The 82,627-nt window shown below is 63.5% G+C and carries 81 protein-coding genes and 2 tRNA genes (1 of these 83 only partly in view); 37 read left to right on the forward strand and 46 right to left on the reverse strand.

Annotated elements, in window-relative coordinates:
* A protein-coding gene (locus QQJ84_RS17405; RefSeq protein ID WP_284259594.1) for a DUF934 domain-containing protein crosses the window boundary here: on the forward strand, positions 1 to 327 show its 3' portion. It extends 153 nt beyond the left edge of the window; 327 of the gene's 480 nt are visible here — the last part of the coding sequence; its start codon lies beyond the left edge, outside the window; its stop codon occupies positions 325 to 327.
* Positions 328 to 463: 136 nt separating this feature from the next.
* Here the strand turns inward: QQJ84_RS17405 and QQJ84_RS17410 are convergent, their stop codons facing one another.
* From QQJ84_RS17410 to QQJ84_RS17440, 7 genes are all read right to left on the reverse strand, one after another.
* Positions 464 to 1,834 (reverse strand): NAD-dependent succinate-semialdehyde dehydrogenase, encoded by a 1,371-nt coding sequence (locus QQJ84_RS17410; RefSeq protein WP_284259596.1) that lies wholly within the window; start codon positions 1,832 to 1,834, stop codon positions 464 to 466.
* A 194-nt stretch (positions 1,835 to 2,028) separates the two neighbouring features.
* Positions 2,029 to 3,657, reverse strand: coding sequence for an acyl-CoA dehydrogenase family protein (locus QQJ84_RS17415; RefSeq protein WP_284259597.1), 1,629 nt, complete (start codon positions 3,655 to 3,657; stop codon positions 2,029 to 2,031).
* A gap of 89 nt (positions 3,658 to 3,746) precedes the next feature.
* Positions 3,747 to 4,721 carry a DUF535 family protein gene (locus QQJ84_RS17420; RefSeq protein WP_284259598.1) on the reverse strand — a complete coding sequence of 325 codons (975 nt, stop codon included), beginning with the start codon at positions 4,719 to 4,721 and terminating at the stop codon, positions 3,747 to 3,749.
* A 124-nt stretch (positions 4,722 to 4,845) separates the two neighbouring features.
* Positions 4,846 to 6,726 (reverse strand): excinuclease ABC subunit UvrC, encoded by a 1,881-nt coding sequence (gene uvrC, locus QQJ84_RS17425; RefSeq protein WP_284259599.1) that lies wholly within the window; start codon positions 6,724 to 6,726, stop codon positions 4,846 to 4,848.
* Between the two features lie 208 nt (positions 6,727 to 6,934).
* Positions 6,935 to 7,345, reverse strand: a complete 411-nt coding sequence (locus QQJ84_RS17430) for a dihydroneopterin aldolase (protein ID WP_284259600.1) — start codon at positions 7,343 to 7,345, stop codon at positions 6,935 to 6,937.
* Between the two features lie 65 nt (positions 7,346 to 7,410).
* Positions 7,411 to 7,713 carry a DUF1330 domain-containing protein gene (locus QQJ84_RS17435; protein ID WP_284259601.1) on the reverse strand — a complete coding sequence of 101 codons (303 nt, stop codon included), beginning with the start codon at positions 7,711 to 7,713 and terminating at the stop codon, positions 7,411 to 7,413.
* 27 nt (positions 7,714 to 7,740) lie between these two features.
* On the reverse strand, positions 7,741 to 8,790 hold the full coding sequence (locus tag QQJ84_RS17440; RefSeq protein WP_284259602.1) for an NAD(P)-dependent alcohol dehydrogenase: 1,050 nt from the start codon (positions 8,788 to 8,790) through the stop codon (positions 7,741 to 7,743).
* A 200-nt stretch (positions 8,791 to 8,990) separates the two neighbouring features.
* Here QQJ84_RS17440 and ahcY point away from each other — a divergent pair, with 200 nt between their 5' ends.
* Together ahcY and QQJ84_RS17450 are read left to right on the forward strand one after the other, a co-directional pair.
* Positions 8,991 to 10,298 carry an adenosylhomocysteinase gene (gene ahcY / locus QQJ84_RS17445; RefSeq protein ID WP_284259603.1) on the forward strand — a complete coding sequence of 436 codons (1,308 nt, stop codon included), beginning with the start codon at positions 8,991 to 8,993 and terminating at the stop codon, positions 10,296 to 10,298.
* A complete protein-coding gene (locus QQJ84_RS17450; protein WP_284259604.1) occupies positions 10,298 to 10,705 on the forward strand; it encodes a DUF4149 domain-containing protein in 408 nt (135 codons plus the stop codon). The genes ahcY and QQJ84_RS17450 overlap by 1 nt, the downstream gene beginning before the upstream one ends.
* On the opposite strand, the gene QQJ84_RS17455 is transcribed toward QQJ84_RS17450, so the two are convergent.
* From QQJ84_RS17455 to tsaD, 4 genes are read right to left on the reverse strand one after another with little or no spacing between them, the layout of a single operon-like run.
* Positions 10,685 to 12,112: a hypothetical protein gene (locus tag QQJ84_RS17455; RefSeq protein WP_284259605.1), complete on the reverse strand. Its 1,428-nt coding sequence runs from the start codon at positions 12,110 to 12,112 to the stop codon at positions 10,685 to 10,687. The two genes, QQJ84_RS17450 and QQJ84_RS17455, sit on opposite strands and share 21 nt — an antisense overlap.
* 44 nt (positions 12,113 to 12,156) lie before the next feature.
* Positions 12,157 to 13,110 carry an NAD(P)H-dependent glycerol-3-phosphate dehydrogenase gene (locus tag QQJ84_RS17460; protein ID WP_284259606.1) on the reverse strand — a complete coding sequence of 318 codons (954 nt, stop codon included), beginning with the start codon at positions 13,108 to 13,110 and terminating at the stop codon, positions 12,157 to 12,159.
* On the reverse strand, positions 13,103 to 13,915 hold the full coding sequence (locus tag QQJ84_RS17465; protein ID WP_284259607.1) for a 23S rRNA (adenine(2030)-N(6))-methyltransferase RlmJ: 813 nt from the start codon (positions 13,913 to 13,915) through the stop codon (positions 13,103 to 13,105). Before QQJ84_RS17465 ends, QQJ84_RS17460 begins: the two co-directional genes overlap by 8 nt.
* The gene (gene tsaD / locus QQJ84_RS17470; RefSeq protein WP_284259608.1) at positions 13,912 to 14,961 is read right to left on the reverse strand and encodes a tRNA (adenosine(37)-N6)-threonylcarbamoyltransferase complex transferase subunit TsaD; all 1,050 of its coding nucleotides are present in this window, start codon (positions 14,959 to 14,961) and stop codon (positions 13,912 to 13,914) included. Before tsaD ends, QQJ84_RS17465 begins: the two co-directional genes overlap by 4 nt.
* Before the next feature lie 65 nt (positions 14,962 to 15,026).
* On the opposite strand from tsaD, the gene hemC reads away from it, so the two are divergent.
* The 8 genes from hemC to QQJ84_RS17510 are packed head-to-tail and all read left to right on the forward strand — an operon-like array spanning position 15,027 to position 23,896.
* Positions 15,027 to 15,992, forward strand: a complete 966-nt coding sequence (hemC, locus tag QQJ84_RS17475) for a hydroxymethylbilane synthase (protein WP_284259609.1) — start codon at positions 15,027 to 15,029, stop codon at positions 15,990 to 15,992.
* Positions 15,989 to 16,657, forward strand: coding sequence for a uroporphyrinogen-III synthase (locus tag QQJ84_RS17480; RefSeq protein WP_284259610.1), 669 nt, complete (start codon positions 15,989 to 15,991; stop codon positions 16,655 to 16,657). The genes hemC and QQJ84_RS17480 overlap by 4 nt, the downstream gene beginning before the upstream one ends.
* Positions 16,654 to 17,505 (forward strand): hypothetical protein, encoded by an 852-nt coding sequence (locus tag QQJ84_RS17485; protein ID WP_284259611.1) that lies wholly within the window; start codon positions 16,654 to 16,656, stop codon positions 17,503 to 17,505. Before QQJ84_RS17480 ends, QQJ84_RS17485 begins: the two co-directional genes overlap by 4 nt.
* 4 nt (positions 17,506 to 17,509) lie before the next feature.
* Positions 17,510 to 18,715: a heme biosynthesis HemY N-terminal domain-containing protein gene (locus tag QQJ84_RS17490; protein WP_284259612.1), complete on the forward strand. Its 1,206-nt coding sequence runs from the start codon at positions 17,510 to 17,512 to the stop codon at positions 18,713 to 18,715.
* A complete protein-coding gene (locus QQJ84_RS17495) occupies positions 18,688 to 20,349 on the forward strand; it encodes a peptide ABC transporter substrate-binding protein (RefSeq protein ID WP_284259613.1) in 1,662 nt (553 codons plus the stop codon). Before QQJ84_RS17490 ends, QQJ84_RS17495 begins: the two co-directional genes overlap by 28 nt.
* Positions 20,325 to 21,299, forward strand: coding sequence for an ABC transporter permease (locus tag QQJ84_RS17500; RefSeq protein ID WP_284259614.1), 975 nt, complete (start codon positions 20,325 to 20,327; stop codon positions 21,297 to 21,299). Before QQJ84_RS17495 ends, QQJ84_RS17500 begins: the two co-directional genes overlap by 25 nt.
* A gap of 6 nt (positions 21,300 to 21,305) precedes the next feature.
* Positions 21,306 to 22,112, forward strand: a complete 807-nt coding sequence (locus tag QQJ84_RS17505; protein ID WP_284259615.1) for an ABC transporter permease — start codon at positions 21,306 to 21,308, stop codon at positions 22,110 to 22,112.
* Positions 22,109 to 23,896, forward strand: coding sequence for an ABC transporter ATP-binding protein (locus QQJ84_RS17510; RefSeq protein ID WP_284259616.1), 1,788 nt, complete (start codon positions 22,109 to 22,111; stop codon positions 23,894 to 23,896). The genes QQJ84_RS17505 and QQJ84_RS17510 overlap by 4 nt, the downstream gene beginning before the upstream one ends.
* 10 nt (positions 23,897 to 23,906) lie before the next feature.
* Here the strand turns inward: QQJ84_RS17510 and QQJ84_RS17515 are convergent, their stop codons facing one another.
* Together QQJ84_RS17515 and QQJ84_RS17520 are read right to left on the reverse strand one after the other, a co-directional pair.
* Positions 23,907 to 24,911, reverse strand: coding sequence for a dipeptidase (locus QQJ84_RS17515; protein ID WP_284259617.1), 1,005 nt, complete (start codon positions 24,909 to 24,911; stop codon positions 23,907 to 23,909).
* A complete protein-coding gene (locus QQJ84_RS17520) occupies positions 24,908 to 25,927 on the reverse strand; it encodes an A/G-specific adenine glycosylase (protein WP_284259618.1) in 1,020 nt (339 codons plus the stop codon). Before QQJ84_RS17520 ends, QQJ84_RS17515 begins: the two co-directional genes overlap by 4 nt.
* On the opposite strand from QQJ84_RS17520, the gene QQJ84_RS17525 reads away from it, so the two are divergent.
* The 4 genes from QQJ84_RS17525 to QQJ84_RS17540 all read left to right on the forward strand — a co-directional run bounded on the left by QQJ84_RS17525 (position 25,900) and on the right by QQJ84_RS17540 (position 31,531).
* Positions 25,900 to 26,379, forward strand: a complete 480-nt coding sequence (locus QQJ84_RS17525) for a DUF721 domain-containing protein (protein ID WP_284259619.1) — start codon at positions 25,900 to 25,902, stop codon at positions 26,377 to 26,379. The two genes, QQJ84_RS17520 and QQJ84_RS17525, sit on opposite strands and share 28 nt — an antisense overlap.
* Before the next feature lie 55 nt (positions 26,380 to 26,434).
* Positions 26,435 to 27,157 (forward strand): DsbA family protein, encoded by a 723-nt coding sequence (locus tag QQJ84_RS17530; RefSeq protein WP_284259620.1) that lies wholly within the window; start codon positions 26,435 to 26,437, stop codon positions 27,155 to 27,157.
* 14 nt (positions 27,158 to 27,171) lie between these two features.
* Positions 27,172 to 30,702 carry a chromosome segregation protein SMC gene (smc, locus tag QQJ84_RS17535; RefSeq protein ID WP_284259621.1) on the forward strand — a complete coding sequence of 1,177 codons (3,531 nt, stop codon included), beginning with the start codon at positions 27,172 to 27,174 and terminating at the stop codon, positions 30,700 to 30,702.
* 67 nt (positions 30,703 to 30,769) lie between these two features.
* Complete coding sequence (locus QQJ84_RS17540; protein ID WP_284259622.1) at positions 30,770 to 31,531, forward strand: putative quinol monooxygenase; 762 nt, start codon at positions 30,770 to 30,772, stop codon at positions 31,529 to 31,531.
* A gap of 50 nt (positions 31,532 to 31,581) precedes the next feature.
* On the opposite strand, the gene QQJ84_RS17545 is transcribed toward QQJ84_RS17540, so the two are convergent.
* From QQJ84_RS17545 to QQJ84_RS17555, 3 genes are all read right to left on the reverse strand, one after another.
* A complete protein-coding gene (locus QQJ84_RS17545) occupies positions 31,582 to 31,866 on the reverse strand; it encodes a hypothetical protein (RefSeq protein ID WP_284259623.1) in 285 nt (94 codons plus the stop codon).
* Positions 31,863 to 32,027 (reverse strand): hypothetical protein, encoded by a 165-nt coding sequence (locus QQJ84_RS17550; protein ID WP_284259624.1) that lies wholly within the window; start codon positions 32,025 to 32,027, stop codon positions 31,863 to 31,865. The genes QQJ84_RS17545 and QQJ84_RS17550 overlap by 4 nt, the downstream gene beginning before the upstream one ends.
* 486 nt (positions 32,028 to 32,513) lie before the next feature.
* Positions 32,514 to 32,588: transfer RNA gene (locus QQJ84_RS17555), tRNA-Met, on the reverse strand.
* A 115-nt stretch (positions 32,589 to 32,703) separates the two neighbouring features.
* Between QQJ84_RS17555 and QQJ84_RS17560 the strand changes: the two genes are divergently transcribed.
* Complete coding sequence (locus QQJ84_RS17560; protein WP_284259625.1) at positions 32,704 to 33,300, forward strand: Maf family protein; 597 nt, start codon at positions 32,704 to 32,706, stop codon at positions 33,298 to 33,300.
* On the opposite strand, the gene QQJ84_RS17565 is transcribed toward QQJ84_RS17560, so the two are convergent.
* From QQJ84_RS17565 to QQJ84_RS17590, 6 genes are all read right to left on the reverse strand, one after another.
* Entirely contained in the window at positions 33,230 to 33,658 is a 429-nt protein-coding gene (locus QQJ84_RS17565; RefSeq protein WP_284259626.1) for a helix-turn-helix domain-containing protein, read from the reverse strand. The two genes, QQJ84_RS17560 and QQJ84_RS17565, sit on opposite strands and share 71 nt — an antisense overlap.
* Entirely contained in the window at positions 33,655 to 34,167 is a 513-nt protein-coding gene (locus tag QQJ84_RS17570; protein ID WP_284259627.1) for a Smr/MutS family protein, read from the reverse strand. The genes QQJ84_RS17565 and QQJ84_RS17570 overlap by 4 nt, the downstream gene beginning before the upstream one ends.
* Entirely contained in the window at positions 34,154 to 34,819 is a 666-nt protein-coding gene (locus tag QQJ84_RS17575; RefSeq protein ID WP_284259628.1) for a LutC/YkgG family protein, read from the reverse strand. The genes QQJ84_RS17570 and QQJ84_RS17575 overlap by 14 nt, the downstream gene beginning before the upstream one ends.
* A complete protein-coding gene (locus tag QQJ84_RS17580) occupies positions 34,816 to 36,243 on the reverse strand; it encodes a LutB/LldF family L-lactate oxidation iron-sulfur protein (protein WP_284259629.1) in 1,428 nt (475 codons plus the stop codon). Before QQJ84_RS17580 ends, QQJ84_RS17575 begins: the two co-directional genes overlap by 4 nt.
* A gap of 30 nt (positions 36,244 to 36,273) precedes the next feature.
* On the reverse strand, positions 36,274 to 37,080 hold the full coding sequence (locus QQJ84_RS17585) for a transglutaminase-like domain-containing protein (protein ID WP_284259630.1): 807 nt from the start codon (positions 37,078 to 37,080) through the stop codon (positions 36,274 to 36,276).
* A gap of 73 nt (positions 37,081 to 37,153) precedes the next feature.
* The gene (locus QQJ84_RS17590) at positions 37,154 to 37,357 is read right to left on the reverse strand and encodes a DUF1192 domain-containing protein (RefSeq protein ID WP_284259631.1); all 204 of its coding nucleotides are present in this window, start codon (positions 37,355 to 37,357) and stop codon (positions 37,154 to 37,156) included.
* A gap of 126 nt (positions 37,358 to 37,483) precedes the next feature.
* Here QQJ84_RS17590 and QQJ84_RS17595 point away from each other — a divergent pair, with 126 nt between their 5' ends.
* Positions 37,484 to 38,059: a DUF1013 domain-containing protein gene (locus QQJ84_RS17595; protein WP_284259632.1), complete on the forward strand. Its 576-nt coding sequence runs from the start codon at positions 37,484 to 37,486 to the stop codon at positions 38,057 to 38,059.
* 64 nt (positions 38,060 to 38,123) lie between these two features.
* Here QQJ84_RS17595 and QQJ84_RS17600 read toward each other — a convergent pair whose 3' ends face one another.
* Positions 38,124 to 38,291, reverse strand: coding sequence for a YdcH family protein (locus tag QQJ84_RS17600; RefSeq protein ID WP_284259633.1), 168 nt, complete (start codon positions 38,289 to 38,291; stop codon positions 38,124 to 38,126).
* Between the two features lie 159 nt (positions 38,292 to 38,450).
* Between QQJ84_RS17600 and QQJ84_RS17605 the strand changes: the two genes are divergently transcribed.
* From QQJ84_RS17605 to QQJ84_RS17615, 3 genes are read left to right on the forward strand one after another with little or no spacing between them, the layout of a single operon-like run.
* Positions 38,451 to 38,654: a YdcH family protein gene (locus QQJ84_RS17605; RefSeq protein ID WP_284259634.1), complete on the forward strand. Its 204-nt coding sequence runs from the start codon at positions 38,451 to 38,453 to the stop codon at positions 38,652 to 38,654.
* A complete protein-coding gene (gene purE, locus QQJ84_RS17610) occupies positions 38,651 to 39,136 on the forward strand; it encodes a 5-(carboxyamino)imidazole ribonucleotide mutase (protein WP_284259635.1) in 486 nt (161 codons plus the stop codon). Before QQJ84_RS17605 ends, purE begins: the two co-directional genes overlap by 4 nt.
* The gene (locus tag QQJ84_RS17615) at positions 39,133 to 40,251 is read left to right on the forward strand and encodes a 5-(carboxyamino)imidazole ribonucleotide synthase (RefSeq protein WP_284259636.1); all 1,119 of its coding nucleotides are present in this window, start codon (positions 39,133 to 39,135) and stop codon (positions 40,249 to 40,251) included. Before purE ends, QQJ84_RS17615 begins: the two co-directional genes overlap by 4 nt.
* Positions 40,252 to 40,267: 16 nt before the next feature.
* Here QQJ84_RS17615 and QQJ84_RS17620 read toward each other — a convergent pair whose 3' ends face one another.
* Positions 40,268 to 41,302 carry a glycosyltransferase family 4 protein gene (locus QQJ84_RS17620; protein WP_456304817.1) on the reverse strand — a complete coding sequence of 345 codons (1,035 nt, stop codon included), beginning with the start codon at positions 41,300 to 41,302 and terminating at the stop codon, positions 40,268 to 40,270.
* A 4-nt stretch (positions 41,303 to 41,306) separates the two neighbouring features.
* Positions 41,307 to 42,215: a UDP-2,3-diacylglucosamine diphosphatase gene (locus tag QQJ84_RS17625; RefSeq protein ID WP_284259638.1), complete on the reverse strand. Its 909-nt coding sequence runs from the start codon at positions 42,213 to 42,215 to the stop codon at positions 41,307 to 41,309.
* Positions 42,216 to 42,383: 168 nt separating this feature from the next.
* Between QQJ84_RS17625 and QQJ84_RS17630 the strand changes: the two genes are divergently transcribed.
* The 8 genes from QQJ84_RS17630 to QQJ84_RS17665 all read left to right on the forward strand — a co-directional run bounded on the left by QQJ84_RS17630 (position 42,384) and on the right by QQJ84_RS17665 (position 51,069).
* Entirely contained in the window at positions 42,384 to 43,256 is an 873-nt protein-coding gene (locus QQJ84_RS17630; RefSeq protein WP_284259639.1) for a diacylglycerol/lipid kinase family protein, read from the forward strand.
* Between the two features lie 61 nt (positions 43,257 to 43,317).
* Complete coding sequence (locus tag QQJ84_RS17635) at positions 43,318 to 44,298, forward strand: malate dehydrogenase (RefSeq protein WP_284259640.1); 981 nt, start codon at positions 43,318 to 43,320, stop codon at positions 44,296 to 44,298.
* A 131-nt stretch (positions 44,299 to 44,429) separates the two neighbouring features.
* Positions 44,430 to 46,094, forward strand: a complete 1,665-nt coding sequence (locus QQJ84_RS17640; protein ID WP_284259641.1) for a proton-conducting transporter transmembrane domain-containing protein — start codon at positions 44,430 to 44,432, stop codon at positions 46,092 to 46,094.
* Complete coding sequence (locus QQJ84_RS17645) at positions 46,094 to 47,056, forward strand: respiratory chain complex I subunit 1 family protein (RefSeq protein ID WP_284259642.1); 963 nt, start codon at positions 46,094 to 46,096, stop codon at positions 47,054 to 47,056. The genes QQJ84_RS17640 and QQJ84_RS17645 overlap by 1 nt, the downstream gene beginning before the upstream one ends.
* A complete protein-coding gene (locus QQJ84_RS17650) occupies positions 47,053 to 47,712 on the forward strand; it encodes a hydrogenase-4 component E (protein WP_284259643.1) in 660 nt (219 codons plus the stop codon). The genes QQJ84_RS17645 and QQJ84_RS17650 overlap by 4 nt, the downstream gene beginning before the upstream one ends.
* On the forward strand, positions 47,709 to 49,163 hold the full coding sequence (locus QQJ84_RS17655) for a proton-conducting transporter transmembrane domain-containing protein (RefSeq protein WP_284259644.1): 1,455 nt from the start codon (positions 47,709 to 47,711) through the stop codon (positions 49,161 to 49,163). Before QQJ84_RS17650 ends, QQJ84_RS17655 begins: the two co-directional genes overlap by 4 nt.
* Positions 49,160 to 50,527, forward strand: a complete 1,368-nt coding sequence (locus tag QQJ84_RS17660) for a hydrogenase large subunit (protein ID WP_284259645.1) — start codon at positions 49,160 to 49,162, stop codon at positions 50,525 to 50,527. The genes QQJ84_RS17655 and QQJ84_RS17660 overlap by 4 nt, the downstream gene beginning before the upstream one ends.
* Positions 50,527 to 51,069, forward strand: coding sequence for an NADH-quinone oxidoreductase subunit B family protein (locus QQJ84_RS17665; RefSeq protein ID WP_284259646.1), 543 nt, complete (start codon positions 50,527 to 50,529; stop codon positions 51,067 to 51,069). The genes QQJ84_RS17660 and QQJ84_RS17665 overlap by 1 nt, the downstream gene beginning before the upstream one ends.
* Before the next feature lie 44 nt (positions 51,070 to 51,113).
* On the opposite strand, the gene ppa is transcribed toward QQJ84_RS17665, so the two are convergent.
* Entirely contained in the window at positions 51,114 to 51,638 is a 525-nt protein-coding gene (ppa, locus tag QQJ84_RS17670; protein ID WP_284259647.1) for an inorganic diphosphatase, read from the reverse strand.
* 95 nt (positions 51,639 to 51,733) lie between these two features.
* Here ppa and QQJ84_RS17675 point away from each other — a divergent pair.
* The 4 genes from QQJ84_RS17675 to QQJ84_RS17690 all read left to right on the forward strand — a co-directional run bounded on the left by QQJ84_RS17675 (position 51,734) and on the right by QQJ84_RS17690 (position 54,511).
* Positions 51,734 to 51,809: transfer RNA gene (locus tag QQJ84_RS17675), tRNA-Ile, on the forward strand.
* Between the two features lie 112 nt (positions 51,810 to 51,921).
* Positions 51,922 to 53,601 (forward strand): energy-dependent translational throttle protein EttA, encoded by a 1,680-nt coding sequence (gene ettA, locus QQJ84_RS17680; RefSeq protein WP_284259648.1) that lies wholly within the window; start codon positions 51,922 to 51,924, stop codon positions 53,599 to 53,601.
* A gap of 46 nt (positions 53,602 to 53,647) precedes the next feature.
* Positions 53,648 to 54,172, forward strand: a complete 525-nt coding sequence (locus QQJ84_RS17685; RefSeq protein ID WP_284259649.1) for a GNAT family N-acetyltransferase — start codon at positions 53,648 to 53,650, stop codon at positions 54,170 to 54,172.
* Between the two features lie 132 nt (positions 54,173 to 54,304).
* The gene (locus QQJ84_RS17690) at positions 54,305 to 54,511 is read left to right on the forward strand and encodes a hypothetical protein (protein ID WP_284259650.1); all 207 of its coding nucleotides are present in this window, start codon (positions 54,305 to 54,307) and stop codon (positions 54,509 to 54,511) included.
* Between the two features lie 9 nt (positions 54,512 to 54,520).
* Here the strand turns inward: QQJ84_RS17690 and QQJ84_RS17695 are convergent, their stop codons facing one another.
* The gene (locus QQJ84_RS17695; protein ID WP_284259651.1) at positions 54,521 to 54,862 is read right to left on the reverse strand and encodes a hypothetical protein; all 342 of its coding nucleotides are present in this window, start codon (positions 54,860 to 54,862) and stop codon (positions 54,521 to 54,523) included.
* A gap of 38 nt (positions 54,863 to 54,900) precedes the next feature.
* Here QQJ84_RS17695 and metH point away from each other — a divergent pair, with 38 nt between their 5' ends.
* Complete coding sequence (metH, locus tag QQJ84_RS17700; protein ID WP_284259652.1) at positions 54,901 to 58,386, forward strand: methionine synthase; 3,486 nt, start codon at positions 54,901 to 54,903, stop codon at positions 58,384 to 58,386.
* Between the two features lie 98 nt (positions 58,387 to 58,484).
* On the opposite strand, the gene pstA is transcribed toward metH, so the two are convergent.
* The 12 genes from pstA to QQJ84_RS17760 form a co-directional block, all read right to left on the reverse strand.
* Positions 58,485 to 59,357 carry a phosphate ABC transporter permease PstA gene (pstA, locus tag QQJ84_RS17705; protein WP_284259653.1) on the reverse strand — a complete coding sequence of 291 codons (873 nt, stop codon included), beginning with the start codon at positions 59,355 to 59,357 and terminating at the stop codon, positions 58,485 to 58,487.
* Positions 59,338 to 60,261: a phosphate ABC transporter permease subunit PstC gene (gene pstC / locus QQJ84_RS17710; protein ID WP_284259654.1), complete on the reverse strand. Its 924-nt coding sequence runs from the start codon at positions 60,259 to 60,261 to the stop codon at positions 59,338 to 59,340. Before pstC ends, pstA begins: the two co-directional genes overlap by 20 nt.
* Positions 60,262 to 60,326: 65 nt before the next feature.
* On the reverse strand, positions 60,327 to 61,388 hold the full coding sequence (pstS, locus tag QQJ84_RS17715; RefSeq protein ID WP_284259655.1) for a phosphate ABC transporter substrate-binding protein PstS: 1,062 nt from the start codon (positions 61,386 to 61,388) through the stop codon (positions 60,327 to 60,329).
* 186 nt (positions 61,389 to 61,574) lie between these two features.
* Positions 61,575 to 62,231: a dienelactone hydrolase family protein gene (locus QQJ84_RS17720; protein ID WP_284259656.1), complete on the reverse strand. Its 657-nt coding sequence runs from the start codon at positions 62,229 to 62,231 to the stop codon at positions 61,575 to 61,577.
* Between the two features lie 23 nt (positions 62,232 to 62,254).
* Positions 62,255 to 62,734, reverse strand: a complete 480-nt coding sequence (locus QQJ84_RS17725; RefSeq protein ID WP_284259657.1) for an RNA pyrophosphohydrolase — start codon at positions 62,732 to 62,734, stop codon at positions 62,255 to 62,257.
* A 16-nt stretch (positions 62,735 to 62,750) separates the two neighbouring features.
* Positions 62,751 to 64,124: a S41 family peptidase gene (locus QQJ84_RS17730; RefSeq protein ID WP_284259658.1), complete on the reverse strand. Its 1,374-nt coding sequence runs from the start codon at positions 64,122 to 64,124 to the stop codon at positions 62,751 to 62,753.
* A 65-nt stretch (positions 64,125 to 64,189) separates the two neighbouring features.
* Complete coding sequence (locus QQJ84_RS17735) at positions 64,190 to 65,314, reverse strand: murein hydrolase activator EnvC family protein (RefSeq protein ID WP_284259659.1); 1,125 nt, start codon at positions 65,312 to 65,314, stop codon at positions 64,190 to 64,192.
* Positions 65,311 to 66,825 (reverse strand): 2,3-bisphosphoglycerate-independent phosphoglycerate mutase, encoded by a 1,515-nt coding sequence (gene gpmI / locus QQJ84_RS17740; protein WP_284259660.1) that lies wholly within the window; start codon positions 66,823 to 66,825, stop codon positions 65,311 to 65,313. The genes QQJ84_RS17735 and gpmI overlap by 4 nt, the downstream gene beginning before the upstream one ends.
* Before the next feature lie 85 nt (positions 66,826 to 66,910).
* The gene (locus tag QQJ84_RS17745; protein ID WP_284259661.1) at positions 66,911 to 67,369 is read right to left on the reverse strand and encodes a 23S rRNA (pseudouridine(1915)-N(3))-methyltransferase RlmH; all 459 of its coding nucleotides are present in this window, start codon (positions 67,367 to 67,369) and stop codon (positions 66,911 to 66,913) included.
* Entirely contained in the window at positions 67,370 to 67,798 is a 429-nt protein-coding gene (gene rsfS, locus QQJ84_RS17750; RefSeq protein WP_284259662.1) for a ribosome silencing factor, read from the reverse strand.
* A gap of 98 nt (positions 67,799 to 67,896) precedes the next feature.
* Positions 67,897 to 68,502 carry a nicotinate-nucleotide adenylyltransferase gene (locus QQJ84_RS17755; RefSeq protein ID WP_284259679.1) on the reverse strand — a complete coding sequence of 202 codons (606 nt, stop codon included), beginning with the start codon at positions 68,500 to 68,502 and terminating at the stop codon, positions 67,897 to 67,899.
* Complete coding sequence (locus QQJ84_RS17760) at positions 68,499 to 69,761, reverse strand: glutamate-5-semialdehyde dehydrogenase (protein ID WP_284259663.1); 1,263 nt, start codon at positions 69,759 to 69,761, stop codon at positions 68,499 to 68,501. Before QQJ84_RS17760 ends, QQJ84_RS17755 begins: the two co-directional genes overlap by 4 nt.
* Before the next feature lie 60 nt (positions 69,762 to 69,821).
* Here QQJ84_RS17760 and mutT point away from each other — a divergent pair, with 60 nt between their 5' ends.
* Positions 69,822 to 70,820, forward strand: coding sequence for an 8-oxo-dGTP diphosphatase MutT (mutT, locus tag QQJ84_RS17765; protein WP_284259664.1), 999 nt, complete (start codon positions 69,822 to 69,824; stop codon positions 70,818 to 70,820).
* Entirely contained in the window at positions 70,817 to 71,569 is a 753-nt protein-coding gene (locus QQJ84_RS17770; RefSeq protein ID WP_284259665.1) for a competence/damage-inducible protein A, read from the forward strand. Before mutT ends, QQJ84_RS17770 begins: the two co-directional genes overlap by 4 nt.
* 10 nt (positions 71,570 to 71,579) lie before the next feature.
* Here the strand turns inward: QQJ84_RS17770 and lepA are convergent, their stop codons facing one another.
* Both lepA and aroB read right to left on the reverse strand, forming a co-directional pair.
* Positions 71,580 to 73,385, reverse strand: a complete 1,806-nt coding sequence (gene lepA / locus QQJ84_RS17775; RefSeq protein WP_284259666.1) for a translation elongation factor 4 — start codon at positions 73,383 to 73,385, stop codon at positions 71,580 to 71,582.
* 94 nt (positions 73,386 to 73,479) lie between these two features.
* Positions 73,480 to 75,123: a 3-dehydroquinate synthase gene (gene aroB, locus QQJ84_RS17780; protein WP_284259667.1), complete on the reverse strand. Its 1,644-nt coding sequence runs from the start codon at positions 75,121 to 75,123 to the stop codon at positions 73,480 to 73,482.
* Between the two features lie 28 nt (positions 75,124 to 75,151).
* On the opposite strand from aroB, the gene QQJ84_RS17785 reads away from it, so the two are divergent.
* Complete coding sequence (locus QQJ84_RS17785; protein WP_284259680.1) at positions 75,152 to 76,045, forward strand: tyrosine recombinase; 894 nt, start codon at positions 75,152 to 75,154, stop codon at positions 76,043 to 76,045.
* On the opposite strand, the gene QQJ84_RS17790 is transcribed toward QQJ84_RS17785, so the two are convergent.
* The 5 genes from QQJ84_RS17790 to QQJ84_RS17810 all read right to left on the reverse strand — a co-directional run bounded on the left by QQJ84_RS17790 (position 76,027) and on the right by QQJ84_RS17810 (position 81,509).
* On the reverse strand, positions 76,027 to 77,049 hold the full coding sequence (locus tag QQJ84_RS17790; RefSeq protein WP_284259668.1) for a glycosyltransferase family 2 protein: 1,023 nt from the start codon (positions 77,047 to 77,049) through the stop codon (positions 76,027 to 76,029). The two genes, QQJ84_RS17785 and QQJ84_RS17790, sit on opposite strands and share 19 nt — an antisense overlap.
* Positions 77,039 to 78,499, reverse strand: coding sequence for an exopolysaccharide biosynthesis polyprenyl glycosylphosphotransferase (locus QQJ84_RS17795; protein ID WP_284259669.1), 1,461 nt, complete (start codon positions 78,497 to 78,499; stop codon positions 77,039 to 77,041). The genes QQJ84_RS17790 and QQJ84_RS17795 overlap by 11 nt, the downstream gene beginning before the upstream one ends.
* Positions 78,500 to 78,552: 53 nt before the next feature.
* Positions 78,553 to 79,002 (reverse strand): GtrA family protein, encoded by a 450-nt coding sequence (locus QQJ84_RS17800; RefSeq protein ID WP_284259670.1) that lies wholly within the window; start codon positions 79,000 to 79,002, stop codon positions 78,553 to 78,555.
* 69 nt (positions 79,003 to 79,071) lie between these two features.
* Positions 79,072 to 80,361: an adenylosuccinate synthase gene (locus tag QQJ84_RS17805; protein WP_284259671.1), complete on the reverse strand. Its 1,290-nt coding sequence runs from the start codon at positions 80,359 to 80,361 to the stop codon at positions 79,072 to 79,074.
* Entirely contained in the window at positions 80,358 to 81,509 is a 1,152-nt protein-coding gene (locus QQJ84_RS17810) for an ATP phosphoribosyltransferase regulatory subunit (RefSeq protein WP_284259672.1), read from the reverse strand. The genes QQJ84_RS17805 and QQJ84_RS17810 overlap by 4 nt, the downstream gene beginning before the upstream one ends.
* A gap of 113 nt (positions 81,510 to 81,622) precedes the next feature.
* Between QQJ84_RS17810 and QQJ84_RS17815 the strand changes: the two genes are divergently transcribed.
* Entirely contained in the window at positions 81,623 to 82,597 is a 975-nt protein-coding gene (locus QQJ84_RS17815; protein WP_284259673.1) for an MBOAT family O-acyltransferase, read from the forward strand.
* Positions 82,598 to 82,627: the final 30 nt, after the last annotated feature.

The following is an 82,627-nucleotide window of genomic DNA, read 5'->3' on the forward strand; positions in this document are numbered from 1 at the left end:
CCGGGCGCCGTGCTTGAAGACATTGCCGCCCGCCTCGGCAGCTTTGCCCTCATCGCCATCGAATTCCCCAAATTCCGTGACGGCCGCGGCTTCACGCTGGCGCGCACCCTGCGGCAAAAATACGGCTTCAAAGGCGAAATCCGCGCCGTCGGCCATGTCATCCCCGACCAGTTCGTCGCCTTGCTGCGCTGCGGCTTTTCCACCTTAAGCACCTCGCCGGAACACCCGGCCGCCCAATGGCACCTGCCCAGCGCCACCTCGCCAGAAAACCCGGCCCACCCCGGCCAGCTCCTGCACCGCCTCATGAACCGGGGCCTCGCAGCCTGATCCGGCAACTCATTCCTTTTCCGTCACAAACCCGCACAAATTGGGGTGCAAGTAAAAAATTAAGTTACACTAACAACGAGTTATAATGGAAACCGCGCAAGTGCTTCACGTGAAGCACTTGCGCGCCGGCCCCCTGCTACCCCGCCACGCGCAGCACCGTCTTCAGGTTCATGAATTCATGCAGCCCATGCGTCCCCAACTCGCGGCCATGGCCGGAGCGTTTGATCCCGCCAAACGGCGCTTCCGGCGACGAGGCGAGCATCTGGTTGATCGCCGTCATCCCCGCCTGAATATCGCGGATGAAACGCTGTTGCTCCTGCGCATCATTGGTCCAAACCGAAGACCCCAGGCCGAAGGGAATGTTATTGGCAATGCGGATCGCCTCATCGATATTCGCCGCGCGGAACAACATCGCGATCGGCCCGAAAATCTCCTCATGCATCAGCGGGCTGTCCAGCGGCACCTCGGTGAGAATCCCAGCCGACATATAAGCCCCCGGACCCGGCAGCGCCTCGCCGCCGAACAATAGTTTGGCCCCCTGCTGCCTGGCCTCCACAAGCTGTTGCAACACCGTATCGCGCTGCTCGAAGCTGGAGAGCGGCCCCATGTCGCTCGCCGGATCCATCGGGTCGCCCGCCTTCACAGCCTTCATCGCGGTTGAGAACTTCGCAAGAAACGCCTCATAAATATCCGCATGCACAATCATCCGCTTGCCGCAGATGCACGACTGCCCGGTGTTCTGAATCCGCGCCTTCACCGCCATGCGCACGGCCGTATCCAAATCGGCTGAGGGCATCACGATGAACGGGTCCGAACCGCCAAGCTCCAGCACGACTTTTTTCAACTGCCGCCCGGCCTGCCCGGCCACCGCCATGCCCGCTCCCTCGCTGCCCGTCAGCGTCACCGCGACGATGCGGTCATCAGCGATAATATCGGCGACAGCCTTTGATTTTACAGAAAGATTCTGAAACAGCCCAACCGGCGCCCCGGCCGCCACCACCATTTCCTCCAGCAGCCCCGCCACGCCCTGCACATTGCTGGCATGTTTCAATAACCCAACGTTGCCCGCGAGAATGGTGGGCGCGATGAACCGCACCACCTGCCAATAGGGAAAATTCCACGGCATGACCGCGAGCACCGCCCCCTGCGGCAGCCAGTGCAGCTCCGCGCTGCCCCCTGTGCTCAGGGCGTGGCGCAACGGCACCAGCATGGCCGGGCCATGCTCGGCGTAATGGTGAAACGCCGCGATGCATTTATCGACCTCGCCAACGGCGGAAGCATAGGTTTTGCCCATTTCCATCGTCGCCATGCGCGCCAGCCGGTCCTTGTTCGCCTCATACTGCGCGGCGATTTTTTTGAGCAGGGCAGCGCGCTCACTTACCGGGCTTTCCCGCCAATGCCGGTAAGCCTCAGCCGCCTTGTGGAGTTTATCCTCCACCTCCGCGCCGGATAATTCCGGATAGGCCGCGATTTCCTGCCCGTTCGCCGGATTAACGCTTTTGAACATGTTTTGGCTCCCTTGAAAGACTTGCTTTTGCACGAGGTTTGCTTTTGCACGAGGTTTATAGCCTGGCCGCCGTCACGCGGTTTCTTCGAGGATCAGTCTCAACCAATCTATGCCGCGCGCCGCCGGTATACAACGCCATTTCCAGCGGTTGCTTGGCTCTAACCCCCCACGCGCCCCGCCGGCCTTGATCTGCGTCAATAAGGCTCCGCCACGGCGGCGCGCCGCATGATCGCGCGCGTATCCACCCCCTCGGGCAGCGTGCCAAACGTCATCCCCGGCGCGCCGTTCAGCCGCGAGGCGCAGAATGCGGCGGCGATCCCGGGCGGCGCGTGACGCAGCAGCAGGCTGGCGGCGAGGCCCAGGGCAAAATGCTCCACCAGCCGCCGCGCGTTGCGTTCCAGCGGCTCCGGCGGGGCGGTCCGCAGCCAGGCGTCCAGCGCGGGGTGCCTGCCCGCGGCCAGGGCGATCTCCGCGCGCAGCAGCCCCGCCGCCTCCGGCTCGCGGGCGAGGGCGCGCAGCACGTCCAGGCAGATGACATTGCCCGAGCCCTCCCACAGCCCGTTCACCGGCGCGTCGCGATACAGCCGCGCCAGCACATCCTCCTCGATATACCCGTTGCCGCCGTGGCACTCCATCGCCTCCGCCGCGACCACCGGCGCCCGCTTGCAGACGAAATATTTCGCCAGCGGCGCCAGCACGCGGTTCAGCACGCGCTCGGCATCATCGCGCGGGGCGGCGTCCAGCGCGGCGGCGGCGCGCATCGCCAGCCACAGCGCGGCTTCGGACTCCAGCGCGAGATCGGCCAGCACATTGGCCATCAGCGGCTGGTTGACAAGCCTGTGTCCGAAGGCGCGGCGCTGCGTGGCGTGGTGGATCGCCAGCGTCACCGCCTGGCGCATCAGCGCCGCCGAGCCCAGCGCGCATTCAAGGCGGGTGAGATGCGCCATCTCCAGCACAAGCCTGATGCCGTGCCCCTCCTCGCCCAGCATCACCGCCTCCAGCCCGCGGAACTCGACCTCCGCCGAGGCGTTGGACCGGTTGCCGCATTTATCCTTCAGCCGTTGCAGGAGCAAAAAGTTGCGGCTGGCGTCATTGCGCCAACCTTGCGCCAGAAAGCAGGAGACACCACCCGGCGCGCGCGCCAGCGTCAGGAAAAGATCACTGGTGGGAACAGAGAAAAACCATTTATGCCCGGTCAGGCGCCAGGTGCCGTCACCCGCCGCAACCGCGACGCTCTGCGTCTGCCGCAAATCCGAGCCGCCCTGTTTTTCCGTCAGCGCCATCGCCACGCCGAGCGCGGTTTTTTGGTCCGGTGGCAACGGGCGCGGGTCGTATCCGGGGGAGAGAATTTTATCCTGGTATTTCGCCAGCGCCTCCGGCTGGTGGCGCAGCGCCGCGATGGCGGCAAAGGTCATCACCGCGGGGCAGCCAACCCCGGCTTCCCCCTGCGCCCATAAATATGAGAGCCCCGCCCGCGCCACATGCCCGCCGGGGCGCGCGGCGGTCCAGCCCAGCGCATGCACGCCATCCGCGCGGATCATCCCCATCAGCTCGTGCCAGGCGGGAGAAAATTCAACCATATCAATGCGGTGGCCAAAGCGATCATGCGTGCGCAGCTCCGGCACGCAGCGGTTGGCGATACGGGCCAGATCCTGCACCTGCGCGCCACCTACCCGCGCGCCGCAGGCATCCAGCCTCTCTTCCGCCCAGCTTGCGCCAAAAACCTTCATGGCGGCACGCAGCGCGGCATCAGTGGTGTAGGCGTTGAAGTTGACCAGTTCGCCGGGCTGGTTGGTTACCTCATGGGTCGCATAGCCTGACATGTTCCCCTCCGCTTTATAAAGCAGCGTTATGAGGCACATGGGGGTGGCACAGGCTTTTTGCCAGCACCGGGGCCGGGCCGGCGAGGGTTTTAGCGCGCGAGGCGCTGAATATCGGCGTTGATCTGGTCCACCAGCGCGTAGCGGGCGCGCCAGGCGCTGCGCTTAGGCGGCGCGACCTCCTCGATTGAGCGGCGCGGGCGGATTTTGGGCAGCAGGAAGAAATCCCCCGCTACGCGCACGCCGCCCAGTTCTTCCCAGAAGGAGTCGTAATCAGCGTACCAGCCGGATTTTTTCTGCCATAGGCCATGGCGGAAATGCCCGGCGTTGGAGATCGCCAAGAGGTCCGCGGTGCCGAGGCGTTCGGCCAGCGCATAGGCGGCGTGGACCACCGCATCCTTTGGCCGCAGGCCGAACAGCTCCTTGGTCGCCAGCACGGTGACGGCCTTGCTGTCCACGCGGCTGGCGCCCTGGATGCCGCCGATCCACAGATTTGCCGGCGCGCCCGGCGCCAAGGCGCCCGCCACCAGGGAGAGGCTGGTTACGCGCACGTTTCCCTCCACCCGGAACAGGTCGATGCTCAGCTCGCCCTCGCGGAAGTTGAGGAAATTGAGCGACAGCGAAATGCGGTACAGCGCGTCCTGCTTGCCTTTCAGCTCCACCAGAACGGTTGGTTGCTCGCGCAACACGCTGGCGACAAAAGGGGCGCCGAGAGTTGCCAGCAGATGGTCATAATGCGTGGTGAGCAGATTGTGTTTCGCCGCCTGCGGCAGGGAATGGTGCAGATAGTTCTGGCCGCTTTTACGGACGACATCATAGGGGAGCTTCTCCAGGCCGCAGATCACGCGGATGCGCTCCAGCTCACCCAGCCAGCGCAGCGTCGCGATGGGGGAGCGCACGAACCGCCAAGCCAGCCGGAAGGCCTTGCGTCTGTCCTTCCGGGCGATCTGCGCGGCAAGCTGTTCGTATAGTAAAACCCAGGCATCAGCGGGCCTGATGCGGCCGTGATCGTTCGTGCGGGTGGGTTCAGCCTGTGCCTTTGGCGGCACGTCAGTAACAGTCTGCAATGGGATACCTTGGGCTGCGGCGCCCAGTTTGATGGATTGATCCGGTCTTGGCCGGTTCATCGCACAAGTAACGAAATAGGTCCATTGTAATTGTGAGACTAAGTTCCACAATTCTCAGGCGGCGCTAGACTTCATCCATGCGCACGCCGGGGTGGAAATACGCATACACCGCGCGCGCGGTGGCGCGGTTGATGCCGGAGACCGCTTCGAGGTCTTTCAGCCCGGCGCCGCGCACATCGCGCGCCGAGCCGAAATGCATCAGCAGCGCCTTTTTGCGCGCGGCCCCCACACCGGGCACATCGTCCAGCTCCGAGGTGGTGATTTTTTTGCTGCGCGCGTTGCGGTGGGTGCTGATGGCGAAGCGGTGCGCCTCGTCGCGCAGGCGTTGCAGGAAGTAGAGCACCGGATCGCGCGGGGGGAGCTGGAAGGGCTCGCGCCCGGCCATGAAGAACCATTCGCGCCCGGCGTCGCGGTCTGGCCCCTTGGCGATGCCCACCAGGGGAATATCGGAGAGGCCGAGTTCCTCCATGATGGCGCTCGCCGCCGAGAGCTGCCCGGCGCCGCCGTCGATCAGCACCAGATCCGGCCAGTTCTCGCTCTCGCGGCCGGGGTCTTCGGCCAGGGTGCGCGAGAAGCGCCGGCGCATCACCTCGCGCATCATGCCAAAGTCATCGCCGGGGGTGATGGCGGATTTGATGGCGAATTTACGGTAGGCGGATTTGTTGAACCCCTCCGTCCCGGCCACGACCATGACGCCATAAGCATTGGTGCCCATGATATGCGAGTTGTCGTAGGTCTCGATGCGCGCGGGAGGCTCTGGCAGGCCGAACAGCTCGGCCACGGCGGCGAGCAGCTTGCCCTGGCCGGCGGTCTCGGCGAGCTTGCGCTCCAGCGCCTCGCGCGCGTTGGTTTGGGCATGTTGCACAACCTCATGCTTCTCGCCGCGCTGGGGCACCAGCAGGGATATTTTGCGCCCGGCCTTCAGCGATAGCGCCTCGGCCAACAGCTCATGTTCCTCCGGCTCGTGGCTGAGCAGGATGAGTTGCGGGGCGGGTTTGTCATCATAAAACTGCGCGATGAAGGCGCTGAGCACGGCGCCCGGCTCGGCATCCTTGGCCTGGGAGGGGAAGAAGCTGCGGTTGCCGTTGTTGCGCCCGCCACGGATGAAGAACACCTGGATGCAGCTCTGCCCCGCCTCCTGGTGCAGGGCGATGACATCGGCATCCGTCAGGCTGGCGGGGTTGATGACGTCAGTGCCCTGGATATGCGCCAGGCCCCGGATACGGTCGCGGATGGCGGCGGCGCGCTCGAATTCCAGGTGTCCGGCGGCCTGCTCCATGGCGGCGGCGAGGTCTTTTTGCACGGCGCCTGATTTGCCGGAGAGGAAGGCCTTGGCCTGGTCCACCAGGGTTTTATATTCGGCCTCGCTCACGCGGCCGACGCAGGGCGCGCAGCAGCGTTTGATCTGGAACAGCAGGCAGGGCCGGGTGCGGTTGGCGAATACGGTATCGGCACAGGTGCGCAGCAGGAAGATGCGCTGTAGCGCCTGGACCGTCTGGTTGACCGACCACACCGAGGCGAATGGCCCCCAATAGCTGCCCTTGCGCACCTGCGCGCCGCGGTGCTTGGCGATCTGCGGGAAGGGGTGGTCCTCGGTCAGCATCAGCCAGGGGTAGGATTTATCGTCGCGCAGCAGGATGTTGTAGCGCGGCTGGAGGCGCTTGATGAGGTTGGCCTCGAGCAGCAGGGCCTCGGCCTCGGTGTGGGTGGTGAGGATTTCCATGGCGGCGGTGGCGGCCACCATGCGGCGCAGGCGCTCAGGCAGGCGGGCGAGCTGCGTGTAGGAGACGACGCGCTTTTTCAGGTTGCGCGCCTTGCCGACATAGAGCGCGTCGCCTTTGGCATCCAGCATACGATACACGCCAGGGTTGCCGGGCATGGTTTCCAGCGCCGTCAGGATGATTTCAACGCCTGTGGGAATGTTGATTTTATCCCCGTCTGTCATGGTAACCTTGTGGATAACTCTGTGGAAACTGTGTAACCGGCGAGGCGCTGGCGGGAAGAAGGTTATACCGCTTGGAAGTTGCCCCGTTTCGGCGGTTTATTGTTAATGCAATGATTTTGTTGCAAATAATGAAAATCATGAGTCATGTCATTGTAACAGTTTCGGGCCGGAACCCCTTGACTCAACGTGAATTCGGGGGAGTGGACAACTAGGCGTTCCGGCGCTCGATTTCGACACCCGCGGAGGAGGCGTCAATAAAAACGTCGAGTTTTTCCACACGCACCCGGGCGATGCGGATGCGTGCATCGGTGAGGCAGGCTTCGCACAACCGTTCGGCCAGGGTTTCCACCAGTTGGACATGCCCGGTGGTGGCCAGGGCGCGCACCTTGTCCACGATTGTCTCATAATCGACGACGCGGCCCAGATCATCCTGCCCCACGGCGGCGCGGGAGAGGTTGGTGGTGTTTTCGTCGGCGACCGCAAGGTCGATATTGATGCGCACCCGCTGCCTGCCGGTGTGCTCATGTGGATACACGCCGATGGAGGCGCTGAGCACCAGATCACGGATGAACATGTGGCGCGTGGCGCGCAGTGCGTCGGCGTAACGGGGCTGGTCCATGAGCTGGGTTTTGCGCCGCCGGGGGCGCGATGGCAATCACCCCGGCGCATGGCAGGCTGGCGGTGCTATTTGCGGCGTGGAAAGCCCTCGATGAAGAGGAGGCTGCCCGATGCCGCGGGCCAGCGGAAGTTTTTGATGGCGTCCTGATATTCCGGGGAATGATACCAGCGCTCGGCCTCGGCGCGGTCGCGGAACTCGAGCAGGGCGAAGCGGCTGAACGGCCACTCCCCCTCGATGACGCTGGGCGCGTTGTCGGCGGCCAGCGCGCGGCCGTCATAACCTGGGAAAAGCTCCACAAACGCGGCGATGTATTTGTTGTAGAGCTCCCAGTCATGGACGTTGAGCTGGCCGGCGACGTAGCAGGGCATGGCGTTTCCTCTTTGGTTACGCCAACGTCATGCCTTCAGTGAGGCCATGTCAATCGAAAACCTGTATTTCACGTCGCTTTGGAGCATACGCTCGTAGGCTTCGTTGATTTTCTGGATGGGGATGATCTCGACATCGGCGGTGATGCCGTGGGCGGCGCAGAAATCCAGCATCTCCTGGGTTTCGGGGATGCCGCCGATCATCGAGCCGGCGAAATTGCGCCGTTTCATGATGAGCGGGAACACGGCGATGGGGAGCGGGTGCTCCGGCGCGCCGACCTGCACCATGGTGCCCTCGCGCTTGAGCAGGTTAAAATAGGGCGTCAGGTCATGCGAGGCGGAAACCGTGTCGATGATCAGATCAAAACTCTCGGTATGCGCGGACATTTGCGCGGCATCCTTCGAGATCACCACCTCCTCGGCGCCGAGGCGCTTGCCGTCGTCCACCTTGCCGGGCGAGGTGGTGAACAGCACGGTTTGCGCGCCCATGGCATGGGAGAGCTTCACCCCCATATGACCGAGGCCGCCGAGGCCGATGATGCCGACCTTTTTGCCCGGTCCGGCGCCCCAGTGGCGCAGCGGCGAATAGAGGGTGATGCCGGCGCAGAGCAGCGGCGCGCTGCTGGCCAGGTCCATCCCCTCGGGCATGCGCAGCACGAAAGATTGATCGACGACGATGCTGCTGGAATAGCCGCCGTGGGTGGGGCCGCCGATGACGGGCTCGGTGCCGCCGTAGGTGCCGACGGCGCCGGTGTCGCAATATTGCTCCAGCCCCTCGGCGCAGGAGGGACAGGTGCCGCACGAGTCCACCAGGCAGCCGACGCCGACATGGTCACCCACTTTATATTTGCTGACACCGGCGCCGACGCTGGTCACGCGGCCGACGATCTCGTGCCCCGGCACGGCGGGGTAGACGGTGTAGTGCCACTCGTTGCGGGCAAAATGCAGGTCTGAATGGCAGACGCCGCAATAGAGGATCTCGATTTGGACATCGTCGGCGCCAACGTCGCGGCGGTTGAAGGTGAAGGGGGCGAGCGGCGTGGTGGCGCTGGCGGCGGCAAAGCCGGTGCAGGTGAGCATCGTTTACGTATCCTTAAATTTAAGACCCTATAGGTATGGAGGGGCTGGCCGCTTCGCAATACGCTCCGTGCATGGCGGTGTGACATTTTGGCGTTATAGTATTGCGTCGCAATTTTGGCGGGGCGGTTGGGGCGGCAGTTGGCAGGGCGCGCCCAAAAGAATAAGGGAACGCGGGAATTGTATTGCGAAGGAGCGAATTTATGCCGGATGTGAACGTGGCGGCTGATTATAAGGTTAAGGACATCTCCCTGGCGGCCTGGGGCCGCAAGGAGATCGAGATGGCCCAGGACGAAATGCCGGGGCTGATGGCGCTGCGCGCCGAGTTCGGCCGGGACCAGATTTTGAAGGGTGCCCGCATCGTCGGTTGCCTGCACATGACCATCCAGACCGCCGTGCTGATCGAGACGCTGACCGCGCTGGGCGCCTCGGTGCGCTGGTCGTCGTGCAATATTTTCTCGACCCAGGACCAGGCCGCCGCCGCGATCGCCGCGACCGGGGTGCCGGTGTTTGCCTGGAAGGGCATGAGCGAGGAAGAATTCTGGTGGTGCATCGAGCAGACCGTGCGCGGGCCGGACGGTTGGGTGCCGAACATGATCCTCGATGACGGCGGCGATGTCACCAAGCTGATGCACGACAAATACCCGGACATGCTGAACCATGTGAAGGGCATCTCCGAGGAGACCACCACCGGCGTGCACCGCCTGTGGGAAATGGCCCGCGCGGGCGAGCTGCTGGTTCCGGCCATCAACGTGAACGATTCCGTCACCAAGTCGAAGTTCGACAATCTGTATGGTTGCCGCGAGAGCCTGGTGGATGGCATCCGCCGGGGCACGGATGTGATGATGTCCGGCAAGGTCGCCGTGGTCGCCGGCTTTGGCGATGTCGGCAAGGGCTCAGCCGCCAGCTTGCGCAACGCCGGTTGCCGCGTGCTTGTCACCGAGATCGACCCGATCTGCGCGTTGCAGGCGGCGATGGAGGGCTATGAGGTCGTGACCATGGACGACGCCGCCCCGCGCGGCGATATTTTCGTCACCGCCACCGGCAATGTGGACGTGATCACCATCGAGCACATGCGCGCCATGAAGCACCGCGCCATCGTGTGCAACATCGGGCATTTTGACAGTGAAATCCAGATTGAGTCGCTGCGGAACCTGAAGTGGGACAATGTGAAGCCGCAGGTGGACGAGATTGAGTTCCCCGATGGCAAGCGGCTGATCGTGCTCTCCGAGGGGCGGCTGGTGAACCTGGGCAACGCGACGGGGCACCCGAGCTTCGTGATGTCGGCCAGCTTCACCAACCAGGTGCTGGCGCAGATCGAGCTGTGGACCGCGCCGGCCGGCAAGTATGAGAACAAGGTGTATGTGCTGCCGCGCCATCTGGACGAAAAGGTCGCGGCGCTGCATCTCGCGAAAGTGGGCGCCAAGTTGACGCAGCTGACCACGAAGCAGGCTGATTATCTGGGCCTGTCGCAGCAGGGGCCGTTCAAGCACGAGCTGTATCGCTACTGATGTTGATCACCGGCAACATCCTGGTGGCGCTGGGCCTGGCGGCCCTGGTTGGCGGGATGTTGTTTTTCGGCGCCGTGATGGCGCCGCTGGTGTTCACCAAGCTACCGGCGGAGGCGGCGGGGAATTTTATCCGCGCTGCCTTTCCGTTTTATTATGCGTATATCATCGCCGCGTCAGCGCTGGCGGCGGGCGGGTTTTTGTTCCGTGGCGAATATGGCGCGGCCAGCGTGCTGATGGTGGTGATGGCGGTGACGGTATGGCTGCTGTTCGGCTGGATGCCGCATCTGGAAGCGATGCGCGTGGCGGGGGACACCGCCGGGTTTTCGCGCGGGCACCGGATTTCAGTTTGGGTGAATGGCGGGCAGTTGCTCACCGCGCTGGCGTTGTTAATCCGCACAGCGGTTTAGGATTTTTGTCAGCAAGTTTGATGCTGGCGTCTCCGTGAAACATTTTTGTGCCGCGAAATAGGCTTGCGCCCGCGTGAGCGCGGCGCGGCTGGCGGCGTCCGGGGTGAGGGTGATGAGCGCGATGCTGGGGGTGTGGTTCAGCGCTGGCATCTGGCCGGGGCGGAGCAGGGCCACGCGAGCGGTATCAGGCAGTTGGCTGATGAACGGGCCGGGGATGCCCACGCCGTCGTTACCAAAGGGCAGCAGAATGAGGGTGCCGGGCAGCGCCGCCGCTTGATGCGCGGCAAACCCCTGGGGCTGCATGGTGGCGGGGGAAAAGGCGAGGCCGAGAATGGCGCAGAACTCCACCGCAAGCATGATGATGAGCAGCGGGCGGGGCAGCGCGGCGGCGAGGAGCAGCGCCAGATAGGGCATGGCAAAGGCGAGATAGCGGATTTCGATGGGGGTGTTATTAAACACGGCGCCCAGTGCCAGCAGGCCAAGCGGCGGGGCGGCGGCTGCCAGCGCCAGGGGCAGGGCGTGGCTGGAGCGTTTGAGCAAGATGCAGGCCAGCGCGGCCAGAAACAAAACCGCGAGGGCCGCCGCCAGCTCCGGCGCAAAATGTCCGGCATAAAGCGGCAGGCCGCCAAATTGCGCGGCGCCGAAATCCTTGACCAGCAGGCGTAGCGCGGGCAGGGGCGAAAACGCGGCAAACTGCCCGGCGCGGGAGCCGTGCTGGGCGGCGAAAAACCATGCATCCGCCAGTAGAAACGGCGTGAGGCCGCAGGCGGCTGGCAGCAGATGGCGCCGGCGTTCGCGGCCCAGGCAGAGCCAGAGCAGCACCGCGCAGGCGGTGAACACGGCGAGGTAGTTGGTGAACGCCGCCGCCCCCAGGGCCAAGCCACCGGCCAGGGCGAGGCGGCGCCGGCGCCGCTGCACTGCCAGAAACACCAGGGTGAAGCCAAGCAGATTGAAAAACTGCGCGAGGGCGAAATTGCGCGCGATGATGCCGGTGTAGGCAAAACCATAGGTGAACAAGGTGAAGCTCAGCGCGGGGAGCAAGGGGATGGCCGCCAGGGATGCGAACCAGCCGCCGACCGCGAGCGCCGCCAGGGAGAACGCCACCGAGAGCAGGCGCGCGGCGAACCAGGAGGGCCCGGCGATTTGCCGCCAGGATTCCAGCGCCCAGAAATAAAGCGGTGGATGTACATCGCCCGTGCGCAGGTCATGCGCGATCTGGCTTAATGAGGCGTGGCCGGAGAACAGGCCGCGCACGGAACCGGCGGTGAACGCACCTGTGGGCCAGGGGGGGCGGGCGTGCCCGGCGGTGAGGAAGATGGAATAGGCTTCGTCGTATTCAGGGGCGCGGTGCCAGGCGATGAAACCCAGCAACGCGGCGGCGAACAGCAGGAATCCGGCCAGTTTCATGCAACCGAAGGTAGTTTATTCCCGGCGCGTTCACAATCTGCGGGCTATTCGTCCTTCAGCGCCCGGCTCATCAGCTCGGCCATGGTCTCGGCGATGCTGGCGCCGCCGGCCAGGAGTTTTGCGACGGCGGCGGTGATGGGCATGTCCACCCCGGCGGCGATGGCGCGCGCGAGCAGGGCGGGGGCGGTGGTGATGCCCTCGGTGACGGTGGTGCGTTTGGCGAGAATATCCGCCAGGCGCTCGCCCTTGCCCAGCGCGAAGCCAAGCGAGAAATTGCGGCTGCCCGCCCCGGTGCAGGTGAGCAGCAGGTCACCCAGGCCGGAGAGGCCGGAGATGGTTTCCGCCTTGCCGCCCAGGGCACCGGCGAGGCGGGCGATTTCGGCGATGCCGCGGGTGATCAGCGCGGCGCGGGCGTTCTCGCCAAGCCCGGCGCCCATCACCACGCCCGAGGCAATGGCGATGACATTTTTCGCGGCCCCGCCCAGCGCCGCGCCCAACGCATCGGCGCTGCCATAAAGGCGCAGTGTGCCGGTTTTCAGCGCCGCGATCAGCATCGCGCGCAAGGCGGCATCGGGTGTGGCGAGCACGGCGGCGGCGGGGAGCATGGCGGCGATCTCATGCGCGAAATTCGGCCCGGAGAGCATGGCGGCGGGGCGGTTGGTCACGATTTCGGGCGCGAGCAGCAGGCTGGCGCTCTCCAGCCCCTTGCAGCACAGCACCACCGGCGCGTTGCCCGGCAGGCGGGGCAGCACTGCGCGCAGGTGCTGCATCGGCACGGCAACCAGATAGATATCCGCATGCGGGATTTGCGCGGTAATATTGAGATTTTCGGGCAGCGTGGCGCTGGGCAGGCGGGTGTTGTGGCGGGTGACGCGCATGATATCCGCGCGCTCGGCATCGCGCGCCCAGAGCGTAACCTCTTTGCCGGCATGGGCCAGGAGCACAGCCAGCGCCGTGCCCCAGGCGCCGGCGCCGATTACGGCGATTTGTTCACTCATCGGTTATTCTCTCAACTCCCGCCGTGCTGCCTGGTTCGCCCAGAATGGACTCGAGCGCATGTAATACCGGCAAGGCCGTTTCCGCAAAACCGTAGGGCGGGTTGATGACGAGCAGGCCGCAGCCGTTGAGGCGCGCCGGGTCCAGGGCTGGGCGGCGGAGAAACTCGGCGGCGATGACATCGCGGACATTGGCCAGTTGCAACGTCTCGAAAAACGCCCGCACCGGGGCGCGGTGCTTGATGGGATACCACACCACATACACCCCGGTTTTGAATTTGGCGTAGGCAGTGAGAAGGTTTTTCGCCAGGGTGGCGAATTCGTCCGGGCGCTCGAAGGGTGGGTCGATGAGGATCAGCCCGCGTTTTTCCGGCGGCGGCAGAAACGCGCGCAGGGCCTCATAGCCGTCGCGCTCATGCACCGCCACGCCGGGGGTGCCTTGGAAATTGCGGCGCAGCGCGGCGGCGTCCTCGGGGTGCAGCTCGCAGGCGACCAAGCGGTCAGTTGGGCGCAGCAGCGCGGTGGCGATGGCCGGGGAGCCGGGGTAGAGGCCGAGTTGTTCGATCAGCGCGGTGTAATCCGCCAGCGCCGGGTCGCGCGCGGCGAGGATTTTGCTGATGCCCTCGCGCCATTCGCCGGTTTTCTCGGCCGGGCCGCTGGAGAGGTCATACCGGCCGATGCCGGCATGGGTGTCGAGCACCAGCAGCGGCTTATCCTTGCGCTGCATCGCGCGCAGCAGCTGGATGAACAGCGCATGTTTCACGCAATCGGCGAAATTCCCGGCGTGGAAGGCGTGGCGGTAGTTCATCGCACCATATCCCGCGCCAGGTCTTCGAGCGGCCAGCGGGGTTTGCAGGGGGCGGTGAGCGGGTCGGTCAGCCCGGCGCGCAGGCGCTCAACCCCGGCCCAGGCGACCATTACGGCATTATCGGTGCACAGGCGCAGCGGCGGCGCGATCAGGGTTTTGCCCTGGGCGGCGCAGAGCGTGTCCAGCCGCGTGCGAATCGCGGTGTTTGCGGCCACGCCTCCGGCGATGATGACGGCGGAGACATCCGGGCGGCGCGCGAACGCATTGGCCAGCCGGTCAGCCAGAATATCGGTCACCGCGGCCTGGAAGCTGGCGGCGATGTTGGCGGCAAGCGGGCGGGGCAGGGCGGTTGTGCCTTGGGCGGCGGCGAGCTGGGCCACGGCGGTCTTCAGCCCTGAGAAGGAGAAGTCGCAACCCGGCCGGTGCAGCAGCGGGCGGGGCAGGGGGTAGGCGTGTGCATCGCCCTCGCGCGCCAACGCCTCCAGCGCGGGGCCGCCGGGGTAGGGCAGACCGAGCAGCTTCGCGGTTTTATCGAACGCCTCGCCCACCGCGTCATCCAGCGTGGTGCCGAGTTTGTGATACCGCCCCACGCCTTCCACCACCACGCACTGGCTGTGGCCGCCCGAGAGCAGCAGCAGCAGATAGGGAAATTGCGGCTGGGCGGCGCTCAAGCCGGGCAGGCGGGCGGTGAGGGCATGCGCCTCCAGATGGTTGATGGCGATATAGGGCCTGCCCGCCGCGATCGCCGCGCCCTTGGCAAAGCCGGTGCCCACCAGCAGCCCGCCGATCAGCCCCGGCCCGGCCGTGGCGGCAATGGCGCCGAGGTTCGCATAGCCAACCCCGGCCTGGCGCAGCGCCTCGCGCGCCAGCTCCGGCAGCGCCGCCAGATGCGCCCGTGCGGCGATTTCGGGCACCACGCCGCCCCAGGGCGCGTGGTCGGCGATCTGGCTCAGCACCAGCTCGGAGAGAATCCGCCCGTCCGCCGCCAGCACCGCGGCGGCGGTTTCATCGCAGGAGCTCTCGATGCCCAATACAATCTGACTCATTGCCACTACTTTTCTTTCCTCGACGCACGCTCTAGACCACGCTCGTGAAAACCGTAACACCCCCCATGAAACCGCACCGCCGGGACCTGCCCCTCAAAGCCGGCACCCGTGGCTCCCCGCTCGCCCGCGCCCAGACCGCGACATTCCTGGCCCTGCTGCGCCAGTTCTGCCCGGTTCTGCGCGGCATGGAGGTGTTCGAGGAGCATATCATCGTCACCACGGGCGATGCGGTGCAGCACCGCCCGCTCGCCGAGATTGGTGGAAAAGGATTGTTCGCCAAGGAAATTCATGAGTCGCTGCAGGAAGGCCGGATTGATTTCGCGGTCCATAGCCTGAAGGATTTGGAGACCACGCTCCCCGAGGGCATCACTTTGGCCTGCACCCTCAAGCGCGAGGATGCGCGTGATGTGTTGATTTTGCCGTCCAGCCATGCTGCCGTGGATGCCGCCGACCCCTACGCCGCCCTGCCGCATGGCGCGCGGATCGGCTCGGCCTCGGTGCGCCGCCAGGCGCAGTTGAAGCATGCGCGGCCGGACCTGGAATTCGCCTTGCTGCGCGGCAATGTCGGCACGCGGCTCTCCAAGGTAGAGAACGGCGAGTTTGACGCCACCCTGCTGGCCTACGCCGGGCTGCGCCGCCTGGGTCTCGCGGACAAGGCCAGCATCGTGTTGAGCCCTGAACACATGGTCCCCTCCGCTTGCCAGGGCATCGTCGGCATCACCGTGCGCACCGCCGATACCGAACTGCTCGCGCTGCTCTCGGGCATCGAGGACCCGGAGGCCAAGGCAGTGGCCACCGCCGAGCGCGCGCTGCTCGATGCGCTGGATGGTTCCTGCCGCACGCCGATTGGCGGCTATGCACGGCTGATTGATGACGCCACCCTGCACATCACCGGGCTGGTGGCGCGGGCTGATGGCACGTTTTTGCTCAAGCGCAGCGTCACCGGAGCGGTGGCGGATGCCGCGCGGATCGGCCGTGAGCTGGGGCTGGAGTTGAAGGCGGACAGCCCGTCCGACATCTTCCTGCCGTGAAAATCCTGGTCACCAGGCCGGAGCCGGGCGCGAGCGCCACGGCGGCGCGGCTGGTGGCCATGGGGCATGAGCCGGTGCTGGCGCCGTGCCTGGTGATCGCGCAGCGGCCCGCGCGGCTGCCCGAAAACCCGGCGGCATTGATCATCACCAGCGGCCAGGCGGTGCCCGCATTGCCGCCAGCGCTGCATAATGTGCCGGTGTTTTGCGTCGGCGACGCCACGGCCGGCAAATTGCGCGCGGCGGGGTTTACCCGTGTGGAGAGCGCCAGCGGCGACGCGGCGGATTTGCTGCGGTTGATCCGCGAGCGGCATTTGCCGGGGCTGCATGTGCTGGCGGTGGGTGAGCGCCATGGGCAGGCGCTGGCGCGGCAGTTGCGGGGGGCGGGGTTTGCGGTGGTGCGCCGCACGGTTTATGCGGCCCGGCCGCTGCGCGCGTTGCCCGAGGCCGCGCGCGCCGCGCTGGCGGGCGGGGAAATTGGCGCGGCGCTGTTTTATTCCGCCGAGTCGGCCCGCGCGTTTATCCGCCTCAATCCGCCGGGGACGGAGACAATCACCGCCTGCGCGCTCAGCCCGGCGGTGGCCGGCGCGCTGGGTGGCTTGCCCTGGCGCGCAATTCGTGCCGCATTAGCACCTACCGAGGCGGATCTGATGGCATTGTTATCATGAGCGAGACCGAAACCGAGACCGAAACCAAGGGCGAAACCGCGAAACCGGTGGCGCCACCCAGGCCGCGCCGGTCGCTCTGGCCGGTGTTTCTGCTGCTGAGCTTCGTCATATTGGCGGGCGGCGAGGGGTATTTGTGGAAGTTGCAGCAATCGCTGGCCGGGCAGGGCACGGCGGTTGCCGTGTTACAGGCGCAGGTGGCGGATTTGCGCGCGCAGGCGGCACAGGCGCGGCCCGGAGCTGACAGCATCGCCACCCAGGCGGATATTTCGCTGAAATTCGCGACGCTGAGCGCCCAGGTGAACGCCATGCAGAGCCAGCTCGCCGCCGACCATGGCACGCTGACGACGCTGCAGGTGAACGCCACCGACCTCACCAAGCTGACCGCGCGCATTGCATTGCTGAACCAGTTGGAGAGCGCGCGCATGGCGCTGGATAACGGGATGCCTTTGGGCACCATCGCCAACGCGCCGCCCGCGCTGGCGCAGTTCGCCGCCACGCCGCCGCCCACCGAGGCGGCGCTGCGCCTTGGCTTCCCCGCTGCCGCGGCTGCGGCTGAGGCCGCCAGCATCGCCGGGAACGCGCAGGGCGGATTCTGGGCGCGGGTGTTGCTGCGGCTGGATAATTTCATCACCATCCGCCAGGGCGCGCATGTGCTCGTTGGCAGCCCGGCCTCCGGCGCGCTGGCCCAGGCCGCCACGCTGCTGGGTGCTGGCGACCTCGCGGGCGCGGTGGCGCAGGTGGGCACGCTCAGCGAATCGACGCAGCAGGCCATGGGCGGCTGGCTGACCCAGGCAAAGGCCCTGCTGGCGGCGCGCGCGGCGCTGATCGCCATGGCCGGGCAGGCTTAGGCCCATGCTGCGCGCGGTCAAATTCATCCTCATCGCGGCGGTTGTTCTGCTGCTGGCATGGTGGATCGGCGGGCTGCCAGGCAGCGTGAGCGCGACCTCCGGCGGCTATACGGTCGAAACCTCGGTCCCCGCCGCGCTTTTGCTGCTGTTCCTCATCGCCTTGCTGTTCACCGTGCTGCTGCGCGTGGCGGGCGTGCTGCGCCGCGCGCCGGGGGGCTTTAGCGCCTGGCGCGGCGGGCGGCGGCATAGGCTGGGCGAGGTGGCGGTGCAGCGCGGGCTGGTGGCGCTGGCCGCCGAGGACGCCAAGGCGGCCTGGGCCGAGGCCGGGCGGGCGAAAAAACTGTTGGGCGATACGCCGCTGGTGCTGCTGATCACTGCCGAGGCGGCGCGGCTTGCCGGCAAGGCCGCCGAGGCGCAGGCGGCGTTCGCGCAGCTTAGCCAGCATGAGGAAATGGGCTTTTTGGGCCATCGCGGCCTGTTGCGGCACCATCTGGAACAAGGCGACCATGAGGCCGCCAAAACCCATGCGGCGGCAGCGGAGACGCGCTACCCCGGCAGCGCCTGGGTGCGTGCCCAGCGGCTGGAGCTGGCGCTGCGCCAACAGGATTTCAGCGCGGCGCTACGGCTGACGCAGGTGCCCGCCGAGGTGGCGGCGCTGGCCACGGCGGCGGCGCAGACGAGCACCGGCAAAGGCCAGGCGCTGAGTTTTGCCAAGCAGGCGGTAAAGGCCGATGCCAAACTGGCCCCGGCGGTGGTGGCGCTGGCGCAGGCGTTGCGCGATGCGGGCAAGCCGCGCGCCGCCAGCAAGGCGCTGCGCGCGGGCTGGGCGGCGGCGCCGAACCCGCTGATCGCGCAGGCGTATCTGGCGCCGGTGAGCGGGTTGATAGAACAGGTGCAGGCGGCGGCCGAGCTGGCGGCGGAAAAACCCGGCCATGCCGAGTCCGAGCTGTTGCTGGCGCAGACCTCGCTGCACGCCGCCCTCCCGGCGGAAGCCCGGCGCCACGCGCAGGCGGCGATTGCGGCGGGCGCCACGGATGCGCGCGCGCGCGATGTGCTGGCCAGCCTGGAGGGCAAACCGCCCAGCGGCGGGGCAAAACCGGCCTGGGTGTGTAGCGCCTGCCATACGCCCCAGGAAAACTGGGCGGCGCTCTGCCCGGCCTGCCACAAGCCCGGCACGCTGGCATGGCAGACTTCCGCCCCCGCCGCTTGAGGGCCTGGGCGGCGGCGCTGTTTTTGTCCGCCGCGCCTGCTTTCGCCCAAACGCCCGCGTTGCCTCAAGAACCGGGCAATTGCGGCACCATCATCATCCCGCCGGGGCTGGGCATTGGGCCGGGGGCGGATATCACCTCGTTCAACCCGCTGTTCATCACCTCGGCTTATAACGCCGAAGCCGCCGGGCTGATGTTCGAGTCGCTGCTGTGGATCAACCGCTATCACCAGATCGACTGGTCACGCAGCATCGCCAGCAGCGTCACCACGCCGGATGCCGGCAAAACCTATGATGTGACAATGCGCCCCTGGCTGTGGTCCGACGGGGTGCCGGTGACAACGAAGGATGTGCTCTACGCCTTCGACCTTATAAAAGCCTACGGCACCAGCTACGCCGGTTATGGCGCGGGCGGCATGCCAGGTATCATCGCCAGCCTGACGGCCAGTGACGCCGCGCATTTTCAGGTGGTGCTGCAACACCAGGTCAACCCGGACTGGTTCATCCTCAACGGCTTGTCGCAACTTGCCCCTTTGCCGGCGCACGCTTGGGAGAAATATAATACCGATCAGATATGGCAGGGCCAGAGCAGCCCGGCGTTTTTTGGCGTGGTGGACGGGCCGCTGTTGTTGAGCGGCTTCACCGTCGGCGTGGATGCGGCCTTTGTCCCCAACCCGCGCTACGGCGGCGCGCCGATGCATTTCGAGCGCTTCATCATGAAATTCGAGAACGCCGAGGGGCAGGAATTGCAGGCGGTGGAATCGGGCGATCTCGATATGAGCAATCTGCCGTTTGATCTGTACGATCAGGCATCGCATCTGCCGGGCGCGCATGTGGTGACCCTGCCGCCCGCCTATGCATGGCATGAGCTGATTCCGAATTTGGCAAATCCCCGCACCGGATATTTCGCCGACGTGCGGGTCCGCCAGGCGATTGCCGATGCGATCAACCAGCAGCAGATCATTAGCCTCGCCATGCATGGCCACGGCCTGCCCGATTACGGCCCGGTGCCGGTGGTGCCGCCCATTTTCCTCTCCCCCGCGGCAAAGGCCGGGAGCTATCCGGTGGGCTATGACCCCGCGAAGGCGCGCGCGCTACTGGCGGCGGCGGGATATGCGCCGGGGGAGGATGGCATCATGGGCAAAGGCGGCCAGAGCATCTCCTTCACGCTGGAAATTCCGGCGGGGCAGCCGCTGCGTATTGAAATGGCGGAATCGATGCAGCAGGACCTGCGCGCGGTGGGGATTGCGATGCAAATCCGCCAGGTCGAATTCAACAAGATGCTGAGCCAGATGGTGCACGAGCCGCATGCGTGGGAGGCGATTCTGGTCGGGGAAAATCTCGCCGCCTACCCCTCCGGCGAAGACCTGTTCGTCACCGGCGGATATTTGAACAACAACGGCTACAGCGACAAAAAGATGGACGCGCTGGTGGCGCAAAGCACTGACGAGCCGGGCATGGCGGGGCTATATGCCTACCAGGATTATGCCAGCGCGCAGCAGCCGGTGATTTTTCTGCCCAACGAGCAATATTCAGTGCTGGTGCGCAACGGGCTGCATGGCGTGGGCGATTTCATCAACCCGCTGGGCGCCTGGGCGCCGGAGAAACTCTATTGCACGGCGGCCGCGGCGCCATGATGCGCATGGTGGCGAGGCGGCTGGCCGCATCGGGGCTTTCCATATTCATTCTGGTGACGCTGGTTTTTTTCATGGCGCATCTCACGCCTGGCGGCCCGGCGTATTCCATTCTCGGCCTCAAGGCGAACGCCACCTCCGTCGCGCAGCTCAACGCCCGGCTCGGGCTCAACCAGCCGTTGCTGCAACAATACGGCCTGTGGTGGTGGCATCTGGCGCATGGGCGGCTCGGTTATTCCTATCTGCTCAACCGCCCGGTGGGCGCGCTGCTCTGGCGCTATGAGCTCAACACGCTGGTGTTTTACGCCATTGCCATTTCGCTCAGCACGGGGCTGTCGATTTTGCTGGGGCTGGCGCAGGGCGTGTATTTCGGGCGTTGGCCGGCCCGGCTCATCGGCGCGTTTCAGCTCGGGTTTTACGCATTGCCGCCGTTTTTCATTGCCGCCATGCTGGTGCTGTGGGCCTGCGTGCGCCACCGCTGGCTGCCCGCCAGCGGCATGGTGGATTTGCGGCTCGCGCATCCGGGCATCGCCAGCTACGCGGCGCATCTGGTGCTGCCGGTCATCACCGTCACGCTGTTCACCACCGCTTCGCTCTCGCGCTATTTCGGCGAGGCGGTGCATGAGGAGCTGGGGCGCGACTATGTGCGCACCGCGCGGGCGAAAGGTGTCGGTTTCACCGCCATTCTTTTCACCCATGTGCTGCGCAACGCGCTGCGCCCGCTGGTCACCATGCTGGGCCTCTCGTTGCCGTATATTTTCACCGGCGGGGTCATCGTGGAGTCGGTGTTCAATTATCCCGGCCTGGGGTGGCTGATGTGGCGCTCGGCATTGGCGCAGGATTATCCCATTCTTATTGCCATCGTGCTGGTCATCGGCCTGCTCACCGTGCTGGGCAACCTGCTGGCCGATGTGGTGAACGGATTGCTCGACCCCAGGGCAAGCTATGAGTAGCAAGTTATGAATAATCGCGGCGGGTTGCTCGCAGGGCTGGCGCTGGGCGGGTTGATATTTTGCCTTGGCTTCATCGCGCCGTTGCTGGTTACGGCGGACCCCTACGCCATCCACCCCGCATACGCGCTGCAACCCCCCAGCCTCATGTTTCCGCTGGGCACGGATGAGTTGGGCCGCAACGAATTATGGCTCATTTTATCGGGAAGTTTCGCCACGCTCTCGGTTGCGCTGCCGGCGGCGGCGCTGGCGTTTGCCTCCGGTGTTGCCTATGGCCTGGCCTGCGGCCTTGCGCCCGCCTGGGTGGACCATGTGCTGATGCGCCTGCTCGATGCCGTGCTGGCGCTGCCCAGCCTGATCGTGCTGCTGTTTTTCGCGGCGCTGGTGCCGCTTAACAATATCAGCCTCGTCCTGCTGCTCGGCCTCATCTCCTGGCCCGCGCTGGCGCGCCTCGTGCGCAACGAGGCGCTCGCCCAGCGCGGACGGGATTTTGTGCTGGCGGCCGAGCAGTCCGGCGCGTCGCGGTTTTATGTCGCGCGCGTGCACCTGCTGCGCGTCATGGCGCCGGTGCTGGTGGTCAACGGCACCTTCATGGTGGGGGATGCCATTTTCTCCTTGAGCGCGCTCAGCTTTTTGGGTCTTGGCGTGCAGCCGCCGCAAGTGAGCTGGGGCAGCCTGTTGCAATCCGCGCTGAATATCATCGCGCTGGACCCGTGGTGGCTGATCCTTCCGCCCGGCCTGCTGGTGTTCGCCTCCCTGCTGGCTGCCTCGCTCACCGGCCAGGGGTTGCTGGCGCGCTGGGGCAATGCGCGATGAACGCGGTGTTGCGCGTTGAAAATCTTTCCGCCGCCTTGCCGCGTGGCGGCCGCGATGTGCCGATTGTCGAGGGCTTGAACCTCACCATCAACGCGGGCGAGATGCTGGCGCTGGTGGGTGAGAGCGGCTCGGGCAAGACCATCGCGGCGCTCTCCATAATGCGCCTGCTGCCTCCCGGCGCCACGCTCACGGGTGGTGTCTGGCTGGGTGGGCAGAACCTCGCGCTACTGCCGGAATCCGCGTTGCGCCGTGTGCGCGGGCGCGATGCCGGTATGGTCTTCCAGAACCCGCTGGCGGCGCTTAACCCTTCGCGCACAGTGGCGTCGCAGATCGCCGAGGCGTGGCGCGTGCATAACGGCGGCGGCAAAAACACCGCGCGGGTGCTGGAGCTTCTGGGCGAGGTTGGCATCCCCAATGCGGCGGCGCGGCTGGGGGATTATCCGCACCAGTTCTCCGGCGGGCAGCGCCAGCGCGTGATGCTCGCCATGGCGCTCGCCTGCGCGCCCAAATTGCTCATCGCCGACGAACCCACCTCCGGGCTGGACCCGCTGATCGCCCGCCAGATCATGGAACTCATCGCCCGGCTGCGCCGCGAGCTGAACATGGCGGTGCTCTTCGTCACGCATGATCTCTCGGTGGTGGAGGCGCATGCTGACGCCGTGCAGATGCTCTATGCCGGAAAATCCGTTGAGTGGGGCAGCGCGAAACAGTTTTTTACACATCCGCGCCACCCCTATAGCGAGGCGCTGCTGGGCTCCATCGCGCGCGTCGGCCAGGCGCGGCTGCATAATATTCCGGGCAGCCTGCCCGAGCCTGAAGCACGCCCGCCCGGCTGCCGCTTCGCGCCGCGTTGCGCGCATTGCCAGCCTGATTGCGAGGCGGCGTTTCCCCCGCCCTCGCAATTCGGCGCCACCACCGCCGCCTGTTTTTATCCGCGGCCGGTGCAGGACCGCCACGCCGGCGTTGAAGCTTTGCCGGTCACCGCGCCGCGCAGATTCATCACGCAGCTACAGGTGCAACACCTCAGCGTGCGCTACGCCGGCAAAACCGGCTGGTTCGGGGCCAAGGCCGCGATGCCCGCCTTGCGGGATGCCAGTTTTTCGCTGGGGCGGGGCGAGTGCCTGGGTGTTGTGGGCGAGAGCGGCTCGGGCAAATCGACACTTGGGCGCGCCATTTTGCAAATGCTGCCCTATGAGGGGCAGGTGCTGCTGGAGGATACGGATTTCGCGGCCTTGCACGGCGCGGCCCGGTGCGCGCGGCGGCGGCGGTTGCAGCTGGTGTTTCAGGATCCGCGCGAATCCATGAATCCGCGGCTGCGCATTGGCGAGATCATCGCCGAGCCGTTGCGGCTGCAAGGCCAGCTCCCCCAGGCGGCACTGCGCGAAAAAGTGGAAACCCTGCTGCGCCGTGTCGGCCTGAATGCGCAACTGGCCGGGCTTTTTCCCGGGACGCTCTCCGGCGGGCAGGCGCAGCGCGTCGCCATCGCCCGCGCGCTGGCGGCCTCCCCCGATATCATCGTGCTGGATGAACCAACCTCGAGCCTGGATGTCTCCACCCAGGCCATGCTGCTGAATTTGTTGAAGGATATCGCGTATACGGACGCGCTTTCCTACATTCTTATCAGCCATGACTTCGCGGTGGTGAGCTATATGGCCGACCGCATCGCGGTGCTGCACGAGGGGCGCATTGTGGAGCTGAACGATACGGCGGCGCTCATTGCCGCACCCCGGCACGCCTACACCGCGGCGCTTATTGCCGCCGCGCCGCAACCGCGCGGGGTTTAGCCATATTGTTCTAAACCCGCGCCGCTTCCGCCTGGCGCAGCAGGCGCAGAAAATTGCCGCCCCAGATTTTTGCCACGGCGGCCTTGTCATATCCGCGCCGGAACAGCTCCGCGGTGAGGTTGGGCGCCTGCGATGCGTTCATGAAATCGCTCACGCCGCCGCCGCCGTCAAAATCCGTGCCGATGCCGGTATGCTCGACGCCGATGCGCTGCACCGCGTAGTCGATATGGTCGGCGATATCGGCGACGCTCAGCTCCGCCGCGCGGGCCTTGGGGCGCAGGAAGTTGGAGACCATCGTTACCTGCACCAGCCCGCCGGTGGCCTTCAGCATGTCAAGTTGCTCGTCGTCGAGGTTGCGCGGGTGGTCGCACAGCGCGCGCATGCATGAATGTGTCGCCAGCACCGGCACGCGCGAGAGTTGCGCCGCCTGCATCATGCTGGTTTTGGCGGCGTGGGAAACATCGATGAGCATGCCAAGCGCGTTCATGCGCGCGATCACCTCGCGGCCAAAAGTGGAGAGGCCGCCGTGTTCCACCGGCGCATCGCCAAGCCTGGGCAGGGGGATCGCGGCATCGGCGATTTCGTTATGGCCGTTATGGGTGAGGGTGATGTAGCGCACTCCGCGCGCGGCGAAATCGTCGAGCGTGGTGATGTCCTTGCCGATCGCGTAACCATTTTCAATCGCCGGGATGATCGCGGTGCGCCCGGCGGCGAAGGCGGCCTCGATTTTATCCGCCGTGGGCGCGAGTACGCCGCCGTGCCCGTTGGCGGGGGCCATGGCGGCGATGTCGTCCAGCATCGCGCGGGCGCGGGCGTTGGCGGCGAGGTGGCCGGTATCGTCACGCGGGCCCTGCGGCACATAGGCGACAAAGCAAACCCCGGCGATGCGCCCGGCCTTCAGCTTCGGCAGATCGACGCAGCGCGGCCCGTCCTCGAAAGGGCTGGGGCCGTCGGGCCAGGGAATGTCGACATGGGTATCAATGGCCATCAGCCCGTCATGCGGATTTGGAGTCATGGCGCATCGTCGAGCGCCAGGCGGCCAGCGTCAAGCGCCTTGCGCATGACGCTGGGCAGCGGCGCGGTGGCGGCGGGTGCGCGCAAGGCGCCGCCGGGCAGGGTTTTGCGCCGCGCCGCCAGCACGCTCAGTGTTAGCGAAAAATGCGTGAACACATGCTCCACCGCCCCGGCATCGCGCCAGCGCGCGGCAACAGGCGGCTCTTCGGGCAGCACCAGCATGCCGCCGAGCAGCCCTTTCGGCGGGCGGCGCAGCAGCAGCACATCGCCCTGCGCGTCCAGCAGCACATAGGCCGTGCCGGTGCGGTGCGGGCGCGCGGGTTTGGGGCCGCGCACCGGCAGGGCGGCGGCGATGCCCTGTGCGCGCGCCGCGCAATGACGCTCCCACGGGCAGCGCCCGCAACCGGGGCTTTGCGGCGCGCAGATGGTGGCGCCGAGGTCGAACAGCGCCTGCGCGAAATCGCCGGGGGCGGCGCGCGCGGCTTTATCCTCCATGAAACATTCCGCTGCCGTGGCGATCGCTTTTTTGCCGCCGGGCAGCGGGGTGGCGATGGCGAAAATCCGGGCCGCGACTCGCTCGATATTGCCATCCACCGGCAGCGCCGGCAGGCTAAAGGCAATCGCCGCGATGGCGTTGGCCGTGTAAGGGCCGATGCCGGGCAGCGCGCGCAGCCCCTCGATGCTGCGCGGAAAGCCGCCCAACCCCGCGACGGCCCGCGCGCAGGCGTGCAGATTGCGCGCCCGGGCATAATAGCCGAGCCCCGCCCACATCCCGAGCACGCTCTCAACCGGCGCCGCGCTTAATGACTCAACTGTAGGATACGCGGCGAGGAATTTCGCGTAATAGGGCGCCACGGTGGCAACCACGGTCTGTTGCAGCATGATCTCGGAGAGCCACACGTGATAAGGGTCGGCGGGCGCGCCGGGGGCGGAGCGCCAGGGCAGGTGCCGCCGGTGGGCGGCATACCATGAGAGGAGTTTTTTGGCCGGTGGCGGAGCGTAGGAAGCGGGTTTCACAAAACCAGGATGTGCCGGTTGAAGAGAAACCGCGCAACTACTCGCCGCGCGGCATTGCGGCGCTGCTGGCGCCGGTGCTGCGCCCGGCCTTCAAGCGCCGCGCCCCCGCCGCCGCCGCGCTGCTGGTGGACTGGCCGCAACTGGCCGGGCCGGAATTGGCAGCGCGCGCCGCCCCGGTGAAATTCGCGGCCGGCACGCTCACCCTGGCCTGCACCGGCCCCACGGCGATGGAACTGCAGATGGGCAGCGCCCAGATCATCTCCCGGCTTAATCTCTCGCTTGGCCATGCGATGATCGAGCGGCTGCGTTTTGTGCAGCAGGCGCCGGGCGTGAGCGCCCCCATGCCCAAGGCCATGCCACGCGCCCCCGTGCCCCCGCCGCCGGATCTGCCCGAAGGCCCGCTGGGCGAGGCATTGGCCAAGCTCTACCAGGGTATTAAGAGCCGCGGCTGAATTTACGATTCGACTCATCCGCCTGAATTTGCTTACACTAGATATAGAGGTTAAAATGCTTGCAACACGCCGTAACATACTATCCCTAGTGGGTGCTACCGCCGCCGTGTCGGGTGGGGCCGCGCTTTATCTGCACGGCCGCAAACTGCCAGTTGCCCAGGCTGACGCCAGCACCCCTGCCAGCACACCCGTCGCGGCGCCCGCGGTTGTCCCCGCCATCCCCGCGCCGCCCGCCAATGCGGGCCCCAATTCGCCGTTCGGCCAGCGTTCCATCGGTTCGCCCACCGCCCCGGTCACGGCGCATGAATATTTCTCGCTCACCTGCACGCATTGCGCGGAATTCGCGACGGTCACCATGCCGCAGGTCAAGCCAAATCTGGTCGATACCGGCAAATTGCAGATCATCTACCATGACTTCCCGCTGGACCAGGTGGCGCTGATGGCCGCCCAGGTGGCGCGCTATCTGCCGCCGGATGAATATTACCCGTTCATCGAGGCGCTGTTTGCCGCGCAGAACGACTGGGCCTTCCAGCCGAACGAGGATTACCATGCCTCGATCTATAAATATGCGGCCCTGGCCGGGATGGACCAGACAACTTTTAATGCCGCTTTGGCCGACGACAAGCTGAAGGCCTTCATCCTGCAGGGCCAGCAGGAGGCCGAGGCGCTCGACCATATCGACGCCACCCCGACCTTCATCATCAACGGCAGAATGTACCCCGGCGCGATGGCGTATGACGATTTCGCCGCCGCCGTGGCCAAAGCCGCCGCCGGATAAGAGGAGCGTCCACCGTGCCAGCACGTTTCGCCCGACTGCGCATCGCCGGTTTTAAAAGCTTCGCGGACGCCACCACGGTGGAGATCCTGCCGGGGCTGACCGGCGTGATCGGACCGAACGGCTGCGGCAAGTCCAATGTTGTCGAGGCGTTGCGCTGGGCGATGGGCGAGGCCAACGCCCGCAACATGCGCGGCACGGAAATGGAGGACGTGATTTTTGCCGGCACCGCCGGGCGGGCCTCGCGCAATCTGGCGGAAGTCACGCTGACCCTGGAGGAGACCCTCGGCCTCGCGCCGCCGCCCTTCCACGAGGCGGCAGATCTGGAAATTTCCCGCAAGATCGAGCGCGGCTCGGGCAGCTCCTACCGGGTGAACGGCAAGGAAGCCCGCGCCCGCGATGTGCAGACGCTGTTCGCCGACCTTGCCTCGGGCGCGCGCGCCTCGGCGATGATCAGCCAGGGGCGGGTGGGCGCACTGGTGAATGCGCGGCCGGAGGAGCGCCGGGCCTTGCTGGAGGAGGCCGCCGGCATCACCGGCCTGCATGCCCGCCGCCATGAGGCGGAGCTGAAACTCAAGGCCGCGGAGCAGAACCTCGCGCGCGCCGATGATCTGAAAGGCCAGATCGAGGCGCGGTTGGGGGAGCTGAAGAAACAGGCCCGTCAGGCCACGCGCTACCGCAACCTGTCGGGCAATATCCGCGCGGCGGAGGCGGAGCTGCTGGCGATCCAGCGGGCCATGGCCGTGCTGGCGCGCGACGCCGCGCGGGAGGCCTTCGCCTTGGCTGAAACAAGCGTGACCCAGGCGACCATCGCCGCCGAACAGGCCGCCACCCACGCCGCCGAGACCGAGGCCGCGCTGCCGGAACTGCGCGTGGCCGAGGCCGAGTCGCGCACCACGCTGGAGCGTGCGCGTATCGCGGCCGAGCAATCCTCCGAGGTGGAAAGCCGCGCCCGCGCCGCGCTGAATGAGGCGCGCACGCGGCTGGAGGCGCTGACCCGCGACCACGGCCACGCAACCCGGCTGGTGGCTGACGCCCAGGCCGCGCGCACCCGGCTGGAGGAGGAACAAACCCGCCTGCTGGCGGAGGTCGTCTCCGCCCCCGCCGCGCTGGAGGCGGCTGGCCGTGCCGAGGATGCCGCGTTGGAGGCGATGCGCGCCGCCGAGGCCGCCGCGACCCGGGCCACCGAGGAGGCTGCGCGCATCGCCGCCGAGGGCGAGGCCGCCCGCCGCGCCCTGGCCGAGGCTGACCAGCGCGCCCGCCGCGCCGCCACCCGCGCCGCCGAGGCGCTGGCCGAATATAATAAAATCGCCGCCAGCGTGATCGCGCCCGAGCGAGTCGCCGCCGCCGAGGCTGAGCGCGATGCGGCCGAGGCGGCGCTGCTGGCCGCGCGTGAGGCGGTAACCGCCGCCGAGGCCGCCCGCGCGCAGGCCGAAGCCGAAGCCGCCGCCGCCCGCACCGCCGCCGAGAGCGCCCTGGCTGCCGCCCGCGCCGAGGCCGCCGCGGCGGAATCGGCGGCGCATAAAATCATCACCGAGTTTGACGCGCTGACGGCTTTGCTGGCGCAGAAATTCGGCCGCGACTCGGCGCCGATTCTCGACCAGATCACGGTCCCCCCCGGGTTGGAAGCCGCATTGGGCGCCGCGCTGCGCGAGGAGCTTTCAGCCAGCGCTGATGAACACGCCGCGCGCCACTGGCGCAAGCTTCCGCCGCTCGAACTCTCCGTCGTGCCGCTGAAGACCTTCGCCAATCTGGTGCAGGGCCCGGCGGCGCTCACCCGCGCGCTGTCGCATATCCTGCTGCTGCCCGAGGGGGCGGATGGCGATCTGCACCAGGGCAACCTCAACGCCGGGCAGATCCTTGTCTCGCGTGAGGGCGCGGTGTGGCGCTGGGATGGTTATACCGTGCGCGCGGGCGCCGCCTCGGAGGCGGCGGTGCGGCTTAAGCAGCGCAACCGGCTGGCCGAGCTGGAGCGCGAGCGCGCCGCCACGCGCGAGGCCGCCAACCAGGCCCGCGAGGCGCGCGCCGCCGCCGAAGCCGCCGAGCGTGCCGCCCGCGCCGCCGAGACCACCGTGCGCGATAGCCGCCGCGCCGCCGAGACCGCCGCCCGCGAGGCCCGCCGCGCCGCGGAACAGCGGTTTGATCGTGCGCGTTCCGAAGCCATCCGCCTGACCGCCGAGGCGGAGCGCGCCGGCGCCCGGGAGGCCAGCGCGCGCACCACCCGCGACCAGCTCGCGCATGAAGCCGCCGAGGCTGACGCCGCCCTGACGCAGGTGAAGGCCAATGCCGCGCAACTGCCCGATGTAAACATGGCCCGCGCCGCCGTTGAGGCCGCCCGCGCCGCGCTGACCCGGGCTCGCCAGGCCGAATCCGCCGCCCGGCAGAGTTTTGAGGCCCTGCGCGCGGCTGATTCCGCCCGCACCCGCCGCCTGGAGACCCTGGCCAATGAGATGGCCGGGTGGAACGAGCGCGGGATCGACGCTGCCGACCGGCTGACCGATCTCGCCGCCCGGCATGATGAAGCCGCCGCCGCCATCGCGGCGCTTGAGGCTGCCCCGGAACAGGCCGCCGCCGCGCGGCGCGAGGCGCTGGAGGGCCTGACCACCGCCGAGACCGTCCATCGCCGCGCCGCTGAGACGCTGCACAACGCGCAACGCGCGGCCGACTCCGCCGCCCGCGCCGCCCGCGCCGCCGAGGGCGCGCTTAGCGCCGCGCGCGAGGCCCGCGCCCGCGAAGAAGGCAACATCACCGCCGCCAACCATGCCTGGGGCACGGTCGCCGAGCGCATATTGGAACGTCTGGGCGCCAACCCGGCCCTGCCTGATCCGCCGGCGGAGCTGACCGCCGAGGCTGAGGACAAGGCCCGCAGGCGCTGGGAGCGCCTCACGCGCGAGCGCGAGGAGGTTGGCCCGGTCAACCTGCGCGCGGAAATCGAGGTTGCCGAGGCGGAGGAGGCCATCGCCACCATCGAGCGCGAGCGCGGCGAGATCACCACCGCCATCGCCAAGCTGCGCGGCTCCATCGGCCATCTCAACCGCGAGGGCCGCGAGCGGCTTTCAACCGTGTTCAACGAGGTGGACCGCCATTTCCAGATGTTGTTCTCGCGCATGTTCGGCGGCGGCAAGGCGCATCTGGCGCTGGTCGGCTCGGATGACCCGCTGGAAGCCGGGCTGGAAATTTACGCCCAGCCGCCGGGCAAAAAACTCAGCACGCTCTCGCTGCTCTCGGGCGGCGAGCAGGCCCTCACCGCGCTCTCGCTCATCTTCGCGGTGTTCAAATGCAATCCCGCGCCGATCTCGGTGCTCGACGAGGTGGACGCCCCGCTGGATGATGCCAATGTGGAGCGTTTCTGCAATCTGCTCGAAGACATGGTGCGCGAAACGGGCACCCGCTTCCTGGTGGTGACGCATCATCATCTCACCATGGCGCGGATGGACCGGCTCTACGGCGTGACCATGCAGGAGCGCGGCATTTCCCGCCTGCTGTCGGTCGATTTCTCGAGAGCGGTGGAAATGGTGGACCCCGGGCAGGCGCTGGCGGCGGAATAAGACCGGGGATGCGGGCTGGCTATGACGATTTTCTGAAAAGCCAACAAAGACTTCAGGGAAACAGACAATGCCGCAGATCGAAGTCTACACGAAGTTTAAAATCCATGACGGCAGGCTGGAGACTTTCAAGAATACGGTGGAACAGCTGGCCGCCCTTGGCCGGAACGCCGGGGCGGGGCTGCTGCGTTATGACTGGTTTCTCGATGATGCGCGCGGCGAGTGCATCGCCATGGAAGTGCATGCCGATGAGGCGGCGATGGATGCGCATAATCTGAACGCCGAGGCGGGGCTGATGCGGTTGCGGGAGTTTTCCTACCGCGCGGTTGAGATGCTGGTTGACGCGGCGCCGGATGCTGATCTGGTTCCAGGCGGCGGGACAAGATTGTTTCGTTTCGCGGCCGGTCTGGGGGCAGGCTCGGCGGCGGCGCGGTTCAGCCCGGCAGGGGGGCGGGGCGAGACGAAGCATATAGAGATTTACACCAGATTTTTCATCAACCCGGGCAGTTTTGAAGCGTTCAGGGCGGATGCGGCGGCGCTGCTGCAAGCGGTTAAGGACAAAGATACGGGAACCGTGCGCTACGATTGGTTTTATGATGCCGGGGAGAGCGAGTGCCTGGCGCTGGATACCTACGATGATGCGGCCGCGATGTTCGCGCATATGGCAAACTGCCACGATGCGCATGAGCGCTTGCTTGCGAATGCGACGATGGTGACGGAGTTTCTGGGCGCGCTGCCTGAGGAAGCGATGGCGGCGGTGAGCAAATACGACCCTTATATCCTGCCGTTTTTTGCGGGGCTGAAGCCGTATTCACAAGGAGGATTCGGCTAGCCTGATCGCTTTAAGCGCGATCGCGCTCTAGCTATTTTTCTGAGGGCGATTCACGCTTTCGGCTCGCTCGGTTGAGCGAACCTCAAACGATCGCACTCTAAACCGAGCGCTTGCGGAACAGCCAGCCCGCCGCAACCAGACTGATGGCCGCGAGGATTGCCATGGCGGTGAACTGTGGCAGCAGCGTGGTGAGGCTGGGGTTTTCGAGGAAGCTGTCCCGGATGACCACCAGCGCGTGGCCGGATGCGGCCCAGTTCGGTCTCGGGCAAATAGGCGCGCACCCAGAGCGGGTTGGTGAGCGCGATGACATAAACCGGTGCCTGCGGCGCGGTCATGTCGCTTGGTTCCTGGATGCGCTCCTCGACGATGCCATCGCCGGAGCGTAGAGTTTGGTGTCATTATACGCCTGCGCGGCCAGGGCATCGGCAAAGCGGCCCTCATCGAGGTTGGCGAGCAGCTCGCCCTTGGGGGCCGCGTCACCCTCCTGCAGCAACATCTGGCTGATGCGCCCCGAATCGTAAAACGCGGCGTTGACCTCACGGATATCGACATTGCCATAAAGCGTGAGGCGGTTCGCGCTGGGTGCCGCGCGTCAGTGCAGATGGAGCACCGCGCCGGCCGCCGCCAGAACCAATTTTTTACGTTTGTGTGCCATGAAATTGCTCGTTCCAGCGTCAGCGCCGTGTGAGAGTGTTAAAACTCGAAAATTTATGAGGAAAGCCGCTTCGAGATATTTTCAACCTTTGGCAGGCTCTCAGCATGCACAACTTTACCGTCAACAACAATTCTGGGAGGGGAGGCGATGCCGATCGCGGCATAGCTTGAACCAAGTGGCTTCCGGGGAACCCGGGGCGGTTCCGGCGGATATCCGGCGTTCGCCGGATAGGTTTGGCGTGTCGATGATTTGGCCGTCCCGACGCGAGAGGCGGCCACAAGCCGTGGGGATAATATTGAAAATTTCAATTTTCATAAGGGGCTTGGCTGGTAGCGGCGGAAGGATTTGAACCTCCGACCAAGGGATTATGATTCCCCTGCTCTACCACTGAGCTACGCCGCCATGCAGTGAAGCAGCGGGGTAATGCGGCGGCGATCAGAAGTCAATGCGGATAAAAAACCGCGTTTTGCGGTGTGCCGCTTGCGCTGTAGAAGATGGAAATTCCTGGGGAGTGGTAATGGATACATCGATGCGCCTGATTCTTGCCAGCGGTTCACCGGCGCGGCAGGCAATGTTGCGTCAGGCCGGGCTGATCTGCCGGGCGGTGAAGCCGGATGTTGACGAATCCGCGGTGAAGCGGGGGTTTGTGGGCGAGGTGCCGGCGCTGGCTTTGACCCTGGCCGCCGCCAAGGCCATGCGGGTGGCGCAGGATGAGCCGGGGGCGCTGGTGATCGGTGCTGACCAGGTGCTGGTCTGCGAGGGAGAGATATTCGCCAAGCCGGGTGATATGGCCGATGCGGCGGCGCAACTGCGGCGCTTGCGCGGGCGGACGCATACGCTGGTGACGGCGGTTTGCGTGTGCCAGGGCGCGGGGATGGTGTGGTCGGATGTGGCGCAGGCGCGGCTGAGCATGCGGGCAATTTCGGATGAATTCATCGCGGGGTATCTGCGGGCCGAAGGCGAGGCGGTGCTGGGCTGCGTGGGTGTTTACCGGCTCGAAGGGCTGGGGGCGCAGTTGTTTTCCGCCATCGAGGGGGATTTTTTCACGATTCTGGGGTTGAACCTGTTGCCTTTGCTCGGGTTTTTGCGCGAGGCGGGGGCGATTCGGGCGTAGCCGCCTGGGCGGCGTCCAGGAGCTTGTGCATGGCGGTGACGGTTTGCGGGTCCAGGTTGCGCAAGGTCCGGGCGATGCGGTTGCCGAGCGCGGTTTGCTCGGGGGTCAGCCCGGCGGTGTGGAGTTTCAGGCGCGGGCGGGAGAGTTTGGCGAGGGCTTTCAGCTCGTCAGCGTCGTCCCAGATGAGGCCGAGGTAGGAACATATCTGGTGGATCAGCCCGGCGCTTGGCGCGCCGCGCCGGCCGTGTTCCAGCGCGGAGAGGTAGGCGGGGGAGACTTCCAGGGCGGCGGCCATGTCGCGTTGCAGGATGCCGCGTTCGGTGCGCAGGACGCGGAGTTTTTCGCCAAAGGGGGTCATGCGCGCAGGCGCCGGAGCAGGATGCGCACCGAGCCGGTGTTGGCGGCGTGCGGGTGGGCGATGGCCAGGATGAGCGGACGCAGCGAGGGGGCGTTGAGCCAGTGTGGCAGCTCGCGCGAGAGGATTTCGCCCTTGCCGGTGATGATCTCGATGCAGCGGAGCTGGCTGGAATAGGAGCGCTCGATGAAATGGATGACCGCGTGATGCGCGCGCGCGGCGGTGTGGCCGTGCAGGTCCAGCCGTTGGGCGGCGCGGATTTTGCCGGTGGCGAATTTTTTCCAGGTGGATTTGTCGAGGCCGGTGGGGGTGGTGTCCAGGCTGATATAGGGGGCGTGGCCGGCCGGGGGGCGCGGTTTGGCGGGCGGCGGGTCTGGCGCGGGGGCGGTTTGGGCTGAGGGTTCGGGCTCCACGGGCAGGCGGGTTTTGCCGGGCATGAGGCGCGAGAGCGTCTGGCTATAGGCCGCCCAGAGCTTCAGGTCAGCTGTGGAGAGCGCTTTAGCCCTGGCCATCGAGGATCAGGATATGCAGGCGGCGCGGGCCGTGGGCGCCGAGTTCCAGGGTTTGCTCGATGTCGGCCGAGCGCGAGGGGCCGGTGATGAGCATGACGTTGCGGGGGAGAGGGTTTTCGGCGCGCAGGAGGTCGAAGGCATCTTCATAGCTTGCGGTGATGCGCGCGGCGGGGAGCAGGACGATCGAATTGTCAGGCAGGATGTTGTTGGTGGTGGGCGTTTGCGGGCCGGAGGGCAGGAGCAGGGTGCCGGTTTCGGCGATGCCGGCAAAGGCGAGGGTGAGGCAGGTGGGGTCCGTGGGTAGGGCCGTGCCGAAGCGAATTCGCAGGGAGGGGATGTTGAACGGGATGGATTGTAGCGACGGATGCCCAGAAATGGTGAGGGTGGGCGGCAGGTGCAGCCGGGCCAGGTAGGAGGCGATGGCGGTGGGGATTTCCGCCGGGGCGGCGAGCCGTTGCACGGTGGCGAACTCACGTTCGGCATATGTGGTGAACAGGGCAATGCGGTCCGCGAGGCTCAACTGACCGCGCGCGGGGATGGGGCCGCGCGGATGGGCTTTCAGGCGGCCGGTAAGCATGGCCTGTTGGTCAGTGGGCAGCGGGCCGCGTTTGAGGCCGCGCTGGATGGCGGCGATGATGGCGTTGCGGCTCACTGGCTGCGGGCCTTTTGGCGGGCGGCGTAATGCGCGAAAAATGTGTCGCCCTCGGGGGCGGGGAAGTCGCGGGTTTTGGTCCAGGCGCCGGCGAAGGGGAGCCAGGCGAAGCGGCCTTGTTTGCGCCCCATGAAGCCAAGGCCAAGGGCGGCGGCGCGGGTGGCGGCGCGGTAGAGCGCGGGGCGTTTGGCGAACCAGGCCCAGATGGCCAGGCCGTAGCGCTGGGCGGGCGGGGAGAGATGGCGCTCGAACTCACGCTCGCGCCAATGGCGCATGAGGTTGGGCAGGGGGATTTTGACCGGGCAGACGCTCTCGCATTTGCCGCAGAAGGTGCTGGCATTCGGCAGGTTCCCGGCGGCCTCGATGCCGGAGAGCATGGGGGTGAGCACCGCGCCCATGGGGCCAGGGTAGATGGAGCCGTAGGCGTGGCCGCCGATGGCGCCGTAGACCGGGCAGTGGTTCATGCAGGCGGCGCAGCGGATGCAGCGCAGCATGTCCTGAAATTCGGTGCCGGCCATGGCGGAGCGGCCGTTGTCCAGCAACACGACGTGGTATTCCTGCGGGCCGTCGGTGTCCGCGGCGCGGCGGGGGCCGGTGGAGAAGGTAGTGTAGACCGACATCTCCTGCCCGGTGGCGGAGCGGGCGAGGACGCGCAGCAGGGTCAGCGTGTCCTCGATGGTGGGGACCACCTTCTCGATGCTGGTGACCACGATATGCACGCGCGGCAGGGTTTGGGTGAGGTCGCCGTTGCCTTCGTTGGTGACGATGACGCTGGTGCCGCTCTCGGCGATGAGGAAATTGGCGCCGGTGATGCCGGCATCGGCGGCGAGGAATTTTTCACGCAATTTGCCGCGCGCCTCGGTGAGGAGATCCCGGCGCTCCCGGAAGACACGATCCGCCGGGAGGTCAGCATGGGATTTGCGGAAACTTTCCTCCCAATCCTCGCGGTTGAGGTGGAAGGCGGGGGCGATGATGTGGCTGGGAGTCTCGCCGCGCAGTTGCAGGATGTATTCGCCGAGGTCGGTCTCGACCGGGGTGATGCCGTTGGCTTCAAGGAAGGGGTTGAGGGCGATTTCCTCGGTGACCATGGATTTTCCCTTGGTCACGGTTCTAACACCGGCGGCGCGGCAGATTTTTAGAACCGCGGCGCGGGCATCCTGCGCGGTTGAGCACCAGTGGACGGTGCCGCCAGCAGCCTCCACCGCCGCCGCATAGGTTTCCAGATAGAAATCCAGATGGGCGATGGTGTGGTCCTTGATGTTTTTGGCGGCCTCGCGCAGCGCCTCGAACTCGGGCAGGAGATCTATCGCGGCTTGGCGCTTTTTGGCGAAATGGGGCTTCGCGCGGGCCAGCGCGCGCTGCAGCCCGGCGTTGCCGATCGCGCTTGTGGCGTTCTCCTTAAAGGCCGCGAGGCTCTGCAACATCAACACTCTCCATTGGGTGCCGATATTGAGTCAGATTGCTTCGTGGGTCCAGATGGTGAAGCTCTCCAGCGTGTTGGGGCCGAAGGTGGTGGAGATGGCGACGTCGGTGGCGTCACGCCCGTGGGCGATGAGCACGCGGCCCTGGCGCGGCTTGTTGTTGCGTGGGTCGAACATGTGCCAGGCGCCGCCCAGATAGGCTTCGAACCAGCCGGCGAAGTCGCCCGCGGAATAGGGTGGCGGCTCGCCGATGTCGCTCAGATAGCCGGTGCAGTAGCGCGCGGGGATATTGAGGCAGCGGCAGAAGGTGAGGGCTAGGTGGGCATAGTCGCGGCAGACGCCGGTGCCCTCGTTATAGGCTTGCAGGGCGGTGCGGGTGGCGCGGGCCTTCATGTAGTCGAATTTGATATGGTGATGCACGAAATCGCACACCGCCTGCACGCGTGCCCAGCCGGGAGGGGTGGCGCCAAAGAGCTTCCAGGCGGTCTCGGTCAGCTCGTCCGTTTCGCAATAGCGGCTGCCGAGCAGGAACATGAGGGTTTCGTCCGGCAGGTCCTGCACCGCGTGTTGCGCGGCATGCGGGAAGATTGGGTCTGGTAGACCGGAATCGGCCACCGTTCCGGCACTGGCGATGCGCACACGCCCGGCGGGGGCGACCAGGCGGGTGCACCAGTTGCCGAAGCTGTCCCGGTATGAGGTGCGGGGCACGCTTGGGGTGATGGTCATGACGTCGGGCACCAGAATGTCCGGGGCGCGGGTGTAATGGACGCCCAGGAGCATGACCATCGGAGTCGGCTGCGGGAATTGGTAGATGAGTTCGTAGCCGACGGCGATTTTCAAATGCTTAGCCCCTTCCAGCCGCATTGGCTGCCTGATTGTCTTACAGCAAAGCGGCGGGGGCGATACGGATATTTTACCCTTGGGGCGGCAGTTTGAAAAATGCCTCGGCGGCGTTGCGGTGGGCCTGTTTGGCGGCAATGGCCCCTTTCACGCGGGCGATCTCGGCGTTCAGGATGCCGATATAGGCTTCCAGCTCATCGACCCCGAGCATGTCCAGCACCGGGGGGACCAGTAGTTTTTTTGACGGGCGGGGGAGGTCTTCTTCAGGATTTGTCATAAAACGATCTTGACCGATGGGTAGCGCGGGTTCCATACCCCGCGCAAGGTTAACTTGCGAACAGCAAGAGAACAGTTGTGTCCGTTCCAGGCCTGCCGGCCTGCGGCGTTAAAAGGTATTTGAATCATGTCCCTACCCCTGATGCCCAAAGCTACCGCAGTTTGGTTGATTGACAAGACGGCGCTGACCTTCGAGCAGATCGCCGATTTCTGTGGCATGCATCCGCTTGAGATCCAGGCGATCGCCGATGGCGAGGTGGCGCAAGGAATCAACGGCTATGATCCGGTGGCCAACAAGCAGGTTGCGGCTGAGGATATTGCGCGCTGCGAGAAAAACCCGGCGCTGCGGCTCAAATTGCTGGCGGCGGCTGACCCGCACCCCAAAAAGGGCAAAGGCGGGCGCTATACCCCCGTGGCCAAGCGTAACGACCGCCCGGATGCGATTGCATACCTGCTGCGCAACTACCCGCATCTGACCGATGCGCAGGTGATAAAGCTGCTCGGGACGACGAAAGACACCATCCACAAAATCCGCGACCGTTCGCACTGGAACAGCGGCAATATCAAGCCGCGCGACCCGGTGATTCTGGGGCTGTGCAAGCAGTCTGACCTGAATGATGCCGTGGCTGCGGCAAATGAGCGGCTGACCCGTGAGGGGCAGACCCCGCCGCCGCCGCCGATGCCTTCAACCGAAGCGGCTTAAAACCGCGCCAACGGAAATAAGGCGGCACGCGGGCCGCCTTATTTTTTTGTGAAATTTCTGTGGGTTATTGCGTCTTTAGACGCTCGATTTGTTCCTTTAGCCGCAATTTCTCGACCTTCATGCGGGCCAGCACCGAATTATCCGGGCCTGGACGGCTGTCTTCGGCGGCAATCTTGGTTTCCAGATTGGCGTGCCGCCCTTTCAAGGCGTCGAGATGCGATTTCAGGTTCATAGTGCCTCCTAAATAGGTTGCGATAGCAAAACCGGAGCCGCCCATCCGGGTGGGCGCCGGGAAGGTCAGGCTAATCCCGTTGCCACGGAATTGTCATCTAAAATGTTGGCAAAATTTTCCGGTTTCCGGTTTCCGAAAATCCCTCTATTGCTCCCTCCCATGTTGACAGACAAAGACAATCTGCTTCGCCGGCTGCATGCTCTGCGTAGTGAACACCGGGATTTGGACACCGTGATCGCCCGTGTCACCGAACAGGGGCCGCTCGACCAACTACAGGTGCAGCGGCTGAAGAAGCGCAAGCTGGGGCTGAAGGATGAGATTTCACGGCTGGAGAGCCGGTTGATCCCGGACCGCACGGCATGAGCCAAGCTTTGGTGGGGATTATTATGGGCAGCAAATCTGACTGGCCCGTGATGCAGCATGCGGCCGAGATGCTGGAGCGGCTGGGGGTGGCCTATGAAGCCAGGGTGGTATCGGCGCATCGCACGCCCAAGCGGCTGTATGATTATGCCACCAGCGCGCAGGCGCGGGGGCTGAAGGTGATTATCGCGGGGGCCGGTGGGGCGGCGCATCTGCCCGGTATGGCGGCATCGATGACCATTTTGCCCGTGCTGGGGGTGCCGGTGGCGGCCACGGCGTTGCAGGGGCAGGACGCGCTGCTGAGCATCGTGCAGATGCCGGGAGGGATTCCTGTGGGGACGCTCGCGATCGGCAAGCCGGGAGCGATTAACGCCGGGCTGCTGGCGGCGTCGATATTGGCGCTCTCCGACCCTGAATTAAGCGCGCGGGTGGCGGCGTTGCGGGCGGAGCAGACGGCTGGCGTGCCGGAGTCCCCCCTGGAATGAGTCTGGCTCCAGGGGCGGTGATCGGGATTATCGGCGGCGGGCAGCTTGGGCGGATGTCGGCCATGGCGGCGGCGCGGCTGGGGTATCTGACACATATATTCTCGCCCGAGGTGTTTGGGCCGGCGGCGCAGGTGGCGGCCTACAATACCGTCGCGGATTATACCGACCAGGCGGCGCTGCGGCGGTTTGCCGAGGCCGTGGATGTGGTGACGTTCGAATTCGAGAATATTCCGGCGGAGAGTCTGGCGCTGTTGGCGAGCCTGAAGCCGGTGCGCCCGGGGCCGGAGATTTTGGCGGTCAGCCAGGACCGGCTGCTGGAGAAGCGGTTTTTGAACGATGCCGGGATTGCGACGGCGCCCTGGGTGGCGGTGCATGATGAGGCGGCGCTGGCGGCGGCGGTGGCCGAGCTGGGGCTGCCCGCGGTGCTGAAGACGACGCGGCTGGGCTATGACGGCAAGGGGCAGGCGATGTTGCGCGCGCCCGAGGATTTGGCGGCGGCGTTTGCGGCGTTGGCGCCAAAGCCACTGGTGCTGGAGGGGTTTGTCGACTTTGCGGCGGAAATTTCCGTGATGGTGGCGCGCGGGGTTGATGGCGAGGCGGTGGCGTTTGATGCCGTGGAGAATAAGCACAAACACCATATTCTGGACCTGACCTACGCCCCGGCGCCGCTGCCGCTGGACCTGCTGGAAGAGGCGGGAGCGATTGCGCGCACGGTGGCGGAGAGGCTGGAACTGGTCGGGTTGCTGGGCGTGGAGATGTTCGTGACCTCAACCGGGGGGCTGCTGGTGAACGAGATCGCGCCGCGGCCGCATAATTCCGGGCATTGGACGATTGATGCCTGCGGGTGCAGCCAGTTTGAGATGCATATCCGCGCGGTGGCCGGGCTGCCGCTGCCCCCGGCGGTGCGGCATTCCGATGCGGTGATGAAGAATCTGGTGGGGCCGGAGGATATGGCGCTGTGGCCGGCGATTTTGGCGGCGCCGGGGTTGATTGCGCACCATTACGGCAAGACCGAAGCGCGGCCGGGGCGGAAAATGGGGCATTTTACCCGGTTGTTTCCCAAGGGCGGGTTGCCGGGGGCGTTTGGGATCGAGGATGCGATCAGGGTGGGGTAAGTGCCCTCTGCTGGCTTTATGTAGACCCCCTTGTTGGCACCAGATTATCCATGAAGCGCTGCGTGCAGGCGGACCAGGAGTAGGTTTCGGCGTGCGGGCGGCAGGCGGTGCGGTCGATTGTCAAAGCGTCGAGCGCCGCTATTTGTAAGTCTTCGTTGAGCGCGCCGACCGGGAGTTTGGATTCACCCAGAATGTCCATGGGGCCGGTGACGGGGTAGGCGGCGACGGGCAGGCCGCAGGCGAGGGCCTCGAGCACGACGAGGCCAAAAGTGTCGGTTTTCGAGGGGAAGACAAAAACATCGGCGCCAGCATAGGCGGCAGCGAGTTCGGCGCCGTGACGCGCCCCGGCGAAATGCGCGTTGGGGTAATCGCGCTCCAGGGCTTTGCGTTGCGGGCCGTCTCCGACGATGAGTTTGGTGCCGGGAAGCGTAAGGTCCAGAAAGGCGGGCAGGTTTTTTTCTATCGCGACACGGCCGACATAGGCGAAGATCGGGCGCGGAAGATTCCAGTTTTCCTTTGGTTCTGGGCGAAACATTTCCAAATCAACGCCGCGTGACCAGGAGCGGACGTCCCGGAAGCCGCGGGCGGTGAGTTCGTCGCGCAGCGATTGTGTGGCGACCATGACGCCGGCGCTTGCGCCATGGAACCAGCGCAGCCATGCGTAGGTGAGCGATAGCGGCATATTGATGCGCGCTTGCAGGTATTCGGCAAAGCGTGTGTGAAAGGCCGTGGTAAAAGCGATTTTGCGGCGCCGCGCATAGGCCCGGGCGGCCATGCCGAGAGGACCTTCAGTGGCGATATGCAGCGCGTCCGGCGCAAAATCATCAATCAGTTTCGCCAGTTTCCGGCGAGGAAAAAGGGCGAGGCGGATTTCCGGGTAGGATGGCATCGGCACTGAGCGGAATTGATCCGGCCCGATGATTTCGACAACCTTGCCCATCGCGCGCATTTCCTCCGCGATCATGCGCAAGGTGCGGACCACACCGTTGACCTGCGGTTCCCATGCGTCGGAGACGATGAGAATGCGGCTCAGCCCTGGAAACGCGAGCAGCGGTTCAGACCCCGGCAGAGAGGGCGCGCGTGGATTCAGGCGCGCGCTGCATGGAGGCGATTTCCGTGGCGAAGTTTTCCATCACCGCCGCTTTGGAGGCGCTGACTTTGGCGTTGCCGCTGCTGAGTAGCGAGAGCTTGTTGCGGGCCACCCAGTCGACCAGTTCGAGCTTGCCGTCGCGGTGTTCCACTAATGCCGTGCAGCTTTCCACCCAGTCGCCGTCGTTAAGGTACATGATGCCGTTGACCATGCGCATTTCGGCATGGTGGATGTGGCCGCAGACCACACCGTCAAACCCGCGGCTGCGGGCATCATCGGCGAGCGCGCCCTCGAAACGGTCAATGGCTTTGACGGCTTCCTTAACCTGCAATTTGAGCCAGGCCGAGAGTGACCAGTATGGATAGCCAAGTTTTATGCGAATGTTATTGAAATAACGGTTGATGCCGAGGGCGACCGTGTAGGCCCAGTCACCCAATAAGGCGAGAATTCTGGCATGGCGGACCACGGAGTCGAAGGCATCGCCATGGGTGATGAGGAGGCGTTTGCCGTCGGCGGTGGTGTGCTCGGCTTCCATCTGCATTTTTACGCCGCAAACTTCCACACCAAGGGGAATGTATTTGCGCATCATCTCGTCATGGTTGCCGGGGATGTAGATGACATTCGTGCCATTGCGCGCCGCGCGAAGAACAAGGCGCAGGACTTCGTCGTGATGGTGATCCCAGAACCAGGAGCGGCGCAGGCGCCAGCCGTCGATGATGTCACCCACGAGAAACAGGTTTTCGCATGTTACTGACTTAAGGAAATCAGCAAGAAATTCAGCACGGCAACCGCGGGTGCCGAGATGAGTATCGGAGATGAAAACACTGCGATACGGGGTTGTATTCACATGGCGGGCGGGCGCTGTTGCGTTCATGCTTGAGGCAATAGGCTGGGAGCGCGTGTCGTAAACAGTGAAGATTCCGTGACTCTGGCAGGAGATTTTTAAAAACAAGGTATCATTGTATTGTCACTGTATGGTCATTCCAATGACACATGAGCGCGGCAAAAGGAGAGTTTACTCTGATCTGCCGGGAATTTTGCGATGTTGGTTATTTTCAATCCGGTAGCAGGCCGCAGGCGGGCGGCGGCCTTGTGGCATGTGCTGGATCTGTTGGTCGAGAACGGGGTTATGGTGGAAGTCGCCGAGACCCAGCATGCCGGGCATGCAACCGCGCTGGCCCGCGCGGCGGCCTGTGAGGGGCGTGCCATGGTTGTGGCGGCGGGGGGGGATGGCACCATCGCGGAGGTGGCGAACGGGCTGCTGGGCAGCCATACGGCGCTGGGGGTCATCCCACTTGGCACCGCCAACGTGCTGGCCAAGGAGTACGCTCTTTCCACCGCCCCGCGCGCGATTGCCAATGCTCTGGCCTACCGGCGTACCCGGCTGCTTTGGCCGGGTGTGGCCAGGATTGCGGGACACGACCATGTGTTTGTGCAGATGGTCGGGCTGGGGTTTGACGGCGCGGTGGTGCAGGGGCTGCAACCCATGCTTAAGCGCGCCATCGGCCGGGGCGCGTATGTGTGGCAGTCGCTCTGGGAGTCGGTGGCTTACGGCTTCCCCAAAGTGCGCCTGAGCGTCGATGGCAAGGATTACGAGGCGGCCAGCGTGGTGGTGACCAAGGGGCGGCTTTATGGCGGGCCTTATCTGCTGGCGCCGAATGCCGCTTCCACGGCACCCGGCTTTCAGGTCGCTCTGTTTGAAAATCCGGGAACCTTCGCGGCACTGCTGGCAGGCGCGGCGCTGCCTTTGGGCTTGCTGCCGCGCTGCCCTGGGGTGCGGGTGATCGCGGGGAGCCATATTGATTTTTCGCCCGCGAACGGGCCGATCATGGCACAATCCGATGGGGATGCCCTGGAGGGCACGCCGGTCTGCGTGGCGGATGCCGGTTGCCCAATTTCGTTGATTGTGGGGTAGGGCTTGAGGCTGTCCCGGTGAAGGGATAAGGGGGGGACGCAAATTCACGGAGCCAAAAGATATGAAAACCCCCGTTCGCGTTGCCGTTACCGGTGCTGCCGGTCAGATTGGTTATGCTATCCTGTTCCGCATCGCCAACGGCGATCTTCTTGGGAAGGACCAGCCTGTTATCCTGCACCTGCTCGACCTGCCGGTGGCGCAGAAGGCGTTGAACGGCGTGATTATGGAACTGAAGGACTGCGCCTTCCCGCTTTTGGCTGGTGTGGTGCCGAGCGATGACCCGAATGTGGCGTTCAAGGATATTGATATTGCCATTCTCATTGGCTCGCGCCCGCGCGGCCCGGGCATGGAGCGCCGCGACCTGCTGGCCGCCAATGCCGAGATCTTCAAGGTGCAGGGCAAGGCGCTGAACGATTTCGCCAAGCGCACCGTTAAAGTGCTGGTCGTGGGCAACCCGGCCAATACCAACGCTTATATCGCCATGAAATCGGCGCCGGACCTGCCCAAGAGCGCGTTCACCGCGATGTTGCGGCTGGACCATAACCGTGCGGTCTCGATGCTGGCGGAAAAGGCCGGGGTTGAGGTTGCGGATATCGAGAAAGTCGCGGTGTGGGGCAACCATTCGCCCACCATGTACGCCGATTACCGCTTCGCCGCGGTGGGGGGCGAGTCGCTCGCCGCCAAGATCAACGATGAGACCTGGTATCGTGAGACCTATCTCAGCGCTGTCGGCAAGCGTGGCGCCGCCATTATCGAGGCGCGCGGTCTCTCCTCCGCCGCTTCCGCCGCCAATGCCGCGATCGACCATGTGCGCGACTGGGTGCTGGGCACCAACGGCAAATGGGTCTCCATGGGCATTCCTTCCGACGGCTCCTACGGCGTGCCGGAAGATGTGATGTTCGGCGTGCCCGTTGTTTGCGAAGGCGGCGTATATAAGCGCGTCGAAGGGCTGCCGGTTGACGAGTTCTCCAAGGGGCGCATTCAGCACACGCTAAACGAGCTGCTTGAGGAGCGTGAAGCGGTGGCTTCGCTGCTCAGCTAAGCCACCGCGGCAATGAAGTGAGTAAAAAAGGCCAGGAGATCAACATCCTGGCCTTTTTTTAATGGGCCCGCGCCGCCTGATGTGCGGGTATGCGCCTTCCGGCGCGGGGGTGGGTTTGCTAAGGCATTGGTGTGGGTGATTCCGTTGCTTTGATGTTTGGTCTGCCAGGGCAGGGGATGCATCTGCGTCTTGACGCCTTATCAGTGCTGTTTTTGTGCATTCTGCTGCCCCAGATCGTTGCCAGCGCGCTGGCGGAGCGGCGCGGGCCGGTCACCTTCTGGGTTTTTGCCGCCGCCATGGTGCTGACCCTTCTGGCGGGTGATGCGTTCACACTGATTTTTGGCTTTGAGCTGATGAGCGCAGCCTCATGGCTGCTGGTATTGCGCGGCGATGCCAGGCCGGCGACGCTTTATGCCGGAATTGCGATGTTTTCCGCCGCATGCCTGATCCCGGCGGTGTTCCTGCCTGCGAGTTCGCTGGCGTTTATGCTGGTGTTGCTGGGGGCTGGCGCCAAGGCGGGTCTGGCACCTTTGCATTCATGGCTGCCGCGCGCGCATCCGGCGCCGCCTGCCGGGGTTTCCGCTTTGATGTCCGGCGGCATGGTGAAGGTCTCGCTTTATATCCTGATTCGCTATGGTTTTATTGAGTTCGGCGCGGCGGCGCAGCCCTGGTGGGGTTCCGTACTGATTGTCGCCGGGGCGGCTTCAGTGTTGATCGGCGCGTTGCGGGCCATGCTGGAGGTTGAGCTGAAGACCATGCTGGCCTGCTCGACGGTTGAGCATGTTGGGTTGATCGCGGTTGGCCTGGGGATCGCGCTGCGGGCGAAGGCGATGGGGAATCTGGATCTGGCGTCACTCGCGCTGCAGGGCGCTTTGCTTTGCGCGGTGGCGCATGGGTTGTTCAAGCCAATGCTGTTCCTGGGGGCTGGCGCGGTGAAAAATGCGACCGGGACGACCTCATTGGATTGGTTGGGCGGGCTGATGCGTGGCATGCCCCGGCTGGGTATGCTGATGCTGGTGGGCGCCGCCGGGATGGCGGCGCTGCCGCTCGGGCCTGGTTTCGCCCCCGAATTTTTATTGCTGCATGCCGTGATTCGCGCGGCGGGTACGGGGGGGATTTTGGCGCGAATCGGCTTTACCGCCTTGCTGGCAGGGCTTGGTTTAAGTGCCGCCCTGGCGCTGGGCGCCGTGGTGCGGCTGATCGGCATAGGATTTTTGGGGCGGCCGCGCAGCCTGCATGCGGCCGCGGCTGAGGATGCGAAACGCGGCACGCTGGCCGGTATGGGGCTGTTGGCGGTACTTTGCGTGCCGGTGGCGTTGCTGCCGGGCGTTGTTCTGGGCATGCTCGAGCCGGTTATTGCGTTGTTGGCGCCCAACTCCGCCCCGGCGCCACTGAGTTATGCCCCTCTGTCCCTGGGTATTTTATTTGCCCTGACCGCGGGGGCGGCCGTTTTGGGTTTGCGCCGGTTTGCCGTGAGGGGCACGCGCGAGGTTGCGGCCTGGACGGGTGGATTTGGCAGCCCGCCGGCGTGGCTTCCGTTTGGTGATCCTCTGACGCAGCCCAGCGCCACCGGGTTTGCCGAGCCTGTCCGCCGCGCCATCGCGCGAGGGTTGCTGGCGCCAAAGGGGGTGGACCCGGCGGAGGCTTATCTGTTGTTGCCGCTGTCGAAGGTCAGTCTGCGGCTGACGCGGGTGGCCGAGCATATCCGCCGTTCCACCATGCGCCAGCGTCTGGCGTTTGTATTTGGCGCGCTGGTCATGTTCCTGCTGGCCCTTGGGCTTGGGGAAGGCGGGTGATGGTCTTGTTCTTTCTCCGCCTGGTGGCGAGCTTGGCGCATATCGCCCTGGTGTTTGCCTTGGCGCCGCTGCTGCTGGGGCTGGTGACGAAACTGCGGGCGCGCTTATTGGGGCGCCGGGGGCCGCCGCTGCTGCAGCCATACCGCAACCTGCGCCGGCTGCTGCATAAAACCACGCTGGTGCCAGATACCGCGACCGACCTCTATCCCATCTGGCCGTTTGTAAGTTTTACGGCGATTGCCGTGGCAGCCATGCTGGTGCCGGGGTTTTGTCTGGGTCTGTTAACCTCCGATCTCAGTGATTTTATTACATTGGTTGGCCTGCTGGCGCTGGCGCGCGGGGCGGCCATGCTGGCGGGGTTGGAGTCGGGCTTTGGCTTCGGCGGGGCGGCTGCGGCGCGCGAGGCGCTCTTCAGCGTGTTCGCCGAGGCGGCTTTGCTGGTTGTTCTGGTTAGTTTCGTCCTGATTGCTCATTCCCCGACGGTGGATGGAATCGCGGCGGCGTTCCGCACGGGGCATATCGGCATTTCGGTCTCGCTGGGGTTTGCACTGGCAGCCATGCTCGCCGTGGCTCTGACCGAAACGGGGCGTATTCCGACGGACAATCCCTCCGGGCATCTGGAACTCGCCATGGTGCATGAGGCGATGCTGCTGGAATATTCCGGGCGGTTTCTGTTGTTGTTCGAGTATGCGGCGATGCTGCGGCTGATGGTATGGATGTGTTTGATCGGCACGGTGTTTTTCCCCTTCGGCATGGCGCGCGCGGGTGAAATTCTCTCCTGGCCGGGCGGGCTGGTGCTGTGGGCGGGGAAACTGGGCGTGATGGCGGTGGCGCTCTCGTTGTTCGAGATTGGTACCGCGAAGATGCGGGTCTTCCGGGTGCCGGAGTTTCTGGGTGTGGCCATGCTGCTTGGCGTGCTCGCGGGTGTGTTTCTCTTCGTTGCGGCCAGGATCGGCGCATGAACCTGGTTTATCCGCTGGCGCATCTGATGGGCGGGGTGATCCTGCTTTGCGCGTTCTCGATGCTCTCTCAGCGCCGCCTGGCGGCGATGATCACGCTGTATCAGGTGCAGGCACTCACGCTTTCGGCCGCGGCCTTCTGGCAGGGATTCGCGCAAGGGGCGGGGGATCTCTACCTCACCGGCCTCATCACGCTGGCCATCAAGGGGATTTTGCTGCCCATGGGCATGCGTCAGATCGTGCAGCGCTTTAACATGGTCCGCGCCGTGGAAACCACCATGCCGGTCGGGCTTTCGATGATCCTGGGGGTCGGGCTGATCGGCATCGCGGTGCTGGTGGTGTTGCCCACCACGGTTAGCGCGGTCTCCCTCACGCGCGAGGATCTGGCGATTTCGCTCTCGGTCGTGCTGCTTGGCCTGCTGGTAATGACGCTGCGGCGCCATGCCATTGCGCAGGTGATTGGTTTTCTTTCCACCGAGAATGGGCTGGTGCTGGCGGCCACGGGTATGCCGGGGATGCCTTTTGTCGCCGAACTTTCGGTGGCGCTGCTGGTGTTGCTGGCATTTCTTGTCATCGGCGTGTTTCTGTTCCGCATTCGTGAGCATTTTGACACGCTGGATTTGGTGGGGATTGAGGAAATCGAGAGGCGCGGGCGATGAATCTTTGTTTGCCCGCGGTGTTTTTGCCGTTGCTCGCGGCGCCGGCGATGGGCGTGTTTGGCACGCGCGCGCAGGGGGCGGTCGCGAATCTGGTGCTGAACGTCATCGTGTTTGGCTTTACCATCGCCGTGTTTTTCGGGCCTGGGAGCGGGCTGATCCATGCCGATGGCCTGGGGATGATCTTTGGCGTTCTGACCAGTTTTGTCAGCCTCATGACAGCGCTCAGCAATCTTAGCTTTGTGTGGGGTGGCAACGAGGTGCTGAGCCTGCGCCGCTGGCGGGTGTATCACGCCATGTGTCAGGTGGTCCTGGGGAGCACGCTGCTGGGGCTTTACGCCGATAACATCGGGTTGCTCTGGGTGGCGGTGGAAGGGGCGACGATTGCCGCGACGCTGGGGGTAAGCCTGCCGCGCACGGCCTCGGCGCTGGAGGCCGCGTGGAAATATTTCATCCTCGGCGGCGTGGGCATCGCGCTGGCGCTGTTTGGGACCATGCTGGTGTATCTGGCGGCGCAGCCGGCACTTGGGCCTGGGCTGCCGGCCATGAGTTTTGCGGCACTTACGGAGCACGCCAGCAAATTGGATGGTTCGCTGCTGACGCTGGCATTTGTATTTCTGCTGTTTGGCTATGGCACCAAGGCGGCGCTTGTGCCGCTGCATGGCTGGCTGCCAGATGCCTATGCTGAAGGGCCGATACCGCTGACCACCGCGCTCAGCACCTTGATGTTGAATGTCGCGCTGATCGCGATTTTACGATACCGGCATTTGATGCAGGCGAATTTTGCCGGTGGCGGCGGGGCGTTGCAGCCGGGGGTGTTTTTGCTCACGCTGGGGTTGGCCTCTTTGCTGCTCACCGCCTTTTCGCTCTCGCGGCGGCGCGATGCACGGCGGTTTTTTGGTTTCTCCTCCGTTGAGCATTCCGGCATTGCGGTGTTCGCTTTTGGCATTGGTGGTGCGGCGGCGATTTTTGGCGGGCTGTTGCATATGCTGGTGCATACGCTGGTGAAATCGGCCCTCTTTCAGGCGTTGATGCGCGGCGCGGCACTGCGCGGCTCGGCGGCGCCGGGCAATTATGGTTTTTCGCATCTGCGCGGCATGGTCCACAGCAACAAATATACCGGCTGGCTGCTTGGTGCCTGCGTATTTGCGCTGACGGGCCTGCCACCTTCCGGCCTGTTCGCCAGCGAGTTCATCATTATCAGCCAGACCATACAGCGCGATCCCTATGTGTCGCTGCCGCTCGGCCTGGGGCTGGTGTTATGTGCCGTGGCGATTATCCGCAATATCGGCCCGCTGGTGTTTGGTCATGCACCGCCGCATACCAAGCATCAGAAAGCCGGGATTGGCATCAACCTGGTTGGGCTGCAGCTTGTGCTGGCCTTTATGGTTGCTTTTGCGATGCCTTGGTTCCTGTTGCATTCGCTTTCCTCCGTCGCGGCGGCGCTGCAATGAAGCTGCTTTCATCGGAAGACTGGCAAGCCTATCCGGGTAAATTCATCGCCCTGTGGACGGATGCGCATTATGCCTACGCGCTCTATCAACCAGCCGAGCTGGTGGCGACGCTGCTGGTGAATGGCGCTTATCCGGCGCTGAGCCACAAAGGGGCTGGCTGGTTTCAGCGCCTGGCGCATGACAGCAATGGTCATACCGCAATCGGAGCCACCGATACGCGCCCCGCCATCGAACATTTCCGCAGCTCGGACGGCACGGCATCATGGCCGGAGTTTTCCAGCCCCAGCGGAGAGGGGATCCACCAGGTTGCCGTGGGGCCGATCCATGCCGCGATTATCGAGCCGGGGCATTTCCGCTTCTCGCTGCGCGGTGAGGAGGTTTTGAAACTTGAAGCGCGGCTGGGTTATTCCCACAAGGGCACATTGGCGCTGATCCGCGGCAAATCACCGCGTCTGGCGGCGCGCTTCGCCGCGCGTGTTTCGGGCGATGCAACGGTTGCTCATGGCATTGCATTCGCGCATGCGGCCGAGGCGGCGCTGGGTGTTACACCGCCGGAGCGGGCTGTTTATCTGCGTGCGATCATGGCGGAGTTGGAGCGCCTGGCCAACCACGGCAGCGATATTGGCGCCATTGCGGGGGATGCGGGATTTTCGTTCCTCGATGCGCGTTTTGCCTGGCACCGTGAAACCCTGTGCGAGGCCGCCAAGGCGGCGTTTGGCCATCGGTTGATGATGGACATGGTGATCCCCGGTGGCGTCGCGGGGGATATTTTATTGGGCGGCATGGCGGCAATTCTTGCGGCCTTGCTGGCATTGGAAAGCGAACTTCCCGGCTTGACGCGGGTGTTCGAGGATTATGCCAGTTTGCAGGACCGGCTTGTGGGAACCGGCATTGTTCCGCCTCAACTGGCGCAGGCCTATGCCGCAGGCGGGTTCACCGGGCGGGCATCCGGCCAGAACCATGATGCACGGGTTTCGCCGGGTTATGCGCCCTATGAGCATTTCGGTCTGGAGGTTCCGGTTGAGCAAGATGGGGATGTGGCGGCGCGCATTCGTATCCGGCTGGCCGAAATCATCGAGAGCATCCGCTTTATCCGTGATATGCTGACAAATTTGCCAGATACCGCCATTGTGATTGCCCCGCCTTCGGGCAGCGGCAGCGGGGTTGGCGTGGCGGAGAGTTTCAGGGGGCCCGTGTGGCACTGGCTGCGTATCGAGTCAGGCACCATCGCCGATGTGTTCATCGCCGATGCCAGCACGCTGCAATGGCCGCTGGTCGAATTCGCGGCCACGACCGCGATTCTCGCGGATTTCCCGCTTATCAACAAATCCATCAACGCCTCCTACTCGGGAGTGGATCTGTAATGGTCTGGAAAACCCTCGCCCGGCACTTCATCTCCCACCCGGCCCCGCCGTGCAAAGCCAATGACGCAGCCGTGGCGGCGCTACGCCAGCGCCTTGCCGCCGCGGGACATAAGAAGCTTGGCCGGAGTCTGGCCATCCGCCATGTCGCCGCCGGAAGCTGCAATGGCTGTGAGCTGGAGTTGCGGGCGACGCAAAATCTTGTCTATGACCTGACGCAATATGGGCTGAGCTTTACGCCCAGCCCGCGCCACGCGGATATATTGCTGATCACCGGTGTCGCGGGGGGGAATATGCTCACCGCCGTGCGTCAGGCGCGCGAGGCGATGCCGGAGCCGGTGCTCGTTATTGCCGTGGGTGATTGCGCGGTGGATGGCGGGGTTTTTAAAGGCTCGCCAGCCATTACCGGTGGGGCGGATTCAATTTTGCAGGTCGATCTGGTGGTCGCCGGCTGCCCGCCAGCCCCGGCGCAGATCATTGAGGGATTGCTGGCTCTGCTTGAAGTCAACGACACCGCCCCAAGGCCGGTGAGGGTGCCAAGGTAGAAACCAGGGGGCAGCGCGCCCCCTGGTTTGGTTTGGGGCTGTGGTTATTTGGCCGCGCGGGCCAGGCTCGCGGAGATGGCGGCTTCGGCGGCGGCGCGGTCGGCCCAGCCGGTGATTTTGACCCATTTGCCTTTTTCGAGATCTTTGTAATGCTCAAAGAAGTGCTTGATGGCGTCGCGGGTGATGGCGGGAAGCTGGGCCACCTCGGTGATGTCGGTATATTGGGGGTGCACCTTGTCATGCGGCACGCAGACGATTTTTTCGTCCATGCCGGCTTCGTCTTCCATCTGCAGCAGCCCGATCGGCCGGGCGCGTACCACGGCGCCGGGAACGACGGCGGTGGGCAGCAGCACCAGCGCGTCGGCCGGGTCGCCGTCATCGGCCAGCGTGCCGGGGATGAAGCCGTAGGCGGCGGGGTAGGTCATGGGGGTGAAGACCACGCGGTCAACGATCAAAGCGCCGCTTTCCTTGTCGATCTCATACTTCACGCCCGAGCCGGCGGGGATTTCCACCACGATGTTGATGTCGCGCGGTACGTCTTTACCGGCCGATAGTTTGCTCACGTCCATGGTCAAAAACTCCCTGTTGAATTCCTGGGGCGCTATAACCCGCCGGGGCCTATCTTGCCAACGCGGCTTGCCCCGCTATGTTGCGGCAGCTTTAGGCGCCGGTAGCTCAACGGTTAGAGCGGACCGCTCATAACGGTTTGGTTGCGGGTTCGATTCCTGCCCGGCGCACCAGCGGCCCCCAGGGGGCGGGCCTGAAAAACCATATGCGCTGATAACGTGGGGCAGTTGCCGCTCTCCGCCGCCGCCCCTATACCGTGGCCAACCGTTTCAAAGGGTAAGTGCTATGGCCAGCTATCAGTATGTCTATGTCATGAAGGATCTCACCAAAGCCTATCCGGGCGGGCGGGAGGTATTCAAGGGCATTACACTTTCATTCCTGCCGGGGGTGAAAATCGGCGTGCTGGGTGTGAATGGCGCGGGTAAATCAACGCTGCTGAAGATTATCGCGGGTATCGAGAAAGAGTATGGCGGCGAGGCCTGGGCCGCCGAGGGCGCGCGGGTTGGGTATCTATCGCAGGAGCCGCATCTCGATCCGACGAAAAATGTTGGTGAGAATGTCGCGGAGGCGTTTGCCGAGCTGCGCGGCGCGCTGGCCCGTTTCAACGCCATCTCGGACGAATTCGCTGAACCGATGGATGACGCGAAGATGGACGCGCTGCTCGCCGAACAGGCGACCTTGCAGGAAAAAATCGACGCGGAGGATGGCTGGGACCTTGACCGGCGCATTGAGATCGCGCTCGACGCGCTGCGCTGCCCGCCGCCTGATGCGCCTGTCGGCCCGCTTTCCGGCGGAGAACGCCGCCGCGTCGCATTGTGCCGCCTGCTGTTGGAAAAGCCTGACCTGCTGCTGCTCGATGAGCCGACAAACCATCTTGACGCTGAATCGGTCGCCTGGCTGGAGCGCACGTTGCAGAATTACGCCGGCACCGTGATTCTGGTGACCCATGATCGTTATTTCCTGGACAATGTGACCAACTGGATTCTGGAAATCGAGCGTGGCCGTGGCTACCCCTATGAGGGCAATTACTCCTCCTGGCTGGAGCAGAAGCGTAAACGTCTGGCCCAGGAAGAGAAGGAGGAATCCTCCCGCCAGCGCGCCCTGGCCGAGGAACAGGAATGGATTTCCTCCTCGCCAAAGGCCCGGCAGACCAAGTCGCGCGCGCGTATCCAGCGTTATGAGGAATTGTTGGCGAAATCTCAGGAGCTGGTTGGCGGCGTTGCTGAAATCGTCATCCCCCCCGGCCCGCGCCTTGGCGGCACGGTCATTGAGGCAATTGATCTGTGTAAGGGCTTTGGTGACCGCGAGCTGATCGAGGGGCTTAACTTCAAACTTCCCCCGGGCGGCATTGTCGGCGTGATCGGCCCCAACGGCGCGGGTAAAACCACGCTGTTCAAGATGATCACCGGGTTCGACAAGCCGGATTCCGGGGCTTTGAAAATCGGCGAGACCGTGAAACTTGGCTATGTTGACCAGTCCCGCGACTCGCTGGACCCGGATAAAAACGTTTGGGAGGAAATCTCGGGCGGCACGGATGTGATCCATCTGGGCAAGCGCACCGTTGCCTCGCGCGCTTATGTGGGGGCGTTTAATTTCAAAGGCTCGGACCAGCAGAAGAAGGTGGGTATTCTCTCCGGCGGTGAGCGCAACCGGGTGCATCTGGCGAAGATGCTGAAGACCGAAGCCAATGTCATCCTGCTCGATGAGCCGACCAACGATCTGGACGTGGACACCTTGCGCGCGCTCGAAGAGGCGTTGATGGAATTTCCCGGCTGCGCTGTTATCATCTCGCATGACCGTTGGTTCCTTGACCGTTTGGCCACGCATATCCTGGCGTTCGAGGGTGATTCGCATGTCGAGTGGTTCGAGGGCAACTTCCAGGCCTATGAGGAGGACAAGCGCCGCCGCCTGGGGCAGGATGCCGCCGAACCTCACCGTATCAAGTACCGGCCGCTGACCCGGTAGCCCCAACGGCATTGCGCATGGGTGCGAGCCAGCAAAGCCCGTTGGCATGACCGCGTTATCGGCTTGGTCCATGGTGACGGGGCGTTTGCGCATGGCGCCGGTTGGATATTGGGACTTACGGGATCTGGTCGCTTTGAAGGGTGATCCGCGGGCGTTTGCGCAGATGCTGGGTGGGGTGAGGGCCCCGGTTCAGGTTGCCGAGGAGCTGGCGCAGGACATTCAGGACTGGGGCCGGTTTGGCTACGGCATGTGGAGCGTCCGTGGGCTGCGGGGTAAGTTTTTAGGCTTGACGGGGCTGATGCACCGGCCAGATGGCCGTGGCGTGGCGTTGCGGTTTGCCTTCTGGCCTGAGGTCCGCGGTGTTGGCCTGGCGAGTGAGGCCGCGGGCATGGCGCTGAATTACGCGCATGGCACGGCGGGGTTGAGCAAAGTGATCGCCGTGGCCCGGGAGGATAATTTTGCTTCCCGGATGGTGTTGGGTTCGATCGGCATGGCCGAGGTGGACCGTTTTAGCCGTGACGGCATTATACGTCTTGTTTACCAGTCTGTTCGTGGCCCATCCGCTGGGTGAAATCTCCGTCATTCACGTTTTTTTGCCTTGCGTGGCGGTGGGATTGGTATGTTTAGTTACTTTGTGACACGAGCTGAACACAGAGCCATAATCGAGTTCATCGGGCGCGCCCTTGAGGGCGATCAGCCGCCTATGGACGTCGAGGCCGATGCGATTATCAGGGCTTTATTCAAACGTAATCCGGATGCGGCGTACCGGGTGACGATGATGGCGATGGCATTGTCGGCGCTGCCGGAGGCTGTGCAACCGGCTAGACGGCACCATCATAAGGGGTGGCTGGCGGCGTTGTTCGAGAGGCGGGAGGCGGATCGCCCGCGGCGGGAGCCGGCAATTTCCTAACGATCGCGTTTAAGCGTTTTCCAAACTGTAGCGCGCACGGCTGACGGCATCGCCTGTCAGGGCTTCGCGTGCCGCGGCCTCTCCGGCAGGGGAGGCCAGTATGGTCAGCCGCTTGAAATAGGGAGCTTTTCCGGTTGCCCGGTCGCGAAATAGCTGCCCCAGCGCCGTGGCGATGGGGCCGCGCGGCTGACAGCAGAAGCAGCCCGGAAAATGCCCGGGTTTGGCCAAGGCGAAGCGAATAACATAGCCTTGTTTTGGCGGCTCCAGGCCTTCTTCCAGCAGCACGGCATCCATGGCGCCGGGGGCGGCCCCGAATAAAACCTGAATTCGCGTATCATTTGCATTGCCCATTCTCTGGACTTGGGGGCAATCCGGTGTATCTGACAAGCATGTCCAGACCAAATATATTAGAAGCCCTTTCCCGCAATGTCCTGCTCTGCGATGGCGGCATGGGGTCGCGCGTGCAGGCGCTCACCCTTGATGTTGAAAAAGACTACTGGGACAAGGAGAACTGCACCGAGGTGCTCAACCTTTCCCGGCCGGACCTCGTGCGCGATATCCATCGCGGTTATTTTGAGGCTGGGTCTGACATGGTGCAGACCAACAGCTTTGGCGGCTCGCCGATCACCCTGGGTGAGTTCGAGCTTGAGGACCGTGCTTTCGAGATCAACAAGATCGCCGGTGAGCTGGCGCGCGAGGCGGCGGAGAGCTTTGCCGACGGGCGTACCCGCTATGTGGTGGGCAGCATCGGGCCGGGAACCAAGCTGCCGAGCCTGGGCAATATTGCCTACGACCCGCTGGAAGAGGCGCTGTTTGTGCAATCCCAGGGGCTGCTCGCCGGCGGGGTGGATACGATTTTGATCGAGACCTGTCAGGATACCTTGCAGATCAAAGCCGCCGTGAATGGCGCCAAGCGTGCGCGGGCGGCTGCGGGTTCCAGCGTTCCGATATTCGTGCAGGTGACCGTGGAGACCACGGGGACGCTGCTGGTGGGACCCGATATTGCCGCCGCCGCCACGGTCATCAACGCGTTGGATGTGCCCCTGATGGGGTTGAACTGCGCCACCGGGCCGCAGGAAATGGCCGAACATGTCCGCTATCTGAGCCAGAACTGGCCAGGGCTGATTTCTGTGCAGCCGAATGCCGGCCTGCCGGAATTGGTGGACGGCAAGACACATTACCCGCTGGCTGCTCAGGAGATGGCAAGCTGGGTGGAGCGGTTTGTTGTTGAGGACGGGGTTAATTTGATCGGCGGCTGCTGCGGCACAAGCATCCCGCATATTCAAGCGCTGGATGCGATGCTCCGGCGCTTGGGTCATCCGCGCCCCGCGCCGGTGGCGCGTAAATATTTCTGGGTGCCTTCGGTTGCCAGCCTGTACGGCGCTGTGCCGCTGCGTCAGGAAAACAGCTATTTTTCGATAGGCGAGCGTTGCAACGCCAATGGCTCTAAAAAATGGCGTGAGTTGCAGGAGGCTGGCGATTGGGACGGCTGCGTGGCGATGGGCCGCGAGCAGGTGGCCGAAGCCTCCAACGCGCTGGACATCTGCACGGCCTTTGTCGGCCGTAATGAGACTTTCGAGATGAACCAGGTGATCACGCGGTTCACCTCCTCGGTGAATGCGCCCTTGGTCATTGATTCGACCGAGACGCCCGTGATCGAGGCGGCGCTGAAGCTGCATGGCGGCAAGCCGATCATCAATTCGATTAACTTCGAGGATGGCGAAGGCCACGCCACGGAGCGGTTGAAGCTGGCGAAGAAATTCGGCGCGGCGGTGATTGCGCTGACCATCGATGAGGTGGGCATGGCGAAGTCGCCTGAGGACAAACTGCGGATTGCCGCGCGCCTGGTCGATTTTGCGTGCAATAAATTCGGCCTGCCGCAGAGTGATCTGCTGATCGACCCGCTGACATTCACAATCGCCACCGGCAATGAGGACGACCGCAAACTGGGGCAATGGACGCTGGAGGGAATCAAGATGATCCGTGATGCGTTCCCGGACATTCAGATTATTCTCGGTCTCTCCAATATTTCCTTCGGGCTGAATCCGGCGGCGCGCGCGGTTTTGAATTCCGTGTTTCTCGATCATGCCGTGCGCGCGGGGATGACCGGTGCGATTGTGCATGTGTCGAAAATCCGCCCGTTGCACCTGATCGCGGCGGAGGAAGTGAAGGTTTGTGAGGACCTGATTTTTGATCGCCGCGCCGAGGGGTATGACCCGCTGCAAAAGCTTCTGGAAATTTTCGCCGACCGGAAAGCGGCTGACGCCACCAAAAAGAAACGTGCGGAGACGGTGGAAGGGCGGTTGAAGGACCGCATTGTGGACGGCGACCGCAAGGGGCTGACAGATGAGCTGGACGAGGCGCTGAAGACCAACAAGCCGCTGGATATAATCAACAATATCCTGCTTGACGGGATGAAGGTGGTTGGCGAGTTGTTCGGCGCGGGCAAGATGCAGTTGCCGTTCGTGCTGCAATCCGCGGAGACGATGAAGGCCGCAGTAGCCTATCTGGAACCGATGATGGAGCGCGTCGCCGGCGAGGAACGCGGTATTATGGTGCTCGCCACAGTGAAGGGCGATGTGCATGATATCGGCAAAAACCTCGTGGATATTATTCTGACCAATAATGGCTACAAGGTTATCAACCTTGGCATTAAGGTGCCTTTGGCGGATATGGTGGTGGCGGCGAAAGAGCACAGGGCGCATGCGATCGGCATGTCCGGGTTGCTGGTGAAATCCACAGTGGTGATGCGTGAGAACCTTGAGGAAATGTCGCGCCAGGGATTGGAGATTCCGGTGATGCTGGGCGGCGCGGCGCTGACGCGCAACTATGTGGAAGATGATTGCGTGGCGGCCTATGCCTCAGGCCGGGTTGCTTATGCCCGCGATGCCTTCGATGGGCTGCATCTGATGGATAAAGTGACCGGCAATGATTTTGATAATTATCTTGCTGTTATCCAGTCGAAACGCAAAGGCAAGGCCCGCAACACCAAGCGCAAGCTGGGTGAGGCGGATGCGGCGGCTTTTGCGCCGGTGGATGTTAAAACCGTGCAGGCCCGCCGCCGCCGCCTGACGCAGGGCGAGCCTGTGATTACCCCCCCATTCTGGGGGAGCAAGATCATCGAGGCGGCACCAAAAGCGATTGTGCCGTTCATCAATGAGCGCTCGCTGTTTCAGTTTCAGTGGGGCTTCCGTAAGCAGGGCAAAACCCTTGAAGAATTCCTGGCTTGGGCGCGGCAGGAACTGCGCCCGGTGATGAAGCGTATGCTTGACCTGTGCGAGGCGGACCAGATTTTGAAGCCACAATCGGCCTATGGCTATTGGAAGGCCGCGGGTCAGGGGAACGATCTGATCTTGTTCGCCGAGGATGGCCGGACAGAGGTGGCGCGCTTCGCTCTACCGCGTCAGCCGAAGGAGGATGGTGAATGCATCGCCGATTTCTTCCGCGATGTGGATGATGAAATACGTGATGTCATCGGCTTGCAGGTTGTCACGGTTGGCCAGCGTGCCTCGGAAGTGGCGCGCGAATGGTTTGAGAGCAATCGCTACCAGGATTATTTATATTTGCACGGTATCTCGGTCGAGATGGCGGAAGCTCTGGCTGAATATACGCATAAGCGTATCCGCGCCGAGCTTGGCTTTGCGGCAGAGGATGACCGGGACATGGAGAAGCTGCTGCAGCAATCTTATCGCGGTTCGCGTTACTCGTTTGGGTATCCGGCCTGCCCGAAACTTGAGGATCAGGAACAGTTGCTGCGTCTGCTGGACGCGGATCGGATCGGCGTTTCGCTGTCGGATGAATATCAGCTGCATCCCGAACAATCGACAAGTGCAATTGTTGTTTTGAATTCACACGCGAAATATTTCTCGGTGTGAGTATGTGGGGTTTCTCCCAGCGGTGACAAAAACAAGGGCTGCATCAGGGGGGCATTGCCGATGTTCCCCCGGATGCAGCCCTCTCGTGGCGCTTGATTTTAGACGAGCTTGGTGCGGCGCACCAGCAAGCGCACCCCGACATTAATGGCCAGCACCACGAGCATGACGAGGAGGGCCGCGGCGAAAGCCAGGGCATGGGACTGTGCATCCGGCTGGTCGATAAAGGTCCAGATCACATAGGTGAGGTAGCTGACGGGCTCGTGGGTAAATCTGCCGTGCCAAACAAAATTAGTCCAACCGGCGGTGTAGATGAGCGGCGCAGTTTCACCCACGGAGATGGCTAGTGCCAGCAGCGCGCCGGTTACGACGCCGGAAGCGGCTCCCGGCAGAATGATTTTGAAGACCACGGTGGGTTCCGAGGCGCCGAGCGCGAAGCCGGCCTCGCGCATGGTGTTCGGCACCTGCTGGAGGGCGAGTTCAGTAATGCGGGCGAGATAGGGGACGATCAGAATTGCGATGGTGATAGCGGCGGCGAGCAGAGAAAACCCCCAGCCAAGCGCGATAACGAAGACGATGTATGAAAAATACCCGAGCACGATCGAAGGCGTACCGGTTAGAACATCCGAGAGGAAGCGGATGGTGCTGCCAAGTTTATTTTTACCGTATTCGGAAAGGTGGATGCCGGCACCGACGCCGATGGGCACGGCAATGACCATCGCACAGATCGTGATGAGGATGGTGCCCTCAATTGCGTTTAGCAGGCCGCCGCCTGCGCCCTTTGTCGAGGTAGTGAATAGCTTAAGTGAAAAGGCGGAAAAACCGTTGTAAGCAACGACACCGACGATATCGATCAGCGGGGCGATGACCAGCAACAGGGCAATGCCACAGGCCACCCAGCCAATGTTGCCGGTGATGACCCGCCGGATTTCCTGCGTCGAGCGCTGGGGGGGGCTATTTGCGGTTGCGGACATTGAGCGCTCCCGAGGCAAGTAGTTTGGCGGCGGCATTAACTGCCAGGGTGATGACGAAGAGCACGAGGGCGACCTCAGACAAGGCGCGGACGGACATGTTTGTCGGGTCGGCCTGGGCGCTGTCTAACTGGCTGACGACGAACGAGGCGATGGTGGAGATGGGGGAGAACAGTGAGTCGGGAAGGATGTTAATACCACCACCTGACACCATGAGTACGGCCATGGTTTCACCCAGTGCGCGGCCAAGTGCCAGCACGATTCCGCCAACCAGTGTGGTGCGGACCATGGGCATCATGGCTTTCGCGACGACCTCGAAATGTGTCGCCCCCAGGGCGAAGGCAGATTCACGATTTTCACGAGGTACTTGCATCAGTGCGTCAAGCAGGGTGGATGCGATGATTGGTGTAATCATAAGCGCGAGGACGATGCTGGCGGCGAGCAGGCCATAGCCGTTGCCCGTCGGGCTGAGATAATGGCTGATGAAGGGGACAAGCACGGCGATGCCCCAAAGGCCGAACACGACCGAGGGGATGACGGCAATCAGTTCCACCAGCAGCGAGAGTATGGGGCGGATTTTTGGCGATACGGCCTCGGCCAGGAAAATCGCGGCACCGACGGAAAGCGGTACGGCGATGAGGATGGCGATGGTAGATGACGCCAGAGTGCCAGCAATAAAAACCCAGATTCCATAATTGGCGCCACTTGGTACCGAGATGCCGTTGACGGTGACCGGATCGTCGTAGAGGTCGCCCAGATTCCAGTTGATGTCGGTGATGAAATGCAGACCGTTGAAGAGTATTGCCTGGCCTGAATAGATCACCAAAAACAAAACGACCGCGCAAAGCGCGGCTGGGATAAAAAGGCTTAGAGTCAGTACCGAGAGACGAAAGGGCCGGATTGTCATGGTCCACCGTTCAATTGAAGTAGAACCCCTTCCGGCGCTAACCGGAAGGGGGAAGTCAGGACTGCTTACTGGATTTTATTGATCTGAGCAGCAGAAAGAGCCTGCACTGTAGCGGGCAGCGGCAGGAAGTGAACCTGCTTCAGGTAGCTCTGATCATTACCTTCGGTAATGGCCCAGGATAGGAACGTCCGGATAGCTTCGGCGACAGCCGGTGCTTTCTGGCTGCTGTTAACGATCGCGTATTCATAGATGACGATCGGGTAGGCATTGGCGCCGGCGGAATAGACGATGCTGACCCGCTCGTCGGCCGGGGTGGAGTTGGCGACGCTGCTCGCGGCTTCGCTAATGGTGTCCTCGGTCGGCAGCACATAGTTGCCAGCCTTGTTTTTCAATTCGGCGGCGCCGAGGCCGGCCTTCGCGGCCTGATCGGCGAAGGAGACGCCGATATAGGCAATGGAGTACGGGTTGGCGGCGGCGGCGGTTACCATGCCGGAGTTGCCGTTGGCGCCGATCCCACCAGAAACAGCCGGCCAGGAGACGGCAGTGCCGAACTTGATCGTGCTACCCCAGCCAGCATCGGAGGCGGAGAGATACTGCGTGAAGATGAAGGTATCGCCCGAACCATCCAGACGGTGGACAGGGATGATCACATGACCAGGAAGGTTAACGCCGGGGTTCGCCGCGGCAATCGCCGGATCGTTCCACTGGGTGATCTTGCCTTCATAGATGCCGGCCAGGATCGGGCCTGACAGCTTCAGGTTGGTGATGCCCGGCAGGTTGTAGTTAATGGCCTGGCTGGAAATCGCGAGGGGAATGCTCAGCATGGTCGGGTTTTTCTTGACCACGGTATCCGAGAGATACGCGTCCGACGCACCGATGTTGATCAGTCCTTTGATCGACTGGGCGATACCGGCCCCGGAGCCGGTCGATGTAGTCGTAATGTCGGCGCTGGGGTGATCCGCCGTGTAGCCTGCTACCCAAAGGTTAAACAGCGGGTATAGCAGACTGGAGCCGCTTTCAACCAGCGGGACGTCCACCTGAGCGTGGGCTTGGCCGGTAAAGCCAGCGAGGCTGGCGATCGCCAGCGCGGCAACGCCAGTACGGCGGAGTGTGGTGCTAAATTTCACGTGCGCGTTCCTTATATGATGTCCCTGAGTGGAGAACCCTGTCAGATAGCGGGATCTCCCCGCATGGTCCTGGCAATAATTGAACAATGTGACAATGGCGACGGGGTTTCGGTTGCAGTTCTGTGACATTTGGATGGCGATAGGAATTTTTTGGGGGAAATATGACAGAGATAATACAAATTGGCGTTAGCGTAGATGCTCGGCGAAAAAGGCAAGGCTGCGGAGTTCGGCCAGTTCGCAATCCTTTTGGGTGTAGCTTGGTCGTGCCTCACAACCGAACCCGTGTTGCGCGCCGGGATACACGAAGACTTCCACCTCCGGCCGGGCGGTTCTGATCGCGTCCACATCGGAGAGGGGGATGCCCTTGTCTTCCGCGCCGAAATGCAGTTGCACCGGGCAGTTTGGCTTAAGCTCTCTCTGTGCGGCGATGCCGCTGCCATACCAGCCGATAGCTGCCTTGAAAGCATGGCTCTTCGTAGCGCCCATCCAGGCCAGTGAACCGCCCCAGCAATAGCCGATAACGCCTACGGGTTTGCCGCCAAAGGCAGCGGCAGTGGCCAGAATATCCGCCAGCACGGCGGCCTCTGGGATTTTGCCCCGGAGTTCGACGCCTTTTTTCATGTCCTCGGGCTCGTAGCCCAGTTCCACCCCGCGTTCGACACGGTCAAACAGTGCCGGGGATAGGACGCGGTAGCCATACCCGGCCAGGCGTTCCGAAACTGAACGCATATGCGCGTTCACGCCGAAAATCTCCTGAAGCACGATCAGGCCGCGCGGTGCGTTCACATTGCCGGCTTCGAAAAGGGCAAACTCGTGCCCATCAGCGGCGGTCAGTTTCAGCATGGACGACTCCTGCGATTAATAAGTTAAGGCTGCGCCAGATGCGCAAAATCCCTTGCCAGGATTTCATAGATCGTGCGTTTGAAGGCGACTGCATAGCCGGGCAGTTCGGCCAGTGCCACCCATTTCCAGGCGTCGAATTCAGGGTGGGCATGGGCATCCAGCCTAACATCGGCGTCCTGCCCCAGAAATTTCAGCGCGAACCATTTCTGGCTTTGCCCGCGATAGCGGCCCTGCCAGGTTTTACGTTGCAGATTTCTGGGAAAGTCATATTGCAGCCAATCTGGATGCTCGGCGAGAATTTCGGCATCTGCCGTGCCGATTTCCTCCAGAAGCTCCCGCAAAACCGCCGTCCGCGGGTCTTCCCCTTCATCAATGCCGCCTTGCGGCAACTGCCATGCGGCATCTGCCACACCAGCGCGCCGGCCAACCAGCACCCGGCCATCCGGCCCGAACAACACCGCACCTACGTTCATCCGGTACGGTAGAGACATCCAATCGGTCATGGTTGATAAGGTCAGTTCAGTTGGCGGCGGTTGTTGTCTTGGGGGCTGACATTGCTGCAATCAGCTTGAGGCCCATTTGCAGCTGAAAATCAGTGGCTGGGTTGGCTGGGTCGAAAGCTGGCCAGGTGGCTGGCGGTTTATCGGGGATTGTGCTGGCGATGGCTGGCAGCGGCGGCGCGGGCGGCAGAGGTGTCGCCGACTGCCGGGTCGGGTTCGAGAAGGAGTTGAGCAGGTCAGTTTCACGTAGCTGGGCAAAAGCGTCTTCGGGCGTGCGGGTGTCTGAGACGGTGATATCCGGGGTAACGCCGAAACCCTGAATGGATTTGCCCGAAGGGGTGAAATAGAGCGCGGTGGTGAGACGCAGAGCGCCCTCGTTATCAATCGGCATGATGGTTTGCACGGAACCCTTGCCGAAGGTCTTGGTGCCCAGGACCAGGGCCCGGCGGTTTTGTTGCAGGGCAGCGGTTACAATTTCGGCAGCGGAGGCAGTGCCGGCGTTGGTGAGGATCACGATGGGGGCGCCGTTCGTGATATCGCCCTGCTGGGCGTACCAGACAGCATCATCCTGGGAGTGGCGGCCGTGGGTTGAGACAATTTCCCCGGAGTTGAGGAAGTCGTCACCGACGGCAACGGCCTGATCGAGCAAACCGCCGGGATTGTCGCGCATATCCAGGATATAGCCGTGGATGTTGCCGTTGGCTTGTTTTTCAAGCGTTTTAACGGCGGCCTGAATATGCGGGTCGGCGTTTTCATCAAAGCTGTCGAGCCGGATGTAGCCTATCTCGCCCGCGGGCGTTGAGAAGAGCCGGTCCTTCACATCCTGGATTTTGATGATTTCACGCGTGAGGGTGACATGCACGGGTGTGCTGACTCCATTGCGCTTGAGCGTGAGTGTGATCTGGGTTCCCGGCGGGCCGCGCATTTTGCTGACGGCGTCGTCAAGGCCGAGGCCGTCAGTTGAGTGGCCGTTAATTTCAACGATGATGTCGCCGGGTTTGATGCCGGCGCGCGCGCCTGGCGTGTCATCAATCGGGGAGATGACTTTGAGCAGGCCGCTGGCCTGGGTGACCTCAAGCCCGAGTCCGCCGAACTGGCCGGTGGTCTGTACCTGCATGTCGGAATATTGCTGCTTATTCATGTAGCTGGAATGCGGATCCAGCCCTGCAAGCATGCCGTTGACGGCGTTGTAGATCAGTTTGTCCGACGGTGGATCGACGACATAATTTTCCTTAACCTGCGTCAGGATGTCGCCGAACAGGGAAAGCTGCTGGTAGGTGCTATCCTCGGAGGTGCTTTGGCCCATGGCGTGGTGCAGCGGCTGCGCCACTGTGCCGATGGCAAGGCCCGCTATGAATATCCCGCTCAGCATTAATCCGCTACGCAAACGCATACGATATTTTCCTTAAAACGAAAGCAGAATACTCCGCCTGGACATTAGATAGCATACTCTGGGGATTATCCAGACCCGTTCCCTGAAAGCCAGGCGGCTGGATTCACCGGCGTGCCGTTTTGCCTTAATTCTATGTATAGAATTGGCTGACGCGTGGGGTTGGCGGGGTCGTAGCCAAGCATGGAGCCGACCGGCTGGCCGTGCGTGAGGTGCTGACCTGTCGCGACATCCAGATGGTCCATACCAGCCAAAACGACACTGTTGCCGCCGCCGCAATTGGCAATGAGCATGAGGCCATATGCTGGGAAAGGCCCGGCGAATAAAACCGTGCCGCCGCAGGGGGTGGTAACGCGCGCGCCGGGGGCGGCATCATAGCTGATGCCGGTGGCGGGGCCGGCAGGGGTGGGGGCGCCAAAGGCCTGCGCAATATGCCCCGCGACAGGAGCGCCGCCTGCACCGGCGCGGAGGTTTTCCGGGGCTGCGGTATTCGTCATCAGGCTGGCGACCGCCGCGGCGATGCTCTTTAATTTGCGTTCCGCGGCAAGCCGCGCCTCGGTTGCTTTTGCCACGGTGTCGGCATCGGCCATTTCAGCGGCCTTGGCGGAATTAATCTGTGCGCTAAGCGCGGCTTCGGCGTTTTGCTGAGAGCTGACGGCGGCGCTCAACCGAGCCTGGGAGGCTTGGGCCTGAGACAGCAGGCTCGCCAGTTTGCTGGTTTGCTCCCTCACGTCCTCCGCCTGTGCCGCGATGGCGGCAGCCACGCCTTGCATAATGGCTATGCCGCGCACGGCATCCTGTGGGGATTGCGGCGCCGCGAGCATAGTGGCCGCGGGCTGGGCTTCAAGGCGTTGCATGGCCGGGAGAAGCTTTGCCAATGCACTCTGGGCGGCAACAAGGCGCTGGCCGGTGGCGGCCTGTGCAGCCTGGAGGGCGGCGAGTTGTTGCGCGTCCTGGCTGGTCTGGCTCTCCAGTTGGCGGAGCGCGGCGGCGGCGGCCACCTGCTGCTGGGCGAGCAAGGCAGCTTTGGCCGTATCCGCCTGTTCCTGCGTGCGCGCGGCTCGTTCAGCCGCGCGTTTGGCGTCCAGCGCGGCGCGCGCGCTTTTTACCTGCCCGCTCTGATCAGCCTGCCCCGCGAGGGTGAGGGCGGGGCAAAGCGCGGCCAGCAGGCAAAGAGCGGCGAGGCGTTTCAACTGATCAGCGATTTACCGGTCATCAGCGCCGGCTGTTCGATCCCGAGCAAAGCCAGGAGCGTGGGCGCGATGTCAGCCAGGATACCGTCATGCAGTTTGGCTCCTGCGGGCGCGCCCGCGCACAAAACCGGCACCGGGTTTGTGGTGTGCGCGGTGTGCGGGCCGTGGGTTTCCGGGTCATACATCATTTCGCAATTGCCGTGGTCGGCGGTGACCAGCAAGGCGCCGCCCTGGGCGGCGATGGCGTCCGCGATGGCGCCCAGCCCGGCATCCACGGCTTCCACGGCCTTGATCGCGGCGCTGAGGATGCCGCTATGGCCGACCATGTCCGGGTTGGCGAAGTTAAGCACTATGAGATCGTATTTGCGCTCCCCGATCGCGGCGACAGCCTTGGCGGCAAGTTCGGCGGCTGACATTTCCGGCTGCAGGTCGTAGGTGGCGACCTTGGGGGAGGGAACCATGATGCGGTCTTCGCCAGGGTAGGGCTCCTCCCGGCCGCCGTTGAAGAAGTAGGTGACGTGAGGGTATTTTTCCGTCTCGGCCATGCGGATCTGCTTCAGGCCTTTCTTCGAGACGATTTCGCCGAGCAGGTCGTCCATTCGTTCGGGCGAAAAGAGCGTCTGCATGAAAGGCGCCAGCGCGTCGCTATAGGCGGTCATGCCGGTAGCGGCGCTGAGTTTTGGCGCGGTTGTGGGGAAGCTGTTGAAGGAGGGGTCCAGCAGCGCGGTCAGGATTTCCCGTACGCGGTCAGCCCGGAAATTGAAGCAGAGGACACCATCGCCCTCCTTCATGCCCGCATAGGCGCCGATGCTGGCCGGAAGCAGGAATTCATCGGTCAGGTTGGCGGCATAGCTGGCTTTTACAGCCTCGCCAGCGGTTGCGAAATGTTCGCCTTTGGCGGAAACGATGAGATCATAGGCGCGCTGTACGCGCTCCCAGCGTTTGTCGCGGTCCATGGCATAATAGCGGCCGCAGATGGTGCCGATATGCGCGTGGCCCGCGATGGCGGCTTCGAACGCCGCGAGATAGCCCGCACCGGATTGCGGCGGGGTGTCGCGTCCATCCATCCATGCGTGGATTGTGACAGGGATGCCCGCGCCGTGCAGGATTTTGGCCAGGGCCACGGCCTGGTCCTGGTGCGAATGCACGCCGCCGGGGGAGAGCAGGCCCATTAGATGCGCGGTGCCGCCGGTTTGCTTCAGTGTTGCGATGAACGCCAGCAGCGCCGGGTTTTTCGCCAGTGAGCCGTCGGCGATGGCTGTGTCGATGCGCGGAAGTTCCTGCATCACCACGCGCCCGGCGCCGATGTTCAGGTGCCCAACCTCGGAATTGCCCATCTGGCCTTCGGGCAGGCCAACGGCGAGGCCGCTGGTGCGCAGAAAGGCATGCGGTGAGTTTGCCCACAGGCGATCAAAATTAGGCAGTTTTGCCTGCGCGACGGCGTTGTTTTCCGGGCTATCGTTCCAGCCGAAACCGTCCAGGATGACGAGTGCTACGGGTTTGGTGGTCATGGCAGATCCTCAAATGACGCGATATGGTTGGTATCATTAGGCAATCCGCCCTCGCTTTACCAAGGGGGGAACGCATTTTACAGGCTCAGGGCCGCCCCGCGCGGTGATAGGGGTGGCCAGCATTGATCATCTGCGCGCGGTAGAGCTGTTCGGCCAGCATGGGGCGGACCAGCATATGTGGCCAGGTGAGTTTGCCCAGGCTGAGCTTGGCCCCGGCGCGGGTAATAACAGCGGCGTCCAGCCCTTCCGCGCCACCGATGACAAAGGCCAGCTTTTTGCTTTGCTCCGTCCATTTGGCGAGAAGTTTGGCCAGCTCAGGGCTGTCCGGCGCCGCGCCGCCAGCGTCCAGCGCGATGACGAATTCATCGGATTTGATGGCGCTCAGGATGGCTAAGGCTTCCCGGCGCTTAATTTCTGCCGGGTTGCCGTAACCATCCTGAAATTCCACCAGGCTGAGCGTTGGTTTTATGCGCGCGGCATAGCGGCGCAGCAGCTCGGATTCGGGTGTGCTGGCGCTGGACCTGCCGATGGCGATCAGCCGCAATCAGGCCTCCGGTTCGCCGCCGGTCTCGTCCAACTCTGAGCTCCACATTTTCTCCAGGGCATAGAGCGTGCGTGATTCCGGCTTGAAGAGGTGGACGATGATGTCCCCAGCGTCGATCAGCACCCAATCAGTGCCTCCGGCACCTTCCATACGGGTTTTTTTGAAGCCTGATTCCACCAGTTTCTCGTTCAGATGTGTCGCCATGGCGGATATCTGCCGGTCGGCGAGGCCAGTGGCGATGACCATGCGGTCAGCAAAACTGGCGCGGCCGGCGAGGTCGATGGCGACCACATCCTCGGCCTTATCGTCTTCCAGGCTACTGATGATGACCGCCTGCATGCGGTCCAGCTCAGGGCCAGATACCTTGGGCTCGGCCTTTTTACGGCGCGGACCGGCGATGCTGGCTTTTTTGCGCGGTGTGCCGGGCATGGCGGGCAGGGCTTCAGCCGGGGCGGATTTGGGGGTGCGCTTGCGCGGGGCGGCGGCGGTGGTGCCGCGGGGGGCCGGCTTGCGTGCGGGTGGGCGGACTATGGCAATGCTCCTTCAATCGTATTTCGCAGGGCGGTGGCGGAAGCGGGGTGTTCCTTGACCGGGAGCAGAATCCAAGAGGGTGCCGCTGCCGAAGCCAGACATAGACCAGAGCGCGCCGGAAGGCGACCTTTCTTGAATCGTGCCGCCGCCTGGCTGGCCAGGGCGCCCCGGGTGGCGCCGGGCCGGGGCACGACCAGCATGGGCATGGCATGGATAATGCGCAGCCAGTTTCCCCAGCGTGGCAGTTGCCGCAGGTTATCTGCGCCCATCAACCAGACGAATTTCACATTTGGAAAGCGGCGCGTAATTTCCTTCATGGTATCGGCGGTATACCGCGTGCCCATAAGCTGTTCGATGCCGGTGGCGATGATCCGCCGCCCGTCGGCAAGGCGCTGCGCGGTGGCCAGGCGGGACGCGAACGGCGCCATGCCGCGCTTGGGCTTTAGTGGATTGCCGGGAGAGACCATGAGCCAGAGCTGGTCCAGGCCGAGGTGGATCATGGCTTGGCGGGCGACGTGCAGATGCCCCTCATGCGCCGGGTTGAACGAGCCGCCGAGCAGGCCGACGCGCAAGGCGTAGCGGTGGCCGAACCGCGGGATCAGGCGCGCACCTGGCCGTTGCCGCGAACCACATAGCGGAAGGTGGTAAGCTGCTCGGGCCCGACCGGGCCGCGCGCATGGATACGCCCGGTGGCGATGCCGATTTCCGCGCCGAAGCCGAACTCTCCACCATCGCAGAACTGGGTGGAGGCGTTCCAGAGGCTGACCGCGCTGCTGACATTCTTCAGGAAATATTCCGCCGCCGCGCTGTCTTGGGTGATGATGGCATCGGTATGTTCGCTGCCGTGCTGGGTGATGTGCGCGAGGGCAGCCTCCACGCCGCCGACGATTTTGATGTTCAGGATGGCGTCGAGCCATTCGGTGTCAAAATCATGAGGGGTGGCGGCTTGGAGCGATGTGACAATGGCGCGGGCTTTTTCATCGGCGCGGAAGCTGCAGCCAAGGGCCGCCAGATCGGCGGTGAGCAGAGGCAGCAGGGCAGGGGCGATGGCGGCGTCCAGAAGCAGTGTTTCGGTGGCGCCGCAGATGCCGGTGCGGCGCATTTTGGCGTTGGCCAGGATTTTGCGCGCCATGTCAAAATCAGCCGCGGCGTGGATATAGGTGTGGTTGAGGCCCTCGGCATGGGCGAGAACCGGCACCCGTGCGTCGCGCTGCACGCGCTCGACCAGAGATTTGCCGCCGCGCGGGATGATGAGGTCGATAAAGCCGGAAGCGGCGAGCATGGCGGCGACGAATTCGCGGTCCGTGCTGGGCGCGATCTGCACACAATCCTCGGGCAGGCCGGCGGCGCGCAGGCCGGTTGCGATGGCGGCATGGATGGCGCCGGCGGAATGGAAGCTCTCCGACCCGCCGCGAAGCAAAATGGCGTTGCCGGATTTGAGCGCGATGGCGGCGGCATCCGCGCCGACATTCGGGCGGCTCTCATAGATCATGCCCAACACACCCAGCGGCTGGGCGATCCGGCTGATGACCAGGCCGTTCGGGCGGGTCCATTGCGCCAGGGTGCGGGCAAGCGGGTCTGGCAGGGCGGCAACCTCTTCCAGCCCGCGCGCCATCGCCTCCACCCGGGCCGGGTTGAGCATCAGGCGGTCGCCAAAGGCGGCGGTACCTGCAAAACTCTGCATGTCGCGGCTGTTGGCCTGGAGGATTTGTGGCGCGGCGGCGCGCAGGGCGGCGGCGGCGGCGCTCAGGGCCTGGTTGCGCGCCTGCGCATCCGCGCGGGCGAGGACGGCTGCGGCGGCACGGGCTTTGGCCCCGAGGTGAGACATCGTTTGCGTAAAAATATCGGCTTTGGCGTTCATGCGCTGTATCGTTGCCTAGTCCTGGCGGGAAGATCAACTGCGCGCTAACCTTGGCGGGACATGCCAGACCTCCTCGATTCGCTGATGCCCGATATGCATGCCCTTGCGGGGCCGGTGTTGCGTACCTCGCGCCTCGCCCTGCGGCCCTTGCTGGCTGAGGATGCGGCCGTGTTCCACCGGTTGATCAATGATTGGGAGATTTGCAGGCGCTTGCCTGACGCTCCGTTTCCGTATTCCGCCACGCTCGCCACGGCCTGGATCGCGGCGGCCGCCGCCGACAGGCTGGCTGGCAGAGCCGAGCAATTCGCGCTGGTGGATGCGGCGACGGGGGAAATAATCGGTTGTGCGGGATTGCGCATGGCCAAAGGCCACAAATCAGCTGATTTGGGTTATTGGCTGGGCCGCGCCTTCTGGGGGCAAGGGTATGGGGTGGAGGCCGCCCGCCGGTTGGTGGAATGGGCATTCGCCGCCTTTCCGATCACGCGGCTCACTGCTACGGTGGCGGCGGATAACGATGCCTCGGCCGCACTGCTGCAGCGGGTGGGGTTTTTACCGTCCGGCAAGGGGTCGCAGATTTTTATGTGCCGGCCCGGCCAAAAACTACCCGTCAAACATTTCACGCTGGAGCGCGAGGTGCCGGTGGTGGCCGTGCCACGGAAAAATGCCGTGCTGCTCGTCGTTGCCGTGGCGTTGATTGATGCGCAGGGTAAAATTCTGCTCGCACGCCGCCCCGAAGGCAAAAAGATGGCGGGTATGTGGGAGTTCCCGGGCGGCAAGGTTGAAACCGGGGAAACCCCGGAAGCCGCACTGGTACGCGAGCTGCACGAGGAGTTGGGGGTTGAGGTTGCCGCGGGCGATCTGGCGCCTTTTGTGTTTGCCTCGCACCCTTATGAGAGTTTTCATCTACTGATGCCGGTGTTTTTGTGCCGCCGCTGGAAGGGGAAGCCGGCGCCGAAAGAAGGCCAGGCCCTGGCCTGGGTGGCGCCGGATCGCTTGGTGGAATACCCTATGCCACCGGCCGACCGGCCATTGATCCCCATGCTGAGAGATTTTTTATGAACAATCCGACGGCCGCCATTCTAATCATCGGCAATGAAATCCTCTCCGGGCGCACGCAGGATGAGAATGTGCGCTTCATCGCCAGACGGCTCGCGCAACTGGGTATAAAACTTGAAGAAGTCAGGGTAATCCCTGATGTTCCGGCCCGGATCATTGGTGCGGTGAATGAGTTGCGCGCTGCTTATGATGTTTTGTTCACCACCGGCGGCATCGGCCCGACGCATGACGATATCACCAGCGAATGCATCGCCGCCGCCTTCGGCCTGCCGTGGGAGCCGCATGCCCCGACCTTCGAGCTGATGCAGGAGCGCATGGGCGAGAAGTTCAACGCGGCGCGCCAGCGCATGGCAACCATGCCGCGCGGCGCCAAGCCCATCGCCAATTCCGTGTCGCTGGCGCCCGGATTCACGATCGGCAATGTGCATGTCATGGCCGGGGTGCCAAGGATCATGCAGGCCATGATGCTGGCGCTGGAGCACGAACTGCCGCGTGGGGTGCCAATCGAGATGCGCACCGTCCACGCCATGGGCGTGATGGAAGGCAGCATCGCCGCGGCGCTTTCGGAAATTCAGGAGCGCTTTCCGGCCGTCGACATTGGCAGCTATCCGTTCCGCCGGGAGGCCGGCTGGGGGGTCGCGATTGTCGCCAAGGGTACGGATGTGGCGGAACTGGAGGAAGTCATCGCGCAGGCGACCGATTTGCTGGCGGCACAAAATACCGCGCCGGTTCAGGGAGAACCGGCGGCATAGTCCCAGCGGCTCAGGCGTCCATCTTAAGCGCGGCCAGGAAGGCGCTCTGCGGAATTTCCACCTTGCCGAACTGACGCATGCGTTTTTTGCCTTCTTTCTGCTTGTCCAGCAATTTGCGTTTCCGGCTGATATCACCGCCGTAGCATTTTGCGGTTACATCCTTTGACATGGCCGAGATCGTCTCGCGCGCGATGACCCGGCTGCCAATGGCGGCCTGAATGGCGATTTTAAACAGCTGCTTGGGAATCAGCTCTTTCAGCTTGGCGCAAATGGAGCGGCCGCGGGCCTCAGCCTGGGAACGGTGCGCGATGAAGGAGAGCGCATCCACCGGCTCCTGGTTCACCAATATGGAGATTTTAACGAGATCGGCCTCGGCGTAGTCTTCAAGCTGGTAATCGAAGCTGGCGTAGCCACGGCTGATGGATTTCAGGCGGTCGTAGAAATCAAACACCACCTCGTTCAGTGGCAGCCGGTACACCGCCATGGCGCGGTTGCCCACATAGGTCAGGTCTACCTGCTGGCCACGGCGTTCGTTGCACAGGGTCAGCACGGAGCCCAGGTAATCGTCTGGAACCATGATCGTGGCCTTGATCCAGGGTTCCTCGATGTGGTCGATCACGCTGCCATCGGGCATGTCGGAGGGGTTGTGCAGCTCCTCCATCTCGCCGTTGGTCTTGAAGATTTTATACACCACGGAGGGCGCGGTCGCGATCAGGTTGAGGTCGAACTCGCGGCTCAGCCGTTCCTGGATGATTTCCAGATGCAGCAGGCCAAGGAAGCCGCAGCGGTAGCCAAAGCCGAGTGCCGCCGAGGTTTCAGCCTCGTAGTGGAAGCTGGCGTCGTTCAGGCGCAGCTTGCCCAGCGAGTCGCGCAGTTTTTCGAAATCATCGGCATCCACCGGGAACAGCCCGCACCAGACCACCGGGATCGATGGTTTGAAGCCGGGCAGCGCCTCGGCCACCGGGTTGCGGTCGTCGGTGATGGTGTCTCCCACCTTGCAATCCGCCACGGTTTTGATCGCGGCGGTGATGTAGCCCATCTCGCCTGGCCCCAGGCTTTCCACGGCGCGCATTTTCGGCGTGAAGACGCCAAGCTGCTCGATGGGATGCACGGCGCCGGTTGCCATCATGCGCACCTTCTGGCCGCGGCGCATAATGCCGTTTTTAACCCGTACCAGGGTGACGACACCGAGATACTGGTCGTACCAGCTGTCGATCAGCAGCGCCGAGAGTGGCGCTTTCGCATCGCCTTTCGGGGCGGGGAGGCGTGTAACGAGCGCTTCCAGCACGCCTTCGATGTTCAGCCCTGTTTTGGCGGAAATTTCCACCGCGTCGGAAGCGTCAATGCCGATCACGTCCTCGATCTGCTGTTTCACGCGCGGCACATCGGCGGCGGGCAGGTCAATTTTGTTCAGCACCGGGACAATTTCATGGTGCGCGTCGATGGCCTGATACACATTGGCCAGTGTCTGCGCCTCCACGCCCTGGGAGGCGTCCACCACCAGCAGCGAGCCCTCGCAGGCGGCCAGGGAGCGGCTCACCTCATAGGCAAAATCGACATGGCCGGGCGTGTCCATCAGGTTCAGCACATAGGTTTTGCCGTCCTTGGCCGGGTATTCCAGCCGCACGGTCTGCGCCTTGATGGTAATGCCGCGCTCTTTTTCGATATCCATATTGTCGAGAACCTGCTCGGTCATCTCGCGCGCGGTCAGGCCGCCGCAATACTGGATCAGGCGATCAGCAAGGGTGGATTTGCCATGGTCAATATGGGCAATGATGGAGAAATTACGGATCAGTTCGGTCGGCGTGTCGGTCATGGGTGTGACATACGCAGAAACAGCCGCAACGTCGACAGCTATAAAGGCGGGAAGGGGCTGTGCGGCACAAAACCTTCCCGCCTGGTGGTGAGAATTATACCGCGCCGTTGGCCAGCATTGTGGCGCGGACGGCCTCTTCGGGCACATCGCTGCTGGTGAAGGCCTGGCCAATGCCGCGCGTCAGCACGAAATGCAGCCGCCCGCCGCGCATTTTTTTGTCCTGCTTCATATGGCCGAGCAGCCGCTCCACCGGCAATTGGGCAATCTGCGTGGGCAGGCCGGCGCTGCGCAGATGCGCGGCGATGCGGCTGGTATCCTCCTGCGGGCAATGGCCGAGCGCGGCCGATAGATGTGTGGCGAGGACGAGACCGACCGCCACGGCCTCGCCGTGCAACAATCCCTGGCCGTAGCCGGTTTCGGCTTCGAGCGCATGCGCGAAGGTATGGCCGAGGTTCAGCAAGGCGCGGCCGTTGTTGGTTTTGGTTTCCCGCTCGTCGTCACCCACAACCTGCGCCTTGAAGCGGACCGCCCGTTCCACGGCTTCCGCCAGGGCGTGGGAATCCTCGTCCAGCATCGCCGGAGCGTGGGCCTCGCACCATTCATAGAACGCGGCATCGGCAATCAGCCCGGCCTTCACGATTTCCGCATAGCCCGAGCGGCGCTCGCGCGGCGGCAGGGTCGCGAGAACGCTGGTGTCCGCCAGGACCATGATAGGCTGGTGAAAGGCGCCGATCAGGTTTTTGCCGTGCGGCGAGTTGATGCCGGTTTTGCCGCCAACGCTGGAGTCCACCTGGGCCAAAAGGGTGGTCGGTATTTGGATAAAGGGCAGACCGCGCAGGGTGGAGGCGGCGGCGAAACCGGCCAGATCGCCCACCACGCCGCCACCCAGGGCGATAACCGTTGTATGGCGATCAACTTTTTGCGCCAGTAGTTTGTCGACGAGATCAGCCCATGTCCGCAGGCTTTTGGAGGCTTCGCCGGGTGGCACCACGATGGCGTCGTGGCTGACGCCGACCTCGGTAAGGCTGTTTTGCAATGTTGCCAGATGCAGGGATGCCACGGTCTCGTCGGTCACGATCACGCAGCGCGGTTGCGGTAATACCGGCGCGATCAACGCCCCGGCGCGCGTGAGCAGCTGGCTGCCGATCACGACCTCGTAGCGGCTCTGGGATAGCTGCACGCTCACCCGGCGCGGGGCGATGTAGTCATTCAGGGCGGTGATAACATTGCTGGTGGTCACGTGCGGGGGGTCCTCTGAGCCGACGACGATAATATCCGCCTGGGCATAGAACGGGCTGCGCTCCTGGGAAAGGCGTTGCAGAATTTGCGCGGGGTCGCCCGCGTTGAGCAGCGGCCGGTGGGTTCGCCCGTGAACGCGTTGCACAAGGATCGGCAGCGGGCAGTGCAGCCAGACGGAAATGGCGCGCTCCCGCACGGCTGCCCTGGTCTCCGGGTCCATGAAGGCGCCACCGCCGGTGGCAAGCACGATCCGCCCGTTGGCGAGCAGCCGCTGGATGACCCGTTTTTCACCGGCGCGAAAATGCGCCTCGCCGTGTTTGGCGAAAATCTCCGCGATGGTGGCACCTGCCGCGCGCTCGATTTCCTGGTCTGCGTCAAAAAAAGGCAAGCCAAGCTGCGCCGCCAGGCGCTTGCCGATAGCGGTCTTGCCAGCGCCCATGAGGCCGACGAGTACGATACTCCGTTCGGAGGGGGGGAGGTTTTGGGTGTTGAGTCGCATCGTGGGAGTGGCTTATCACATCATCAGCATGACGATAGATGGGCATAGCGAAGCGTTTCTTGAAATGTTGGCGGCCGAACGCGGCGCCGCCCGTAACACACTCGCGGCCTATCAGGCTGACCTTGAGGATTTCGCGGCATTTGTGCATCCGCGGGGCATAACGCCGGGCGAGGCCGGTGCCGGTCATGTGGGCGCGTATATCGAAGCGCTGCATCAGTCAGGCCTGGCCGCGCGGACCCAGGCGCGGCGGCTATCCGCCCTGCGGCAGTTTTTCCTGTTTTTGCTGCGCGAGGGGATACGCGATGAGAATCCGGCCGCCGAACTGGCAAGCCCGCGCCTGCCGCAAAGCCTGCCGAAATATTTGAGCGAGTCGGAGGTTGAGCAGCTTTTGCAGGCTGCGCGGGAGTTTCCGGGTGTGCCTGGGCTGAAGGCCTATGCCGGGCTGGAGATTTTATACGCCACCGGCTTACGCATTTCGGAGTTGCTGGCGTTACCGGCCCGCGCCCTGGCGAGCGATGCGGCGGTCTTGATGCTGAAGGGCAAAGGCGGGCGGGAGCGGATTGTGCCGCTTTCCGACATGGCAAAACTGGCGGCGGCGCGGCTGCGGGAAGCGACGGCCAAGTTAAAGCCGCCCCCGCGCTACCTGTTCAGCGGCCGCAACCCGGCTCTGGCGATGACCCGCCAGGGCTTTGCTCTTTTGCTCAAACAGGTGGCGCTGAAGGCGAACATAGACCCTGGCCGGTTATCGCCGCATGTGCTTCGGCACTCATTTGCCTCGCATCTGCTGGCGCACGGGGCCGATTTGCGCAGCCTGCAAAAGCTGTTGGGCCATGCGGATATCGCGACAACGCAGATTTATACCCATGTGCTGGCCGAGCGGTTACAGCGCCTGGTGCAGGCGCATCATCCTCTCGCGCGCTGAACATGCTCAGGGGTGGTGTTGATCCGCCCCAGAACTTCAACGCGGAGCCGTTCCAGCCATGAGCCTCGATGCCGGGTTTCGTTGGCGGCAATATAGCGGCGCATTTCCTTTGGCATTTTGCGGCGTACGGGTGAATCGGCGGCATAAGCGGCCCGGATGCCGCTCACAGTGGCGTTGAGGCAGCCATTGCGCTGACCCTTTATGAGATAGCCAAGCATGCGCGGGGTTAGCGCCAGCCATGAAGCTCCCCATTTACGGCCGATGAGCAGCCGGTTGCGTACGAAATATGTTGTGCGGGCGGTGTTCCAGCCGATGCGCGCTTCTGGCGAGACGTTATGGATGACAGCCAGCGCCCCATCGTAGCCGATTTTCCACCCCAATGCGATGGCGGAGAGGCAGAAGTCGTATTCCTCCCAGGTGAAGAAGAACGAGGGGTCATAGCCGCCGGCGGCGTTCCAGGTTACGCGCCGGATGGCATGGCCCGCACCGACAAAGGTTGTGGTATCAAACCGGTCCTTGAACCGGGATATGAGGCGTAGGGGATAGCCCCAACTGGATTTATCTGGACGTAGGCCGCCGGCGCAAAGGATGTTGAACCCGAGCGCCCCCAGTTCAGGCCGTTGGCCGAAAGCCCTGACTGCTCGGGCCACCACCCATTTTTCGGCGAAAACGGCGTCGTTATCAAGCGCCACGATAATCTGGCCGTGCCCGAGGGAGGCTAAAAGATTACGCCCTCCAGCAACCCCCAGATTCTCCACGGAGCTGTAAAACGTGAAATGCGGGGCTCCTGAAAACATGCGGGCAAGATTCCGCACGGTTTCCGGCGCTGAGCCCTGGTCCAGAACCGTGACATGAAATGTTCCGCCACGTTGAGCGCGGGCAGATTGGATCGCCTCGATAGTTTCAGCTGGCCGGTTGAGAGACAGAATTATGATGTCCGCATCATAAGCATCGATGACGGGGCGCTGGCCGGCCAGAAGGCGCAGAGCCGTCTCACCAGGCATTTGTCTGCATCAGCAGCGTAGGCAAGGTTTGGATGATGATGAATATATCAAGCCAGACTGACCAGGACTGAATATATTCGATGTCGCTGGCCAGGCGTTGTTCAAGCACGCTGAGGGCCCGGGTTTCCCCCCGTTGACCTCGAATTTGCGCCAGCCCCGTAATGCCGGGCTTTACGCGATGGCGCAGCCGGTAGAGGCGCAGCGCGTTTTCAAAGGTGATGCCCTCAACCTTGGTTTCCGGCGCATGAGGGCGCGGCCCGACCAAGGACATGTCGCCCTTGATGACGTTAATCAACTGCAACAATTCGTCCAGCGATGTGCGGCGAAGAAAATGCCCGATCACTGTAACCCGGGGATCCTGACGCTGGGCCTGCGCGAAGGGCCGGTCAGGGTCATATGTCATTGTACGAAATTTAAGCACGGTGAACTGCTGACCTTGGGCACCTGTGCGGGTTTGCCGGAATATGAAAGGGCCAGGGCTGCTCATTTTGATCAGGCAAGCAGAGATCAGCAGCACGGGTGAAACGAGCACCAGCAAACCCAGAGCCAGTATCAGATCGAAGGCCCGTTTGGTTACGTTCAATGAACTGACCATGCTGTTCGTGACGATCGGCACGATTTTACAGGACCCGGATTGGCTTTTAAGCAGTTCTGGCAAATTCGATGCGATGTCAAAAGCCATCCAGATGCGAGCCGGGTAGGCGAGGAGATCGGAAAAAAGCTCTTGGTGAAGTGTGGCCGCAATCGTATCCAGCGCCGGGTGATGAACGAAGATGATGTCCTGGACGTTTTTTGCCCGGATCATTTTCAGCAGAGCCTGGATATCGGGCACTTCCGCCCAGTTCGGGAGGCTATCAAGGACATGTCTGGGAGATAGGTAGAGAACGCCCGCAATCCGGGAGGAGATTTGCAGCTCGTTCAACGCCTGCGCCAAGCCCTGCGGGCAATGGTCATAACAAACGATGACAGAGCTGCTCGCTCTCTCCTCATGGCTGCTGGCGGTCAGCCGCTCCGCCAGAACCGTTCTGAAGCCGCTCAGAATGAAAGGTGTCACGATCAGATCCGCAGCCGTCCAAGGCCGGGCCAGAATGTGCGGATATCCCATGAGAACGGCGAGTGAAAGCATGGTGATGCTGGTGGCGTAGAAACAGTTTATCGCCAGGCCGGTTTGTTTTCGTAAGGCTGATGGCTGGCTGGCCCGATACCCGCCATGGGAGGCGATCAACATAACGGAGATAAAGGCGAGTAATATCCAGAAGCAGAGGTTTCTCTCCAGGTTCTCGGTGCTTTGCCGAAGGAGGCTGCCCGTCAGGGGGATGATCAAAAAAACAAAAAAATCAAAAAAGAGAAAGACTATAGAGGCAGATATTTCAGGGTGCTTTGCAATCGCGGGTTGATTTTGGCATGATTGGCCGTGACTCATCCCCGCGGACGCGTGAAATTCTGCCATTGTAAAATCGCCTAATAGTTGTGTTTGGCGTCATCGTCTTACTTGAGGTTGTATTAACTAAACACAAACCTTTTGGAAAGAAAATAATTAAAACTCAGCCCGGCCAGCGATGCGGCGATGTTGGGATATATTGGTTGGTTATAGCATGTAGTGTTTATTGAGATTAAAATAAAAAATGTTCCGCCATTAACGGCAAAACCGATCAAATTTGTGGCGAGAAACTTTGCCCATTGCACATGAGGAGCAGCATGGAGGTGATGGCGGAAGGTCCAAATGCGATTCGTGGCCCAATTCGCCGTGGCGGCGATCAGAAAACCGAATGTTTTTGCGATATATAGGCCGGTATGTGCCTTCAGCCCATAAACAACGCCAGTATCCCAGCAAAAGCCCAGCGTGCCGACAGCGGCAAAGCGGATGAATTTTTCACTGAAGCCGCTGCGAGACAGCAACGCCACGATGGCATCCAGGCCGCTCAGAAGCCGTTTGGCGACCATTTTCGCCATTATTCATCCAGCCTTGCAGAGCGGGGTGAAATCAGGGAGCCGCGCGGCTGATAGTCTGGCGGTGCCAAGTCAGCTCGCAAATGGATCTTGCACGAGGATTGTGTCGTCACGTTCCGGGCTGGTTGAAAGTAAGGTTACGGGCGCTTCGACCAGTTCCTCGATTCGCTTGACGTATTTGATCGCGGCGGCCGGAAGCTCGGCCCAGGAGCGGGCGCCGCGGGTCGAGCCACTCCAGCCTTCGAGCGTTTCATAAATCGGCTCGGCGGCGGCCTGTGCTGCCATGCCGGCGGGCAGATGCTTGAAGCTCTGCCCGTTGATACGATAGCCAACGCCGATTTTCAGTTCACTGAAGCCGTCGAGCACGTCCAGCTTGGTGAGTGCCAGCCCGTTGATGCCGCCGACTTTCACGGCCTGGCGGACGAGTGCTGCGTCAAACCAGCCGCAACGGCGCTTGCGGCCTGTCACGGTGCCGAATTCATGGCCGCGTTCACCGAGCATCCTTCCGGTATCGTCGTGTAGTTCGGTGGGGAATGGGCCGGCGCCGACGCGGGTGCAATAGGCCTTGGCGATGCCCAGCACCCGGCCAATGGCGTCCGGTCCCATGCCGCTTCCCGATGCTGCCGTGCCGGCCACCGTGTTGGATGAGGTGACAAAGGGGTAGGTGCCATGATCGACATCCAGCATTACCGCCTGCGCGCCTTCAAAGAGGATACGCTGGCCATCGCGGCGTGCGGCCGCCAGACGCTCCCACACAGGCTCGGCGAAAGGCAGGATTTTTGGCGCCAGTTCGAGCAGGCTGGCGAGCAGGCTGGCTTTGTCGAAAATCGGCGCGCCGAGTCCGGCCAGCAATGTGTTGTGGTGCAACAACAGCTCGTCGAGTTTCGCCGAGAGGGTTTCCGGTTCGGCCAGATCGCAGACCCGAATAGCCCGGCGGGCGACTTTATCTTCATAGGCCGGGCCGATGCCGCGCCCCGTGGTGCCGATTTTGCGGTCGCCGCGCGCGGCCTCGCGGGCGCTGTCCAGTGCCGCGTGCAGGGGGAGGATCAGCGGTGCGTTGTCGGCGATGCGCAGGGTTTTGGGCGTTACCGGCAGGCCCTGGGCGGAGAGACGGGCGATTTCTGCCAGCAGGGCAAACGGGTCGATAACCACGCCGTTGCCGATAATGCCGAGCTTGCCGCGCACCAGGCCGGAGGGCAGCAGTGAGAGCTTATAGGTCTGGTCACCGACGACCAGCGTGTGCCCGGCGTTATGCCCGCCCTGGAAGCGCACCACGACATCCGCGCGGCTGGCGAGCCAGTCCACGACCTTGCCTTTGCCTTCATCGCCCCATTGCGCGCCGATAATTGTTACGTTGGTCATTTCAGATCCTTGGCAAGCGGAGCAATGGCCCCGTTTTTATAAATATAGCTGCATCCCAGCCTTGCGGCTTCTTCGAGTGGCGGCGAATGCGCATCCAGCTCGGCAACGGTGGCGAAATTCTGTGCGCGGCACGCCGCCGCCTGTTCAGGCGTGGTGCCAAAAGGCAGATAGATGCGCGGCCGCAATTTCTGGTCAGGTGCCACGCGGACGATGGTGTCAGGATACAACGTGATCCCGGTGGCGGGTTCAGTGTCGCCACAAAGATAGCGCCCACCCCTGCCAAGCTCCGCCTGCCGCCCGGGGGCGAAGAGGGTCATGCAAATGCCGGTGTGGTATTGATAGCCACGGAACTCCACGGGATCAGCGGTCAAGGGCAGGTCTGGCCGCTGGCGCCGGATGGCGGCGACGGTTTCAGCCATGCGGACCGCCTGAATACGCGCACTTTCCGGCAAATCGATGGCCAGCAAAGCAGGTATGGCGCGTTCGGCGGTGCCGGTGGCCTCAAGGAGTTGGAGCAGCAAGCCTGCAATCGGGCCGTCAAGCTCGGCGACTTCGGCGGCGTCCTTGCGATCCAGCGCGCGGGCAAGGGCAGGGCGGTTTGCGGCGGGAAGGTCTTCCAGCAAATGCAGAACCAGCCGGGGCACCGTAAGGTCGATGCTGATGCTGGTCAGGCCAACGGCCGCCAGGGCTTCGACCGCGGTTAAAATGATCTCAGCGTCAGCCTCGGCGGTGTCGTGGCCGATCAGCTCAATACCGGCCTGCGCAATCTGGCGCTCTGGTTGCAGCTGCGAGCCACGGACGCGCAGGCACTGCCCGGCATAAGCCAGCCGCAATGGGCGTGGAGCACTGGCGAGCCGTGTTGTCGCCAGCCGGGCGATCTGTGGCGTGGTGTCTGCCCGCAGGCCCATCATGCGTTGGCTTTCTGGGTCCATCAGCCTGAATGTCTGTTCGGCCGTGGCGGCACCTGAGCCTGCGAACAGGCTGTCCTCAAATTCCAGTAGCGGCGGTTTAACCCGCTGATAGCCGTGCGCGGCAAAGCAATCCATGATTGTTTCGACGGAACGTGCTTCCAGCTCCGCCTCGGGAGGCAGAACATCGCGCAGGCCGACGGGGAGCAGAGCAGGGTGGGTAAGCGATGTTTCGTTCATGGGAACCAATGACTGTGGCGCGGCGCTATAGCATTGCTACGCCGCAGGTCCAATTGCAGGCTTTGCCAGGTTGAACTACACAACATTAACACAACCTTAAAGAGTGTTAAGCGGTGCTTTTCAACACAAAGCTGTTCATTCTCGTGTTCCTGCCTTTGGCGGTTGGCGGTTATCTGGGGCTTGGCCGGCTGGGGCGCCGCCCGGCATTGGTTTGGCTTCTGGCCTGTAGCCTGGTTTTTTACGCGTGGTGGAAGCCTGTTCTGCTGTTTTTGCTGGCCGCTTCAATTTTGTTCAACTTTTTCTTCGGCCGGATGATCGGAATGTTTCCGCACCGCCGTGCGTGGCTGGTGGCAGGGCTTGTGTTCAATTTGGGGCTGCTTGGGTTCTTCAAATACACAGGTTTTTTTGCTTCGTTACTGGGCGCGGCGTGCCCCTTCGGCGGAATTTTACTCCCGCTCGGGATAAGTTTTTTTACGTTTCAACAAATCATGTATCTGGTTGATGCGCAGCGCGGTGACATTCCGGCGCCGACGTTTCTTGATTACGCCTGCTTTATTGCCTTTTTTCCGCATCTGATCGCGGGGCCGATTGTACAGCCACGGCATATCCTGCCTCAGTTCGCAAGCATCCAGCCGTTTGCCGCATGGCGGGAGCGTCTGACCCAGGGGATTGAAATTTTTATTCTGGGTTTGGCCAAAAAGCTGGTTCTGGCGGATGGTTTGGCCCGCTTTGCCGACCCGGGGTTTGCCGCCGCCGCGCTGCACGCTCCCCTTACGCTGATTGAAGCCTGGGTGGCCCTGCTGGCATATGCGTTACAAATTTATTTCGACTTTTCCGGCTATTGCGACATGGCCATCGGCCTCGCGCGTATGTTCGGCATAAATTTTCCGATCAATTTCAACAGCCCTTATCAGGCACGCAATATCAGCGACTTCTGGCGGCGCTGGAACATCACGCTGAGCGGCTTCCTGCGCGAATATCTCTACATCCCACTTGGCGGCAATCGCCATGGCGAGGCCCGGCGGATTTTTAACCTCATGCTGACCATGCTGCTAGCCCGGATTATGCAGGACTGCTGGCGAGCATAGCGTAAACCGTTGATTTGATGTAAGAATTGG

Origin of the sequence: Acidocella aquatica, assembly GCF_030160635.1 — a bacterium.
Taxonomy (GTDB): Bacteria; Pseudomonadota; Alphaproteobacteria; order Acetobacterales; family Acetobacteraceae; genus Acidocella; species Acidocella aquatica.

Bases quoted from the DNA above. Each gene is read 5' to 3' on its own strand.
- QQJ84_RS17410 (WP_284259596.1), bottom strand. From the start codon at position 1,834: ATGTTCAAAAGCGTTAATCCGGCGAACGGGCAGGAAATCGCGGCCTAT.
- QQJ84_RS17415 (WP_284259597.1), bottom strand. From the start codon at position 3,657: ATGTCAGGCTATGCGACCCATGAGGTAACCAACCAGCCCGGCGAACTG.
- uvrC (WP_284259599.1), bottom strand. From the start codon at position 6,726: ATGACAGACGGGGATAAAATCAACATTCCCACAGGCGTTGAAATCATC.
- QQJ84_RS17430 (WP_284259600.1), bottom strand. From the start codon at position 7,345: ATGGACCAGCCCCGTTACGCCGACGCACTGCGCGCCACGCGCCACATG.
- QQJ84_RS17435 (WP_284259601.1), bottom strand. From the start codon at position 7,713: ATGCCCTGCTACGTCGCCGGCCAGCTCAACGTCCATGACTGGGAGCTC.
- QQJ84_RS17440 (WP_284259602.1), bottom strand. From the start codon at position 8,790: ATGCTCACCTGCACCGGCTTTGCCGCCGCCAGCGCCACCACGCCGCTC.
- ahcY (WP_284259603.1), top strand. From the start codon at position 8,991: ATGCCGGATGTGAACGTGGCGGCTGATTATAAGGTTAAGGACATCTCC.
- QQJ84_RS17450 (WP_284259604.1), top strand. From the start codon at position 10,298: ATGTTGATCACCGGCAACATCCTGGTGGCGCTGGGCCTGGCGGCCCTG.
- QQJ84_RS17455 (WP_284259605.1), bottom strand. From the start codon at position 12,112: ATGAAACTGGCCGGATTCCTGCTGTTCGCCGCCGCGTTGCTGGGTTTC.
- QQJ84_RS17460 (WP_284259606.1), bottom strand. From the start codon at position 13,110: ATGAGTGAACAAATCGCCGTAATCGGCGCCGGCGCCTGGGGCACGGCG.
- QQJ84_RS17465 (WP_284259607.1), bottom strand. From the start codon at position 13,915: ATGAACTACCGCCACGCCTTCCACGCCGGGAATTTCGCCGATTGCGTG.
- tsaD (WP_284259608.1), bottom strand. From the start codon at position 14,961: ATGAGTCAGATTGTATTGGGCATCGAGAGCTCCTGCGATGAAACCGCC.
- hemC (WP_284259609.1), top strand. From the start codon at position 15,027: ATGAAACCGCACCGCCGGGACCTGCCCCTCAAAGCCGGCACCCGTGGC.
- QQJ84_RS17485 (WP_284259611.1), top strand. From the start codon at position 16,654: ATGAGCGAGACCGAAACCGAGACCGAAACCAAGGGCGAAACCGCGAAA.
- QQJ84_RS17490 (WP_284259612.1), top strand. From the start codon at position 17,510: ATGCTGCGCGCGGTCAAATTCATCCTCATCGCGGCGGTTGTTCTGCTG.
- QQJ84_RS17495 (WP_284259613.1), top strand. From the start codon at position 18,688: ATGGCAGACTTCCGCCCCCGCCGCTTGAGGGCCTGGGCGGCGGCGCTG.
- QQJ84_RS17505 (WP_284259615.1), top strand. From the start codon at position 21,306: ATGAATAATCGCGGCGGGTTGCTCGCAGGGCTGGCGCTGGGCGGGTTG.
- QQJ84_RS17510 (WP_284259616.1), top strand. From the start codon at position 22,109: ATGAACGCGGTGTTGCGCGTTGAAAATCTTTCCGCCGCCTTGCCGCGT.
- QQJ84_RS17515 (WP_284259617.1), bottom strand. From the start codon at position 24,911: ATGACTCCAAATCCGCATGACGGGCTGATGGCCATTGATACCCATGTC.
- QQJ84_RS17530 (WP_284259620.1), top strand. From the start codon at position 26,435: ATGCTTGCAACACGCCGTAACATACTATCCCTAGTGGGTGCTACCGCC.
- QQJ84_RS17540 (WP_284259622.1), top strand. From the start codon at position 30,770: ATGCCGCAGATCGAAGTCTACACGAAGTTTAAAATCCATGACGGCAGG.
- QQJ84_RS17545 (WP_284259623.1), bottom strand. From the start codon at position 31,866: ATGACCGCGCCGCAGGCACCGGTTTATGTCATCGCGCTCACCAACCCG.
- QQJ84_RS17550 (WP_284259624.1), bottom strand. From the start codon at position 32,027: ATGTTGCTGCAGGAGGGTGACGCGGCCCCCAAGGGCGAGCTGCTCGCC.
- QQJ84_RS17560 (WP_284259625.1), top strand. From the start codon at position 32,704: ATGGATACATCGATGCGCCTGATTCTTGCCAGCGGTTCACCGGCGCGG.
- QQJ84_RS17565 (WP_284259626.1), bottom strand. From the start codon at position 33,658: ATGACCCCCTTTGGCGAAAAACTCCGCGTCCTGCGCACCGAACGCGGC.
- QQJ84_RS17570 (WP_284259627.1), bottom strand. From the start codon at position 34,167: ATGGCCAGGGCTAAAGCGCTCTCCACAGCTGACCTGAAGCTCTGGGCG.
- QQJ84_RS17580 (WP_284259629.1), bottom strand. From the start codon at position 36,243: ATGTTGCAGAGCCTCGCGGCCTTTAAGGAGAACGCCACAAGCGCGATC.
- QQJ84_RS17590 (WP_284259631.1), bottom strand. From the start codon at position 37,357: ATGACAAATCCTGAAGAAGACCTCCCCCGCCCGTCAAAAAAACTACTG.
- QQJ84_RS17595 (WP_284259632.1), top strand. From the start codon at position 37,484: ATGTCCCTACCCCTGATGCCCAAAGCTACCGCAGTTTGGTTGATTGAC.
- QQJ84_RS17600 (WP_284259633.1), bottom strand. From the start codon at position 38,291: ATGAACCTGAAATCGCATCTCGACGCCTTGAAAGGGCGGCACGCCAAT.
- QQJ84_RS17605 (WP_284259634.1), top strand. From the start codon at position 38,451: ATGTTGACAGACAAAGACAATCTGCTTCGCCGGCTGCATGCTCTGCGT.
- purE (WP_284259635.1), top strand. From the start codon at position 38,651: ATGAGCCAAGCTTTGGTGGGGATTATTATGGGCAGCAAATCTGACTGG.
- QQJ84_RS17615 (WP_284259636.1), top strand. From the start codon at position 39,133: ATGAGTCTGGCTCCAGGGGCGGTGATCGGGATTATCGGCGGCGGGCAG.
- QQJ84_RS17625 (WP_284259638.1), bottom strand. From the start codon at position 42,215: ATGAACGCAACAGCGCCCGCCCGCCATGTGAATACAACCCCGTATCGC.
- QQJ84_RS17630 (WP_284259639.1), top strand. From the start codon at position 42,384: ATGTTGGTTATTTTCAATCCGGTAGCAGGCCGCAGGCGGGCGGCGGCC.
- QQJ84_RS17635 (WP_284259640.1), top strand. From the start codon at position 43,318: ATGAAAACCCCCGTTCGCGTTGCCGTTACCGGTGCTGCCGGTCAGATT.
- QQJ84_RS17645 (WP_284259642.1), top strand. From the start codon at position 46,094: ATGGTCTTGTTCTTTCTCCGCCTGGTGGCGAGCTTGGCGCATATCGCC.
- QQJ84_RS17650 (WP_284259643.1), top strand. From the start codon at position 47,053: ATGAACCTGGTTTATCCGCTGGCGCATCTGATGGGCGGGGTGATCCTG.
- QQJ84_RS17655 (WP_284259644.1), top strand. From the start codon at position 47,709: ATGAATCTTTGTTTGCCCGCGGTGTTTTTGCCGTTGCTCGCGGCGCCG.
- QQJ84_RS17660 (WP_284259645.1), top strand. From the start codon at position 49,160: ATGAAGCTGCTTTCATCGGAAGACTGGCAAGCCTATCCGGGTAAATTC.
- QQJ84_RS17665 (WP_284259646.1), top strand. From the start codon at position 50,527: ATGGTCTGGAAAACCCTCGCCCGGCACTTCATCTCCCACCCGGCCCCG.
- ppa (WP_284259647.1), bottom strand. From the start codon at position 51,638: ATGGACGTGAGCAAACTATCGGCCGGTAAAGACGTACCGCGCGACATC.
- ettA (WP_284259648.1), top strand. From the start codon at position 51,922: ATGGCCAGCTATCAGTATGTCTATGTCATGAAGGATCTCACCAAAGCC.
- QQJ84_RS17685 (WP_284259649.1), top strand. From the start codon at position 53,648: ATGACCGCGTTATCGGCTTGGTCCATGGTGACGGGGCGTTTGCGCATG.
- QQJ84_RS17690 (WP_284259650.1), top strand. From the start codon at position 54,305: ATGGACGTCGAGGCCGATGCGATTATCAGGGCTTTATTCAAACGTAAT.
- QQJ84_RS17695 (WP_284259651.1), bottom strand. From the start codon at position 54,862: ATGGGCAATGCAAATGATACGCGAATTCAGGTTTTATTCGGGGCCGCC.
- metH (WP_284259652.1), top strand. From the start codon at position 54,901: ATGTCCAGACCAAATATATTAGAAGCCCTTTCCCGCAATGTCCTGCTC.
- pstA (WP_284259653.1), bottom strand. From the start codon at position 59,357: ATGTCCGCAACCGCAAATAGCCCCCCCCAGCGCTCGACGCAGGAAATC.
- pstC (WP_284259654.1), bottom strand. From the start codon at position 60,261: ATGACAATCCGGCCCTTTCGTCTCTCGGTACTGACTCTAAGCCTTTTT.
- QQJ84_RS17720 (WP_284259656.1), bottom strand. From the start codon at position 62,231: ATGCTGAAACTGACCGCCGCTGATGGGCACGAGTTTGCCCTTTTCGAA.
- QQJ84_RS17725 (WP_284259657.1), bottom strand. From the start codon at position 62,734: ATGACCGATTGGATGTCTCTACCGTACCGGATGAACGTAGGTGCGGTG.
- QQJ84_RS17730 (WP_284259658.1), bottom strand. From the start codon at position 64,124: ATGCGTTTGCGTAGCGGATTAATGCTGAGCGGGATATTCATAGCGGGC.
- gpmI (WP_284259660.1), bottom strand. From the start codon at position 66,825: ATGACCACCAAACCCGTAGCACTCGTCATCCTGGACGGTTTCGGCTGG.
- rsfS (WP_284259662.1), bottom strand. From the start codon at position 67,798: ATGCCCGGCACACCGCGCAAAAAAGCCAGCATCGCCGGTCCGCGCCGT.
- QQJ84_RS17760 (WP_284259663.1), bottom strand. From the start codon at position 69,761: ATGAACGCCAAAGCCGATATTTTTACGCAAACGATGTCTCACCTCGGG.
- mutT (WP_284259664.1), top strand. From the start codon at position 69,822: ATGCCAGACCTCCTCGATTCGCTGATGCCCGATATGCATGCCCTTGCG.
- QQJ84_RS17770 (WP_284259665.1), top strand. From the start codon at position 70,817: ATGAACAATCCGACGGCCGCCATTCTAATCATCGGCAATGAAATCCTC.
- lepA (WP_284259666.1), bottom strand. From the start codon at position 73,385: ATGACCGACACGCCGACCGAACTGATCCGTAATTTCTCCATCATTGCC.
- aroB (WP_284259667.1), bottom strand. From the start codon at position 75,123: ATGCGACTCAACACCCAAAACCTCCCCCCCTCCGAACGGAGTATCGTA.
- QQJ84_RS17785 (WP_284259680.1), top strand. From the start codon at position 75,152: ATGACGATAGATGGGCATAGCGAAGCGTTTCTTGAAATGTTGGCGGCC.
- QQJ84_RS17790 (WP_284259668.1), bottom strand. From the start codon at position 77,049: ATGCCTGGTGAGACGGCTCTGCGCCTTCTGGCCGGCCAGCGCCCCGTC.
- QQJ84_RS17795 (WP_284259669.1), bottom strand. From the start codon at position 78,499: ATGGCAGAATTTCACGCGTCCGCGGGGATGAGTCACGGCCAATCATGC.
- QQJ84_RS17800 (WP_284259670.1), bottom strand. From the start codon at position 79,002: ATGGCGAAAATGGTCGCCAAACGGCTTCTGAGCGGCCTGGATGCCATC.
- QQJ84_RS17805 (WP_284259671.1), bottom strand. From the start codon at position 80,361: ATGACCAACGTAACAATTATCGGCGCGCAATGGGGCGATGAAGGCAAA.
- QQJ84_RS17810 (WP_284259672.1), bottom strand. From the start codon at position 81,509: ATGAACGAAACATCGCTTACCCACCCTGCTCTGCTCCCCGTCGGCCTG.